Here is a 114,369-nt window from a genome sequence, read left to right on the forward strand (position 1 = left end):
ATAGGGGCGTCAGCGGGCCATGGATGGCCCGCGGCGGCGAATCGGACAGGACGTCTGCTGAGCCGTGACGCCCCTATCGGCCAGACCGGGGCCCGCACCGCAAGGCGACATCACCCGCCGCCCATCGCCGCCTCAGACTCCTTCACCCTGAACCACGTCGCATAAAGCACCGGCAGGAACACCAGCGTCAGCACGGTGCCCACGATCAACCCGCCCATGATCGCCACCGCCATCGACCCATAGAAGGCGCTACGCGACAACGGGATCATCGCCAGCACCGCTGCCAGCGCGGTCAGCACGATCGGCCGGAACCGGCGCACCGTCGCGTCCAGGATCGCGTGCCATCGATCATGCCCCGCATCGATATCCTGCTGGATCTGGTCCACCAGGATCACCGAGTTGCGCATGATCATGCCCGCCAGCGCGATCGTGCCCAGCATCGCCACGAACCCGAACGGCATCTGGAACAGCAGCAGGAACAACGTGGCGCCGATGATGCCCAGCGGCGCGGTCACCAGCACCATCGCCATGCGCGAGAAGCTGCGCAGCTGCAGCATCAGCAGCGTCACCACCACGATCAGGAACAGCGGCATGCCCGCGTTGATCGAATTCTGGCCACGCGCCGAATCCTCCACCGTGCCGCCCACCTCCAGCAGGTAGCCATCCGGCAACTGCGCGCGGATGGCATCCAGCGTCGGCAGGATCTGCTGCGTCACCGCGGGCGGCAGCATGCGGTCGGCGATGTCCGCCCGCACGGTCACGGTCGGCAGGCGGTCGCGGTGCCAGATGATGCCGTCCTCGAACGCCGGCTCCAGGCGGGCCACCTGCGACAGCGGCACGCTGCCGCCATCGCCCGTCGGAATGCCCAGCCCCGCCAAGCCCTCCAGGCTGGCACGCTCGTTCTCCGGGCCGCGCAGCAACATCTCGATCAGCTCGTTGTCCTCGCGATACGTGCTCACGCTCAGCCCCGACAGCGCACCGGACAGGAACTGCGAGACCTGCGCGGTGGTGATGCCGAAGGTGCGGGCGCGATCCTGGTCGATCACCACGCGCACGATCTTGCTGGGCTCGTCCCAGTCCAGGTTGACGTTGGTGACGTGCGGGTTGGCGCGCACCTTCTCGGCCACCTGGCGGGCCAGCGCCTGCACGCGCTCGATATGCTCGCCCGAGACCCGGAACTGCACCGGGTAGCCCACCGGCGGGCCGTTCTCCAGGCGCGTCACGCGGAACTGCAGCTGCGGGAACTGCGGGGCGACCTCATGCAGCAGCCAGTCGCGCAGCGTTTCGCGCGCGTGGATGTCCTTGGCGAGCACCACGAACTGGGAGAAGTTCGTTGCCGGCAGCTGCTGGTCCAACGGCAGGTAGAAGCGGGGCGAGCCGGTACCGACATAGGCGACGTAGTTGTCGATGTCGGTGCGCTGCGCCAGCAGCTTCTCCAGCTGGCGCGCCTGGGCATCGGTCGAACGCAGCGAGGCGCCTTCGGCCAGCTCCAGGTCCACCATCAGCTCCGGGCGGGTCGAATCCGGGAAGAACTGCTGCGGCACGAAGCGGAACAGCATCAAGGAGCCGACGAACAGCAGCACCGTGGCGGCGATCACCCACCATCGATGGCGCATGCACGCTTCCAGGAACCCGCGGAAGCGGCGATAGAACGGACGCTGATAGGGATCGTGCTGGTGCTCGTGCTGCAACGCCGCCGGCGCGAGCCAGCGGCCGAAGGCCGGGAACCGGTCCGCCCACGCTTCGCGACGAGCCCGCCAGCGCGCGGCCAGGCTACCCGGCTTGGGCGGGCGCGGATGGGCCAGGTCCGGCAACATCTTGTCGCCCAGATAAGGAATGAACAGCACCGCCGCCACCCACGAGACCAGCAGCGCGATGGTCACCACCTGGAACAGCGAGCGGGTGTATTCGCCCGTGCTGGACGCGGCGGTGGCGATGGGCAGGAAGCCGGCGGCGGTGATCAGCGTGCCGGTCAGCATCGGGAAGGCCGTGGATGTCCAGGCGAAACTGGCCGCGCGCAGGCGGTCGTAGCCCTGTTCCATCTTGATGGCCATCATCTCCACCGCGATGATCGCATCGTCCACCAGCAGGCCCAGCGCCAGCACCAGCGCACCCAGCGAAATCTTGTGCAGGCCGATGCCGAAGTAGTGCATCACCGCGAAGGTCATCGCCAGCACCAGCGGGATCGACACCGCCACCACCAGGCCGGTGCGCAGGCCCAACGAGAACAGGCTCACCGCCAGCACGATGACCACCGCCTCGGTGAGCACGCGCACGAACTCGCCGACCGAATCCTCCACCGCGTGCGGCTGGTCGGATACCTTGCGCAGCTGCATGCCCGCCGGCAGCGTCTTCTGCAGGCGCTGGAACTCGCTTTCCAGCGTGCTGCCCAGGCGCAGGATGTCGCCGCCGTCCTTCATCGCCACGGCGATGCCGATGGCGTCCTCGCCCATGAAGCGCATCTTCGGCGCCGCCGGGTCGGAGAAGCCGCGGTGCACGGTAGCGATGTCGCCCAGGCGCACGGTGCGGCCATTGGCGTAGATCGGGAACTCGGCGATGTCCTCCACCGAGTTCAACTGCCCGCTCACGCGCAGCTGCACGCGCTCGCCGGCGGTCTCCACGAAGCCGGCCGGCACCATCGCGTTCTGCTGCCGCAATGCTTCCTGCACCGCGCTCATCGGCACGCCGAGCGTGGCCAGCTTGGTGTTGGATATCTCGATCCAGACCTTCTCGTCCTGCAGGCCGACCAGGTCGACCTTGCCCACGTCGTTCACCCGCTGCAGCTCGAGCTGGATGCGGTCGGCGTAGTCCTTCATCACCGCATAGTCGAAGCCGTCGCCGGTGAGCGCATAGATGTTGCCGAAGGTGTCGCCGAATTCGTCGTTGAAGAACGGGCCCACCACCTCCGAAGGCAAGGTCGCCCGGATGTCGCCCACGCGCTTGCGCACCTGGTACCACAGCTCGGGGATGTCCTTGGACTTCATCGAGTCGCGCGCCATGAAGATGATCTGCGACTCGCCAGCGCGCGAGTACGAGCGGATGAACTCGTACTCGCCGGTGTTCATCAGCGCCTTCTCGATGCGCTCGGTGACCTCGCGCGAGACCTGCTCGGCGGTGGCGCCGGGCCACAGCGTGCGCACGACCATCGCCTTGAAGGTGAACGGCGGGTCCTCGGACTGGCCAAGGTGGCGATACGACCAGGCGCCGATCAGCGCCATGGCGATCATCGCGTACAGCACGAGCGCACGATTGGTGAGCGCCCATTCGGAGAGATTGAAACGCATGTGGGTATCCGCGGAAGTCGGAAGCGTCAGCGCTGCGCGGCGGGCGCGGCGGCGGGAGTGCGCAGCGGGCGGTTGCTGCGGTCGACCGGGGTGACCTGCTCGCCTTCGCGCAGCAGGTGGCCGCCGGCGGCGACCACCCAGTCCTGCGCGGTGACGCCCGACAGCACCGGCACCTGCTCGCTGGCATAGCCGCCGATCTTCACCGGCTGCGCGTGCACCTTGCCGTCGGCCAGGTTCACTACCCACACCGACGCGGCCTCCTGCGCGCCACGCTGGATCGCGGTGAGCGGCAGGGTCAGCCCGCCGTTGTCCGCCGCGGCGAGGTAGACGCGCGCGCTCTGCCCCAGTTCCACCGCCGCCAGCGCTTCGGGCGCGAGCGCCACGCGCGTGGCGTAGGTGCGGGTCTGCGAATCGGCGGCCGGCGCGATTTCGCGAATCGTGCCGGGCAGCCGTTCGCCCGGGCGATTCCACAGTTCGATCTCGGCCGGCTGGCCGACGCTGAAGCGCTGCGTGCTGCCTTCGGGCAGGTTGATCGCGATCTCGCGCGCGCCATCGGCGGCCAGGGTAAAGACGGTCTGGCCGGCGGCCACCACTTGCCCGGCTTCGGCCTGGCGGCTGGCGATCACGCCATCCTCCGGCGCCACCAGCCGCGTGTAGGCCGCCTGGTTGCGCGCCACGTCCAGGCTGGCCCGCGCGGCCTCGGCCTGGTTTTGCGCGGCCTTGTAGGCGGCGTTTTGCGCGTCATAGGTCGAGCGGCTCACCAACTGCTGGTCCACCAGCTTGGCGTAGCGCTGAAAGTCGTCGCGCGCGCGGGCCAGGTCGGCCTGCGCCGATTCGTACTGCGCCTGCGCCGAGCGCGCCTGCAGGGCGAGGTCGGCCGGGTCCAGCTCGGCCAGTACCTGGCCGCGCTGCACGCGCTGGCCGGCATCCACCAGGCGCTTGACGATATGCCCGCCCACGCGGAACGCCAGGTCGCTTTCCTGCTTGGCGCGCACTTCGCCCGGGAAGGTCGCCATGCCGCGTCCTTCCGCACGCGCGGGCTGCACCACCAGCGCCGGCGGCGGCGGCGGTGCCGGCGGCTCGCCACCGCCGCAACCGGCGAGAAGAAGAACGAACAGGCTACCGCCGATCCAGGAAGCAGTACTCGGGCGCATGGGTGTTCCGGCCTTGGAAAAGTGAGGGACGAATATTGAACCTATCGGTATAGTATAAATATAGAACCGAATGGTCTAGTATTCATCGCATGTCGACCTCGATCTCACCCCAGCCCCCGAAGGCGGCCGCCAGGAGCGGCGCCGGCAAAGGCAACGGACCCGGGCGACCCAAGGATCTGGGCAAGCGTGCCGCCATTCTGCAGGCGGCCAAGGCACTGTTCGTGGAGCAAGGCTACGCCGGCGTCAGCATGGACGGCATCGCCGCGCTGGCAGGGGTGTCCAAGCTCACCGTGTACAGCCATTTCGGCGACAAGGAGACGCTGTTCTCCGAGGCGATCCGCGCGCAATGCCAGGAGATGATGCCCGACGACCTGTTCGAGCACGCCCCCAAGGGCCCGCTGCGGCAGCAGCTGATCGGCATCGGCGAGGCGTTCTTCGCCATGATCAGCTCCGACGCGGCGATCGCCACCCACCGCATGATGCTGGCCCCCGGCACCGGGGATGCGCACATCCGCCAGATGTTCTGGACCGCCGGCCCGATGCGCATCCAGCAGTCCCTGGCCGACTTCCTGGCCGCGCGCACCGGCGCCGGCGAGCTGGAGGTGCCCGACCTGGGCCTGGCGGCCTCGCAGTTCTTCTGCCTGCTCAAGGGCGAGCTGCACCCGATGATGATGTGCGGCCTGGGCGGCACCCCCAGCGCGGCCGACGTGCACCGCCACGTGGCGGCCAGCGTGGACTTCTTCCTGCGCGCCTATGCCCCGCGCTGAATGCGGACCGGCCGAGCCGGTGGTCGCGGTGACTTCCGGCACTGCGACCCCCGTGCCCCCGCGGTGATGCTACGAGCGCGCCGAGCAGCCGCTTCACCGGTAAAATGCCCGCCCCACCGTGTAGTTGGATAACGCCCCCATGACGATCGATTTCTCCCAGGCCCGCGAAAAGATGGTCGAGCAGCAGATTCGTCCCTGGGACGTTCTGGACCTGCGCGTCCTCGACGTCCTGGCGCGCCTGCCCCGCGAGGCGTTCGTGCCGCAGGCCTACCAGGCGCTGGCCTATGCCGACCTGGAGATTCCGCTGGCGGGCGGCCAGAAGATGATGAAGCCGGTGGTGGAAGGCCGCATGCTGCAGGCACTGGACCTGCAGCCGGGCGAAGACGTGCTGGAGATCGGCACGGGCAGCGGTTTCGCCACCGCCTGCCTGGCCGCGCTCGGCCGCGAGGTGGTCAGCGTGGAAATCGACCCGGCGCTGGCCGCCGGGGCGCGTGCCGCGCTGGACGCCACCGGCCTGGGCAGCAACGTGCGCATCGAAACGGCGGACGTGTTCGCCTGGCAGAGCGAGCGTCGCTTCGACGCCATCTGCGTGACCGGCGCCGTCGATACGCTGCCCGCGCAGTTCCTGCAGTGGTTGCGCCCGGAAGGCCGCCTGTTCGTCGTGCGCGGTCACGATCCGGTGATGGAAGCCGTCCTTGTCCGTGCCGATGTCAACGGTCCGCGCGTGGAGTCGTTGTTCGAGACCGATCTCGCTTACCTGCAAGGCGCGGCCCCCACGCCTCAGTTCAAATTCTGAATCCTCAAGGAAGCCCTATGATTCGCCGATCCCTCGCCCTGGCGCTGGCCGCCGCCCTGTCGCCGATGGCCGCCCAGGCCGCCGACCTGTTGCAGGTCTACGAAATGGCCCGCAATGGCGATCCCCAGCTGGCGTCGGCGGAGTCGACCCGGCTGTACAACAAGGAAGGCCAGGTGCAGGCGATGGCCTCCCTGCTGCCGCAGCTCGATGGCAGCGCCTCGCTGACGCGCACGCGTACCAAGTACGACGAGCCGGTCGGCTCGGCCACCAGCAAGACCCGCCGTTATTCGGTCGATGGCACCCAGACCGTCTTCAACTGGGCGCAGTTCGCCAACCTCAAGGCCGAGAAGGACATCAGCAAGGCGGCTGACTTCACCCTGGAATCGGCCAACGATGACCTGATCGTGCGCACCTCGGCCGCCTACTTCAACGTGCTGGTGGGCATCGAGTCGCTGGCCGCCGCCGAGACCAACGAAGCGGCGGCGAAGAAGCAGTTCGACTACGCCGACAAGCGCCTGGAAGTCGGCCTGGCGCCGATCACCGACGTGCACGAAGCGCGCGCCGAGTACGACCAGGCCCGTGCCAACACCATCCTGGCGCGCAACAACCTCAAGGATTACTACCAGGCGCTGACCGAGCTCACCGGCCAGCCGGTGACCGGCCTGCGCGCGCTGCCGGAAGAATGGCGTCCGGAAGTGCCGGCGCAGTACAGCAACGTCGATGAGCTGGTGACCAGCGCGATCAGCGACAACCCCTCGCTGAAGGCGCAGGGTCTGCAGGTCAACGCGGCCGAGTCGAGCGTGTCGGCGGCCCGTGCCGGCCACTATCCGACCCTGACGCTGGGCGGCAGCTGGGGCAAGGGCGCCACCTGGGGCGACGCGGTCGGTTCGAGCGGCGTCATCCCGGAAAGCAACTCCATCGGCCTGACCCTGTCGGTGCCGATCTTCTCAGGCGGCGCGACCCAGTCGCGCGTGCGCCAGGCCCTGGCCCAGCGCGACATCCAGCAGGATGCGTTCGAGCAGCAGAAGCGCGCCCTGGACCGCAACACCCGCAATGCCTACCAGACCGTGGTGGCCGGCATCAGCGAAGTGGAAGCGCGCCGCCTGGCGGTGGTCTCGGCGCAGGCCGCGTTCGACGCCTCGCAGGTCGGCCTGGAAGTGGGTACCCGCACCGTGCTGGACGTGGTGCAGAACCAGCGCACCCTGTTCGCCGCGCAGGTGGATTACGTGCAGGCCCGCTACAACTTCCTGCAGAACCGCCTGCTGCTGGCGCAGGCCACCGGCAAGCTGGACATCGCCGACCTGCAGGACATCAACCGCATGCTCACCCAGGATGCGGAGTCCAAGCTGCAGAACGCCAACGACGCGATGCAGCAGTAACCGCACGCGCGCAAGCACATGCGAAAAGGGCGGCCCACGGGCCGCCCTTTTCGTTTCCGGCTTTCGCGCACCACGCTCAGCAGGCGGGCGCGCCATCGGCCTCAGCCGCCACCGGCGGCAGGTGCGGCGCCACCTGCACCAGCGTGCGCGCCACCGCGCCGCGGCCGTTGGCCACCAGCGCCAGCCCGGCGTCGCGCATCACCTCGCGCGCCTGCGGGTCGGACAACAAGGCCTGCAGCGATTCGCCCACGCCTTCCACATCGTCACGGATGGCCACCGCGCCGGCCTCGCGCATGCGGCGCGAAATCTCGGCGAAATTGTGCAGGTGCGGGCCCGTCACCGCCGGCGTGCCCACCGCCGCCGGCTCCAGCAGGTTGTGCCCGCCGATCGGCTGCAGGCTGCCCCCGACGAAGGCCACCTGCGCGCAGGCGTAGAAGGCCATCAGTTCGCCGAGCGTGTCGATGACGAACACCTGCGTCTCGGCCCCGGGCCAGCGCTGCTGCTTGCGCGTGGCCACCCGCCAGCCCTGCTCGCGCGCTTGCGCCTCCACCTTCGCGAAGCGTTCCGGATGACGCGGCGCCCACAGCAGCAGCAGGTCGGGGAACACGCGGCACAGGCGGCGGTGCAGCTCGATGACCGCGGCCTCCTCGCCTTCATGGGTGCTGGCCGCGATCCACACCGGCCGCTGCACCGGCACGCGCTGGCGGAACTCGGCCACGAAGGCGGGCAACTGCTCGGGCACGGCGATGTCGAACTTCAGGTTGCCCAGCGCCACCACCTGCTCCGGCCGCGCACCCAGGCGCACGAAGCGCTCGGCATCGTCCTGCGATTGCGCGCATACGCAGGTGACCGTGCGCAGCGCGCGGCCGATCAACGGCGCGAGCAGGCGATAACCGCGCAGCGACCGCGCCGACAACCGCGCGTTGAGGATGTACACGGGGATGTCGCGGTCGCGGCAGCCGAACAGCATGTTCGGCCACAGCTCGGTTTCCAGGATCAGGGCTAGGCTCGGCTGGAAGTGGCCGAGGAAACGGCCGACGCTGCCCGGCACGTCATACGGCAGGTAGACGTGGTCCACCGCATCGCCCCACAGCGCGCGCACGCGCTCCGAGCCGGTCGGGGTGATGGTGGTGATGACCCAGCGGATATCCGGCCGCTGCGCGCGCAGTGCATTGACCAGCGGCGCGGCGGCGTTGACCTCGCCCACCGACACCGCGTGCACCCACACCTGGGGCCGCCCGCAGCCGCTGGGATAGGCGGCGTAGCGCTCGCTCCAGCGGTTGAAGTACTCGCGCACGCGGAACCCGCGCCATACCAGGTGATAGACGGTGATGGGCAGCAATACATACAGCAGGGCCGAGTAAAGGCCGCGCAACAACCATTCGACAGGGTCTTTCCGCATCGGCGAAGGATACGACGCCGGCCGCCCCGGGCGCGACGCGGCCCGGCGCCCGGGGCGATAGAATTGCGCCATGTCCGAACCCGCAGATGTCGCTACCCGCCCTTCCCTGCGCAAGCCGGCGCACTGGCCGATGTACCTGGCCCTGGTGGTGATGGTGGCCGCCGGGCGGCTGCCGTGGCTGCTGCAGCGCGCGCTCGGCCGCGGGATCGGCTGGATCGCCTTCCATGTGGCCGGCACGCGCCGCCACGCCGCCGAGGTCAACCTGCGCCTGTGCTTTCCCGAGCAGGACGATGCCTGGCGCGCGCGCCTGCTGCGCGACAGCTTCGATGCGCTGGGCGTAGGCCTGTTCGAGTTCGCGCGCGCGTGGTGGGGCAGCATCGAGGCGATCCGCCCGCGGGTGCGCATCGAGGGCCTCGAACACCTGCGTGCGCTGCAGGCCGAAGGCCGCGGCGTGCTGCTGGTGTCCGGCCACTTCATGACCCTGGAGATGTGCGGCCGGCTGCTGTGCGACTACGTGCCGCTGGCCGGCATGTACCGCCGCCACCGCAACCCGGTGTTCGAATGGGCGGTCAAGCGCGGCCGCTTGCGCTACGCGCAGGCGATGTTCGCCAACGAAGACCTGCGCGCGACGATCAAGCACCTCAAGAAGGGCGGTTTCCTCTGGTACGCGCCGGACCAGGACATGCGCGGCAAGGACACCGTGTTCGTGCCGTTCTTCGGCCATCCGGCGGCGACCATCACCGCGACCCACCAGCTCTCGCGCCTGACCGGTTGCGCGGTGGTGCCCTACTTCCACCGCCGCGAGGGCGGCGACTACATCCTGCGCGTGGGCGCGCCGCTGCCGGGGATTCCCTCCGACGATGCGGTGGCCGACACCGCGCAGGTCAACGCGGCCATCGAGGACATGGTGCGCGAGGCGCCGGACCAGTACCTGTGGATCCACCGCCGCTTCAAGCGCCAGCCGGGCGGCGGGCCGAAGCTGCGCATGTACCAGTGATCACGCCGCGGCGCGGCGATCCTCGTTGAGCAATGCGCCGGCGTAGAGGCCGGCCAACATCAGCGTCAGGCCGCCCCAGAAGCTGGAATAGAACGCCAGGTGGGTGTTGAACGGGAAGACCGTGACCAGCAGCGCCACCATCGCCGGCCGTGCCTGCTCGCGCGCCGCCGGGCTGGAATAACGCCACGCGCGCCATGCCTGCGCCGCGCCGGCCAACCACAGGAACAGCCCGAAGAAGCCGGTCTCGGCGAGGATTTCCAGCACGATCTGGTGCGCGTGGAAGGCCGGGCCTTCGCCCCAGGCCGGCGCGTGGCCGGGATCGGGATCGCACTGCGGATACGCCTCGCGGAAACCGCGCGCGCCCACGCCATTGAGCGGATGCTCGCGCACCATGCACAGCGCCGCCGACCAGATCTGCGCACGCCCGGACAGCGCGGCGTCCACGCCTTCGCGGCCGGCGCCCACCATCGTGGTCGTGCGCAGCACGCGTTCGTGCACCTGCGGGGAGACGTTGAACAGCACCACCACACCCAGCAGCGCGGCCACGCCGACCGCCGCCATGCCGCGCCCGCCGATCAGCCGCCAGCCGGAGCACAGCAGCACCAGCGCATAGGTGAGCCAGGCCGCGCGCGCGCCCGCCATCACCACCACGGCCCCGCATGCCAGCGCGGCCAGCAGCCACGCCACGCGGCCGCGCGCGGCGGCGGCGAACAGCAGGAACGGCGAGAGGCTGGCCAAGGTCTGGCCGAACTTCAGGTTGCACGGCCCGAGCAGGCCGCTGAGCCGGTCGACCGCGGCGATCTCCTGCGGCGTGCACAGGCCGTGGCCGCTGATCGCCCACTTCAGCTGGTCCATCGACCAGAACAAGGGGCTGGTGCCCCAGGCCGCCTGCAGCAGCGCATCGAGCGTCCACACCGCGCCGATGATCGCCAGGCCGCCGAAGGTGCGCCGGCGCCGCACCGGATCGGCCACGGCGATCGCGCACAACCACATGAAAGGCAGGTAGCGCAGGTCGGTCAACGACTTGCGCAAGGCCAGCGGCATGTCGATGGCATCAAAGGCCGACAGCAGCTCCGGCAGCCAATAGGCCAGGAACAGCACGCTGGTCAGTGCCCAGGCCGCGCCGCTGAGCAACTGCGTACCGCCGCGGAAGCGACGCCGCAGCAAGCGCCATATCGCGAACACCGCCCCGAGCGACAGCACCGTCTCGGCCAGCCCCGGCGCCGGCCACAGCGCAACGAACACGATCACCCACACCGGCGCCCAGCGCCCGGCATGGGGCGGCAACGGTGCGATGGCATCAACGGGGGCGTTGGGCATAGACCTTCAGGGTGCTGTCCTGCATCGCGTGCAGGGTATAGGGAATCCGCGCGAGCGGTGCGGGCGGCGCCTGCAGCAGGTCGCGCGCCTGGCGGGCCAGCGCCTCCTCGTCGAACGGGGCCACCGCGCCGCGCGGCTGGAATTCGGCCAGCAGTTCGCCCACGCCGCCATGCGCCCACCCCAGCACCGGGCGGCCCACGGACAGCGCCTCCAGCACGGTGCGGCCGAAGGCTTCGGGCTTGCGCGAGAGCTGCAACACCAGATCGCACGCCGCATAGGCCTCGGCGATGCGCGAGGTCGGCTCGGTGAAAGCAACGGCATCGGCCACGCCCAGGCGCGCGGCTTCGCCCTCCAGCTCGCGCACGTAGTCCTCGCGGCCGGGCTCGCGCGCGCCGGGCAACCACAGGCGGGCGTCGGTGCCGTCGGCGCGCAGCCGCGCGAGCAGGCGCAGGCCGTCGGCGTGGCCTTTCAACCGAGTCCCGCGGCCGGGCAGCAGCAGCCAGGGGCCGTCGCCGTCGAGTGCCGGCACCTCGCCGCGCGCCCACGCGCGGGCCGCCGGATCGGGCCAGAGACGGCGCGGAAACTGCGCCATGTCGATCCCCCGCGGGATGACGCGCAACTTGCGCGGATCGGTGCGCGGATAGTGTTGCAGCACGTAGTCCTGCACCGTACGCGACACGCAGATCACCTGTTCGCCGTAGGTCATCACGGCGCTGTAGCGCCCGGGCGAATTGAGCCCGTGCACGGTGGTGATGAAGCGCGGGCGCAGGTCGGCGGGCATGCCCCGCAGCGCATACCAGCCCAGCCAGGCCGGCAGGCGCGAACGCGCATGGACGATATCGGCCCCGCATTCGACGAACAGCCGGCGCAGCGCCGGCACGTGGCGCAGGGTGAGCAGCGACTTGCGGCCAATATCCAGCGTGACGTGTTCGGCGCCACTGGCCAGCAACGGGCGCACCAGCCGCCCGCCCGCCGAGACCACGATCGCGCGATGCCCGGCGCGCACCAGCGCCTGGGCGATCTCGAGCGTGGAGCGTTCGACGCCGCCCGAATGCAGGGCCGGCAACAGCTGCACCACGGTCAGGCGGTGCATCGGGCGCGAATCAGTCGACCAGGACGAAGATCGCGCCGCAGTACGGGCACTGGGCCTGCTGGTTCGGCTCGTCCTCGATGGGCAGGTAGACGCGCGGATGCGAGTTCCACAGCGCCATCTCCGGCGTCGGGCAGCTCAGCGGCAGCTCGCTGCGGTGCACGTTGTAGCGCTTCTCGGCGTTGGCGGGCGCGGTGGCGGTATGGCTCATGGCGGGGGTCGCTGGCAGACGGAACGGATGGGCCAATTCTACCAGCGGGCGGGGTGCGGGCGGCGTCAGCCCGGCGAGCCGGGGTCGTTGATCGCCCGCGGGCGGATCTCCTCCACGATGCGCCCGGCGTCCATCACCAGGATGCGGTCGGCGCTGGCGATCGTCTCCGGCCGATGGGCAACGATCACCCGGGTCAGCCGCAATTGCCGCACGGCCTCGCTGACCTGCTGCTCGCGGGCCACGTCGAGGTGGCTGGTGGCCTCGTCCAGCACCAGCACGCGGGGCCGCCGGTACAGCGCCCGCGCCAGGATCAGCCGCTGCTTCTGCCCGCCCGACAGCGCGCTGCCCATGTCGCCGATCAGCCCGTGGTAGCCCATCGGCATGGCGAGGATGTCCTCGTGCACCGCCGCCAACCGCGCCGCCTCCTCCACCCGGCCCAGGTCGAACGCCGGGTCGAAGAAGCTGATGTTGTCGGCGATGCTGCCGGCGAACAGCTGGTCGTCCTGCATCACCACGCCGAACATCGCGCGCGCCCTGGCCGGCCCCAGCCGCCACAGGTCCTCGCCGCCGAGGCGAATGGTGCCGGCCTGCGGCCGCTGCAGCCCCAGCAGCAGCTTGAGCAAGGTGCTCTTGCCGCAGCCGGAGGCCCCGATGATGGCCACCGATTCGCCCTCCGCCACGCGCAGGCTGCAGTCCTCCAGCACCCAGGGTTCGCCATCGGCGTAGCGAAAGCGCAGGCCTTGGATCTCCAGCGACGCCGCCGCAGGCAGGGACGCGCTGGCGAGGCCGGCGCCCTCGTCCGGCGTGGCGAGCACGATGTCGGCCAGCCGCTCGCCATGCAGGCGCAGCATGCGCAGCTCCATCCACTTGTCGATCAGCGCGGACATGCGCCCGGCGAACTGGTCCTTGTAGGCCAGGTAGGCCACCAGCATGCCGACCGAGAACACCCCGCGCAGCGCCAGCACCGCGGCGATCCACACCACCGCCACGCGCTCCAGCCCGAAGACGAGCTGGCTGGCCGTGCCGAAGCCCAGGTCCAGCCGCGCCAGCCGCACCTCGGCGTTGACGGTGTCGACCATGAGGTTCTCGTAGCCGGCGCGCCGGCGCGGCTCCTCGCCGGCGATCTTCAGGCTCTGGATGCCGCGCAGCGATTCGAGCAGGTGGCTCTCCTGGCGCGCGGCGGCCACCAGCTGCCGCTCGGTGCCGTCGCGCAGCGGGCGGAATGCCAGCGCGCGAATGCCCAGGTAGGCCAGCACCGCGCAGAGCGTGACCAGCGCGAGCTTCCAGCTGTAGACCAGCATGAGCACGAGGGTCACCGCCGCCATCAGGCCGTCGATCAGCGCTTCGACGAAATTGGTGGTCAAGGTCCGCTGGATCGACTGCACCGACCCCAGGCGCGAGGTGATGTCGCCCAGGTGGCGCTTTTCGAAATAATCCAGCGGCAGCCGCAGCAGGTGCGCGAACACGTTGCCCATCCATTGCAGCCCCAACGACGCGGACAGCTGCACCACCGTCCAGCCGCGCAACAGGCCGATGGCGATCTGCAACAGCAACGCCAGGCCGAAACCCAGGCCCAGCACGGCCAGCAGGTCGCGGTCGGCCGAGACGAGCACCTGGTCGATCACCCATTGCGAGTAGAACGGCGCCAGCACCACGAAGACCTGCAACGCCAGCGACAACGCCAGCACCTGGGCCAGCGAGGACCACGCGCCGCGCACGCGCCCGGTGAGTTGGCGGATCGAGACCGACGGCGCCGTGCGCCGGCGCTGGAAGCGCGCGTTGGGCACCAGCTCCAGCGCGACGCCGGTGAAGTGCCTGGAAACCTCCGCCAGCGCCAGGCGGCGCTCGCCCAGTGCCGGGTCGAAGATGAGCGCCTTGCCACGCGACACCTTGGCCAACACCACGAAGTGGTTGAGGTCCCAATGCAGGATGCACGGCACGCGCAGCTGGTGGAGGTGTTCGATCTCCAGGCGCAACGGGCGCGCGGACAAGCCGATGTCCTGCGCGATGCCGATCAGCTGGCCCAGCGAGGCGCCCTTGAGCGAGGTCGCATAGCGCTGCCGCAGTTCGGCCAGCGTGACCGCATGCCCGTGCGCACCGGCCACCATCGCCAGTGCGGCGAGCCCGCATTCGGCGGCTTCGGATTGCAGTATCGGTTTCACGGGAGGGGGCCGCGCACGGGCGTCATGACGGGTCCGCCGCGACGTCCACGCGGCCGGTGAGGGTGTAGAGCGGCTCGAAGATCCACTCGATCAGCCGCCGGCGCTCGCCCAGGATATCGGCCTCCAGCAACATGCCCGGATGCAGCGGCTCGGCCTTGCCATAGGCGGTGACATGCTGGCGCGCCAGCGCCACCACCACGCGGTAGTACGGCTCGCTGGCATTGCCGCCGAGCGCGCTCAGTTGCAGTTCGCGATGGCCAAGCGCGTTGCGCCCCACACGGCGGACCACGCCGCGCTGGTGGCCGAATTTCTGGTAGGGATACGCCTGGTAACGCAGCATGACGTTGTCGCCGGGCGCGATGAACCCGATCGACCGGCTCGGCACCCACAACTCGGCTTCCAGCGTCGCGTCCGCCGGCACCAGCATCAGCAGCGGCTGGCCGGCCTGCACGGCCTGCCCCGCCTTGACCAGCTGGTTGGCCACGATGCCTTCCACCGTGGCGGTGATCGCCTGCGCGCCGCGCGCCTCGGTTTCCACCTGTTCCTGTGCCAGCTGCGCGAGCGCGTGGCGAAGATCCGCCCGCGCCGACAGCCGCTGGCCCGGCAATTCGGCCAGCGCCTGCGCCAGTTGCGCCAGCGCGCGCGTGCCGCTCGCCGCGGTACGCCGCATCGCTTGGAGCTGCGCCGCCTGGTCCAGCACCGCAGCCTGCTGCTGTTCGACCTGGGCGGCGCTCACGTAACGCCCGACGTGCAACGCCTGTAGCCGCGCCAACGATTGCTGCGCCAGCGCCAGCGCATCTTCGCGCACGCGGATTTCCTCCTCCACCTGCGCCTGCTCGCGGTGCATGGCCTCGCGCTGCGCACGCAAGCCCCGCGCCTGGGTATCGAGCACTTCCTCGCGCGCTTGCTCGGCCGATTCCAGCCCGGCGCGGCGGTCGGCCAGCCGCGAGGCCAGCGTGGCGATCGCATCGGCCCCGGCGCCCGTGGCCAGCGGCATGTCCAGCCGCAGCAACGCCTGCCCCGCGCGCACGCGCCCGCCTTCTTCGGCATTCAACTGCGCCACCACGCCGGCCACCGGCGCCACCACGGTCACCGCGCCGCGCACCGGTACGAGTTGGCCGATGACGTTGCTGCGGCGCGTATACGTGCCCAGCGAGAGAAACAGCACGATGGCCAGCGCGGCGGCCACCGCGAGCAGCACCAACGCGTGCGAGGACAGCGGCCGCGCCAGCGCGATGCCGCCGAGCCACGTGTCGCGCCGCGCGGCGAGCACCTCTTCGCGGAAAAGATCGTCGGCCATACGCCTTGCGTCCTTGCCCATGCGGAGGGGCGCCGCCTTGACGACGGCGCCCCCGAACCGCTCGCTGGCTTAGCAGAACGCCAGGCCGAAGAGCTTGAGCTTCACCACGGCCGCCACGCCCAGCGCCACCGCGCCGCCGGCCACGGCGGCCGCCTTCAGGGCACCGACGGCCGCATAGCCGGCGCTGCCCGCCGGGGTGTAGCAATAGACGGTCTGTGCCGGCACCGCGCAGCTGCGGCCTGCGCCGTTGACGGCGGCGATTTCTGCAATGGTCAGTTCACGCATGGAATGTCTCCTTGTTGCTTGGGAGGGATGGGATAAGCGCCCGCCTGGCGCGATGTCCTGCTACGCAGCGACGCGCACGCCGGCGAGCGGGCGGCATGTTGCGCATTCCCAGCGACGCGAACAATCGCAAAAAGACATCCATTCCACGTTTTCAGCCAACGCGATTCTTCGCAATTGGATTCGTCTCATCGGCATGCGGCCGTGCGTCGCCCCGGGCCGCGCAGGCGCGCCGCACCACCGCGTACTGCGTCAGCCACGTGGCGGCCAGCAGCGCCGCCGGCATCGCGACGCGGGAGATCGGCACCCAGCCCATCCACTCCATCGCCAGGTAAACGCGGCCGACATAGGCCCAGGGCAGATAGAAGGCGAACGTCGCCAGCACGAAGTCGATATGCCGTTCCATCCCGAGCAGGCGGCCCAGGCTTCCTGGCCGCATGCCGAGCAGGGCCAACGCAAACGGCAGCCGGCCGCGTGCCTGGACCTCGCCGATGTACCAGGCCCATCGCGCCAGCAGGTTGCGCCATAGCGACACCGACAACGACAGGAAGGCGAGCTGCACCATGCCCGCGCCCGCCAGGATCCCCGCCAGCGGCCAGCGCCCGACCAGCGGCCGCACTAGCACGTTGGCCTCCTCGGTCAGCGCGGGCGAGTGCCAGAGCGTGGCCGCGATATCGGCCGCCGCGGCCACGACGAAGAATACGGCGCCCGCCCGCGCGAGGCGGGCACGCAAGGTGCCCGCGGGCACCTCGCGCGGGAAACGCCATGCCGCCACCGCCGAGGCACACAAGCTGGCCGCGGCCAGCACGATCCAGCCTGCCGGCGCGTCCTGCGTGGGCAGCATGGCCAGGGCGGCGCCCGTCAATGCGGCCACCAGCAGGCACCTGCCGCACCATAGATAGGCGGACGAGAGGGAAGCATCCCGCCGCGCGGTGGCGTCCTGGCGCGCCATCAGGCCGCTGCTCGATTCGGCTTTCCGCCGCGGCGTAGCGCTGGCCCATGCGAATACCGCGCTCGTGGCAGGGCCGAATCCACGGGCAACGGAAGGCCAGCCACTCCGCTGAAGTCCTGGCTCGTCGATGGACGCATGTCGATTCTCCTCGTGGCGTGGCATGCCGCATGCGGTTGAAGTCCGCGATGCGAGGAAGCAAGCGTCCAACAACGTGATCGCACCCCACAAGCGCACCCACAGGTCAAACCTACTGACATCGAAGGCACACACGCCCGCGTGACAACGCGTACGCGCCCCAGCGCCATCACGGATAAACAAGATGCGTCAGAATTGCTGACAGCCCGCCCAAGCGACTTTCCACGCGCTATCTTCCCGCTCCAGGAGAAGTGCATGGAACATGATCTCGGAAACCGGATCAGGGGGGCACGGAGAATCGCCGGCATCACGCAAGCCGAGCTTGCGTCCATGCTGCGCGTCAGCCGCAGTGCGGTGGCGAACTGGGAAGGTGCCGGCGGCATCTGGCCCGCAAGCGCACGGCTGTTGTCGATCGCCACGCTCACCGGCGTGTCGTACGAATGGCTGGCGACCGGGCGCGGCATCGCGACGGACGCCACGGAGGGATTGCCCGCCGTGCGCGGCGAGCTGATCGACGATCCGCAGGAACTGCGCATGCTGCGTGCGTTCCGCGGTTGCCGCGTGCCGATCCGGCGTGCCCTGGTGGACATGGCGGAGGCGCAGCGTAACCGGCGCTAGCGCGGCCGCGGCGCAGGCGATCCGCTCACGGCCAACCCGGCGTCCCGAACGCACAAGGCCGCCCGGAGGCGGCCTTGCACATCAGGTCTTCCAGGCGTTGGCCCGGTCAGCCGCGCTCGGCATCCAGCTGCTTGCGGATCTGCGCATCCACCGCGGCGATCGCGGTCATGTTCATCACCCGGCGCGACGTCGCGCTGGTGGTGAGGATGTGCACCGGCTTGGAAATACCCATCAGGATGGGACCGATCGCCACGCCGTCGGTGAACACGCGCACCAGGTTGTAGGCGATGTTCGCCGCTTCCAGGTTCGGCAGCACGAACAGGTTGGCGCGGCCCTTGAGCGTGCTGTTGGGCATGATCTTCTGCCGCAGCGCCTCGTCCCAGGCGGTGTCGCCCTGCATCTCGCCGTCGATGTTGAGCTTGGGATTGCGCTTGAGCAGCAGCTCGCGCACTTCGCGCATCTTCAACGCATCGCGCGAGGTGTGGCTGCCGAAGTTCGAATGCGAGAGCAGCGCGATGGCCGGCTCGATGCCGAACAGCTTCAGGCGGTAGGCCGCCTGCAGCGTGGCTTCGGCGATCTGCTCGGCCGTGGGGTCTTCCTGCACGTGGGTATCGACGAAGAAGAACGCACCCTGCTGGTTGATCACGCCGGTCATCGCCGAGGTCGAGCTCACGCGCGGCTCCAGCGGGATCACGCTGCGCACGTAGCCGAGCTTCTTGTGGAAGCGGCCCACCACGCCGGTCAGCATCGCATCGGCCTCGCCGCGCGCCACCATCACCGCGGCGATCAGCGTGGGCCGCGAGCGCATCAGTTCCTTGGCCGCGCTCACCGTCACGCCGCGGCGTTCGGTCAGGCGGTGGTAGTACTGCCAATAATCGTTGAAGCGCGGATCGTCGAGGACGTTGGTGATCTCGAAATCCTCGCCGGCTTTCATGCGCAGGCCCATGCGCGCGATGCGGGTCTCGATCACGTCCGGGCGGCCGATCAGGATCGGGAAGGCCAGGCCCTCGTCGACCACGTTCTGCACCGCGCGCAGCACCACTTCCTCCTCACCCTCGGCATACACCACGCGCTGCTTGTCCGCGCGCGCGGCGTCGTACACCGGCTTCATCATCAGGCTGGTGCGGTAGACAAACTGGCTCAGCCGCTCGCGGTAGGCCGCCATGTCGGCGATCGGCCGCGTGGCCACGCCCGAATCCATCGCCGCCTGCGCCACCGCCGAGGAGAGCTCCACCAGCAGGCGCGGGTCGAGCGGGCGCGGAATCAGGTAATCGGGGCCGAAGCTCGGGGTTTCGCCGCCATACGCGGCACCCAGGTCCGAGGCCTCGCGGCGCGCCAGCGCGGCGATGGCGCGCACGCAGGCGATCTTCATCTCCTCGTTGATCGAGGTCGAGCCCACGTCCAGCGCCCCGCGGAACAGGTACGGGAAGCACAGCACGTTGTTGATCTGGTTCGGGAAGTCCGAACGGCCCGTGCCGATGATCGCGTCCGGGCGCACCGCGCGCGCGGCCTCGGGCATGATCTCCGGGTTCGGGTTGGCCAGCGCGAAGATCACCGGGTTCGGCGCCATGGTGGCGACCATTTCCGGGGTCAGGATGCCGGCGGCCGAGAGGCCCAGGAAGATGTCCGCGCCATCCACGATCTCGGCCAGCGTGCGCTTGTCGGTATCGCGCGCGTACCGCGCCTTTTCCGGGTCCAGGTCGGTGCGGCCGGTGTGCAGCACGCCGTCGCGGTCGTAGGCCAGGATGTTCTCCGGTTTCAGGCCCAGCGAGACGAGCATGTTCACGCAGGAGATGCCCGCTGCGCCCATGCCGGTGGTGGCCAGCTTGACCTCGCCGATCTTCTTGCCGGTGATCTCCATCGCGTTGATCACCGCCGCGCCGACGATGATCGCCGTGCCGTGCTGGTCGTCATGGAACACCGGGATGTTCATGCGCTCGCGCAGCTTGCGCTCGACGATGAAGCATTCCGGCGCCTTGATGTCTTCCAGGTTGATGCCGCCGAAGGTCGGCTCCAGCGAGGCGATGATGTCGACCAGCTTCTCGGGGTCCTGCTCGTTGACCTCGATGTCGAACACGTCGATGCCGGCGAACTTCTGGAACAGCACGCCCTTGCCTTCCATCACCGGCTTGCCGGCGAGCGGGCCGATGTTGCCCAGGCCCAGCACGGCGGTGCCGTTGGAGATCACCGCCACCAGGTTGCCGCGGGCGGTCAGCTCGCTGGCCTGCTGCGGGTCCTCGACGATGGCCTGGCAGGCGAAGGCGACGCCCGGCGAATAGGCCAGCGACAGGTCGCGCTGGGTCAGCATGGGCTTGGTCGCGATGACCTTGATCTTGCCCGCCGGGGCCATGCGGTGGTAGTCGAGGGCGGCGTTCTTGAACTCGTCGTTGGACATCGAGATTTCTGCGTGATCGAAAAGCGCGGGCGCGGCGCGAGGGGGTCGATTCTAACTCCACGGGGTGACAGGCAGGCTGTCGCGCAGCTGTCGGCGGGGCCGCGGAGCGATGCTGCAATGCGGCGCGGCCGCGCCCTGCAAGGGTCGCGGCCGGCCGGAAAACACGTCAATCCGGGCTCTTCTCGTCGACGGGGACGAAGGCCGCGGCCAGCGCGGGCGGTGCGGCGTAAGGGTCTTCGCCCTGGTCGAGCACGCGTGCGAGCTGCTCGCGGTCCAGCGCGTTCTCCCAGCGCGAGACCACCACCGTGGCCACCGCGTTGCCGATGAAGTTGGTCAGCGAGCGGCATTCGCTCATGAAGCGGTCCACGCCCAGGATCAGCGCCATGCCCGCCACCGGCACCTCCGGCACCACCGACAGCGTCGCGGCCAGGGTGATGAAGCCGGCGCCGGTCACGCCCGCCGCGCCCTTGGAGCTGAGCATCGCCACCAGCAGCAGGGTGATCTGGTGGCCCAGCGTCAGTTCGGTGTTGGTGGCCTGGGCGATGAACAGCGCCGCCAGCGTCATGTAGATGTTGGTGCCGTCCAGGTTGAACGAGTAGCCGGTCGGCACGACCAGGCCCACCACCGACTTGCTGCAGCCGGCCTTTTCCATCTTCTCCATCAGCGAGGGCAACGCCGATTCGGAGGACGAGGTGCCCAGCACCAGCAGCAGCTCGGCCTTGAGGTAGCGGATCAGCTTGATCACCGAGAACCCGCACAGCCGCGCCACCAGGCCCAGGATGAGCAGCACGAACAGCAGCGAGCTGATGTAGAACGAGCCCACCAGCCAGGCCAGGTTGATCAGCGAGGCCACGCCGTACTTGCCGATGGTGAAGGCGATCGCGCCGAACGCGCCGATCGGCGCGGCGCGCATGAGGATGTGCACCAGCCGGAACACCGGCGCGGTCAGCGCTTCCAGGAAGGTCTGGATCGGCTTGCCGCGCTCGCCCACCATCGCCAGGGCGATGCCGAACAGCACGGCCACGAACAGCGTCTGCAGAATGTTGCCGTCCACGAACGCGCTCACCAGCGTGCTCGGGATGATGTCCATCAGGAAGCCGACCAGCGTCAGGTCGTGCGACTTCTCCACGTAGCTGTGCACGGCCGTCTGGTCCAGATCGGCCACGTTGACGTTCATGCCCGCGCCCGGCTGCACGACGTGCGCGACGATCATGCCGATCACCAGCGCCAGCGTGGAGAAGAACAGGAAGTACGTCATCGCCTTGGCGAACACGCGCCCGACGGTCCGCAACTGGGTCATGCCGGCGATGCCGGTGACGATGGTCAGGAAGATGACCGGGGTGATGATCATCTTCACCAGCTTGATGAAGGCGTCACCCAGCGGCTTGAGCGATTCGCCCAGCGCCGGCTCGTAGTGGCCCAGGATGGCGCCCAGCACGATCGCCACGACGACCTGGAAATACAGCTGCCGGTACAGCGGCAGCTTCGGGGGAGGGGTATGCGGACCAGGGGTCGTGGCGATGTGCATGGCGAAACTCCAGCGGACGGCGCGCCGGTTGGCACGCCTGCGGCGCACTTTTTAGCCCAGTGGCGGGGTCGTGGCGGATAACCTATTGGTACTAGATCGCCGTTCCGTCACGCGACACCCTCCTAGAATCAACATTCCGGCACACCGGCCGTTATCTGGATGCATCCGTATCGCATCCGCAGGCCGCCCCCGCCGCCGGTTGTCCTCCATCACGAAAGATTTTGCCGCCATGAAGCCAACCGCCCTGTTTTCCGCCCTTGCCGCCACCGTGTGCCTGGGGACCCTGCCCGCCGTGGCTGCCGCCGCCGATTTCGACAACTGGCCCACCAAGTACACCTTCGCCGATGGCACCGAGCTGGCCGGCACGCTCAACTTCGCCTACGACGACAACGATTTCTCCGGCGACGACCGCCTGGAGGATGACAACGGCATGCGCCGCCGCGAGTTCGGCGCCACGCTGAAGAAGAAGGGCGTGTACGACGCCATGGTGTACTTCGACTTCGAGGCCCACACCTGGCTGGACGTGTTCGTGCGCATGGAGACCAAGGCGCTGTTCGGCAGCGACTTCGGCCGCATCCGCGTGGGCTACATGAAGACTCCCGTGGGCCTGGACGGCAACACCAGCTCGCGCGCCACCAGCTTCATGGAAGTGGCCCTGCCCGTGCAGGCGTTCTACGCCGGCCGCCGCACCGGCGTGGAGTGGACCTTTGAGCAGCCCCAATACTTCCTGCAGGCCGGCGCGTACGGCGGCAAGGACCTGCAGGGCGACAACCCCGGCACCATGCAGGCCGTGCGCGGCGTGTGGACGCCGATCAAGGCCAGTGGCGATGTGCTGCACCTGGGCCTGTCGGCCTCGGTGGAGAACCCGCGCGGCTACCACAATGGCCGCGACGAGCACTTCGACCCGAGCGGCCGCCTGCGCGCGCGCCCGGAAGCCGGCCTGACCGACATCCGCCTGGTGGATTCGGGCAGCCTCACCCCGGTGGACCAGATCCGCCGCGCCGGTTTCGAAGGCATCTGGATCCACGGCCCGTTCTCGCTGCAGGGCGAGGCACTGCAGGCCAAGATCACCCGCGACAACGGCCTTTCGGACTACAGCGCCAACGGCCAATACCTCTACGGCAGCTGGATCCTCACCGGCGAAACCCGTCCCTACGCCGCCGGCGCGGTGGCCAACGTCAAGCCTGCGCACAACTACGGCGCGGTGGAGTTGCTGGCGCGCTACAGCCGGCTGGACCTGCAGGACAACGGCATCGACGGCGGCCGCCAGCACGACTGGACCTTCGGCGCGAACTGGTACCTCACCAGCCACTTCAAGTTCCAGGCCAACTACGTGAAGGCCGACGCGAGCCGCCGCGGCATCCACACCACGCCGGACATCTGGGAGCTGCGCGCGCAGGTGATGTTCTAAGCGCCCTGCACCACTCCCCCCGATGCGCCGGCGCGCCCGGCTACCTCGCGTAGCCCGGGCGCACCGGCGCCTGTCTATATAGTGGCGGCCAGCCTCCGCCCGCCCCGCCCCGCCGCATGCCGCTCGCGCGCCGTCCCCGCCTGTTCCTGATCCTGCTGCTGGTCATCGGCGGCATGCTGCTGGCGATGGCGGCGGCCTCGCACTTCGCCGAGCGCCGCGCGTTGCAGGAAGAGAGTGCCAGCGTGCGTCGCCAGCTGGATCTCTATGCACAGGCGTTGCAGCAGCGCATCGACCGCTATCGCACGTTGCCGCAGGTGCTGGCGCTGGACCCGGAGCTGCGCTCGGCGGTGGATCGGCCCCTGGACGCGGCGGATGTCGCCCATCTCAACGCCAAGCTCGAAGATGCCAACCGCATCACTCAGTCTTCCACGCTGACGCTGATCGACCGCCGCGGCCGCGCCCTGGCCGCGAGCAACTGGCGCGACCCGCGCAGCAATGTCGGCGTCGATTACAGCTTCCGGCCCTATGTGCAGCAGGCGCTGGCCCGGGGCAGCGGCCGCTTCTACGGCATCGGCGTGACCACCGGCGAGCCGGGTTACTTCCTGTCCCAGGCGTTGCACGACGACGCCGGCCAGGTGAGCGGCATCATCGTCATCAAGATCGCGCTGGCCGCCCTGGAGCGCGAATGGCTGCAGACACCGGACATCGTGCTCGCCTCCGATGCGCACGACGTGGTGTTCCTCGCCAGCCGGCCGGAATGGCGCTACCGCGTGCTCGACCCGCTCGATGTGCGCGAACGCGCCGAGCTCGATGCCACCCGCCAGTACGCCGGCCAGGTCCTGCTGCCCCTGCATGCGCGCTTCCGCCCGGCTAACGCCCCGGGCAGCCGCCTGGCGCACGTGGACGAACCGGCCATCGCCTCGCCCGTGTTGTGGCAGACGCTGGAAGTGCCGGAAACCGGCTGGCGCCTGCATCTGCTGCATGAAATCACCGGCGCGGTGGCCGCCAGCCGCAGTGCCGCCCTGGCCGCCGGTGGCAGCTGGCTGGCGCTCTCGCTGCTGGTGCTGTTCGTCGAGCAGCGCCGCCGCTTGGCCGCCCTGCGCCAGCGCAGCCGGCGCGAGCTGGAAGCGGTGCTGCAACAGCACGCGCACGAACTGCGCACCGCGCAGGACGGCATCGTGCAGGCCGCGCAGGGCGCCGACAGCGGCCTGAGCCGCAGCCTGGAACACCTGCCGCAGGGCGTGGTCATCATCGATGCCGACCTCAACCTGGTGGCCTGGAACCAGCGTTACGTCGACCTATTCCGCTTCCCCACCGAGCTGCTGCGCATCGGCACGCCCATCGAGCAGTTGTTTCGCTTCAACGCGCGCCGCGGCCTGCTCGGCCCCGGCCCGGTGGAAGAAGCCATCGCCCGGCGCCTGGAACACCTGCGTAGCGGCCGGCCGCACTTGCGCGAGAGCGAGAAGGACGATGGCACCGTGCTGGAGATCCGCGGCAATCCGTTGCCCGATGGGGGCTTCGTCACCAGCTACGCCGACATCACCAGCTACAAGAACGCCGCGCGCGAGCTGCGCTCAATGGCCGATGCGCTGGAGCACCGCATCGTCGAGCGCACGCGCGACCTGGAAGAAGCGCGGCACGAAGCGGAAAACGCCAACCGCTACAAGACCCGCTTCGTCGCCGCCGCCGTGCACGACCTGCTGCAGCCGTTGAACGCGGCGCGCATGTTTGTCTCGGCCCTGCGCGGCCACCTGCACGAGCCGGCCAGCCGCCAGGTGGCCGACAACATCGAAGGCGCGCTGGCCGCCCAGGACGCCATCCTCGCCAGCCTGCTGGACATCTCGCGCATGGAATCGGGCCAGTTGCAGGCCAACCCGCGCGACTTCGCCGTGCAGGGCCTGCTCGACGCGCTGCTGCGCGAGTTCGGCATCCTGGCGAACGATCGCGGGCTGGCGCTGCGCGGCGTGGCCACCACCGCCATCGTGCGCAGCGACGAAGCACTGCTGCGGCGCATCCTGCAGAACTTCCTGTCCAACGCCGTGCGCTACACGCGCCGCGGCCGCATCCTGGTGGGGTGCCGCCGCGAGGCGGGCGCGCTGCGCATCGAAGTGCACGACCAGGGCCCGGGCATTCCGGAGAGCCGCCAGCAGGAAATCTTCGAGGAATTCCGCCGCCTGGACGATGGCGACCAGCGCGGCGCCGGGCTCGGGCTGGCGATCGTCGAGCGCATCGGCCGGGTGCTTGGCCACCGCATCGGCCTGCGTTCGCGGCTGGGGCACGGCAGCGTGTTCTGGGTGCGCGTGCCGCTGGGCGACCCGGCCGCGGTGGCGCCCGCCGCGCCCACGCCGGCGCTCGAACTGGACGACGACCGCCTGCGCGGCTGCCGCGTGTGGAGCGTGGACGACGATCCGCGCGTATGCGAAGCCACGCGCACGCTGCTGGCACGCTGGGGCTGCGCGGTCGGATTCGCCGGCGGGCCGCAGGCCGCGCTGGAGGCGGCGTCGCCCGGCACCGCGCCGCAATTGCTGCTGCTGGATGTGCGCATGGCGCCGCTGCACGGGCCGGACGTGTATCGCCAGTTGTGCGAGCGGTGGCAGGCCACGCCGGGGGTGATCCTGGTCAGCGCGGAGGCCGACGAAGCGCTGCGCGCCGATGCGATCGCGCAGGGATGGGGCTTCCTCGCCAAGCCGGTGCGCCCCCCGGCGCTGCGCGCCCTCATGACCCAGATGCTGCTGCGCCAGCGCTGAGGCCTATACCAGCAGGCGCAAGCGCCCCGCATCGAAATGGTGCAGGCACAGCTTGAGCGGAAGGCCGCGCGCGTCCAGCGCCAGCACGCAGACCCGCAGCGACAACGACGCGTCGGCAAGGTCGGCGAGCGCGTCGGGCAGCTCGCCGCCGGCCTCCACCCAGGCGTGGCGACGGCTGGCCGCGGCGATGCCCGCCTGCCGCAACGCGGTGCCCAAGGCGTGGCCGCGGACCATCCGCGCCCCGACATCAGTGAACGCGCCGGCCGGCAACCAGGCTTCGGTACGCGCCCACAGCTGTTCGCCGCCCGCCACGTCGTAGACCAGGTGCAGCAGCGGACCGGGCAGGTGGCAAGGCGTGCGCGCCTGCAAGGCCGGGGGCAGCCCGGCCACCGTCGTGCAGGCCCGCAGCGTGCTCCGCGCCTGCACGCCGAGGTCGTGCAGGTGTTCGGGCAGGAACGTGCAGGCCGCCAGCGGCAGTGGCAGGCGCGGTGCGGCCACCCGCCTGCCGTGCGCGCGCAGCAGGCCTTCGGCGCGCAGCCAGTCCAGGCTCTTGCGCACGGTGTGGCGATGCACGCCAAACCGCTCGGCCAGCCGCAAGGCGGCGGGCAACGGCCGGCCATCGCGCCAGTACCCCTGGCGGATCTCCGTTGCCAGGATCGCGGCGATGCGCCGCCACTGCGTGCCTTCCGTCACCGCCCGCTTGCTGGACACGTGCTGCGCTCCCTGCCTCGACCCGGCCAGCCTTGGCGATCGGCGCGCGCTTGTCAGCCGCGAAACTGCATCGGTGCGGCGGCGCTCACGGCGCGCTTTCCGGCTCCAGCGCCTTCACCAGCACCGCCGCCTGGGTGCGGCTGTAGCAATCGAGCTTCTTGAGGATGGCGGTGACGTGCACCTTCACCGTGTTCTCGGCCAGGCCCAGTTGGTGGGCGATCTGCTTGTTGAGCAGGCCGTCGGCCAGGCACAGCAGCACGCGGAACTGCTGCGGGGTGAGCTGGGCGAGGCGGGCGGCGAGGTGCGCGTCGGCCTCGGAGCGCTCCACCTGCATCGGCGGGAAGGCACTGCCGCCCTCCAGCACGGTGGCCACGGCGGTGGCGATGGCCTCCGGCGGCGCCGACTTGGAGATGAAGCCGGCCGCGCCGAACTGCTGCGCGCGGCGGATCACCCGCGGATGATCGTTGGAGGAGATCACCACCACCGGCACGTCCGGGTATTCGCCGCGCACGTGCAGCAATGCGGAAAAGCCGCGCGCGCCCGGCATGGCCAGATCGAGCAGGACCAGGTCGGCATCCGGGTGCTGGCCCAGCGTCTGCCCGAGCGTGGCGGCGCTGGCGGCTTCCAGCATGCGCGCTTCCGGCAGCGCCTCGCGCAGGACATGGATGACCGCCGCGCGGAACAGCGGATGGTCGTCGGCGACAAGCAGGGTGGGTCCGGACATGGCGGACAGTCTGACATGCCCGCCCGCGCGGCATCAGCCGGTGGACGTGGGCCGGGTGTCGAAGCCGCTCAGCCGGTCCATGCGGATGCGGTTGGCGAACAGCGAGAACGCCAGCATGCCCGCCAACCCGCTGGCCCGGCTCACCCAGCGCGGCAGCCAGCGCGGCGGCGCCAGCACGCCGGCCTCGAACAGCGGCGCGAACGGAGCCACATCCTCCAGCGCCATCTTGCCGGCGAACAGCCAGCGGCACAGGCGCAGCTCGTCGCGCTGCAGCGCCTGGCGGAAGAACGTGTGCACGCCCACCAGCCCGCGCAGGTACACGGTGTCCTTGGTGAAGGCATGGCCGCCGGTCGGCGGCACGCCACGGAACACGCGCTGGGCGGAGGCGAAACTTTCCTCGGCGTTCTGCCCGGCCTGGCGGAAATAGTCGAACACCTGGATGAAGTCGGCGCCTTCGCGCGCCATCGCCACCGCCTCGATGCGCAGGCTGATGCGCTTCATCCGCTCGATGTCGATGCTGCCGGTGATCTGCTCGGCGAAGGTCGCCAGCCCTTCCTGGGTGGCGGTCACGCGCGGGGAGGACAGCGCCAGGCTCGGCAGGTGCACCTGCTCGCGGCCGTTGAGCGCGGTGAGCGAATGCACCAGGGCCTCGTGGTGGAACAGCTGAGCGCGGTCGTAGTCGCTGAACAGCGCACCGCTGCGCAGGCGGATGCGGTGCGCGCCGGCCGCGGCCTTGGCGATCAGGTCCGGGTCCAGCTCGACGGTGATCAGGCGCGCGTCGAAGAAGTCGTCCAGGTCGCCCTGCAGTTGCAGCTGCAAGGCGGTGGCCGACACCGGCACCTGCTCTTCGGGCGCGAGCAGCTCGCTGTCCAGCTCTTGCGCGATCTGGATGAAGTGCCGCGCCGCTTCGCGCGTGCTCGGGCCCTGGCCGGGCATCGGGTCGTCGGGCAGGCCGAACAGCTGCGCCGAATATTCGCCCGCCGCCGCGGTGCCGAGCGATTCCAGCAACGCCGCCGCCAGGTCCCAGCTGTGGATGGACGCGCGCAGATACGCGCCGAGCGGATACTGCGGGTCGGCCTGCGCGGCGATGGCCGCCAGCTCGCGCCGCACCGCGCTGAAATCGAGCTTGGGATAGGCCACTTGCGGGAGCCGTGGCCGGCCCAGCGTCACGCTTTCCAGGAACGGCGCCTGCAGTGACGAGGGCCAGCTGGTCAGCCCGAGCAGGCGGATGCCGCGCACCGCCGCGACCATCCGCGCGTCGAGCGCGGCGTGCCGGGCAAGCGTGGCATCGGGCGCACTCACCGGCGCCGCTTCTCGTCCGGGCGCTTGCCCGGTCCCTTGCCCGGTCCGCGCGTTTCGGCCTTCTGCGCCAGCCGCGTGGCGAGCTTGTCGGCGGCGCCGGCCACCTCGTCGCGCAGCTTGAGGTAATTGGCCAGGCGCGCGGGGTCCAGGTCGCCGCGCTCGATCGCCGCGCGCACGGCGCAGCCGGGTTCCGCGCCGTGCGAGCAATCGCGGAAGCGGCATTGCGCGGCCAGCGCCTCGATGTCGGCGAAGCCGCCATCGGCCAGGTCTTCCTCGCCGGTGGGCTTGAGTTCGCGCATGCCGGGCGTGTCGATCACGCACGCGCCGCTCGGCAGCGTCATCAGCGAGCGGAACGTGGTGGTGTGGCGGCCGCGCGAATCGCTGTCGCGCACCGCGCCGGTACGCATGCGCTCTTCGCCCAGCAGCGTGTTGGTGAGCGTGGACTTGCCCGCGCCCGAGGAGCCGACCAGCACCACGGTGCTGCCCGGCCCCAGCCACGGCAGCAACGATGACACGCTGTGCGGATCGCGCGCATTGACGGCGCGCACCGCGACCCGCTGCGCGGCCAGTTCGACCAGCGCGGCGACCGCGCCGGGTACGTCGGTGGCGGTATCGGCCTTGGTCAGCACCACCACCGGTTCGGCGCCGCCGCTGCCCACCAGCAGCCGATAGCGTTCGATGCGGCGCGGGTTGAAGTCCGCATCCAGGCCGCAGACGATGAACACTGCATCGATGTTCGCCGCGATCACCTGTTGCTGGTAATGCTCGCCGGCCGCGCCGCGCTTGATGGCGGTGCGCCGCGGCAATAGCGCGACGATGCGCTTGCCTTCCAGCAGCACCCAGTCGCCGACCGCGGCGCGCTCGTGCGCCGGCGCATGGCCTTTCTTGAAACCCGGGGGGCGCTGCCACTCCGCCGGCGATTCGGCCTTGATGGCCGCCTCCGGCGCGTCGGCCACCACGTAGCCGGAACGGTGCTGCTCGATCACGCGCGCCGGTCGCGCGGCCGGATGGGCGTCCAGCAGGGCCTGCCAGGCCGGCTCGGCGGGCGGGCCCGGCCAGGGCCAGCCGATCACGCGCAGGGCGTCGAAGTCGGGAGAAGCATCGGTCATCCGCCGATTCTAGGCGCTGGCCGCGCCGCAGTCGCCGGGGCCGGGCGCCCCCGATGCCCACACCGAGCCGGCAAGCCCTCGCCACGCATGGACTTTATGCCCTTCCGCACTGCCGCAATTGGGCTACCATGCGGTTTCCACGCCCTGTCGGCCCACCCACCACCGCCATGTCCAATCCACCGCTGAAGCCGCTCGCCATCCGCGAGCGCCTGTCCGAAGTCCGCTACGAGATCCGGGGCGAACTGGCGCGGCGAGCTAGGGACCTGGAGGCGCAGGGCCGCAAGCTGATCAAGCTCAACATCGGCAACCCCGGCGCGTTCGGCTTCCGTGCACCGGAGCACCTGCAGCGCGCCATCGCCGACGACATGGGCCGCACGGACCCCTACACCCACCAGCAGGGCCTGCCGGTGGCGCGCGAGGCGATCGCCGAATACTACGACCGCCGCCAGTATCCGGATGCCCATCCGGACCGCATCTTCGTCGGCAACGGCGTCAGCGAGCTGATCGACCTGGCCCTGCGCGCCCTGCTCAACCCGGGCGACGAAGTGCTGGTGCCCTCGCCGGACTACCCGCTGTGGTCGGCCTCCACCATCCTCAACGACGGCCGCCCGGTGTACTACCGCTGCGCGCCGGAAAACGGCTTCCAGCCCGACCCGGTGGAGATCGAGGCGCTGGTGTCCTCGCGCACCCGCGCCATCGTGCTGATCAACCCGAACAACCCCAGCGGCGCCAGCTATTCGCGCGAGCTGCTGGAGAAGATCGTCGCGGTGGCGCGCAAGCATGACCTGCTGCTGCTGGTGGACGAGATCTACGACCAGATCCTCTACGACGACGCCACGTTCCACCCGGTCGCCCCGCTGGCCGGCGACCACCCGTGCGTGACCTTCAGCGGCCTGTCCAAGGTGCACCGCGCCTGCGGCTGGCGCGTGGGCTGGGCGCTGCTTTCCGGCGCGGCCGAGCGCGTGCACGATTTCCGCAACGCGCTGGACCTGCTCGGCGCATTGCGCCTGTGCGCCAACGTGCCCGGGCAATACGCCATCGTCGCGGCCGTCAACGGCGTGGATACCATCTCCGAACTCACCGCACCGGGCGGCCGCCTGTACGAGACCCGCCGCGCGGTGATCGAGGCGTGCGAGGCCAGCGAACACCTGTCGCTGGTGAAGCCGGCCGGCGCGCTGTACGCCTTCCCGGCCGTGGTGGGGCATGCGGCGCGCGGCTTCGACGACCACGCCTTTGCGCTGGACCTGATGAATGAGGAAGGCGTGCTGGTGGTGCCGGGATCGAGCTTCAACGTGCCGTACCGCAACCATTTCCGCGTCACCCTGTTGCCGGAGGCCGCGGTGATGCGCGACGTGTTCGCGCGTATCGACCGCGCCCTGGCGCGCCGCGCCGAGGACGCGCAGAAAGTGGTGCCGCTGAAGCCGCGCAGCGCGGCATGAGCGCGGCCGCGCGCTTTCTCGCGCTGGGCGACTCCTACACCATCGGCGAAGGCGTGCCCGAAGACGGGCGCTGGCCGGCGCAGCTGGCCGCGCGGCTGAGTGCCGAAGGCTTCGCGCTGGACGCACCGCACTACATCGCCACCACCGGCTGGACCACCGACGAGTTGCAGGCCGGCATCGCCGCCGCCGCCCCGGTGGGCCCGTATGCGCTGGTCAGCCTCGCCATCGGCGTGAACAACCAGTACCGCGGCTGGCCGCTGGATACGTATCGCGCGCAGTTCGGCGAGCTGCTCGACCAGGCGATCGGATTCGCGGGAGGCCGCGCGTCGCGCGTGGTGGTGGTATCGATCCCCGATTGGGGCCGTACCCCCTTCGCCCGCCAGCAGGGCCGCGATGCGGACGTGGTGGCGCGCGAGATCGACGCGTTCAATGCGGCCGCCGCCGACGTCTGCGCGCAGCGAGGGGTGGCGTTCGTCGAGATCACCGCGGCCAGCCGTGCGCAGGCCGAGGATATCGCCATGCTCGCCGACGACGGGCTGCACCCTTCCGCCGCGATGTACGCGCACTGGGCACGGCAGGCGCTGCCACCGGCGCGGCGCGCGCTTTCCGCCTGAGCGCCGGCGCGCATGGAGGCCGCCTCCCCGCCGCAAGGCATGCCGCGCGAACACGCGCGGGCCATCGCGCGGGCCTTCCTGCCGGCGCGGCGCTGGGGCAACCGCTACGACTATCACTACGTGCAGGCCAAGCTGCGCAGCGATCCGTTGTACCCGGGCGTGATCGCGATCCTGCGCGACACCCCGTGGCCAGTGCTGGACCTGGGGTGCGGGCTGGGCCTGCTCGCCCACGCGCTGCGCGCCGCGCGGCATGCGCCGGCCTACCTGGGCGTGGACATCGATACGGCCAAGCTCGCGCGCGCCGAGCGCGCGGCGGGCGTCGCCGCGCTGCGGCAAGTGGCCTTCGCGCCACTCGACCTCACCGGCCAGTTGCCGCCGCACGCGGGCAGCGTGGCGCTGCTCGATGTTCTGCAATACCTGCCCGCCAAGCGACAGCAGGCGCTGCTCGCCAACGCCGCGGCGCGGCTGGCGGCGGGCGCGCCGCTGGTGATCCGCACGCCGCTGGCCGGCGATCATTCCCGCGGCCGGCTGACCCGCATCGCCGACCGCCTGGGCCATCTCAGCGGCTGGATGCGTACCGCGCCGCGCGATTACCCCAGCCGCGAGGGCCTGCTGGCCGCGCTCTCATCGCTGGGCCTGCGGGGCGAATGCACGCCGCTGTACGGCACCACGCCGTTCAACAACTGGCTGGTGGTCGCGCGGCGCGCCTAGGCGCAAGGGGCTTGCCCACGCGATAGGCCGACTGCTGGCGCGGGTGGACGCGGGCCGATGCCGATCCGCCGCGGCACTCAGTCCGCCGACGCCCCCGGCAGTACCGCCTTCAACCCACGCGCGTCCAGTTCGGCCAGCACGCCGCGCAGGATCGCCGGGTTGTGGCCGTGCGCGGCGCCTTCGTGCAGCAGCACGATCGCGCCGGGTTCGAGATCGCGCGCAATGCGCGACACCGTCTGCACCGGTTCGCAGTCCACGCCGTCGAAGCCGCGCGCGGTCCAGGCCACGCGGCGCAGGCCATGCGCATGCAGCGGCCCGGCGACGAATGGATTGGTCATGCCCACCACCGAGCGGTACCAGCGCGGCGGCGTGCCGGCGATGTCGGTGAGCGCACGCTGCGCCTGGCCGATCTCGCGCGCCATCGCCTTGGGGCCCAACGCCCAGAACCAGGCCTGCGGATGGGTGTCGCTGTGGTTGCCCAGGTCGTGGCCGCGCCGCAGGATCTCGCGCACCAGCGCCGGCTGGCGTGCCGCGCGCTCGCCCACCAGGAAGAAGGTGGCCTGGGCGTCGTGGGCGTCGAGCAGGTCGAGCATTGCCACGGTGTCCTGCGACGGGCCATCGTCGATGGTCAGCCACACGGCCGGGCCTTCGCCGGGCCGGCGCCGCACCACCGGCGCATACAGCCCGGAGCGCGGCAGGAACACCTGCCCCATGAAGTAGGCGTGGCTGAGCACCATGGCGGGCAGGCCGGCCTGCCAGCCGAAGCGCCACCACAGCCAGGCCACCAGCAACTGCGAGGCGGCCAGCGCCCACGCCCAACGGTGGCGGGGCCGCGCGGGGCGGTGCGTGTCGGGGCGATACAGTGTTTCCGGCGCAGTCATGCCGGCATGATCGCACGCCGGTAGAATGAGCGGTCCCACCTTTGCCGGCCGTTCCCGATGTCCCTCGACCCCGCCCTGCGCTCGCGCATCGAATCGCTGCTCCAATCCAACCGCGTCGTCCTGTTCATGAAGGGCCAGCCCGGCATGCCGCAGTGCGGCTTCTCGGCCAAGGCGGTGGGCGTGCTGGACGGCCTGGGCGTGGAGTACGCGCACGTCAACGTGCTGGCCGACCAGGACATCCGCGAAGGCATCAAGGCCTACGGCGACTGGCCGACCATTCCGCAGCTGTACATCGACGGCGAACTGGTCGGTGGCAGCGACATCATCGAGCAGCTGGCCAACAGCGGCGAGCTGAGCGGCCTGCTCGGCCTGCAGGCCCCGGACCGCACCCCGCCGAAGATCACCATCACCCCGGCGGCGGTGGAGATGCTCAAGGGCGCGCTGGCCGATGCCCCGGGCGCTTCGCTGGCGCTGTCGATCAACGCGCAGTTCCAGCCGAACTTCCAGCTGGTGCCGACCGATCCCAACGCCATCGCCGCCGAGTCCAACGGCCTGCGCGTGCAGTTCGACCTGTCCAGCGCGCGCCGCGCCGAGGGCGTGACCATCGATTGGGTGGACGACATCCGCGGCCGCGGCCTGGCGATCGACAACCCCAATGCGCCCAAGCCGGTGCAGGAGCTGGCGGTGCGCGAGGCGGCCGACCAGGTGAAGGCCGGCAGCGTGATCCTGGTGGATGTGCGCCCGGCCGACGAGCGCGCCATCGCATCGGTCAACGTGCCGTTCCGCCACTTCGACGGCAACGGCCGCGCCGATCTGGAAGCACTGCCGAAGGACACCGCCCTCGCGTTCCTGTGCCACCACGGTGGCCGCAGCCTGCAGGCCGCCGAGCAGTTCCGTGCGCAGGGCTTCACCCGCGTCTACAACGTCACCGGCGGCATCGATGCCTGGTCGGACGAGGTGGACGGCAGCGTGCCGAAGTACTGAGGCGCGCCCGCCTTGCCGCAAAGAGAAAACGCCGCGCAAGCGGCGTTTTTTCATGGGCGGCCCGGATGCCGGGGACTGCCGGTGCGCGCGGTCAGCCGGCAAAGCCGCCTTCGTCGAGGAACCGCTGCTCCTCGGCGGTCGTCTCCCGCCCCAGCACCGCGTTGCGATGCGGGAAACGGCCGAAGCGGGCAATGATGTCCTGGTGCAGCAGCGCCCACTTGTCCGCGTCCGCTTCCGGCAAGCCCTGGTGCAGTTCCACCGAGCGCGCCTGCTCGGCCGCGTCCTCGCTGTGCTCGAACGGCAAGTAGAAGAACATCCGAAGCGAAGGCGCCACGTCGTAGTCGAAGCCCGCCGCCACCGCGCGCTTGGCGTAATGCAGCGCCAGGCCATCGGTGGCGTAGGCGTGCGCGCTATCGCGGAAGGCGTTGCGCGGGAACTGGTCGAGCAGGATCAGCAGCGCCAGCGCGCCATCGGCGCTGTCCATCCAGTCCTCGTGCTCGCGCCGCGCGGCGGCGTGGTGCGCGTCGAGGAAATGGCTACGGAAATTGGCGTCGAACGATTCGTTGCGACCGAACCAGCGCTCGGGCCCCGCGCTCTGCCAGAATTCCAGCACTTCGGCGATCTGCTTGGCGGTCTGCGAACGGGGCATCGCGGGCTCCGGAAAGGGAAGAATGCGCCCAGCATGCCCGCCGTGGCGTTAGCACGCTGCCTACACCCCGCCCCCCGGGTCTTGGCAACCCGGCGGCTCTGCACTAGCGTGCGGGCACGCTTATCGCTTTTCCGGGGATTCTGATGCGCCACCTCTTGCTGTCCGGCCTGGCCGGCGTGCTGTTGTGCGGCCCGGCTGCCGCCGCGCCGCGTTTCGTCGACGATCCGTATCCGAGCACCTACAAGCCGTTGGCCTCGGTGCCCGTGCTGATCGAGCATGCCACCGTACTCACCGGCACCGGCGAGCGGCTGGACGATGCCGACGTGCTGCTGGCCGATGGCCGCGTGCAGGCGGTGGGCCGCGCCCTGGCCGCGCCCGCCAACGCGCAGCGCGTGGACGGCCATGGCAAGTGGGTGACCCCGGGCATCATCGACATCCACTCGCACCTGGGCGTGTATCCCCGCCCCGGGGTGAAGGCGCACAGCGACGGCAACGAGATGACCGCGCCGGTGACGCCCAACGTATGGGCCGAGCATTCCATCTGGCCGCAAGACCCGGGCTTCCTCACCGCGCTGGCCGGCGGCATCACCTCGCTGCAGGTGCTGCCGGGGTCGGCGAACCTGATCGGCGGCCGCGGCGTCACCTTGAAGAACGTGCCGGCCACCACTTACCAGGCGATGAAGTTCCCCGGCGCGCCGTGGGGCCTGAAGATGGCCTGCGGCGAGAACCCCAAGCGCGTCTACGGCGAGAAGGGCGGCCCGGCCACGCGCATGGGCAATGTGGCCGGCTACCGCGCCGCCTTCATCGATGCGGCCGAATACCTGCGCAAGAACGCTCCCAAGCAGTCCACCCCGGAGAAGAAGCACTGGTGGAGCAAGTCCGGCGAGGCGGACAGCGGCGGCGACAGCGGCGGCAAGCGCGACCTCAAGCTGGACACGCTCGCCGGCGCGATCAACGGCGACATCCGCGTGCACATCCACTGCTACCGCGCCGACGAGATGGCCACGATGCTGGATCTGTCCAAGGAATTCGGCTTCCACATCGCCGCGTTCCACCACGCGGTGGAGGCTTACAAGATCGGCGACCGGCTGGCCGCGGAGAACGTGTGCGCCGGCATGTGGGCCGACTGGTGGGGCTTCAAGATGGAGGCCTTCGATGGCATCCAAGAGAACATCGCGCTGGTCGACCGCGTGCCGAAGAGCTGCGCCATCGTGCATTCGGACTCGGAGGAAGGCATCCAGCGCCTCAACCAGGAGGCCGCCAAGGCGATGGGCACCGCGCGCCGCGCCGGCATCGAGATACCGCCCGAGCACGCCATCGTCTGGCTTACCGCCAACGCCGCCAAGGCGCTGGGCATCGAGAAGCAGACCGGCACGCTGGAGGCCGGCAAGATGGGCGATGTGGTGGTATGGAACGGCAGCCCCTTCAGCAGCTATGCGCTTGCCGAGCAGGTGTACATCGACGGCGCGGAGGTCTATGACCGCCACCAGCCGCGCTTGCAGCCCACTTCGGACTTCATGCTCGGCCAGGAGGTGACGCCGTGAACCGCCTGTCCACCCTGCTGCTCGCCACCGCCGCGTGGCTCGCCGGCCCCGCCGCCGCGCAGGACCTGCTCGTGCGCGACGCCACCGTGCACACCGCCACCGCCCAGGGCACGCTGCAGCACGCGGACGTGCTGATACAGGGCGGCACCATCCGCGCGATCGGCCCCGGCCTTGCCGCGCCCGCCGGAGCGGTGGTGGTCGAGGCACGCGGCCGTGCGCTGACGCCGGCGCTGTTCGGTGGCATCACCGAGATCGGCATCGAGGAAGTCTCCGGCGAGGAGGAGACCGTCGACAGCGGCCTCAAGCTGCACGAGCAGCCGATGCGTCCGGAATTCGACGTCACCCTCGCCTACAACCCGGATTCGGTACTGGTGCCGGTGGCACGCGTGGAAGGCATCGGCTTCACCGCGCTGGGCGCCACCACCGACGGCGCCTTCATCGCCGGCCAGGGCGGCATCGTGCGCCTGGACGGCAGCGCCGACCCCATCGGCCCGCGCGCCTTGTTCATCCGCATCGGCGCCGCGGCCGCCGAGCTCACCGGCAACTCGCGCGCGGCGCAGTGGATGCTGCTCGACCAGCTGGTGGACGAGGCGCGCAACCGCGTGCCGCTGGATTCGCCGCACGCGCTGCTCACGCCCGCCGGGCGCGCGACGCTGGCCCACTACCTCGCCGGCAACGGCCGCATCGTGGTGCAGGTCGAGCGCGCGGCGGACATCCGCCAGCTGGTGCGCTGGGCGCAGCGCGAGAAGGTGCGCCTCGCCATCGCCGGCGGCAGCGAGGCATGGAAGGTCGCCCCGCTGCTGGCACAGGCGCAGGTGCCGGTGCTGGTGGATGCGCTGGCGGACCTGCCGGCGAACTTCGACCAGGTCGGCGCGACGCTGGAGAACGCCGCGCGCCTGCACGCCGCGGGCGTGGCGGTGAGCTTCAGCCAGTCCAACGACGCCTCGCACAACGCGCGCAAGCTGCGCCAGCTGGCCGGCAACGCGGTGGCCCATGGGCTGCCGTGGGAGGCCGGATTGGCAGGCATGACCCGCGTGCCGGCGGAAATCTTCGGCGTATCGGCGCAGATCGGCAGCATCGCCGTGGGCAAGCGCGCCGACCTGGTGCTATGGGACGGCGACCCGCTCGACGTGGCGCACTACGCCGAGCAGGTGTGGCTGGGCGGGCGCGCGATGCCGATGCGTTCGCGCCAGACCGAGCTGCGCGACCGCTACCTGGGCGCGCCGGGTGCACTGCCGCGCGCGTATTCGCACTGATCGACGAACCGGAAGCCCTCCATGCGCCTGTTTGCTCCGCTGATCCTGTCCACCTTGCTCGCGCCGCTCGCCCTGCCGTCGCGGGCGGCCGAGGCTGCCGCCGCGCCCGCGCCCGCGGCATCCATCGCACCCGCTGCTGCAGAAGCCGGGCTGCGCCGTGCCGAAGCGTTGGGCGAACGCCTGCTGCGGCTGGACCGCGCGGCCTGGGTGGCCAGTGACGCGCTGATGGCCGCGCAGCGCGGGCGTGGCGATGCGCGCGTGCGCGGATGGATCACGGTGGAGCGCGCGGATGGCATCGACGTGGTGTTCGTGGATGCGACGCCCGCCGCGCTGTATCGCGTACCGATTGACGCCGATGGCCATCCCGCCGGGCCCGTGGACGATGCGCCCCCGCCGCTTTCGGCAGCCGAGGTCGCGCAGGCGCAGGCGCGCGCGATCGCGCTGGCGGCGGCCCCGCCCTCGTGCTCGGGCCTGTACAACCCGGTCCTGATCCCGGGCGACGCCGACGACGATTGGGTGGTGTACGTGATCCCGGGCACGCAGGACAACGCAGTGCTCCCGTTGGGCGGCGCTTGGCGATACGAGGTCCGCGCCGGACAGATCGTCATGCGCCGGCCGTTCACCAATAGCTGCATCGCGCTGGACAACCGGGGCGATGGCGATAGCAAGGCCTTCATCGTCAGCCACCTGCTTGACGATATCCCTACCGAGATCCATGTGTTCTGGTCGCTGTGGTCGGGCAAGTCGCTGTTCGTCACGACGCAATCGGGCGTCTGGTCCATCGAGCAAGGCAAGATCAGCGCCGTGAAGGACGACGACAAGCCCGCTACCCTACCGGCCAAACCCTGACCGGAACCGCGCATGGCCGCCCCGCACCCGCACTGGTATTTCGACTTCGTCTCGCCGTTCTCCTACCTGCACTGGCAGAAGCTGCGGCGCCTGCCGCAGGCCCGCGACATCGTGCCGGTGCCGATCCTGTTCGGCGCGGTGCTGGAGAAGCTCGGCACGCGTGGCCCGGCGGAGATCGAAGGCAAGCGGCTTTTCACCTACCGCAAGGTGCAGTGGCAGGCCGAACACGAAGGCGTGCCGCTGCGGTTCCCGCCCACCCACCCGTTCAATCCGCTGCCGGCGCTGCGGCTGTGCATCGCCGCCGGCACCACCATCCACGCCATCGACGCCATCTTCGACTGGCTGTGGCGCGATGGCCTGGCCGGCGACACCGCCGACGCCTTGCAGCCGCTGGCCCATGCCCTGGGCCTGGAGGCCGAGGCCGCAGCGGCGGACCCGGCGGTGAAGGCCCAGCTGCGCGCCAACACCGAGCAGGCCCTGGCGGCCGGCGTGTTCGGCGTGCCGACGCTGGAGATCGGCGGGGAACTGTTCTGGGGCAACGATGCCCACGGCCTGATGGAGACCGTGCTGGCCGACCCCGACTGGCTGCGGCGCGGCGAGGCCGGCCGCTTGGCCCACCTGCCCGTGGGCATCCGCCGGGGCGGCGCCTGACAGCCCTGTCAGGTTTCCCCGCTTACGCCGGACCCCATTTTTGGGATAGCTTTCACAAACCAGCATCAACGCACGCAACAGCCGGAGGGGGCAATGCGTATCGGCATCGTGGTGGATTCGGCTTGCGATCTGCCCGTGGACTTCATCGAAAAACACAACATCGTGCTGCTTCCGATCAGCGTGAGGATCGGCGAGGCGGTATTGGCCGACCACCGCGACGAGGAGGCCACGCTGAGCTTCCTGCAGGCGCATGTGGCCGAGCGCGGCCATGAGGCGGAAACCACGCCGTTCTCGGTCAACCAGATCCGCGACCTGTTCCTGGACCGGCTGGTCATCGACTACGACCACGTGTTCTGCCTGACCATCTCCAAGCTGCGCAGCCAGATCCACGAGAACGCGATGCAGGCCAGCTTCGCGATCCTCAACGACTACAAGCCGGTGCGCCAGGCCGCCGGGCACAACTCGCCGTTCGCGCTGCGGGTGATCGACACGCTCAACCTGTTCGCCGGCCAGGGCATCACCGCGGTGGAAGCGGTGCGCATGCGCGACGAGGGCGCCAACGTGGCGCAGATCCGTGCGCGGCTCGAGCAGCTGGCCGAGAACACCTATGGCTACATGATTCCACGCGACCTGTACTACCTGCGCAACCGCGCGCGCGCCAAGGGCGACCGCAGCGTGGGCCTGATCAGCGCCGCCCTGGGCAGCGCGCTGGATATCAAGCCGGTGCTGCGGGCCTACCGCGGCAACACCGAGCCGGTGGCCAAGCTCAAGGGCTTCGAGCCTTCGGTGCAGAAGCTGTTCGAATTCGCCGCGCGCAAGGTGCGCGAGGGCCTGATGACGCCGACCGTGTGCGTGGGCTATGGCGGCGAGCTGGCCGAACTGCGCGCCCTGCCCGGCTACACCGCGCTCAAGGATGCCTGCGCGGAGAAGAACGTGCAGATGCTCGAAAGCGTGATGAGCCTGACCGGCATGGTGAATGTCGGCAAGGGCGCGGTGGCCGTGGGCTTCGCCGCCGAGCCGCACACGTTCAGCGCCTGATGCCGGATCGTCACGCCGCCCACGCGGGCGGCGACGCTAGGCTTGGGCCATCCAACGAGGAACCCCGCAATGTCCGTGAGTTATTCGATCAGCCTTCCCGATCCCGCCCAGGCCCGTGGCAGCGAACCGAGCGTGAGCTTCAGCGCGCATGGCGCCGAGGCCTTCGCCGAGCAGCTGCGCGATGCCCTGGCCGACCCGGCCTGGTTCCAGCGCTGGCTGGCGCTGCAGCCGGATCCGGACGAGGTCGACCCGAGCATGGGCATCACCGATCCCTCGGCCACGGTCACCGGCCAGCAGGCCGACCTACGCATCAACCTGGTGGCGACCACGTCCATCCCCGGCGATATCCTCAAGCACCGCATGCACGTGCTGGCGGGGAAGCATTGGGAACTGCGCAACGTGCGCTAATAAGACCACGGACGCCGACGATTTCTGGTCGCGGCTGAAGCCGCTCCTACAACAGGAGCGGTCCTACCGTTCCGATGGGGTGGCCTCAGCCCTTTAAGGCTTTCGCATGCCACGCCACGTGGTCGCCGATAAAACTGGCGATGAAGTAATAGCTGTGGTCATACCCCGGCTGCATGCGGAGCGTCAGCGGGTGGTTCGCCGCCTCGGCCGCAGACTGCAGCAGCTGCGGGCGTAGCTGCCCTTCGAGGAACTCGTCCGCGCCGCCCTGGTCCACGAGCAGCGGCGTACGCGCATAGCCGTGCGCCAGCAGCGCGGTGGCGTCGTATTCCTGCCACGCCGCGCGGTCCTCGCCGAGATAGGCAGTGAACGCCTTCTCGCCCCACGGCACCTGGCTCGGCGCCACGATCGGAGAGAACGCCGAGATGCTGCGATAGCGCGAGGGATTGCGCAGGCCGATCACCAGCGCGCCATGCCCGCCCATCGAGTGGCCGCAAATGCCGCGCGCCTCGCTGGCCGGGAAGTTCGCCTCCACCAGCGCCGGCAACTCGTCCACGATGTAGTCATACATGCGGTAGTGCGACGCCCAGGGCGCCTGCGTGGCGTTGACGTAGAAACCCGCGCCCTTGCCCAGGTCGTAGCCCTCGGCATCGGCCACCTCATCGCCACGCGGGCTGGTATCCGGCGCGACGAGGATCACCCCATGCTCGGCCGCATACCGCTGCGCACCCGCCTTGGTGATGAAGTTCTGCTCGGTGCAGGTCAGGCCGGAGAGCCAGTACAGCACCGGCAGCTGGCCGCCTTGCGCCACTTGCGGCGGCAGGTAGACAGCGAAGCGCATGTCGCAGCCGAGCACCTCGGAACGGTGCTGCCACACTTCCTGGCGACCGCCGAAGCAGGCGTGTTGTTCGATGCGTTGCATGGCGGCGGCTCAGTAATGGATGACCGAGCGGATCGACTTGCCTCCATGCATCAGGTCAAAGGCGTCGTTGATGTCATCCAGCGGCATGGTGTGGGTGACGAAAGGCGCCAGTTCGATATCGCCCTTCATCGCGTCTTCCACCATGCCCGGCAGCTGCGAGCGCCCCTTCACCCCACCGAAGGCGGTGCCCTTCCAGGTGCGGCCGGTGACGAGCTGGAACGGACGGGTGGAAATCTCCTGGCCCGCGCCGGCCACGCCGATGATCACGCTCTGGCCCCAGCCGCGGTGCGCGCATTCCAGCGCCGCGCGCATCACGTTGACGTTGCCGATGCATTCGAAGGAATGGTCCACGCCCCAGCCGGTCATCTCCACGATCACCTGCTGGATGGGCTTGTCGTGGTCCTTCGGGTTGACGCAATCCGTCGCACCGAACTGCTTGGCGAGTTCGAACTTCGAGGGATTGGTATCGACGGCGATGATGCGTCCGGCCTTGGCCTGGCGCGCGCCCTGGATCACCGCCAGGCCGATACCCCCGAGGCCGAACACGGCCACGCTGTCGCCTTCGGCGACCTTGGCGGTGTTGTGCACCGCGCCGATGCCGGTGGTGACACCGCAGCCGAGCAGGCACACGTGTTCCGGGTTGGCTTGCGGATTGACCTTGGCCAGCGAGACTTCGGCGACCACGGTGTATTCGCTGAAGGTCGAGCAGCCCATGTAGTGGTAGATCGGCTCGCCGTTGTAGGAGAAGCGGCTGGTGCCATCGGGCATTACGCCCTTGCCCTGGGTGGCGCGCACGGCCACGCACAGGTTGGTCTTGCCGGACTTGCAGAACAGGCACTCGCCGCATTCGGCGGTGTAGAGCGGAATCACATGATCGCCCGGCTTGACGCTGGTGACGCCCTCGCCCACTTCGACCACCACGCCCGCCCCCTCGTGGCCGAGCACGACCGGGAACAGGCCTTCCGGGTCATCGCCGGAGAGGGTGAAGGCATCGGTGTGGCAGACGCCGGTGTGGGTGATCTTGATGAGGACTTCGCCGGCCTTGGGCGGGGCGACGTCGATCTCGACGATCTTCAGCGGCTGGCCGGGACCGAACGCGACGGCGGCACGGGATTTCATGAGGCTTCTCCTGCGGATGCGATGAAAGGGCAAGCGGGTGCGAAGGGCGCCCGGCTTATTTGAGATAGGAGCGGACGAGACCGAGCAGTTCCTGCACGCGCGCGCTGCGCTGCGCATCGGACTGGGCGGGCTGGCTGAAGTCTTCGCGGATGTGGGCTTCGAGCACTTCGGACATCAGGCCATTGACCGCACCGCGCAGCGCGGCGATCTGCTGCAGCACGGGGCCGCAGTCCGCGCCGGCTTCGAGCGCGCGCTCGAGGCCGTCGCACTGGCCACGGATGCGCCGCACGCGGGTGAGGACGCGCTTTTTTTCTTCGGGGGAGTGAGGCATGGGCGGGCCTGCCGGATACTGGGGGGCAGTATAGGGATTGGGTGGGGAATGGCAAGTCCGCCGGTCGCCGTGAAGCGCCACTCCCACCCGCCCACCATCCACCCGCTCGCGTCATGCCCGCTGCTTTTCCGGGCCGCTGGATGTCATGATCCGACAGCCCGGCAACCGAGTCGGGATACGTCGCGGAGTGCGACGCAGAAAAACCATTGGAGATTCACATGGACAGGAAAGCACGCGGCCTGGCGGCCCTCTTGATGCTGCTCGCGCCAGCGCTCGCCAGCGCGCAACCCGCGCCGCCCGCGCCGCCACCGCCTTTTTTCCATTACTACTACCCGGCGTGTTCGCAGGCGATACAGGCACTGCGTGCCGATGCGGAGCTGGGCGCGCTGTTGCAGCCGGTGCCCTCCTGGCGAACATGTGGCTGCGTGAGCCGACGCGTGGAGCAGGATCCCCGGCTCAAGCCGCTGGTAGCGCTGACCGACGAGGCCGAGGTCGAGGCGCGCCTGCAAGCAGAGCCACTGCGCACCTACGCGCCGGCGCGGATCATGGCCCTGCGATACGAGTGCTTTGCCGAGACCGTCAACGAAGCGCTGCGCGCGAAGGGATTGGATCCTGAAGGTGTAGGAGCGGACCCCGCGCCCTGAAGCTGTCCCCGCCCGTGCGTCATTTTCCTTCGCTTCCCGATCAGGAAATCCAGCAGCGCCCAGCCATTGTCGGCCTCTGCTTGGGCGTGCTGGTGTAGAGATGGAACCCGGCTGACGCGATCAAGCGGGCAGGCGATCCCGATCAGGCGCAGGCGTGACTGCTTGCGCTACACCGGGCCCGCCCGCACACCCACCTCGTCGCGCATTACGCTGGCCGTGGCGGCGACCCGCCCGCTCAGGACCGCCGCCATCGCCATCGCGGTGCCGATCATCAGGCAGGCGACCGCAAACGCGACCTTGACCTGATCGGGACCCGCCCCATCCGGCGCAAGCGAGAAGAAGACCCCACCGACCAGCGCTACCGACAACGCGCCGCCCAGTTGCATCGCCGCACTGACAACCCCCGCGGCCAGCCCCGCCCAACGCGGGGCCACGCGGTCGACATTCAATCGCACCAGCGCCGGCAAGGCGATGCCCTGCCCGATACCCAGCACGAGCAGCGGAAGCGGAAGCCAGCGTGGATGGCCAAGCGCCACCACGCCCGCGACCACCACCAGGCCCGTCACTTCCAGGCTCATGCCCAGCGCGGCGGTGCGCGTGCCCACCCGGCGCGACAGGCGAAGGCCACAGGACGGCCCCAGCAACTGCCCGATGCCGAGCGGCAGGATCGCCAGGCCCGCCGCGAGCGCGTCGCGCCCCAGCCCCGCTTGCTGATACACCGCGAACGTCAGGAAGAACGACGCCAAGGCGTACAGCAGGATCGCCGCCAGCAAGCCCAGGCGCAGGCCACGCGCCGCCAATATGACCGAGGGCGGCACCAGCGGCGTCGCGCCCGCGCGCTCCCGACGCTTTTCATAGCGCCAGAAGACGGCAAGCAGCGGCGCGCTCGACGCCAGCAGGACCAGGGTCCACGCGGGCCAGCCCTGCTGCCGCCCCTCGATCAGCGGCACCACGAGCGCAAGCACCCCCATCGCCAACAGGATGACGCCGGGAACATCCATGCCACCCGTTTGTTCGGCGCGGGTTTCGCGCACCAGCGTCAACGCGGCCGGCACGGCCAATGCGATGACCGGAAGGTTGATGAGGAAGACACTGCGCCAGCCCAGATGCCAGACATCCGCCGACACCAGCACGCCGCCAAGCAGTTGCCCGCCCACGGCGGCCAACCCGAAGGTCGACCCGTACAGGCTGAGCGCCCTGCCCTTCTCGTTCGCGGAAAACAGCGCGTGGATCGACGCCAGGGACTGCGGCGCCATCACCGCTGCCGAGATGCCCTGCAGCAGCCTGCCGGCGATGAGTACCTCCGCTGACCCGGCGAATCCGCAGATCGCGGAGGCGGCGCCGAAGCCCAGCATGCCCGCCACGAAGGTGCGCCGCCGGCCATACAGGTCACCCAGCCGCCCGCCCAGGATGAGGGTCACGGCGTATGCGATGGCGTAGACCGACACCACCAGTTGCGCGACATCCGCCGAGGCGCGCAGGTTCGAACGGATGTCGGGCAAGGCGACGTTGACGATGAAGAAGTCGAGCGGCGGCAACAGCGTGCCGACCAGCAGCACGGCCAAGGCCGCCCAGCGGCGTGGGTCCACCGCACCGGAATTGGAAAAGGTATTCACCGCATTTCTCCTCGTGGGGTGGCACGACGAAATCGACGCGTACGCATCGCGCGCTCAGCGCATGCCGCCCGAGGCGATGACGCATTCGCCCGTCATCCAGCCCGCATCGGTGGAGGCGAGGAACGCGACGATGGATGCGATGTCGGTCACCTGGCCGATGCGGCCCAGCGGCGTCTGTTGTTCGTTCCAGGCCTGGAAATCCGAGCCCATCACGCCGTTGGCGTGCGTGCCTTCGGTCTCGATCAGCCCGGGATTGACTGCATTCACGCGGATGCCGCGCGGCCCCAGCTCGCGCGAGAGCACGCCGGTGATCGCGTCGAGCGCGCCCTTGGTGCCGCTGTAGATGGCGCTTTCGACCGGCAGGATGCGCGTGACGAAGGAGCTGATGTTGATGATGCTCGCCCCTTCCCCCAAGAACGGCGCAGCCGCGCCGGCGACCAGGAGCGGGCCCAGCACGTTGAGGTCGAACTGCTGGCGGTACAGGGCCTCGGTGGTGTCCTCGATCCTGGCGAACGCATAGATACCGGCGTTGTTGACCACGATATCCAGCCTGCCGAACCGCGCGATGGCAGCGCCGACCAGCGCATCCACGTCCGCCTTATGGCGAACGTCGGCACGCACCGCTATCGCACTTCCGCCCGCGCGTTCGATATCGGCCACCACGGCTTGCGCGCCGCCCGCGCTGGAAGCGTAGTTGACGACGACCTGGGCGCCCTCGCTCGCCAGCCGGCGCGCGATCCCGGCCCCGATACCCTTCGCGGCACCCGTCACGAGTGCGACCTTTCCGTTCAACTTGCGCATGCTGCACCTCCAGTGGGGGCGGGCATGGTGACGCCGGCAGGATTGTTTGGGCACTGCCATTCCTGCATATTCGGCGTGCATTCTTGAACGGGCAGCCTGGGCGTGGAGTGGAGCGATATCCGGATATTTCTCGCCGTCGTGCGCGGAAAGTCGCTCGGCGAGGCGGCACGCACCCTGGGCGTGAGCCATCCCACCGTGGGCCGCCGGATCAAGGTGCTTGAGGACGAGGCCGAACAGCCGCTGTTCCGCAGGACGAAAGACGGCCTGGTGCTGACCGATGCCGGAGACGCGGTGCTGGCGCTGGCGGAGTCCATGGAGGAATCGGCGCTTTCCATGGAACGGCGCCTGGCCGGCAACCACGCACGGCTCGAAGGCGTCCTGCGCATATCCTCGGCGGACTGGTTCGCCGCTTACGTGCTGGCGCCGGTCTTCGTCGAACTTGCTCGCCTCCACCCGGGCGTGGTGCCCGAGGTCATCGCCAGTTATCGGCTGCTCGACCTCTCCCGCCGCGAGGCCGACGTGGCGTTCCGCATCGTCCCTTTCAGCGAGCCGGACATCGTCCAGCGGCGGCTGATGACGATGCCGTACGGCCTCTACGGTTCAGCCGACACGGCACGCGCGGCCAACGACGATCCCGAATCGGCGCGCCTCATCCTGATGAACGCGGCCCAGGCGCACTTTCCGGATGTCGGCTGGCTGCTGGAGCGGTTCCCGCATGCCAGGCGCGCGTTCGCCAGCACCAGCCGCAGCGTGCAGGCGCAGATGTGCCTGCGTGGCCAAGGCATCGCCGTGCTGCCGCGGCCGTTGGGTGAAAGCATCGCAGGGCTGCACCGCATCGACCGCTTCGGCGCGCCGCCTGGCCGGGACGTCTGGGTGGGTTATCACCAGGACCTGCGCCACATGGACCGGCTACGCGCCCTGCTGGAGATCGCCCAGCGGCTGCTGCCGCATCCCGCTACACCTGCCGACGACGCGGCTGGCTAGCCGCGCGGCGGGCGCTCGCGGCAGGCACCGGGCAGCGGATCTCACTTCGCCTCGGCGGCCCACTGCACCGCATCCGCCCCGGCCGGGATGTACAACGGCGCATCGGCATCGTGGGCCGCGCGCCACACCGCCTGCGCCACATCATGCGATGTCGTGCCCGGCCCGACGGATTCGACCATCCGCGCGATGGCCTGTTGCATGAACTCGCCATAGGCCGGGTCGTCCAGGCCGCGCAGCCCGGCGCGTGCGCTTTCGCGGAACCGCGTTTCGCCCGACGAGCCCGGCAGCACGATGTGCGCACGCACGCCGAACTGCGCGACCTCGCCCGCCAGCGACTCGGTGAGCGCGTTCACCGCGGCCTTGGACGCGCGGTAGGCGCCGATCAAGGGCAGCGGCTTGTACGTCGCGCTGGAGGTCACGTTGACGATCACGCCGGCGCCACGCGCGCGCATCTGCGGCAGCACGGCCTGCGTGACCGCGATCGTGCCGAACGTATTGGTCTCGAACAGCGCGCGCAGCGTGTCCATGCGCGTGAGTTCGAGGGGCGCGGGCGCGCCGAAGCCGGCGTTGTTCACGAGCACGTCGATGGCGCCGGCGGCCGCTATCGCGCGGCCGATGCTGTCGGCGTTGGTGACGTCGAGCTGCCGCACCTGCAGGTGCGGCGAGGCCGGCAGCACGTCATGCCGCGGCTTGCGCATGGTGGCGACCACGCGCCAGTCGCGTTCGAGGAAATGGCGCGCGGTCGCCAGGCCGAAGCCGGAGGAGCAGCCGGTGATCAGTACGGTCTTCATGGAGCCTCTGGGGGCAAGGGGGAGCGGCCAAGGTAGGTCGCGCCACCCGTACTGACTACAATCGAACGTCCGAATTTCATTAGCGAGCGTCCAGCCATGGTCGATCCATTGGCGGAAGTCGTCATGTTGCTCCAGCCGGCCGCGCGCTTCTCGAAGCAGGTGGTCGGCGCGGGGGCATGGCGGGCACGGCGCTCGAACGCGGGCGAGCCGTTCTATTGCGCCGTGCTGGAAGGCAGTTGCCGGCTGCGGCCGGAGGGCGGCGAGGACATCGTGCTGCACGCGGGCGACTTCGTACTGGTTCCCGCGTCGCACGGCTTCACGATGTCCAGCCTGGACGCACCCGCCGACGTGGCCGATGCGCCCCCGCTGGCGCTCGGCGACGGGAGCTTTCGCGTCGGCGCGGCGCAGGGACCGACGGACCTGCGCATCATGGCGGGCCATTGTCGCTTCGGCTCGCCGGATGCCGCCCTGCTCGTCTCGCTGTTGCCACGGCTCCTCCACGTCCCCGGCGAACCCCGGCTGGCCACGCTCGTGCGCTTGCTCGGCGACGAATCCCGCGAGGACCGGCTTGCCCGGGAAGTGGTGCTGGCCCGCTTGCTGGAGGTGCTTCTCATCGAAGCGCTGCGCTGCAGCGCGGGCACGGGCGTGGCGCCCGGACTGGTGCGGGCGTTGTCCGATGCGCGCCTGGCCGCGGCTATCCGCGCGATACATGCACGGCCGGCGCACGGTTGGACCGTCGATGCACTGGCGAAACAAGCCGCGCTTTCCCGCTCGGCGTTCTTCGAGCGCTTCAACCGCGTGATGGGCATGCCGCCCATGGAATACCTGCTGGCCTGGCGCATGGCCTTGGCCAAGGACCTGCTCAGGCGCGAGAACCTCGGCCTGGCCGAGGTCGCGCATCGCGTGGGCTATGGTTCGGCGAGCACCTTCAGCGTCGCCTTCGCGCGCCACCTGGGCTGCCCGCCGTCGCAGTACGCGCGCAGATATTCGTCGGCCACCACGGCCGAAGAAGCCAGCGTCATCGACGCCATCGAACCCTCCACCGACGGCGGCAGGGCACAGGCCTGATCCAGGCGCGGGACCGTGCGGGGCGGGATCGCCGTAGGTCCCTGCGGTGCGCTACATTCCACGGCGCGCCGCCCCGCGCCCGCCCAGGACCCCGACGACCATGCGCTCCCTGCAGATCGCGTTGCTGATCGCCCTGTTGTTGTTCGCCATCCCGCGCAGCCATGCCCAGGCCACCGCGCGCCCATGTGGCGGCGACGAAACACCCGGGCCTGCCTGCCTGCTGGCCAGCACGCCGGTGCCAGGCCTGCCTGGCGGCCCGGTGTTCTGGCACATCGACCGCTTCGCCTCGCGCGAGGCGGCCGCGCGTGCCGCCACGCCGCGCAGCAGTATCGTCGAAGCGTTCGGCGCCACGTGGCTGTTTACGCTGGAAGGCAAGGCGTGGCGCGCGAAGGGTGGCACGCAGTCGGCGGTGATCGGGCCGCTGCCGGTGCAGCCGGCCGGCGCGTACACGGCCGAGTACCTGCGTTCGGTGTTCGCGCCCGGCACGAAAGCCCCCCTGCATGTCCACTCGGGACCGGAGGCGTTCTACGCGCTGGAGGGCGATACCTGCCTGGAAATGCCGGACGGCATGCAGCTCGGCCGTGGCCCGGGCAATACGTTGTTCATCCGTGGCGGCCCGCCGATGCTGCTGATGGCGGTGGGCACGCAGCCGCGGCGCGGCTTCGCGTTGATTTTGCACGATGCACACCAGCCGCCCACGACCCTGATCCACGATTGGCAGCCGCAGGGCCTGTGCGAGCAACAGTGGCAGCGGGACCAGCTGAAATAGCGCCGTTCAACCCAGTCTGCACAGCGGCTTCTCGTCGGCGCGCAGCGTCAGCACCTGCACGCCGGTGCGCGTGACCGCCACCGTATGCTCGAACTGCGCCGACAACTTGCCGTCGCGCGTGTACACCGGCCATTCGTCCGCATGCGCGCGGATGGCCGCGCGCCCCTGGTTGATCATCGGCTCGATGGTGAAGGTCATGCCTTCCTGCAGCACCTGTCCGGTGCCGGGCCGGCCGTAGTGCAGCACCTGCGGCTCCTCGTGCATCTGGCGGCCGATGCCGTGCCCGCAGTACTCCTTCACCACGCTGTAGCCCTGGCCGCGCGCGTAGTGCGAGATGGCGTGGCCGATGTCGCCCAGCCGCGCGCCCGGGCGAACCGCGGCGATGCCCTTCCACATGGCCTGGTAGGCGGCCGACACCAGCCGTCGCGCGGCGTAATCCACCTCGCCCACCAGATAGGTGGTGCTGGAATCGGCGATGTAGCCGTGCTTCTCCAGCGTGATGTCCAGGTTGACGATCTGCCCGCTGCGCAGCACATCGTCCCGGGATGGCACGCCGTGGCACACCACATCGTCGATCGAACTGTTGAGCACGTAGGCAAAGCCGTACTGGCCCTTGCTGGCCGGGCGCGCCTGCAGGTCATCGACGATCATGCGCTCGACGAAGTCGTTGAGCTCCAGCGTGCTCTTGCCTTCCAGCGGTAGCCGGCCAAGCGCGTCGAATACCTGCGCCAGCAGCGCGCCGGCCTCGGCCATCCGCGCCAGCGCGTCGGGCGTCTTGATCACGCCCGTCCCGTGCGCAGCGGCTGTGGCCGCACGCCGGCTGCGCGCAATTCGTTGGCGACAATCTCTTGGAAACTCCGCTCCGGGTGCATCTCGCACAGCATGCCGACCTTGATCCAGAAATTGGCCTGCGCATTGATCGACCGGCTGGTCACGGTGCAAGCGCGGCGCAGCTGGTCGTGCAGCTCGTCGTCGATGTTCACGATGCCCATGGCGCCTCCGAGCCGTCAGGAATATACGCATCGTATATGCAACATATATGCAACGCAAGCGTCGTTAACAGGCGCGCGACATCCCGGCGGCAACACTGAGGCTCTTCCACCGACACGTGTCCGCGATGAATTCCGCACTGCTCATCATCGACATGATCAGCCCGTTCGACTTTCCCGAGGCTGCTTCGATGCAGGCCGACCTGGTACGTACCGCGCGCCAGATCAGGCGCTTGCGCGAGGCATGCCATCGCAGCGGTCGCCCGGTCATCTACGCCAACGACAACTTCGCCCACTGGCGCTCGGACTTCCGCGAACTGGTGGCGATGGCCAGCGCCAGCGGCGAGACGGCCAAGGCCGTGGTCGCCTGCCTCAAGCCCACCCCGGAGGACTACTTCATCCTCAAGCCGAAGCATTCGGCCTTCCTTGCCACGCCGCTGCCGGTGCTGCTGTCCAAGCTAGGGGTCGATACCCTGTTCCTCACCGGCATGACCGCCGATGCCTGCATCCTGTCGACGGCGGTGGATGCGAACGCGCGCGAATACCGCGTGCGTGTAGTGCGCGAGGCCGTTGCGGCGTTGCCGGAACGCAAGCGCTGGGCGTTCTCGCTGATGTCCGCATCGCATGCCGCGCAGGTGGTGGGCGTGCGCACCGCGATGAATTGCCTGGGGCACGCGCACGCCGACGCTTCCTGAACTGCGCTCCCTCGCGCTGCCATCACGCGGGCTCGCACCGCACTTAACGCCGCGACCCCTAACTTCCAGGCTCCACTCAACCCGGGAGTCCCTCCGTGGCCATCAAGACCATCGAAGATCTTTTCATCCACGAACTGTCGGATATCTACAGCGCCGAGAAGCAGCTCACGCGCGCCCTTCCCCGGCTTGCACGCGCAGCCAGCAACCCCGACCTGAGCGCGGCGTTCGAAACCCACCTGGAAGAAACACAGGGCCAGATCGAGCGCATCGACAAGGTGGTGGAAGTGCTCGACATCCGCCTCAAGCGCATCAAGTGCGCCGCGATGGAAGGGTTGGTCGAAGAGGGCAAGGAAGTCATCGATTCCGTGGAAGAAGGCCCGCTGCGCGATGCGGCGTTGATTGGCGGCGCGCAGAAGGTGGAGCACTACGAGATCGCCGCTTACGGCACGCTGGCCGCGCTCGCCAAGCAGCTTGGCTACAAGGATGCCCTGCCGCTGTTGCTCGAAACGCTGCAGGAAGAAAAGGCCACCGACGAAAAGCTCACGCTGCTGGCGAAATCCGGCGGCAATGCCAAGGCGGCGCAGGCGGCGTGACGCCACAGGGCCCGCGCACCATTGCGTCGCGGGCCACGCTTGCCTCATCCGGGGCCGCTGCGTGTGCAGCGGCCCCGTTTAATGCGCCCGGTGTTCGAGCACGTCCACCAGCCCAGGCGCGGCCCACCACCCTTCCTCGTTCACCCGCGGCGATGTAATCGCCAGCCGCCAGTTGAGCGAAGCGAGTTCCGGCAAGCGTCCCGCGCGCCAGATCGCGTCGGTCACCGCTTCGATCGGTTCGCGAAACCAACGCAGGCCATCCCTCGACGAGACGATCGTGTCGTCGTGCGTCTCGTAACCCGGCACGATCTCTTCCAGCAGCCGGGCCACCGCATCCACCGACAAGCCTCCCAGCGCCCCTCCCAGCGCCGCGATGGCGAACTGGCGCGAGAGCTGCCGCTTCTGGCGACCCGTCAAGCTGCGCATGGCCGATTCCTCCTGGCGGCAGCTTGCGCGCTCGCGCTTCCACGCCTTGCGAAAGCGATGCGCCGCGCGCTCACGGCCAGCGAACATTGCGCTGCCCTGCACTGCACGCACACATGCGGCTCACCCCAGGTTTACCCGCGAAGGCACAGCGTGCGGATTCACTCGCACGGAGACATCGACATGCAGGCACTCACCTACCAGGGCGCGCGGGACGTGCGCGTCGAAACGGTTCCAGACCCGTCCATCGTGGCCGCGGACGACCTGATCCTGCGCGTCACCGCCACGGCGATCTGCGGCTCGGACCTGCACATCTACCACGGCAAGATTCCCGACATGCACGATGGCGACATCCTCGGCCACGAGTTCATGGGCATCGTGGAAGAGGTGGGCCCGGAAGTCACCGAGGTCAGCGTCGGCGACCGCGTGGTGATCCCGTTCGTCATCGCGTGCGGACAGTGCTTCCACTGCGCGCTCAACGAATTCTCCGCCTGCGAGACCACCAACTCTGGCCCAGGTGCCGCGCTCAACCGCAAGCAGCTGCGGCCGCCCGCCGCGCTGTTCGGCTACAGCCACCTGTATGGCGGCGTGCCCGGCGGCCAGGCCGAGCTGGTGCGGGTGCCCAAGGCCAACGTGGGCCCGTTCGCCGTGCCGGACGTACTCGCCGACGAACAAGTGCTGTTCCTCTCCGACATCCTGCCCACCGGCTACCAGGCCGTGGTCAATGCGGGCATCAAGCTGGGCAGCACCGTGGCGATCTTCGGCGCCGGACCGGTGGGCTGCATGGCCGCGGCGTGCGCGCGCATGCTGGGCGCGGAAACGATCTACATGGTGGACCACCACGACTACCGGCTCGCGTTCGCGCGCGCCGCCTATGGCGTGATCCCGATCAACTTCGACGAGCAGGACGACCCGGCTGCGCAGATCATCGAGGCCACCGCGGGACGCGGCGTGGACGCGTCCATCGATGCGGTCGGCTTCGAGGCGAAGGGCAGCACCACCGAGACGGTGCTGACCACGTTGAAGATCGAGCCCTCCAGCGGCGCCGCACTGCGCCAGTGCATCGCGGCCACGCGCCGCGGTGGCATCGTCAGCGTGCCGGGCGTGTATGCCGGTTTCATCCACGGCTTCCTGTTCGGCGATGCGTTCGACAAGGGCCTGACCTTTAAGATGGGCCAGACCCACGTGCAGGCGTTGCTGCCGGAACTGCTGGAGGCGATCGGCGAAGGCCGCCTGCGCCCGGACGAGATCATCACCCACCGCATGAAGCTGGCCGATGCCGCGCAGGCCTACCAGATCTTCAACGACCGCAAGGAAGATTGTCGCAAAGTCGTGCTGACGCCCTGAACCGCCTCAGCCCGGTCCCGCCGGCGTGCCGGCGGGGCTGACCGAGGCCTCCAGCGCGGCGAGAAAATGGCTGAAGCCCGCGGGCGCGCGGGCATTGCGGCGCGCACTCGTTTGCACACAGGGATCGCCGCGACGGGCGATGCACAGCCCGTGCTCTGTCGCGCGCCTGACGAAGTCGACATCTTCGCCCGTCATCTGCGCGCCCATGCCGCCGACGGCGAGGTACGCGGCCGCGCTGCAGCCCAGGTTGGCGCCATGCACATGCGGATGCCCATCCTCGATGCGTTCCCAGTGTTCGAACGCGCGACGCGTGGCATCGCAATAATCCCGCCACCGCGCCACGCGCACCGGCCCGCAGAACACGTCGGCACGGCAGGCCAACTGCGCCGCCAACCAATGGCGCGGCACCCGGCTGTCGGCATCGGTATGCGCCAGCCAGGTGGCGCCGCGCGCCAGGGCGGCCTCCGCCGCGGCGGCGCGCGCGGCGCCCACGCCACTGCCGGCAGGGAGGACGGCATGCGCGCCCATCTGCGCGACCACCGCCGCGGTGCCGTCGGTGCAGCGGTCCAGCGCGACGAATACCTCGACGGTATCCCTCACCGCCGGGTCGGCCGCCGCGGCCGCGATTGCCCGCAGGCAGGCCCCGATACGGCGTACCTCGTTGTGCGCGGGCACCAATACCGCGATCACGCCAGCCCCTCGCGCGTGGCGACGCTGGCACCGGGCCACCAGGCTTCCAGCAACAGGTCCTGGTCTTCGTAGCGATGGCTGGGCGGGCCGCCGCACGCCTCGGCCAACTGCGCGTGCACGGCTTCGGCGCTGTGCAGGCGGCCCTCGAACGGATGCCGCCAATGGCAGGCGACGAGGCCGCCCTCGCGAGCGGCATCGCGCGACTCCGCCAACCGGGAGGACACCGTCGCCAACGTGGCCGCGTCCAGGTAGTAGCCCACCTCGCTGAAGACGATGAGATCGAACTGGACCGGCGGCCATTGGCGCGGCTGCACCGAACATTCGAATGCCAGGTTGGGCGGCGCACCGGCTGCCTGCGCCTGCGCGATGGCGCGCGGCGAGACATCGGTGCCCAAGACCTGCTCGCAACGCTCGGCGAGCAGGCGCGTGAGTACGCCGGTCGAGCACCCCAGCTCCCAACCGCGGTGGAAGCGCCGCCGCGGCAGCATCGCCAACAGCAGGTCGCGCTTGCGTTGTTCGTACCAGCGCGAGGCGTAGCCGAAGGGATCGGGCTGGCGGTAGAGCTGGTCGAAGTCCAGGTTCATGTGCGCAGGTAGATCTCGAAGGGCCGCTGGAAACGTTGCAGCACGGCGGGCGGGAGGATCGGCGCGGCCGGCGCGGGGGCCACCTCGCCGGTCTGGGTGGCGAAGCGACGCATCGCGGCCGCCTTGCATTCGCGCGTGCGTGCGTCCAGTTCGTAGCGCAGCAGGCTGTCGCCGAACGGCGAGTGGGCGGCGTCGGCCCAGTGCCAGCCCCAGATCGGGTATTCGAACACCGGTATGCCCTGGCGGCGCGCGACCTCGTGGGCGGCGCGCGCGGCGGCTTCGTGGTCCGGATGACCATCGCGCGCCCAGGTCACGCAGAACACATCGCGCGGCCCACATAGCGCGGCCAGCGCCCGCACCGTATCGGCATGCCGCTCGGCCAGCGCGCCGTCGCCGAGGGCGAGGTGGCGCACTTCCACGTCACCCGCGCCAAGCGCGGCCAAGGCGTCGCGCAGTTCCGCGCGCCGCGTCCGCGCCAAACGCGCGGGCGGCCAGGCGGGTTCGTGTGGATAGGCGTGCTCGCCATCGGTCAACGCCACGACGCACACCTGGCGCCCGGCGGCGACGGCGTCGTGGATGAGGCCGCCGCACCCGAGCACTTCGTCATCCGGATGCGGCGCCACCACGAGCAGCCGCGACGCGGCCGGCACCAGTTCGTCCAGCCCGGCGGACGGCGCCTCCTCCAGCCAGGGCGCGGCGCGCCAGGCGGCCTCCTGCGTGCCCGCGCCGTGGATCAGCCGCTCGCTCACAGCCGCCATGCGTCCTCCTCCTGCGCGGCGAGCTTGCCGAGCCCTTCCAGGTCGCGTTCGGCATGGTGTTGACGGAGAAAGGTGAGCAGGTCGGCGCAGCGCTGCGCGTGATCGCCCTCCGCGCATAGCGGGCCGGCACCGAGCGCGCGGCCGCAGCGCGCGATCACGTCCTGGGCCACGTCTTCGGCGAGGCCCCGCAGCTGCATCACTTCGCGCTGGTGCGGCAGCGTCGGCGCCTCGTCGATGAGCGCGGCCGTCTCGCGCAGCACCGCCGCCAATGCCGACAGCCGCACATCGATGGCGCCCAGATGCGCGGCGGCATGCGGGTCGCTACTCGCGCGGCGGTCGGCGCGCAGCCGCTCGGCGATGGCGCGGGTGGCGCCGAACCAGCACGCGGCAATGCCCGCGCCGCCATGCCAGAAGCCCGCCCGGGCGATGTACTCGCCCGGGCGCCCGACCACGCGCGCGGTCGTGCCGTTGAACTCCACCCGCGCGGTTTCGATACGCCGCATGCCCACGGCCTGCCAGCCGCTGGCGTCTACCTGCACGGTGTCATCCAGTGCCACGGCCACCAGCACGCGGGCCTCGTCTTCGCGCACCGTCACCAACGCGTGGGTAAGCGATGTGGCAGCGGAGCACCACGACTTGGTGCCGTGCAACCGGCCCAGCCGCTGCCCGGGGATGCGGTGCAGCGCCAGCGTGTCGCCCGGCGGTTCGGCGGCCCATACGCCCCACGCCTGGCCCGGCCCCGGCGCGTCGCCCTCCAGCTCCATCAGGATCGCTTGCGCGTCGTAATGCGCCTCGAGCCACTTCGCCAGGCACACATCTTCCGCCGCGAGGGTCGCCAGCGCGCGCCAGCGATCGAGCGTATGACCACCGCCAGGCAGCGGCAACGTGGGAAAGTGGTGCAGCCACTCGGCGGCACGCGCGTCCAGTCGCGATGGAGAGGCGGGGGCGCTATCGCCGGGCGTGGATGAAGATAGGGGCAGATCGTGAGCGTGCATCCGCTTACGCTAGAAATTCGCCCGTGAAGCCGGAAACGAGGCCGCGTGAGCCTGCGGTGAGCGCATGCCTCGCAAGCGTCCCCTTCCTGCGCAGAGGCGGCGGGCTTTCGGCCCGCCCCGGAGGAGCATCCGCATCGCGGGGAATGCTGAGGCGTTCAGCCATCCGTGGAGCGGGTCAGCGTTTCCCAACGGGCGATGTCCCTCTCCAGCGCCTGCAGCTTGTCGCGCGCCAAGGCAAGCGCATCGCTGCCGAGCAACAGGTGGGCGGGCGGCGCCTCGCAGTCGATGAGCTGCATCATCGCCCGCGCTGCTTTCTCCGGGTTGCCGAGCTGGTGCCCGCTGACCTCCTGGCGGCGCTGCCGGAGGGGGTCGAACAGCGCGTCGTAATCGCCGATCGCGCGCGGCGCTCGCACCATCGAGCGGCCTGCCCAGTCGGTGCGGAACGAGCCCGGCGCCACCGCGGTGACGTGGATGCCCAGGTCGCGCACCTCCTTGCCCACCGTTTCGCTGATGCCTTCCAGCGCGAACTTGCTGCCGCAGTAGTAGGCGATGCCGGGCATCGTGATGAAGCCGCCCATCGAGGTGATGTTGAGGATGCGGCCACTGCGGCGCACCCGCATGTGCGGCAGCACGGCGCGCATCATCGCCACCGCGCCGAACACGTTGACGTCGAACTGGCGCCGCAGGTCTTCCAGCGGGGATTCCTCCATCACGCCTTCGTGGCCGTAGCCGGCGTTGTTCGCCAGCACGCCGATGGGGCCGAGCGTGGCTTCGACTTCATCCACCAGGGGCGCGATCGCTTCGAAGTCGGTGACGTCGAGCAGGCGCGCGAAGGCGCGACCCGGCGCCAGCATCTGGAAGGCCTCCGCCGCTTCTACATGCCGCACCGTGCCCACCACCCGGTGCCCGTCCGCCAAAGCCGCCTGCGCCAGCGCGCGGCCGAAGCCGCTGCTGACGCCGGTGATGAGAAACAGCCTGGAGATCGTCATGGTGCGCACCTGTGCTATCGGGAAGGCGCACAATAGGAAAGCCATCGCCGCACAAATAGGCCGATAACCCTCCCATCCATGCCTATTCCTATGAATCCCCCACCTTCACTGCCCGCCCTGGCACAGGCCCTGGCCCCGCGCGAGGGCTACACGCTCACGGAATTGCCGGGCGTGCGGCTGCTGCGCTCGGATCGCCCCTTGGCGCAGACGCCGGTGCTCTACGACCCGGGCATCGTGATCGTGGTCCAAGGCACCAAGCGGGGCTACTTCGGCCAGCAGACGTATGTGTACGACGCCGAGCAATACCTCGCGGTGTCGGTGCCGGTGCCTTTCACGATGGAGACCGATGCCTCGCCCGAGCACCCGCTGCTCGCGCTCTACCTGCACCTGGATTTTCCGCTGGCGGCGGAGCTGATGCTGGAGATGGACCGCGCGCAGCGCGCGCCTACGCTGACCGCGCCGCGCAGCATGGTCTCCAGCCCGATGGATGCGGACATGCGGTTATCGGTGCAGCGGCTGCTGCAGGCGCTCGCGCGCCCGGTGGAGGCCGCGGTGCTGGCGCCGCACCTGTTGCGGGAACTCTATTTCCGGGTGCTGGCCGGGCCGCAAGGCCACACCCTGCGTGCCGCGCTGTCGATGCAGGGCCACTTCGGCCGCATCGGTCGCGCCCTGCAGCGCATCCATGCCACCTACGCGCAGCCGCTGGACGTGGCCGAGCTTGCGCGGGAGGCGGGCATGAGCACGCCCTCGTTCCATGCCCACTTCAAGGCCGTGACCTGCACTTCGCCTATCCAGTACCTGAAATCCATCCGCCTGCATCAGGCGAGGCTGCTGATGGTGCGCGAGGGCATGACGGTCGCGGCCGCCAGCCATGCGGTGGGCTACGAGAGTCCTTCGCAGTTCAGCCGCGAGTTCAAGCGACTCTTCGGGCTGGCGCCTTCAGGCGAGGTGCGCCGCATGCGCGGGGCGTTCGCGCTACCGCCCGCGCAGGCCAATGCGCATTACGTGTCCTCGCATTGACGGCCGGGCGCTTCCCGGCGGCGCCCGGCCGCACGGCGTCAGCGCGAAGGGGATGCAAGCTCTCGATATAACGCCGCGATCCGCGGAATGAAGCGCTGAGGATTCGCGCCGGCCAGGTTGGTCAGCACGACCACCGCCAGGCCCTCGTCCGGATAGACGATAAACGCCGCCCGCGCGCCACCAATCCCGGCCACCTCGCGCACCGGGGCGCTGCGTAGCACCGGCCAGCCCAGTCCCCAGTCGCCCGGCGCGCCGCTGTTCAACCGCTCCGGCGTCCACATGCGGCGCAGTGCATCGTCACCGACCATGCGCCCCGCCGACAGCGCCATGAGCCAACGCGACAACTCCTCCGCCGTGGTCTGCAAGCCGCCGCCAGACCACAGGCTGTACGGAATGTCGTAGAACCAGTGGGAGAGGCGATCGGCGTCATCCTTGGCCAGCGTGCCGCGCGGCGACAGGCTGTAGATCGTCGCCGCGTTCGGCACGAGGTCGTAGCTGTCGCCGAACGCGGTCCGCGGCATGCCGACAGCCGCGAACTGGCGCTCGGCCAGGAACTGCTCGTACGGCCGGCCCGTCTGCTTCACGATGATGCGCGCGAGCAGACCATAGTTGGTCTGGTTGTAGGCGAAGCGCTCGCCCGGGTGCGCCTCCAGCGGCAGCGCCGCCACCGCACGCCACGCCGCGGCCTCATCGCCGCCGCCGATCAGGCCGTCGGGGCCGACGATGTCCGGCAATCCCGAGGTGTGCGCCAACAGCTGGCGCACCCGGAGGTCGCGCCAAGCCTCCGGCAGGTCATCGAGATAGCGCGAAATGGGCGCATCGAGCTCCACCTTCCCGGCTTCGACGAGCTGCATCACCGCCACCGCGGTGAATGACTTGGTGGCCGAGTTGATCGGAAACAGCGTGGCCGCGGTGACCGGCACGCGGTTTTCCACATTGGCGTAGCCCAGGTTCTCCGACAACACCACGCGGCCATCGCGGATCACCGCGATTTGCAGCCCGGGAATCCGCTGCTCGGCCATGATCTGCCGCACCAACGCCAGGGCCTGCGCGTTGGGTAGCGGCGGCGCCTCACGGGCAGCTACGGTGCAAGACAATAACGCCACGGCCAGGCCAATGGCGGACAGGAAACCCCTTCGAAACCCCATGCATCCTCCGCATCGCCGATGATCGGGATTTCGCGGGCTGGGGCGCCCGGATCCCTCTCTGTATGGATGCAAGACGCTGCCGGAAGGTTTAAGTGACAGGGCCCTCGCGCGCTGCACCTCACGGCCGCAGCAACACCTTGATCGCCCGCCGCTCATCCATCGCGCGATAACCCTCCGCCACGTCCTCCAGCGGCAGCGCCAAGTCGAACACCTTACCGGGGTTGATCCGCCGCGTCAGGATCAGGTCCATCAGGTGCGGCAGGAAGCGCCGCACCGGTGCCGGGCCGCCGAGCATGCCGGTCTGCGAGAAGAACAGCGACTGTCCGTCCAGCTCCACGCCATGGGGCACGCCGACATAGCCGATCATCCCGCCCGGCCGCGTGGCATGGATCGCCTGCTGCATCGATTCGCGCGTGCCCACGCATTCGAGCACCGAATCGGCCCCCACGCCCTGGGTGAGCGCCTTGATCTGGGCCACGCCCGCGTCGCCGCGCTCCACCACGATGTCGGTGGCGCCGTATTCCAGCGCCAGCGCCTGCCGCGTCTTGTGCCGGCTCATGGCGATGATGCGTTCGGCACCCATCTGCTTGGCCGCCAGTACGCCCATCAGGCCGACCGCACCGTCGCCCACCACCGCCACGGTCGAGCCGGGCTTCACCCGCGCCGCATCGGCGGCGTACCACCCGGTGCCGAGCACGTCGGAGGCGGCGAGCAGGCTGGGAATCAGATCGTCATCCGGCATCGCCGCGGTGGCGACGAGCGTGCCATCGGCCAGCGGCACGCGCGCGTACGGCGCCTGCGCACCGCTCATGAACTCGCGCTGCTCGCACGAGGACTGGAAGCCGAAGCGGCAGTGCGGGCAGGTGTTGTCGGAGATGCAGAACGAGCCGACCACGAACTGGCCGGGGCGGATCGTCTTCACCTCGCTGCCGACCTCCATCACCACGCCGCAGTATTCGTGGCCCATCGCCAGCGGTTCGGTGATGGCGTTGTGGCCCCGGTAGGGCCACAGGTCCGAGCCGCAGATGCAGGTGGCGGTGAGGCGGATGATGGCGTCGGTGGGCGCGAGGATGCGTGGCTCGGGCCGCGCTTCGTAGCGAACATCGCCGGGCGCGTGCATGACGGTGGCAAGCATGGAAATCTCCTGGGAACCGAAGGGGGCAATCAGTCGGCCGGGGGGCCGGCAAGGTAATCGGCGTCGCTGACGTGTTCCTGCCAGTCCACCACCTTGCCATCCAGCGCTTCGGCAATGGCGATGTGCGTCATCGCGTCGTCGGGCGTGGCGCCGTGCCAATGCCGATGGCCCGGCGGGCACCACACGATATCGCCGGGGCGCAGTTCGACGACCGCCTCGCCCTCGCACTGGGTCCAGCCCCGGCCGGCGGTGACGATCAACGTCTGCCCCAGCGGATGCGTGTGCCATGCGGTGCGCGCGCCCGGCTCGAAGGTGACGATGGCCCCACTCACGCGTGCCGGTGCGCTGCCCTGGAAGGGCATGTCGATGCGTACCTGGCCGGTGAAGTACTCCGGCGAGCCCTGGGCGGACGGTACGCTGCCGTGGCGGATGAGCTTCATGGAACCTCCTGGCGAAGCGATGGCAAAGGCAGTGGCGCGCCACTGCGGTACGGGCAGCAGTCTGGCGCCGGTGCCGGCCGGCGATAAGCCAACGTAATGCGAATAGACCTATGATCCTGGCTCACTAATCGCCGGATGCATGCCGTGAACCGGGAAAACTACAACGACCTGCAGGCCTTCCTGCTGGTCGCGCAGGAGCGCAGCTTCACCCGCGCCGCGGCCCGGCTCGGCGTGTCGCAATCGGCGCTCAGCCACACGATGCGCCAGCTCGAATCCCGGCTGGGCGTGCGGCTGCTCACGCGCACCACCCGCAGCGTGTCGCCCACCGAGGCCGGCGAGCGGCTGCTGCAGTCGCTGGCGCCGAACTTCGAGAACATCGATGCGGCGCTGCTGGGGCTGGGCGAGTTCCGCGACACGCCCAGCGGCACGATCCGCATCACCACCAGCGACCACGCCGCGCGCCGCGTGCTGTGGCCGGTGCTGCGCACCTTCCTGGCCACCTACCCGGAAGTGCGGGTGGAGGTGATCAGCGATTCGACCCTCACCGACATCGTGGCCGAACGTTTCGACGCCGGCATCCGCCTCGGCGAGCAAGTGGCACAGGACATGATCGCCACGCCGATCGGCCCACCCACCCGGCTGGTGGTGGTCGGCACGCCCGGCTATCTACGCGGGCGTCCTCGCATCGCCACGCCGCGCGATCTCGTCGCCCACGAGTGCATCAACCTGCGCTTCCTTACTCATGGCGGCCTGTACGCGTGGGAGTTCGAGAAGGATGGCCACGCACTCAACGTGCGCGTGGAAGGGCGGCTGGTGTTCAACAGCATCGACCGGATACTGGATGCGGCGCTGGACGGCTTCGGGCTGGCCTACGTTCCCGAGGATCTCGCCGCCGCGCACATCGCCAGCGATCGCCTGCAGCAGGTGCTCGACGACTGGTGCCCGCTCTTCCCGGGCTACCACCTGTACTACCCCAGCCGCCGCCAGCCCTCGCAGGCCTTCGCGTTGCTGGTGGACGCCCTGCGCTGGCGCGGCGATCAGTAGTTTTACTTAGACGGTTCCCGTACATGCTCGGTTGAGCTGCCGCACGCCGGCGTTCAACGTCGCAAGCTCGCACCTGCGATGGAGTGCTGCGATGAGACCTCGGAACAGTGCGCTTTCCGCCGCCATTGCCCTGGTCCTGGGCCATGCCGTGCTGCTGCCGCCTTCCCCGGCACGCGCGCAGGCCGTTGTCGGCCCGGGTACGGTGACGACGACGGTGAGCTCCACCTCCGGCACCACGTCGGTGGTGGGGAACACCACGATCAACATCACGAACGGCACCGACGGCGTGCGCGCCAACGGTGGCAACGTCATTCTCGACATGCAGGCCGGCACCCAGCCCGGCAGCATCATCGTGCAGACGACCAGCGGCGCCGCCTTGCACGCCACCAACGGCACGATCACGGCGACCAACGGGCTCAACCTGCGCACCACCAGCGGCCGGGCGTTGTTCGCCGACGGCGGCGGCATCGTCCTGGCCGGGGGCAACGTATACATCACCGGCGTGGGGCTGCTGGCCGGCGCCAGCGCCGGCAGCATCGACATCCGCAGCACGCGCTACAACGATCCCTCGCTCGTCACCGGCGCCCAGGGCAGCGGCATCGGCGTGGACGGCACCGGCCTGGTCACGCTGGGCAGCGGCAACAGCTTCACCATCGGAAGAAGCGGCGCCACGGCCAACCCCATCGGCCTGGGCGTGCAGGGCACGGGTGCGCGCATCGTGGTGAACAATGCACTGCCCATCACTTTCCAGGGCGGCGGTTCGCTGGGCCTGTACCTGTATGGCGGCGGCCATATCGACACCTTGGGAGCCGTGTCGCTGACCTTCAATGGCGGCAATTCCGTCGGCGTGACGGTGGACGGCGCGCCCACCGATTCGGTGCTGCGCAACGTCACCGCCACCTTCAACAACACGACCACCAGCGTGTCGGGCACCGGGCTGGTGGCGCAGAACGGGGGGCAGATCAGCCTGGAGAACTTCGTCGTGCAGGGCGCCGGCGTCGGCTTGGGCGTGTGGGTGCAGCCCAATTCCACCGTCAACCTCGGCGGTGCGAGCCGCATCGGCGTGACCGCCACCCGCAACGGGCAGCGCTACAGCTTTTCGTCCGGCAGTTCGATGTCCGCCGGCCCGATCTTCAGCGGCTCGGGCGCGCCGAGCTGGCGCGCCGCAGGCCTGGTGCTCGGCGGTACGCTCAACAGCCAGGGCACCACCTGGACCAACAGCGGTACGGCCGGCCACGGCCTCTACCTGGGCCAGAACGGCACCACCAGCATCGCCAACCTGCAGGGCGACAGCGTCACCACCAGCGCCGCGCAATCGGCCACGGTCTCGACCTACGCCCGCTCGATTCTCAACGCCACCGGATCCACCTTCCGCAACGAGGGCGGGTACGAGGCGTTCTGGATGTGGAACTACGGCAGCGCCAGCCAGGCGACCGGCGACAACGAAGTCCATCTCGTGGACAGCACCGTCACCGCCACCGGCAACGCCGATGGCGTGTACGCGGTGAACCAGGCACCGGGTTACCGCAACGTGTTCACGATGCAGGGCGGCTCGATGCAGTCCGCCGACGCGGCGTTCTACGTGTATGGCCCCTTCAGCGCCACGCTCACCGACACCCACGTGAGCGGCACGCAGGCGCTGCTGTTCGGCGGCGAGATGAACAGCAGCGGCGAGGCCACGCTGGCCGAGCTGGTCGCCACGCGCAGCACGCTCGCCGGCATGGCCGGTGGCGCCACCGACGCGACGACCCGCATCACCCTGCGCGACCAGTCGCACTGGACGGGCCAGGCCTGGAACCTCAGCGACGCGACGATCGACGCGACCAGCACCTGGACCATCCCGGAGATCTCCAACGTCTCGGGCCTGGTCAGCAACCAGGGCCGCATCGAGTTCACCGCGCCGGTGAACGATGTCTACAAGCACCTGTACACCCAGTCCTACGCCGGCACGGCGGGCAGCGTGATCGCGCTCAATACCTGGCTGGCCGAGGACGATTCGCCTACCGACCAGCTCATCCTCGACGGCGGCACGGCCACCGGGCAAAGCGCGCTGGAAATCCTCAACAGCGGCGGCGCGGGCGCGCTGACGGTGGGCGACGGCATCCGCGTGGTGGCCACGCTCAACGGCGCCACCACCGCGCCGGATGCGTTCACGAATGGGCAGGTGCTGCTGGCCGGCCCCTACGAGTACCACCTGTACCGGGGCGGCGCCTCGGCTGGCAGCGAGCAGGACTGGTTCCTGCGTTCTACGCTGGACTGTGGCGCACCCGGCGCGCCGGTGCATGTCTGCCCGCCGTCGCCCCCTCCACCGCCGCCACCCCCACCGCCTCCTCCGCCGCCACCGCCGCCGCCCGATCCCCCCTCGCCGCCGCCGCCGGAGCCGCCCGCGCCGGAACCCGGACCGGACCCCGACCCGCCGCCGGTAGTGCCCGAACCGGAAGTCACGCCGCCCACGCCGCCCGATCCGCCGGAACCGGGCCCGACGCCAACGCCGGACTACCGCGCCGAGGTTTCGCTGTACACCGCACTGCCGGCGATGGCGCTGCGCTACGGCTGGACGACGCTGGGCAACCTGCACGAGCGCGTGGGCGAGCAAGAGCAGCTGCGCGCGCGCAACGACCTGCGCCAGGACCCGTGGTTCAACGGCGCCTGGGTGCGCGTGATCGGCGAGAACGGCGATGTCGAGGGCGCGCGGCGTGGCATCTACGAGACCGGTGGGCCGCGCTACGACTACGACATCCTCGCCGTGCAGGCGGGCGTGGATGCGTACACGGAGGAACACGACGACGGCAAGCGCGACCACGCAGGCGTGTATGTCGGCCAGGGCCGCATCCGCAGCGACGTGGTCAACTACGATGGCGTGATGGCCGGCCGGAACGAAGTGCGCGGCACCTCGCTCGGCCTGTACTGGACGCGCTACGGCGAGCAGGGCCAGTACCTGGACGCGGTCTGGCAAGGCACCTGGGGCAAGGCCAAGTCGCGCTCCAGCAACGGCATCCTGCTCGACCGCGACAGCTTCGGCTGGGCCGCCTCGCTGGAAGCCGGCTGGCCCAGGCTTTTGCACGAAGACAAACGCGAACTGCTCGAACCGCAGATCCAGGTGATCTACCAGCGCATCGATCGCGACCAGAGCCGTGACCCGGCCGCCCTCGTCCGCTTCCGAGACATGGACGCGCTGGCTGCGCGGCTGGGCCTGCGCTGGGCCAACACGTGGACGCTGGCCCCCACCGACCAAGGCATCGCGCGCCTGTTCACCGGCTGGCTGCGCCTCAACGGCTGGCACGAGTTCCGCGGCCAGCCGGTCACCGAGTTCTCCTCGGCCGAGGGCTACGTGCCGTTCGAGGCCAGCCTCAAGGGCACCTGGTGGCAGCTCAACGCCGGCATGACCTGGCAATGGGGCGCTTCCGCCACGCTGTACGCCAACGTGGGCTACCAGAAGAGCTTTGACCGCGACTTCGACGCATGGGACGCCAAGGCCGGCGTGCGCTGGAACTGGTGATGGCGAAAGCAGGCGTTTCGCCCGGCGGGCGCGCCTCTTAAAGTAGGCGCCCCGCCTACCGGAGCCGCTCCATGTCCTACATCGCCGATCCCGCCCGCTATGACGGCCGCATGCCCTACCGCCGCGTCGGCCGCAGCGGCCTGGTGCTGCCGGCGGTCTCGCTGGGCCTGTGGCAGAACTTCGGGGGCGTGGACGTATTCGAGACCGGACGGGCGATGCTGCGCCGCGCGTTCGACCGCGGCGTCACTCACTTCGACCTGGCGAACAACTACGGCCCGCCCTACGGCTCGGCCGAGGAGAATTTCGGCCGCTGGTTCGCCAGCGACTTCGCCACGCATCGCGACGAACTGGTGATCTCCACCAAGGCCGGCTGGGACATGTGGCCCGGCCCTTACGGCGGCCCCAGCGGTTCGCGCAAGCACGTGCTGGCCAGCTGCGAGCAGAGCCTGCGCCGCATGGGGCTGGATTACGTGGATATCTTCTATTCGCACCGGGTTGATGCCGACACGCCGCTGGAGGAAACCATGGGCGCGCTCGCGCAGCTGCACCGCCAGGGCAAGGCGCTGTACGTGGGCATCTCCTCCTATTCGCCGGAACTGACCGGGCAGGCGGAGCAAATCCTGCGCGCCGAAGGCGTGCCGCTGCTGATCCACCAGCCGAACTACTCGATGCTCAACCGCGACATCGAGCAGGGCCTGCTGCAGGTGCTGGAAGAACGCGGCGTGGGCTGCATCGCGTTCTCGCCGCTGGCCCAGGGCATGCTCAGCGACAAGTACCTCAAGGGCGTGCCGGAGGATGCGCGCGCGCGCCGCGACGGCTCGCTCAAGCAACGCATGCTCAGCGCCGACAACCTGGAGAGGATCCGCGCGTTGAACGAACTCGCCGCCGCGCGTGGCCAGTCGCTGGCACAGATGGCCATCGCCTGGGTGCTGCGCGACGCGCGGGTGACCTCGGCCCTGATCGGCGCGCGCACCGTGGCGCAGCTGGACGATTCACTCGATGCGGTGAAGCGCCTGGACTTCAGCGCCGAGGAGTTGGCCGCCATCGACCGCCATGCCGGCGATGGGCACGTCGATATCTGGCGCGTTTCCTCCGGCATCGGACGCGACCGGTCAAGCTAAACACGCCGCGCGCGCGGGCCCCTGATACGGGCCCCGCGCCATGAACTGTTCCGAATTTGCCGAAAACGCATATCGAATATTGGGACGTTTTGTGCAGCAGGCCGCAGTTTCCTGCGACATTGTTCGTATTCATGCACCACGACATCTCAAGGCGATTCAGGGTGGGCCGATAGCTGGAAACCCTTGCAGCCAAGCGAGTCCCGCCATGCGCTCCTCGACATCCTCCATCGGTATCCAGACCAAGTTGCTCGGTGCGCTGGGCGTGGGCCTGGCGATTGTCCTCACGTGCGGCCTCGCCGGCCTGGGCTCGGCGTGGTCCAACCTCGGCAGCGACCTGCCGCCGGAAGTGAACCAGCTCGCGCAGTCCGAACAGCTCGGTCGCGAGTTCCGCCTGCAGGTGCAGGAGTGGAAGAACGTGTTGCTGCGCGGCCACGACGCCGAGCTGCGCGCCAAGCACCTGGCGGCGTTCGAGGAGAAAGGCACCCGGGCCGAGGCGATCGCCACCGCGCTGGGGGCGTCGTCCGATCCGCAGGTGCGTGCGCTGGCCCAGCAGTTCGCCGAACAGCACCGCGCGCTGGACGCGAAGTACCGCGATGCGCTCGCCCAATGGGACGCCAGCGGCGGCGGCGCCGAAGCCGGCGACGCGCTGGTGCGCGGCCTGGACCGCCCGCTCGGCGCCACGCTGGATCAACTCGCCGCGCGCGCCAAGCAGCAATCCGAGGCCGCGCTGGACGCCAAGGCGCAGCACGCACGCAGCATGCTGGTGGTGGCCGGCGGCTTGATGCTCGGTGCGGCGCTGCTGTTGCTGGGCGTGCTCACGGTGTGGCTGCGCCGCTCGATCATCCGCCCGATCCAGCAGGCCGCCGCCGCGGTGCAGGCCGTGGCCGAGGGCGACCTCTCGCGCAGCATCCGCGTGACCACGCGCGATGAGATCGGCGATCTCGCCACGGCGCTGCAGCGCGTGACCGGCACGCTGCAACACCTGATCGCGCAACAGCGCGAGATGACTCACCGCCACGATGCGGGCGAGATCAGCTTCCGCATGGACGAGCAGTCCTTCACCGGCGAATACGCCCGGATGGTGCACGAGGCCAACGCCTGCGTGGCGCAGCACATCGGGGTGAAGATGCGCGTGGTCGATGTGATCCAGCACTACGCCATCGGCGATCTGTCGGTGGACATGGACCGCCTGCCCGGCGAAAAGGCCGCGATCACCCAGGCGATGGATGCGGTCAAGCGCAGCCTGTCGGACATCAACGGCGAGATTCGCGCGTTGACTCAGGCCGCCGGTCGCGGCGATTTTTCCCGCCGCGGCGACGAGGCCCGCTACCAGCACGAATTCCGCGAGATGGTCGGCAGCCTCAATGGCCTGATGGGCACCACCGAATCGAGCCTGCAGGCGCTGTCCGCGCTGCTGCGCGCCATCGCCGAGGGCGACCTCACCCAGCGCATGGAAGGCGACTTCCACGGCGTGTTCGCGCAGATGCGCGACGACGCCAACGCCTCGGTCGGCCAGCTGACGGAGATCGTCGGCCGCATCCAGGCCGCCAGCGGCAGCATCAACCTGGCCGCCGGCGAGATCGCCCAGGGCAACAGCGATCTTTCGCGCCGTACCGAGCAGCAGGCCGCCAACCTGGAAGAGACCGCCGCCTCGATGGAGGAACTCACCTCCACCGTGAAGCAGAACGCCGACCACGCGCGCCAGGCCAACCAGCTCGCGCAAGGTGCGGCGAACGTGGCCTCGCAGGGTGGCGAGGTCGTGGGCCAGGTGGTGACGACGATGGCCAACATCGAGGCGTCCTCCAAGCGGATCGCCGAGATCATCTCGGTGATCGACGGCATCTCCTTCCAGACCAACATCCTGGCGTTGAACGCCGCGGTGGAAGCGGCGCGCGCCGGCGAGCAGGGCCGCGGATTCGCGGTCGTGGCTTCCGAGGTGCGCACGCTGGCCCAGCGTTCGGCCAACGCGGCCAAGGAGATCAAGCAGCTGATCGACGACTCAGTGGCCAAGGTGACCGATGGTTCGGCACTGGTGCACAAGGCCGGCGCGACCATGGGCGAGATCGTCGCCTCGGTGCAGCGCGTGACCGACATCATGGCCGAGATTTCCGCGGCCTCGCAGGAGCAGTCCGCCGGCATCGAACAGGTTAACCAGACCATCACGCAGATGGACGAAACCACGCAGCAGAACGCCGCATTGGTGGAAGAAGCCACCGCCGCGGCACGCGCGATGGAAGACCAGGCTGGCGAGCTGACGCAGGCGGTGAGCATGTTCCGCCTCGCCAGCGAGCCGGAGATCCGCCGCGCGATCCGCGCGGCGGTCGCCGCCGCGGCCTGACGGCGATTGCCTGGCGCCCGGGAGGGGGCGCCGGGCACACGGGCGGCATCGGCCACGGCAGGACGCCGTGCGCCGGTCGCCGCCGGCACAAGGAAGTGCGGCACAGGGAAGTGCGGCAGGGCCGGGGGGCACCCAGACCCATCGGGGATCGCGGCCGGCAGGACGCCGGCCGCGAATACGAAGTGCTAGGCGGGCATGCGCTCGAGCAGCTTGTCGAGCGTGATCGGGTAATCGCGCACGCGCACGCCGGTGGCGTGGTGGATCGCATTGGCGACCGCCGCACCGACACCGCAGATGCCCAGCTCGCCGACGCCCTTGGCTTTCATCGGCGAGGACACCGGATCGGTTTCGTCCAGGAACACTACCTCCTGGTGCGGGATGTCCGCATGCACCGGCACCTCGTAGCCGGCCAGATCGTGGTTGACGAAGAAACCCAGGCGGCGATCGACCACCAGTTCCTCCATCAGCGCGGCCCCCACGCCCATCGTCATCGCGCCGATCACCTGGCTGCGCGCCGATTTCGGGTTGAGGATGCGCCCGGCCGCGCAGACCGCGAGCATGCGCCGCACGCGAATCTCGGCGGTCGCCGCGTCCACCGCCACCTCGACGAAATGCGCGCCGAAGGTGGACTGCTGGAACTTCTCGGCCAGATCGCCGTATTCCATGCGGTCCTCGGCCACCACCCTGCCCTGCCGGGCGAGCTGCTCCAACGGCACGTCGCGGCCGCCGCCGCGCACGCGGCCCTCGCTGAAATCAGCCGCGTCGGCGAGGATGCCCGCGCGCTCGGCCAGCGACTGGCGCAGCTTCACGCATGCGGCGTACACGCCGGCGGTGGAGCTGTTGCCGCCCCACTGGCCGCCCGAACCGGCCGAGACCGGGAAGCGCGAATCGCCCAGGCGCACGTGTACCTTCGACAGCGGCACGCCCAGCATCTCGGCGGCGGTCTGCGCGATGATCGTGTAGGAGCCGGTGCCGATATCGGTCATGTCGGTTTCCACGGTGACCGTGGCGTCGGGCTCAAGCGCCACGCGCGCGCCGGAGGCCATCACCAGGTTGTTCCGGAACGCCGCCGCCACGCCCTGGCCGATCCACCAGCGCCCTTCGCGAGTGCTCGCCGGCTTGGCGGCACGCCGCTCCCATCCGAAGCGGCGCGCGCCTTCCTGCAGGCATTGCACGAGCTGCCGCTGCGAGAACGGGCGCTGCGGGTGTTCGGGGTCCACCTGGGTGTCGTTGCGAATGCGCAGTTCGATCGGGTCCATGCCGAGCTGTTCGGCCAGCTCGTCCACGGCGATCTCCAGCGCCATCAAGCCCGGGGCTTCGCCCGGCGCGCGCATCGCATTGCCCTCGGGCAGGTCGAGCACGGCCAGGCGCGTGGCGGTCATGCGATCGGCACCGGCATACAGCAGGCGCGTCTGGTTCACCGCGGTCTCGGGCCCGCCGCCCGGCAAATCGCCCGACCAGCTCTCATGGCCGATGGCCTGGATGTGTCCATCGGCGGTGGTGCCGAAGCGGATGCGCTGAATCGTCGCGGGACGGTGGGTGGTGTTGTTGAAGATCAGCGGCCGTTGCAGCATTACCTTCACCGCGCGCCCGACCTGGCGCGCGCCCAGCGCGGCGAGCACGGCGTCGGCGCGCACGAACAGCTTGCCGCCGAAACCGCCGCCGATGTACGGCGACACCAGCCGTACCTTTTCCTTCGGGATGCCCAGCGTCTTGGCCACATCGCCGGTGCCCCAGTCGATCATCTGGTTCGACGTCCACACGGTGAGCTGGTCGCCGTCCCAGCGCGCGATGGAGGCATGCGGCTCCATCATCGCGTGGGCCTGGTCGGGCGTGGTGTAGGTCTGGTCGAACTTCACCGGCGCGGCGGCATACGCGCCGGCGAAATCGCCCACGGCCGTGTCCGGCGGGCCCTGGTCGGCCTTGGGCTTGGTCGCGCTGCCGCGCGCGGCGTGGAGGTCGAATGCGCCGGTTTCGCGCGCGTAATCCACCTTGATGCGCTGCGCGGCGGCACGCGCCTGTTCGAAGGTCTCGGCCACCACCAGCGCCACCGCCTGATGGTAGTGCTCCACGCGGGGGCCGCCGAGCAGGTGGGCGGTGTTGAACTTGCCCTTGCCGAGCTTGCCAGCGCTCTGCGCGGTGACGATGCCGAGCACGCCGGGCGACTTGCGCGCGGCGGACAGGTCCATCGCGCGGATCGTGCCCTTGGCGATGCCGGCACCCACGACATAGCCATAGGCCGCGTCCGGCGCGACGTCGTGGTGCTCGTAGGCGTACGGCGCGGTGCCGGTGGTCTTCAGCGGGCCGTCGATGCGGTCCACGGGCTGGCCGACCACGCGCAGGCGGTCAATAGGATTAGGTCCGGCGGGGGTATCGAATTTCATCTCAGGCCCTCGCTTCTTCGAGTACGGCGGCCAGCGTGCGCTGCACCAGCGGCAGCTTGAACGCGTTCTGTTCCGTCGTCTGTGCGCCTTCCAGCAGGCGTGCGGCGATACGGCGCGCATCGCGCGACTGCTCGGCGGCCTCCACGCGCCAGGGCTGCGGGGCCACGCCGCCGACGGCCACGCGCACCGCGCCTTCCTTCGGAACCACGACGCCCACCGAGACGATGGCGAACGCGTACGAGGCCCGGTCGCGCACCTTGTGGTAGATGTGCTGCCCGCCCAGGGGCGGCGGCAGCACGACGCCGGTGATCAGCTCGCCGCGCTCCAGCGTGTACTCGAGGTGCGGAGTATCGCCCGGCGCGCGATAAAGCTGGGCCAGCGGGATCTTGCGGGTGCTGCCATCGCCGCGCACGGTTTCCACCTGGGCGTCGAGCGCGCGCATCGCCACCGCCATGTCGCTGGGATGGGTGGCGATGCAGTGCGCGCTGGCGCCGATCACCGCCAGGTTGCGGTTGAAGCCGCCCATCGCCGCGCAGCCGCTGCCGGGCAGGCGCTTGTTGCAGGCCTGCTGCGGGTCGTAGAAGTACGGGCAGCGCGTGCGCTGGAGCAGGTTGCCTGCCGTGGTGGCGCGGTTGCGCAGCTGCGCCGAGGCGCCGGCGAGCAGCGCGCGCGAGAGCAACGCGTAATCGCGGCGCACGCGCGGATGCGCGGCCAGGTCGGCATTGCGCACCAGCGCACCGATGCGCAGGCCGCCGTCGGGCAAGTCTTCCACGCGGTCCAGCGCCAGCCCGTTGACGTCGATCAGGTGCACGGGCGCCTCGATCTGCAGCTTCATCAGGTCCAGCAGGTTGGTGCCGCCGGCAATGAAGCGTGCGCCTGGGTTGCGGGCCGCCTGCGCGGCCGCGGCGGCCGGGTCGGCGGCGCGTTCGTAGGTGAAGGCTTTCATGCGCGCCCTCCCGCCACGTCCTCGATGGCCTCGGCGATATTGGAGTAGGCACCGCAGCGGCAGAGGTTGCCGCTCATGCGCTCGCGCAGCTCGGTCGCGTCCAGCGCGGTCTTGCCCGTGAGCGAGGCGGAGACATGGCTGGGCATGCCCTCGCGCCACTCTTGCAGCATCGCCACGGCCGAGCAGATCTGCCCGGGCGTGCAGTAGCCGCACTGGTAGCCATCGTGGCGGACGAAGGCGGCCTGCATCGGATGCAGGGCATCCGGCTGGCCGAGGCCTTCGATGGTGGTGATCTTGGCGCCCTCGTTCATCACCGCGAGCGACAGGCAGGCATTGATCCGCCGGCCATCGACGATCACCGTGCAGGCGCCGCACTGGCCGTGGTCGCAGCCTTTCTTCGAACCGGTGAGCTTGAGGTGCTCGCGCAGTGCATCCAGCAGCGTGGTGCGGTTGTCGAGCGTGAGCGTTTCCTGCCGGCCATTGACCTCCAGGTGCACCGTGCTGCGGGGCGGGGGTTCGGGCGCGGCGGGCATCACCGCTTCGGTGGCATGCGCGCCGAGGCGGGTGCTGGCGGCCACGCCGGCCGCCGAGACCGCGCCCCCGATCAGGACGCTGCGGCGGCTCATCTTCAGGTCGGTCATGGTGACTCCCGGTCGATTGGCTGTTCCCTAGCATGGGCCACAACGTCTCGTCCGGTGGTGATCGCGACGTGAAAGACAGGTGGAGGTGCTGGCGCCGCCGCGGGCGGGTAGTCTGGGCCCGGGGACTGCCCAGCGCCTCCCCTGCACGCACGCCACGGACGAGAGGGAATACGCCGATGCGCACCTACGGCACGCTCACGCGATGGAATGATGAGCGCGGATTCGGCTTCATCGCGCCAGCGCAGGGAGGCGATGAGGTCTTCGTCCATATTTCCGCGCTGCCTCGCGACGGACAGCGGCCTCGCATCAGCGAGGTGCTCACCTTCGAGACCGAACCGGGGCCCGACGGCCGGCCGCGCGCCGTACGCGTGCTGCGGCCCGGACAGGCCGCCCACGCCGCGCGGCGGCACGGGCCGCCGGCACGGCGCAGCGCGCCTCGTTCGCGCGTGGCCCTGCCGCTCGTCTGCGTAGTCTTGGGGGCGATCGGCTTCTACGTGTATTCGCGCTGGGAAGATGCGACGGAAACACGGGCGGCGGCCGCGGCACCGTTGGCCGCCGCCCAGCGCAGGCCCTCATCGTTCCATTGCGATGGCCGTACCCACTGTTCGCAGATGACCTCCTGCGCGGAGGCGAAGTATTTCATCCGCCATTGCCCCAACACGCAGATGGACGGCGATGGCGACGGCGTGCCGTGCGAGCAGCAGTGGTGCAGATGACCGCGCCATCCACGGCGGGGCGCGTGGGGCGCCCGTCCTGCCCTGCCGTGGCCGCCACTAGGGCTGCGGCGGCCGCTCGCTTGGCGGTGGGGGCGGCGGCACCCCCCTCTCCTTCAGGCACGCATGTAGGCGCTCGCGTGCATCCGGCGGCGGCGGGCCGTCCTCGGGCACGCCCAACGTGGCGCGGCAGGCTGCGAATGCGGCGGCCAGCGCCGGGTCGCGCGGCGGCGGCGGCGGGGGCGGCGGCACGCCCTTCTCCTTCAGGCAGGCATCGAGCGCTTCGCGATCCGGGCGTGCGGCCGCCGGCGTGCCCGGGCCATCGTCCCGGGGCGTCTCCACGCCCAGCTCCCGCAGGCAGGCGTGCAGGGCCTGGGCGAATGCCGGGTCCTGCGGCGGGCGGTGCGGCACCGGCGCGTCCGGCGGCGGTGGTGGCGGCGCGTGGCCGCGCGAGCACAGGCCGCTGCAGCCGGCCAGCAGCGATACGCCCAGCAGCATGACCGTGCGCCGCACGGCGGTGGATGCGATCTTCATTCGAATTCTCCTTGGTGGTGCGTCCCGCGAAGCGTGGCTACCGGTGATGTCACGGATGTGCCGCCGTTCGTTCAGGGCCGGTCCTTCGGTGCCAGCCCTCCCCGGCCAGTAGCATCCCCCGGCGCCTTGCCCGCGGTTTGGCCCGGCATGGCCGCCCCGGCCACCGGCTGACACGCATTGACAAGAAGGGCCGGCGGGCACTTCGTATGATGGGTTTCCCCCGTATGGCCGCGTGCGCGGCACCCTTGGCGAGCCCCTATGTCCGCTTCGATTCTGGTGGTCGACGACGACCCCGACCTGCGCCGGCTGATCGGCGATTTCCTCGGCGAGCACGGCTACCACGTGCGCACCGCCGAAAACGTCAACGGCATGCGCCAGGCGATCAACGAACGCCGCGCGGACCTGGTCATCCTCGACGTGATGATGCCGGGCGAGGACGGCCTGAGCGCGGCGCGCCAGCTGGCCAACGAACGCAGTGCGCCGGCGGTGATCATGCTCAGCGCGCTCGGCGACGACACCGACCGCATCATCGGCCTGGAGGTCGGCGCTGACGACTACCTCGCCAAGCCCTGCAACCCGCGCGAATTGCTCGCCCGGGTGCGCGCGCTGTTGCGCCGCAGCCAGTTGCAGGCCGAGCTGTCGGACCACCGCGGCAACGTGTACGAATTCGCCGGCTGGCGGCTGGACGTGATGCGCCGCGACCTGCGCGATCCCACCGGCGTGTTCATCCATCTCTCCGACGGCGAATTCGGCCTGCTGCGCACCTTCGTCGAACACCCGCAGCGCGTGCTCAGCCGCGACCAGCTGCTGGACCTCGCACGCGGCCGCGATACCGACGTGTACGACCGCGCCATCGACAGCCAGATCAGCCGGCTGCGCCGCAAGATCAACGAGCGCGTGCACACCGAGATGATCCGCACCGTGCGCAACGAGGGCTACATGTTGCTGCCGAACGTGGCGCGCCTGTGACCACCCCGCGGCCGCGCCGGCGGCTGTCGATCTTCGCGCGCACGTTCCTGCTGCTGGCCGGCGCGCTGCTCTTCGCGCAGGGCCTGGGCGTGGCGTTGCTGGTGCTACGCACGCCGATCTTCGAGGCGCCGCCGCATCCGCCGGAAGTGATCGCGCTGCTCAGCACGCGCATGCCGGCCGCGGACGCCAAGCTGCAGGTCAGCGAGCAGGCGCACATGCCGCTGCCCGCGCCGAACCAGCACCGCGAGCCGCGCGTGGAAGCGGTGATGGCGCGCTGGATCGGCCTGCCCGCCGACGACGTGCGCTTCTACACCAGCCTGGATGCCTTGCCCGACATTCCCGGCTTCATTCCCCCCCGCTGGCTGTGGGCCGGCGGCCCGCCCTCGGCATCGGCCCAGGGCGGCGCCGGGTCGGACGCCGCGGCGCGACAAGCCGCCGAAGCCGCGGCGTTCGCCGACCGCGCCGGCCCGCCCGATCCCTCTCGACAGGACGCAGGCGGCATGCCGCCCATGCCACCGCCGCCGTTCGATGCGCGCGCCGGCGGCAACCTGGGCTTCGGCGGCGGCCCGTCGCGCCACGGCCCCGGGTTCGATTTCATGGCCGGCAAGAACCAGCTCGATGGCTTCACCGCCGCCGCGCGCCAGGCCGATGGCCACTGGCGCGTGGTCACCTCGCCCGGCCGCGGGCTGACCGGCGCGTTCAAGCTGCAGGTGGTGCTGCTGTTCGGCGCTGGCCTGCTGCTGATGCTGCCGCTGGCCTGGTGGTTCTCGCGCGCGCTGTCCGCGCCGATCCGGCGCTTCTCCGAGGCCGCCGAACGTCTCGGCCGCCATCCCGAAGCCGCGCCGCTGCCGCCGCAGGGCCCCACCGAACTGGCGCAGGCGGTGGATTCGTTCAACACGATGCAGGCGCGCTTGAACCGCATGGTGCACGAACGCACGCAGATGGTCGCGGCGATCGCGCACGACCTGCGCACGCCGCTGGCGCGGCTGGCCTTCCGCATGGAAGCGGCGCCGGAGCCGCTGCGCGAGCGCGTGCTGGGCGACATCGAGGAGATGAAGACGATGATCTCCGCAGCGCTGGACTTCATCCGCAACGCGCAGCGCGCCGGGCCGCGTTCGCCGCTGGATCTGCGCCTGCTGGTCGAGGGCGTGGTGGACGATCTGGCCGACACCGGGGCCGATGCGCGCATCACGCCGGGCGAATCGGTGCTGGTGGAGGGCGACCCGATGGCGCTGCGGCGGATGATCGCCAACCTGTGCGAGAACGCGCTCAAGTACGGCGGCAACGCGCGTGCGAGCCTGCACCGCGAAGACGGCCACTGCGTGCTGTGGATCGACGACGATGGCCCGGGCATCGACCCGGCGCAGCGCGAGCAACTGCTGCTGCCGTTCGTGCGTGGCGAGCGCTCGCGCAACCGCGATACCGGCGGGATTGGCCTGGGCCTGGCGGTGGCCAACGGCATCGCCACCGCGCACGGCGGCGAGCTGGCGCTGGACAACCGGCCCGGCGGCGGGCTGCGCGCGTGCGTGCGCCTGCCCTGCCTGCCGGTAGCGTTGGCTCAGTAAGCGAACTCGGCGAAGACCGGGTCCACGCTGCCCTGCCAGCGGCCGTTGAACAGCGCCAGCTTGCGCTCGGCCGGGGTCAGGCCGCTGTCGACAATTTCGCGCAGCACATCCAGAAAGCCGCTCTCGTCCTGGCCATCGGCATTGCGGCGCGCACGCCGCTGCAGGCCGGCGATGGCGATCTCCACGGCGCGCGCGGCGAGCGCGCGCACGCTGCCGCCGCGGAACGGCAGCGAGAGCGCATGCCGCGGCACGCCGTCACGCAGCGCATGGCGTTCGGCCAGGCTGAAATCCTTGACCAGGTCCCATGCCGCATCGAGCGCGGCATCGTCGTACAACAGGCCGACCCAGAATGCCGGCAGCGCGCACAGCCGCGCCCACGGGCCGGCGTCGGCGCCGCGCATTTCCAGGTACTTCTTCAGGCGCACTTCCGGGAAGGCGGTGGTCATGTGATCGGACCAGTCGCGCAGCGTCGGCAGCGCGCCCGGCAGCACCGGCAGGCGGCCCTGCATGAAATCGCGGAAGCTCTGGCCGCTGGCATCGTGGTAGATGCCGTCGCGGTAGGAGAAGTACATCGGCACGTCGAGCAGGTAATCGACGTAGCGCTCGTAGCCGAAGCCGTCCTCGAAGACGAAGTCGAGCATGCCGGTGCGGTCGGCGTCGGTATCGGTCCAGATGTGCGAGCGATAGCTGAGGTAGCCGTTCGGCCGGCCCTCGGTGAACGGCGAATCGGCGAACAGCGCCGTGGCGATCGGCTGCAACGCCAGCGACACGCGGAACTTCTTCACCATGTCCGCTTCGGTGGCGTAATCCAGGTTGACCTGCACGGTGCAGGTGCGCGTCATCATGTCCAGGCCGAGCTGGCCGACCTTGGGCATGTAGGAACGCATGATCTTGTAGCGGCCCTTGGGCATCCACGGCATGTCCTCGCGCGCCCACTTGGGCTGGAAGCCCATGCCGAGGAAACCCAGCCGCAGCTCGCCGGCCACTTCGGCCACCTCGCCCAGGTGGGTGCCGGTTTCCACGCAGGTCTGGTGGATGGTCTCCAGCGCCGCGCCCGACAATTCCAGCTGGCCGGCCGGCTCCAGCGTCACCGAGGCGCCTTCGCGCAGCAGGGCGATGGTGCGGCCTTCCTCCTGCACCGGTTCCCAGCCGAAGCGGGTCAACCCGGTGAGCAGCGCCTCGATGCCCCGCGGGCCATCGAACGTCGGTGGACGCAGGTCGTCCAGGCGAAAGCCGAACTTCTCGTGCTCGGTGCCGATGCGCCACTGCGCTGGCGGCTTCTCGCCGGAAGCGAGCACCTCGACGAGTTGGCGGCGGTCGGTGATCGGCGTGTCGGCGACGTGGCTGGGGCTCGACAAGGGCGGGCTCGCTGCAGGTAGGGCGGAAGGATGTGCGGCCAGGGACTGGCGGTCACAAGGGCTCGCACTATAGCCTGAGGCCCGTTCCGGGGACGTTGCGGAACTGGCGTTACACATTTCCGTCCACGCCGGCACCCTCGCCCTTGTTGCCCCTTGCCCGCCGCGGGAGAGCCGCCATGTCGCCACGCCCTTCGCCCCTGCCCAGCCGCCATGCGGAAGTCCATCGCGCCGGCCGCGTGGGTTGGCTGCGCGCCGCGGTACTCGGCGCCAACGACGGCATCGTCTCCGTCGCCGGCGTGGTGGTCGGCGTGGCGGCCAGCGGCATGCAGCCACAGGCCGTGCTCGCGGCGGGCGTGGCCGCCACGGTGGCCGGTGCGATGTCGATGGCCGCCGGCGAGTACGTCTCGGTGCGTTCGCAAGCGGACACCGAAGCGGCGGACCTGGCGGTGGAGCGGCGCGAACTGCACGAGGAACCGGAGAGCGAACTGGAAGAGCTCGCGGCGATCTACCGCCAGCGCGGGCTGGACGCAACGCTCGCCCGGCAGGTGGCGGTGCAGCTGACCGCGCACGATGCGTTGGCCGCGCACGCGCGCGACGAACTGGGCATCACCGAGATCCTGCGCGCGCGGCCGCTGCAAGCCGCGCTGGCCTCGGCCCTGGCGTTCTGCTGCGGCGCGGCGCTGCCGTTGATCGTGGCCACGCTGGCGCCGCCGGCGCAGGCGGCCACGCTCACCACCGTGGCCACCCTGCTCGGCCTGCTCGGCACCGGGGCGTGGGCGGCCTACATGGGCGGTGCATCGCCTTGGCGCGGCGCGTTGCGGGTCACCTTCTGGGGTGCGGCGGCGATGGCGGCCGCGCGCCTGATCGGCGGGCTGTTCGACGTCGTGGTATGAAGCGTCGCGCATGAACGCCGCGTCCGATCCCGTCGTGCCCCTGCTCGCCCGCCTTGCCCGTCTGGCCGAGTGCGCGCGCAGCGAAGGCTTTGCCTGCATCAACGCGCGCCACGAGCACGGCGTGCGGTCGGTAGATGTGCCGCGCCCGCAGTTGGCGATCCTGCTGCAGGGAAGCAAGCGGGTGCAGTGCGACGGACAGGCGCTGCAGATGCAGCCGGGCGATGTCCTGCTGGTCACCCGCGCCTGCCGCATGGACGTGGTCAACGTGCCCGACCCGCACAGCGGGCTGTACCGCACGGTGATCGTGCCGCTGTGCGCGGAGGTGCTCGCCGCCGCGCGCGGGCTGTGGCAGGAAACGCTGCCGCCGGCGGGCGGCGCGGTGGCGTCGGTGGCACTGGCGCCGCTGGGCGAGGAACTCGTGCGCTGGCAGGACGCGCTGGCCGAAGGGCGTTACGCCGAGGCGCGCCTGTCGCTGGCGGCGTTGGTGCTCGACCTGTGCCGCCGCGGCCACGGCGCGTTGCTGTTGCCGCCCTTGCCCAGCCTGGCCAGCGAGCTGCGCGCGCGGGTGGCGGCGCAGCCCGCGCGCGACTGGCAATCGCGCGATTTCGAACAGGCGTTCGGCCTGAGCGGGGCGACGTTGCGTCGCCGTCTTGCCGAGGAAAACACCGGCCTGCGCGAACTGGTGGCCGATGCGCGGCTCGCGCAGGCGATGGAGCTGCTCTACACCACGCGCCTGCCGCTCAAGAGCGTGGCCGCGCGCGTGGGCTATCGTTCGGTCGGCAGCTTCAGCCGGCGCTTCCGGGCGCGCTACCAGCTCGACCCGGCGCTGATCGGCAACGCGGCGCGCGCGGCCGCCTGAGCGGTTCGCGATGCACAGTGAGCGGTTCGCGCGCGCGCTTGGCGGCACGCTATGGCGGTCGCGGCGATGCCGCATCTTCCCGGAGTCCCCATGCGTTGGCGCCCCTTCTTCCCCTTGATCTGGCTGGCCCTGTCGCTGGCCCCCGGCGCGCGCGCCGAAGCGCCACCGCCGGCCGATGCCCAGGTGCCCGGCGTGTATCGCCAGCAGATCGGCACGCTGCGCGTGACCGCGCTGTTCGACGGCACCGTCGCGCTCGCGCGGCAGGAACTGGTCGGCATCGACCCGGGCCGCGTGGCGCGGCTGCTCGACCACCGCTACGTGCCGGAAGATGCGAAGGGCCTGCAGACGGCGGTGAACGCCTATCTCGTGCAGCACGGCCGCCACCTGACCTTGGTCGATACCGGCACCCAGCAATGCTTCGGCCCGGGCCTGGGGCAGGTGCTGGCGAACCTGCGCGTGGCCGGCTACCGGCCCGAGCAGGTGGACGACATCGTGCTGACCCACGCCCACCCGGACCACCTGTGCGGCCTGCTCGACGCGCAGGGCCAGCCGGCCTATCCCAAGGCGCAGGTGTGGCTGTCGCGCGCCGATGCCGATTACTGGCTCGACCCGGCGAGCGCGGCCACCGCGCCGGCCTTCCTGCGCTTTGCCTTCCCGCTGGCGCGCAAGGCGGTGGCGCCGTATGCCGGCCGCCTGCATCGCTTCGCGCCCGGCGACGCCTTGCCCGACGGGGTGGTCGCGCTGGATACGCACGGGCATACGCCCGGCCATGTGTCGTGGCTGTTCGACGGCGGCGCCGGCGGCAAGCTTCTGGTGTGGGGCGACCTGGTGCACTTCCATGCGGTGCAGTTCGCCCAGCCGGAGGCCAGCTACGAGGCCGACAGCGACCGCGCCGCGGCGATCCAGTCGCGTCGAAGCATGCTGGCCGAGGCGGCCGACCAGGGCTGGTGGGTCGCCGGGGCGCACCTGCCCTTCCCGGGCCTGGGCCACGTGCGCCGCGAAGGCGAAAGCTACGCCTGGGTGCCGGGCGAGTTCGCGCCGCTGCCGGCGGCGCGCTGAAGGATCAGCCGGCCTGCGGCGCCTCGGCGCCCAGGCCAAGCCAGCCGCCGACGATGCCGCGCAGCTCGTCCACGCCCTGGCGCGATTCGCTCGAGTAGACCTGCACCGTCACGCTGTCGGCCCACAGCCCCGAGAGCTCCTTGCGCACCTTCTGCAACGACTGCATCTGCTGGCCGCGACCGAGCTTGTCGCCCTTGGTGAGCAGCGCGTGCGCCGGCAGGCCGCGTTCGACCGCGTAGCCGAGCATCTGCTTGTCGTAGTCCTTGAGCGGATGGCGGATGTCCATCACCACCACCAGGCCCTTGAGTGCCTCGCGGGTACGGAAGTACTTGTCGATGAAGGCTTGCCAGTGCGCCTGCAGGTCCTGCGGCACCTTGGCGTAGCCGTAGCCGGGCAGGTCGACCAGGTAGCGTTCGGGCTGGACCTGGAAGTACACCAGCTGCTGGGTGCGGCCGGGCGTCTTGGACACGCGCGCCAGCGAATTCTGCCGGGTCAGCGCGTTGAGGGCGCTGGACTTGCCGGCGTTGGAGCGGCCGGCAAAGGCGACCTCGTAACCGCCGTCCTCGGGGAGCTGGCGGGCGTTGTGGGCCGAGAGCAGGTACTGGGCACGTTCGATGAGCTGCGACATGCGCGTAGGATCGCATGTCCGGGCCGGACACGCCCCTTCGTTGACCGGCGCGCGAGCGCAACGTGATAATCGGGGAAACCTGCGGCCCCCACGCCCCCCAACGCAGACGTCCAGGTCCATACGGAGCTTTAGCTGATGCGCCACGCTCGCGTGCTTGCCTTTGCCGCTCTTGCCTTACCCGTCATCGCCGCAGTTGCCTACGCCCAGACCGCCATCGTGCCGGTGCCCGACAACGCGCCGGTCAAGGTCGCGCCGCTGGTCATCGACCTGTCCAAGACCCACTGGGGCGATGCCAAGGCCGGCCAGGCCAAGGCCGCCGCCTGCGCGGCCTGCCATGGGCCGGACGGCAACCCATCGGTGGACATGTACCCGCGCATCGCCGGCCAGAGCGAGCGCTATGTCGCCGAGCAGATCGCGCTGATCCGCAACGGCGAGCGCACCAGCGGCGCGGTCGCGGTGATGCTGCCGTTCGTGCAGGACCTCACCGCGCAGGACATGCGCGACCTGGGGGCCTACTTCGCCACGCAGAAATCCGGCGCCGGCCTGGCCGACGACAGCGTGGTGGCCGACGGGCCCTACAAGGACATGAAGTTCTACGAGATCGGGCAGAAGCTGTACCGCGGCGGCGACGCCTCGCGCGGCATCCCGGCCTGCATGGCGTGCCACGGGCCGACCGGCGCCGGCAACCCCGGGCCGGCCTTCCCGCACGTCGGCGGCCAGCATGCCGACTACGTGGCCCGGCGCCTGCAGGAGTACCAGGCCGGCACCGCGCAGCGCACCGAGACCAAGCTGTCCAATATCATGACCACCATCGCCAAGCCGCTGACCGCGCAGGAAATCCAGGCGCTGGCGAGCTACATGCAGGGCCTGCATGACGCCGCCGACGACGAGGCCGCCGCGGCCATGGCGCAGGCAGGTCCGCCCAAGTCCTGAACCTGTGGCCGCGCGCGCGGTCCAAGTCGGGCGTCGTTCCCCACCACGCCGGTCCTCAGACCGGCGTTTGTTTTGCCAATGGAGCTGATATGAGCCTGATGTCCCGCGTTCTGCTTGCCGCCCTGGCCCTGGTGCCGCTGGCCGCCACCGCCGCCGACCTCACCCCCGGCGTGGACTACACCGAGATCGAGGGCGGGCAGCCGTGGGCGCCGCTGGCCGGCAAGATCGAGGTGGTGGAGGTGTTCGGCTACACCTGCCCGCACTGCGCGCATTTCGAGCCGACGCTGGAGAAGTGGGCCGCCAAGCTGCCCAAGAACGTGCGCTTGACCGTGGTGCCGGCGACCTTCGGCGGCAACTGGGACGCCTTCGCCCGCGCCTACTTCGCCGCCGAGCAGCTGGGCGTGGCGCAGCGCAGCCACGCGGCGATGTTCCAGGCCCTGCACGAGAAGCAGACCCTGCCGATGCAGAACATCAGCCCGCAGGAGCTGGCGATGTTCTACGCCGGCTACGGCGTGGAGCCGGCGCGTTTCATCGAGACGCTCAAGAGCGATGCGGTCAATGCCAAGATGCAGGCCGCGCGCAGCTTCCTCCAGCGCGAGCAGGTGCCCGGCACGCCGGCGCTGATCATCAACGGCGTGTACCTGGTGCGCGGCCGCGACTTCGAACAGCTGCTGCGCAACGCCGACGCGCTGATCGCCCGCGCGCAGGCCGGCGCCGGGCGCTGAGCCGGCGCTTCAGCCCTCCTTGACCGGGTGCCGTGCGATCATGCGGCGCGGCGCCCGCCCCTCCCGTTTTCCCGTTGGAGATCCACCCCGATGAAGACCCGCTTCGCCCTGACCCTGATGGCTCTGCTGCCGCTGGCCCTGGTGGCCTGCAAGGCGCAGGACGGCAGTGCCGACACCACCGCCCCGGCCGCCAGCACGCCGGCCGCCACCGAGGCCGCGCCGGCCAGCACCGCCGCCACGCCGGCCGACACCGCCACCCCGGCCCCGGCCGGCAACGAGCAGGCCACCGCCGCGCCGGCCGAGGAAGGCCACCAGCCGCCGGTCAACGCGCAGCCGCCGAGCGGCCCGGCCCCGGTGGAAGGCACCGATTACCTGGTGATCGAAGGCGGCCAGCCGTACCAGCAGGCGGCCGGCAAGATCGAGGTGGCCGAGGTGTTCGGCTACGTCTGCCCGGCGTGCTTCCGCTTCCAGCCGCTGATCGGGCCGTGGAAGGCGGGCCTGCCCTCGGACGTGCAGTTCGTCTACGTGCCGGCGATGTTCGGCGGCACCTGGGATGACTACGCGCGCGCCTTCTACGCCGCCGAGACCCTGGGCGTGCGGGAGAAGACCCACGAGGCGCTGTACAACGCCATCCATGTCGAGCAGAGCCTGAAGGGCGAGCGCGGCAAGGATTCGGTGGAGGACATCGCCAAGTTCTACGCCAAGTACGGCGTGGACCCGAAGCAGTTCGCCGACACCATGGCCAGCTTCGGCGTGGCCGCCAAGACCAACCGCGCCAAGCAGTTCGCCACGCGCAGCAAGATCACCGGCACCCCGTCGCTGGTGGTCAACGGCAAGTACCTGGTCAAGGGCACGAGCTACCAGGACATGCTGCGCATCGCCGACCACCTGATCGCGCGCGAGCGGGCAGCCAAGCAGTAAGCAACAGGCGTCCACGGTGTCCGATTCCCCCACGAACACGCGTCGGCTGCGGCTGCTGACGGCCAACATCCAGGCCGGCAGCAGCACGCGGCGCTACAGCGATTACGTCACCCGCAGCTGGTCCCACGCGTTGCCGATGGGGCGCAAGCGCACCAGCCTGGACACCATCGCGCAGCTGGCGGGGGATCGCGACATCGTCGGGCTCAACGAGTCCGATCCGGGCAGCCTGCGTTCGGGCTTCACCAACCAGACCCACTACCTGGCCGAGCGCGCGGGCTTCCATTACTGGAGCCACCAGCCGAACCGGCGCATGGGCGGGGTGGCGTCCAGCGCCAACGGGCTGCTGAGCAAGCTCGAACCGGTGGAAGTGCAGGACCATGCCTTGCCCGGCCGCATCGGCGGGCGCGGCATCCTGCTGGCGAAGTTCGGCGAAGGTGCGCAGGGGTTGGCGGTGGCGGTGGCGCATCTGTCGCTGGGCGCCAATTCGCGGCTGGCGCAGTTGTCCTTCATCGCGGACCTGTTGTCGGACCATCCCAATGCGGTGCTGATGGGCGACTTCAACTGCGTGGCCGACCGGCCGGAAATGCAGGTGCTGTATCGCAAGACGCGGCTGCAGCCGCCGGCCTCTACCGTGCTGACGTTCCCGAGCTGGCGGCCCGAGCGGGCGATCGACCACATCCTCGTCAGCGAAGGGCTGGGTATCGGGGCTACCGAAGCTATTCCCGCCGCGTTCTCCGACCATCTCGCGATCGGGATGGAGTTGGATGTGCCTGCGGAGCTGCTCAAAAGCTGAGCTCCTGGGCGCGTTCGCGCGGTTTGGGTTTGTCGCGCGCGTTGAGGGCGGCTGTTCGGTTCTGGTCGCGCGGCGCCCGGCGGCTGTTCGGTTCTGGTCGCGCGGCGCCCGGCGGCTGTTCGGTTCTGGTCGCGCGGCGTCCGGGGGCTGGGGCCTTATCGGGGGACGGCCGAAAGCGGCCATCCATGGCCTCGGGCCTCGGTCGGCGGCATCCATGCCGCCTCACGCCCCCGATAAGGCCCCAGCCCCCGAACGCCCCCACAAACTCCCTCGATCGGCCAAAAATGCAAACGCCCTCACCAACGGCGAAGGCGCCCGCTTTTGCTTTTGCTTTTGCTTTTGCTTTTGCCCTCCCCTACCCCAAGACGGGCTTCGTCATCGAAGTGGGGAAATGAGGCGCCTTGCCTCGTCCTGCCGGGTATGGGCGTCAGTGGGCCATGGATGGCCCACGACGGTTCGTAGAGACAGGATGTCGTCCCGAACCGGGACGCCCATACCCGGCAGGGCGAGGCCCGTACCGCAAGTCAGCGGACTCAACCGCGAACAGCCTGCCAACCTCAGAACCGCAGATCCGCCCGCAAATACCAATACCGCCCACCCGGAATATCGTAAGTAGACGGGTCATACCCGTTGAGCGAGCACGACAGGCACACCGGCGGATCCTTGTCGAACAGGTTGTTGACCCCGCCGCTCACCTGCAATCCCGACAGCCACTCGAAGCGATACCCCAACTGCACGTCGCTGTAAGTCACCGAGCCCATGTCGTGGCGGTCGTTGGCCGGGTCCGGGCACACCGGGAAATCCACCGCGCTGCTGCACGATTCGCGCAGCCCGGAGATGTGGCGCAGGCGCCAGGTCGCATTCCATGCGCCCAGGTTCCAGTCCAGCGCCAGGTTGCTGCTCCACTCCGGGATGGCGCTGTCGTTGACCTCCACGCCCGGCGCCTGCGGCTGCCGCTGGCCCGCCGCGCCCACCGCCTCGTAGCGGCCCACGAAGGTGTTCTGCCAGGAAATCTTGAAGCGGCCGATGGTGCTGATCGGCAGCGTCCAGAACACGTCCACGTCCCAGCCGTCGGTCTTGATCGACCCCAGGTTGGTGAGGCGGTTGTTGAAGCTGTTGATGCCGCCGGTGGAAGCGCGGCCGATGCCGTCGCAGTACTCGGCCGCCAGCGTCTGCACGCACAGGTCCAGCTGGGTCTGCGCGTCGATCGCCTGGATCGCGTCGTCCACGTGGTGGCGGTAGAACGTGGCCTCGATATCGAAGCGGTCCGCCCACGGCGCGTTGTTGCCGAACCACGGGCTCCACACGAAGCCGGCGCTGAAGCTGCGCGCGCGCTCCGGTTCCAGCGCGCGGTTGCCGCCGGTGGTCACCGATATCTGCGGGTTGGCCTGCTGGAAGCCGGCCGGCACGCCGAGGGCGGCGCAGTGGGCGGCATTGCCACCGCCCGAGCACGGGTCCACGAGCACCAGGTCCGCGCGCGCGGCCGAGCCGTACAGCTCGCCGATGGTCGGCGCGCGGAAACCTTCCGCCCAGCTGGTGCGCAGCACCAGTTCGTCGGTGACCTGCCAGCGCAGGCCGTACTTGGGCGTGAACTCACTGCCGAAGGTGGAGTAATCCGAATAGCGGCCGGCCAGGCTCAGGTCGAGCCGGTCGCCGAAGCGCGTGGCGGCGAACAGCGGCACGCTGAGCTCGACGTAGGCTTCGTTGACGTCGTAGCTACCCGAGGTCGGCTGCGAAGGCACGCCGTTGTAGTGGCCGGCCACGGTCAACGGATCGGGCTGGTACCAGCCTTCGTAGCGCCGATGCTCCACGCCGGTGGCGAAGGACACCGCGCCGGCCGGCAGCTGGAACAGTTCGCTGCTGAGGTTGGCGCTGAACAGGCTCAGCTCGTTCTGGCTGCGGTCGTGCACCACCGGCTGGATCCAGCGCAGCATCTCGGGCGTGATGCTGCCGGCGCCGCCGAAGATATCCAGCGGTACGCAGCCGGCCACCGCCGCGCACGCGGCCGGGTCGCCCAGCGCGAGCGCGATGTTGTAGATGTCGTAGCTGCCGGTGTTGGTCTGCTCGGCCTTGCTGCGGCTGTACATCGCGTTGACGTCCCAGTACCACGTGCGCCAGGACGTTTCGAAGGTGCCGATGAAGCCGGTGGCGAAGTAGTCCGTATCCACGCGCTGTTCGAACACGCGCGGGCCGCCCTCCACCGGGCGGCGGCCGATCAGGATCAGGTTGTCCGACGAATCCAGGTCGAAGCCGAACGGGTTGTACGGGTTGGCCGCGGAAATGACGATGTTGTCGGCCAGCGGATTGCCGGTGCCGGCCTCCGGGCCGAGGAAGATCGGCTCGGGCGCGGACTGGTTGCGCGATTCGCGCCGGTTGCCCAGCGCCTTGAGGTACCACTGCACGTCGTCGTTGAAGAACAGGCGGAACTGGCCGAACACGCTCTTGCGCTCGGACGGGGTCAGCAGCAGGTTCTCGGTGGCGAAGTTGTAGCGGTCGGCACTGCTGAAGCAGTGGTAGCCGTCGCTGCGCGCGCAGCCGGCGCTGCCGTCGTACACCGGCGTGCCGTTGCCACCCGCATTGGGCGTGAGCGATTGCTGCGCGCCGGTGTTGGGGTCGATGAAATCGAAGCGGCCATCGGGCGTCGCCGAGCTGCCCAGCGCCACGCCGGTGCCCGGCACCGGAAAGCGCGACTGCGCGCGGTCGCGCGCCCACACCGGGTCCTGCTTCACGTAGCTGGCGCCCAGGAACAGGCTGTAGCGGTCGGCCTGGGTGCCCCAGGCCAGGTCCACGCCACGGCTGGTGCCGTCGCCCTCGCCGTACTGGCCGTAGTTGAGCGTGACCTGCGCGCCCTCGAATTCGCGCCGGGTGATGATGTTCACCACGCCGGCGATCGCATCGGAGCCGTACAGCGAGGAGGCGCCGTCCTCCAGCACCTCGATGCGGTCCACCAGCGCCAGCGGCAAGGTGTTGAGGTCCACCGACGCGCCGACGCCCGAGGCCGAGGATTCGTTGACCCAGCGCACGCCATCCACCAGCACCAGCACGCGCTTGGCGCCGAGATGGCGCAAGTCCACCTGCGCCGAGCCCGCGCCCACGCCGCCGCCATCGGCCGGGAAGCCGAAATTGCCGGAGGAATTGAACTTGGTGTTGAGCGCGGAGCCCGAGGCGGTGAGCTGCTGCAGCACGTCGCCCACCGATTGCATGCCGGTGCGCTCGATGTCGGCGCGCGTCAGCGTCTGCACCGGCACCTGGCCCTGCATCTCGGCGGTCTTGATGCGCGTGCCGGTGACCTGCACCTTGTCCAGCGTGCGGGTGGCGGTGTCGGTCGGGGCATCGGCCTCCTGCGCCCAAGCCGACCACGGCAGCAGCAGCGCGGTGGTCAAGGCCAGGGCCAGGCGGCAGGGATCGCGGCGCAGGATGCTCATCCGGTCTCTCTCTCCAAAGGGGATGGGACGGCCGCAACGTCTCCCTGCGCCGCCGCGGCTTGCCTGCTTTGTAAACAAATCGTGAAGCGGTGACAAGCAGGTGGCGTGGGATAGTGCGGTCCGGCACGGGCTGACACCGAAGGCCATGCGGGTTTCGCCTCGGCGGCCGGGGATTGTCCCGTGCGTGAGGGTGTTCCGACGCGTGGCTCGATGGCTTTCCTCGGCAGCGGAGCTTGCCGCCCCTTCGAACCGAGCGGGCAACGTCCGCCACCGAAGCATGCGTGGCCGCTTTCCGAGGCCCACGAGATGCCGCCGCCGACTTCCTCGCTCGGCTTCGCCGGATATCGCTTGCGATGCATCGATGCAACCGCTTTCGAGCCTTGCCCGCGCGTGAATGCAAGCGGCCGACAGCGCACGCGGATGCGCGCGTGATCGCGCCGATCGCCACCGTTGCCCGCACAATCACCGGCCATCGTCACGACCATTCACCGCGGGCCGGTATCCTTCTTCGTCATGAATACACCGCTGCAACCGATCTTCCTCGCGCTCTCCCTGGCCGGGCTCGCCTTCACCGCGGCCGCGCAATCGCCCGAAGCGCAGCGCCCGGCGATGCGCGCCGCGCTCGAAGCCGCCGAGGCCGGCCGCCCGGACGCCGCCGCCCGGACGGCGCTGCGCAACAACCCGGTCTACGGGTGGCTGGAATACGCCACGTTGAAGCGCGACATCGACCGCGTGGACAACGCCACCGCGCAGGACTTCCTGCGGCGCTACGCAGGCCAGCCGGTCGCCGAGGCCTTCCGTTCGCTGTGGCTGCCGGCGCTGGCGCGGCGCGAGGACTGGTCCACCTTCCTCGCCAACTGGAAACCCACCGACAACCTGGCCCTGCGCTGCGCCGAACTGACCGCGCGCCAGGCGCTGGGCCGCGCCGACGCGCAGTGGAACAGCGACGCGCAGGCGATCTGGCGGGCGAACGGCAAATCGCTGCCCAATGGCTGCGATGCCGTGTTCGGTGCGCTGGCCGCGCGTGGCGGGCTGGACGCCCCGCTGCGCTGGCAGCGCATCGAGGCCGCCGCCGACGAGCAGCAGGCCGCGGTGATGCGCGCCGCCGCGCAGGGCCTGCCCGCCGCCGAGCAGGCGCAGGCCAACGACTACGCCGCCTTCGTCGCCGCCGCCGATACGCGTGCGCTGGCGTGGCCGCGCACCGACCGCAGCCGCCGCGTCGCGGTGGCGGGGTTGTCGGCACTGGCCAAGGCCAACCCGGACGCGGCCGAGCGCCTGCTGCCGCAGGTGGCCGACGCGCTGGCACTGGATGCGGACCAGCGCGGCAAGGTGCTGTACCAGATCGCGTTGTGGACGGTGGCCTCCTATCTGCCGGATTCGGCGCGCCGGCTGCAGGCCGTGCCGGAAGCCGCGTATGACGAGCGACTGCGCGAATGGCGCGTGCGCGAGGCGATGTCGCGTGGCGACTGGCCCGGCGCGCTGGCCGGCATCGAGAAGATGCCGCCGGCGCAGCGCGACGATTCACGCTGGCAGTATTTCCGCGCGCGCCTGGCCGAGAAGCTGGGCCGCAACGGCGAGGCGCAAGGCTGGTACCGCGGCGCGGCGCAAAGCCCGACCTTCCATGGCTTCCTGGCGGCCGACAAGCTGGGCCAGCCCTACGTGCTGTGCCCTTGGGAACCGAACGACACCGCGCAGGCGCGCAGCGCCATCGCGCGCGACCCGGCGCTGGTGCGCGCCCTGGAGCTGTTCAAGCTGGATCGCGCCAGCTGGGCCACGCTGGAATGGAACGATGCGCTGACCCGCTTCGACGACACCCAGCGCCGGCTGGCGGTCGAGTTGGCCGGCGAGGCCGGCTGGTTCGACCGCGCGGTGTTCTCGCTGGGCAAGAAGCCGGAGGAGCAACGCCTGTACACGCTGCGCTTCCCGCTGCACCACGGCGACACGATCCGCCGCGAGGCGGCGCGCAACGCGCTGGACCCGGCGTGGGTGGCGGCGGAAATCCGCGCCGAGAGCGTGTTCAATTCCAACGCGCGCTCGCCGGCCAACGCGATGGGCCTGATGCAGGTGCTGCCGGGCACCGGCAACGGCGTGGCCCAGCGCATCGGGCTGGCGAGCTACACCGGCGCGTCCAGCCTGTACGACCCGGATATCAACATCGCCATCGGCACCGCCTACCTGCGCCAGTTGCTGGACAAGTACGGCCAGCCCTACGTCACCGTGGCCGCCTACAACGCGGGGCCGACGCCGGCGGCGCGCTGGCTGGGCCAGCGGCCTTCGCACGACCCGGATTTCTGGATCGAGACCATCAGCTACAAGGAAACCCGCGACTACGTGGCGCGGGTGATGGCCTTCAGCGTGATCTACGACTGGCGCCTCAACGGCGATGCGCTGCCGCTGAGCGACCGGTTGGTGGGCACGCTGCAGGACAAGCGCAAGGCGTTCGTGTGCAACACCCCGGCGGCCACGGCGGCCGGCAGCCGCTGAGGCGCGCCGGCTTCGGGCATGATGCGGCGATGGAGATCTATCTCGTTGGCGGCGCGGTCCGCGATGCCCTGCTGAACCTGCCCGCGGGCGATCGCGACTGGGTCGTGGTCGGCGCGGACCAGGCCACGATGGAGGCGCGGGGCTTCAAGGCCGTGGGCCGCGATTTCCCGGTGTTCCTGCACCCGAAGACCGGCGAGGAATATGCGCTGGCGCGCACGGAGCGCAAGTCCGGGCGTGGCTACCGCGGTTTCGTGGTCGACGCCGATCCCTCAGTGACGCTGGAACAGGACCTGCAGCGACGCGACTTCACGCTCAATGCGATTGCACGCGCCGACGACGGCACGCTGGTCGATCCGTATGGTGGCGTGCGGGATATCGAAGCCCGCGTGCTGCGGCATGTCGGGCCGGCCTTCGTCGAAGACCCGCTGCGCGTGTTGCGCGCGGCAAGGTTCATGGCACGCCTCGCGCCGCTGGGCTTCACGTTGGCGCCGGAGACGCTGGCACTGATGCGCGAGATCGCGGCCAGCGGCGAGCTGGATGCGCTGGTGCCCGAGCGGGTGTGGCAGGAACTGCGCAAGGCGCTGGCCTCGCCGCGGCCCTCCGCATTCCTGCGCACGCTGCACGACGCGCACGCGCTGGACGCGGTGCTGCCCGAGGTGGAGGCGCTTTATGGCGTGCCGCAGCGTGTCCAGTTCCATCCGGAAGTGGATACCGGCGTGCACCAGGAGATGGTCAGCGACATGGCCGCGCGGCTGCGCCCGGGCGATGCGATGATCGGCTACGCGGCGTTGTGCCATGACCTGGGCAAGGCGCTGACGCCGGCCGACGAACTGCCGCGCCATGTGATGCACGAACAGCGCGGCGTGGCGCCGACGCGGGCGATGAGCGAGCGGCTGAAGGTGCCGCAGGATTACCGGCAGCTGGCCGAGTGCGTATGCCGCGAACACTTGAACGTGCATCGCCTCGCCGAGCTGCGCGATGCGACGGTGCATGAACTGCTCGGTCGCTGCGATGGTTTTCGGCGGCCGGAGCGGATCGCGCAGATCGCGGTGGTGTGCGAGGCGGACAAGCGCGGGCGGCTGGGCAGCGCGGAGGAGGATTATCCGCAAGGCCCGGAGCTATGCCGGCTGCACGAAGCGGCATGGGCGATCAACGCGCGCGACCTGGCGAACGAAGGCCTGCAGGGCCCGCAGATCGGCGAGGCGCTGGCGAAGGCGAGGATCGCGGCGATCGGCCGGGCGAGGACACTGCGGAAATAGCGCGGGCATACACCTCGCCCTACCGTGACGCCTACCGGCGCCCGCGTCGGAGCCCACGCACTTCCGCAGCCGCGCTTCCGGCCAAGGCCGGTCACGCTCAGATCTTCACGTACCAGCGCCGCGCGTCCATCCAGCGCACGATGGCCCACCACACGGCGACGAACACCACCGCGAACGCGGCCGACGACACCTCGCGCCCGGCCAGCGGCGCGATCCAGCTGGCGAAGCCGCGCTCGTAGATCGGCGCCCACCACCCCAGCCCGGCCAGCGCGTACACCATCAACGCCGAACCGCCGTACGCGGCGATGGCGTTGACGCCGAAACTGCGCCCCAGCGCCGGCCAGCCGCGCAGGTCCACCAGCACGTGCGCCAGCGCGAGCAGCAGCATCGACACGCCCGCGCTCCACAGCACGTAGGAGGAGGTCCACAGGTTCTTGTTCAACGGCAGCCACCCCGACCACGCCAGCCCCGCCAGCCCGATCGCCACGCCGCCGATCACCAGCCAACGGCGCCGCCCCTGGCGCAGCCCATCACCCGCACGCAGTCCCAGCAGCGTGGTCGCCAGTGCGCCCAACGTGGAGAGCAGGCCTTCCGGGTCGTGCCCCAGCCCCGTCGTGGGGTCGTACTGGTAGACCAGCGGCCCGAGCATCGCGGTGTCCACGCGGCTGGCGATGTTCTGGAACGGCGCCAGCGAGCCGCCGGCGAACAGCAGCGCGGCCCAGCCCGCGAGCAGGACGCCGATCAATCCCCATTGCAGCTTCGGCTTCACCCACAAGGCCACGCTGCCGGCGATGCCGAAGCACAGGCCGATGCGCTGCAGCACGCCCCACGGGCGGAAATGCGGCTTGTCCAGCCACCACCACGCGAGCAGGTGCAGCAGCAGCCCCAGGCCAATGATGCGCAGCGCGCGCGCCCATACCGTGCGGGTCAGCGCGGCGCGGTCGCCGCCGGCCAGCGCGCGCGGCACCACGCCCAGCGCGATCGACACGCCGACGATGAACAGGAACATCGGGAAGATCAGGTCGGTGGGCGTGCAGCCGTTCCATTCGGCATGCTCGAGCGGCCACCACACGTGCGCCCATTCGCCGGGGTCGTTGACGAGCAGCATCGCGGCCACGGTGAGGCCGCGCAGCGCGTCGACCGAGGCGTAGCGCGGGGTGTTCGCGGGCGTGCCCATCAGTCGGCGCTGCCGGCGATCCAGGTGGCGACGACCTGCAAGTCGTCGTCGACCAGCACCAGGTCGGCGTGGTACCCGGGCGCGATGCGGCCGTAGCGCTCCCCCAGCCCCAGGAACTGCGCCGGATAGGTGGAGGCCATGCGCGCGGCCTCCTCCAGCGGCAGGCCGAGCAGGCGCACGCTGTTGCGCACCGCGGTGGCCATGTCGAGCGCCGAGCCGGCGAGCGCGCCGGCCGCGTTGCGGACCACCCCGTCTACGGCGGTGATGATTTCGCCGTACAGCGAATAGCTCGGATCGTCCGCGCCGACCGGCGGCATCGCGTCGGTGACCAGGAACAGCTTCCCACGCGGCTTGGCCGCCAGCGCCACGCGCAGGCTGGCCGGATGCACGTGCACGCCATCGACGATGATGCCGCACCAGCAATCGGCATCTTCCAGGGCCGCGCCGACCGCGCCGGGCTCGCGCCCCTGCAGCGGCGACATCGCGTTGTAGAGGTGGGTGAAGCCGGTGATGCCCGCCGCCAGCCCTTCGCGGACCTGCTCGTAGCTGCCCGCGGTGTGCCCGGCGGCCACGATCACGCCGCCGGCGACGAGCGCGCGCACGGTATCGGCCGGCACCTGCTCGGGCGCGAGCGTCAGCAGGGTCACGCCGTTGCGCAGCGAGGCGGCCATCGCCACCTCGCCGGTATCGGGCACGCGGAACTTGCTGGCATCGTGCGTGCCCTTGCGCGCCGGGGCGATGTACGGGCCTTCCAGGTGGATGCCCAGGATGCCGGGCACGCCGGCATCGATCGCCTCGGCGACGGCGGCGATGGCCTTCTCCATCACCGCCGCGTCGTCGCTGATCAGCGTGGGCAGCAGGCCGGTGGTGCCGAAGCGGCGGTGCGCGCGCGCGATTCCCGCCAGCGCCTGCACGTCCGGCGTGTTGTTGAACAGGTAGCCGCCCCCGCCGTTGACCTGGGCGTCGATGTAGCCCGGCAGCAACGTGTGGCCCTGCAGGTCCACCGCCACGGCCGCGGCCACGCGCGCATCGTCCAGCGGCGCCAGCGCGATGATGCGGCCTTCTTCCACCAGCACCGCCAGATCGTTGCGGAAGCCGTCGTCGGTGAGGATGTTCCCGTTGCGCAGCGCGATGGTCATGGCGTCAGACCGTCTCGGTCACCTTGTTCAGATGCGGCGGCAGGTCGGGATTGTGGCCCCGGCGCAGCGCCAGCGCGTTGATCGCGCGGTAGAAGCTCTGGATGGTGAGCAGCGGCGTGCACACCGGATGCGGTGCGGCGGCCAGCGGCAGGTCGCCCTCCTGCGCGGCCAGCCACACCTGCGCGCCACGCGCGCGGAATTCTTCGGCGACAGCGCGCGTGCCGGCGCCGGTTTCATCCGGCTGCGCGAACGCCAGCACCGGGAAACCGGCATCGACCAGCGCCATCGGGCCGTGCTTCACCTCGGCCGAGCTATAGGCCTCGGCATGCAGGCCGCAGGTTTCCTTGAACTTGAGCGCCGCTTCCTGCGCGGCGGCCAGGCCAAGGCCGCGGCCGAGCACGAACAGGTTGCGCGCGCCGACCAGGCCTTCGGTCAGCGCACGCCAATCCGCGGCCCACGCCTGGCGCAGCGCCGAGGGCAGCGCGTCGAGCGCGTGCAGCAGCGCGGGGTCCTGCTTCCACAGCGCGCCCAGCTGCAGGATGGCCGCCAGCGAGGCGAGATAGCTCTTGGTCGCCGCGACGCTGCGCTCCGGGCCGGCGCCCAGCGGGATCACCGTCTCGGCCAGCTGCGCCAGCGGGGAGTCCTCCACGTTCACCAGCGCCACCACGCGTGCGCCGGCGGCCTGGGCCGCCTCGGCATTGCGCAGCAGGTCCGGGCTCTTGCCCGATTGCGAGATCACCAGGTACAGCGCGCCCTTCACCGCCAGCGGCGCCTCGTACACCGACCCCACCGAGGGCGACGCCGAGGCGGTCACGATGCCCAGCTGCGTCTCGAACAGGTACTTGGCGTAGGTGGCCGCGTGGTCCGAGCTGCCCCGCGCGCAGGTCACCACGAACGGCGGCGGGTTGGCGCGCAGCGAGGCGGCCAGCGCCTCGACGGTGCTGCGGTTGCGCGCGAACTGGGCGGCGACGACATCGGCGGTTTCCGCGGCTTCGCGGAACATCAGGGTCTGGTTTTCTTCGGGCAGGGACATGGGTGGGCGGTGGGGTCAGGTCGGTTCGGGCGGGGCGGAGCGCGCCGCGGCGGCCGGTGCGGGCGCGGTGGAACCGCGCACCACCAGCTGCGGCACGAATCCGCGGTTATGCAGCTGCGGTGCCTGCTCGTCGTAGGCGTCGCTGCGCAGCTGGCTGATCAGCAGGCGCGCGGCATGGCGGGCGATGTCCTCGGTGGCTTGCTTGGCGGTGGTCAGCGGCGGCCAGGACTGGCGCGAGAACGGGCTGTCCTCGAAGCCGGCGATGGACAGCTGGTACGGCACGTTCATGCCGGAGGACTTGGCTGCCGCCAGCACGCCCGCGGCGATTTCGTCGTTGCTGCCGAAGATGGCGGTGGGCGGCTCGCGCAGCGCCAGCAGGCGGCGTGCGCCACGGAACCCGTCGTCGAAGGTGTAGTCGCCCGGCACGATGAGGTGCTTGTCCACGGTGATGCCGTAGTCGCGCAGCGCGGCCTCGTAGCCGGCATAGCGCTCGCCGCTGGAGCGGTGTTGCGGGCCGCCCCACAGGAAGCCGATGCGTTGGTGGCCGAGCTGGATCAGGTGTTCGGTGATCTCGTAGGCGGCGTCGCGGTCGTCGATGTAGACGCAGGCGCCATCGCCCGGGTCCTCGGTGGCGGCGATGATGCGCACCGTCTTGATCCCGCGCGCGGCCAGGCCGGCCAGCAGCTCCGGGCGTTCGGACATCGGCGCGGTCAGCACCAGCCCGGCCAGGCGCGAGCGCTGCACCCACTCGGCCAGTTCCTCGGCCAGCAGCGGCGAGGTCGAATCGACCGGGTTGATCTGCAGGCCGAAGCCGGTTTCGCGGCAGGCGGCCAGCACGCCGTTCTGCACGCCGATGATGTGGTACGGGTTCGGGTTGTCGTAGACCAGGCCGACCACGAACGGCGTGCCGCTGCGCAGGTTGCGCGCGGAAGGATCAGGTTCGTAGTCCAGGTCGGCGATGGCCCGCAGCACCCGCGCGCGGGTGGCCTGCATGACCGACGGCTCGTTGTTGATGACGCGCGAAACGGTCTTCAGCGAGACCTTCGCGCGCTCGGCGACGTCCTTGATCGTCGGCCTGCGCATGGGCTGCTCCGGGGCGGTGGCGAAGGCGTCCATGATGCGCGGTTCCGGTCCTTCCTGCTCAGCCCGCCTGCCCCGCCGGCAGCCCGGCCCGGTGGCCGCGCAGCGAGTAGAACAGGATGTAGAGGTAGCACGGGACCATCAGCGCGGCGAAGACCAGCTGGAAGTCGTAGTGCTGCTTGAGGATGGCGAAGGCCTGCGGAATGATCGCGCCCCCCGCGATGCCCATGATCAGCAGCGCCGAGCCGGTCTCGGTGAAGCGGCCCAGGCCCTGGATGGCGAGCGGGAAGATCGCCGGCCACATCATCGCGTTGGCAAAGCCCAGCGCGGCGACGAAGGCCACCGAGACGTAGCCGTGGGTGAGGAAGGCACCGATCGAGAACAGCACGCCGAGCACGGCCGAGATGCTCAGGTAGCGCGCCTGCGAGACCACGCGCGGGATCAGCACCAGGCCGGCGATGTAGCCGGCGAGCATGGCGCCGAGCGTGTAGGAGGTGAAGATCTTGGTGCTGTCCAGCGGCAGGTCGAAGCCGTGGCCGTAGGTGCCGATGGCATCCCCGGCCATCACTTCCACGCCCACGTAGACGAACAGGCACAGCACGCCCAGCCACAAGTGCGGGAACTGGAAGATGCTGGTCTTGCCACCGCTGCCGCCGGCCGCCGGGGTGGCATTGGCTTCGGAGGGCTTGAGCTCGGGCAACGGCGAGAACAGCACGCCGATCGCCAGCACCACCAGCACGGCGGCCATCGTCAGGTAGGGCGCATGGATGTTGGCGGCGAACTCGTCGAGCAGCGCGGCCTTCTCCTGCGCACCGGCCTTGGCGACCTTCTCGGACAGATCGCCGATGCCGTGCAGCACCACCGTGCCGATGACGATGGGCGCGAGGATGCCGGCGATCTTGTTGCAGATACCCATCAGCGCGATGCGCCGCGCGGCCGTCTCGATCGGGCCGAGGATGGAGATGTAGGGATTGATCGCCGTCTGCAACAGCGCCAAGCCGCTGCCGATCACGAACAGGCCGCCCAGCGCGCCCGGATACCAGCGCTGCGTGGCGAACTGGCCGAAGGCCGCCGCGCCGGCGGCCATCACGAACAGGCTCAACGCCAGGCCCTTCTTCATGCCCGTGCGCTTGAGGATCCACGACGACGGCAGCGCGAGGAAGAAGTACGACAGGTAGAACACCATCAGCACCAGGAAGGCGTTGACCTCGTTGAGGTCGAAGGCCAGGCGCACGAAGGTGATGAGCGGGCCGTTGATCCAGGTGAAAAACCCGATGACGAAGAACAGCACGCCGACGATGGCGATGGAAGTCATCACGCTGGAGCGTTCGGGGGTGGCGGTGAGTGCGGACATCGGGTGAAAGCTCCTGCGTCGTCGAGCGCCGTGGCGGCGCTCTGGCTGGGAACAACGTTGTCACATTTATTCGATGGGCATGGGCTGCTTGTCAACTTCCCGTGACGGCGAGACAGGCCTTGCGCGTGACGCGCCGCAGCAATGCTGCGCCGCCGCATCCCCAGGCGCCGGGGCCAAGCCACGCCAGGCTTCGCAGGCAGGGCGCGGGCTGTAACCGGTTTCCCCGGGAGGGCCGCGTTACCGAGTTGCGAAAATTTCGTTGCACCCCGTTGACATCGTTGTCAGACCGATTTCACACTCGGCCCTGTCGAGACCCCTCCACGGGGCACGGCATGGCCCCAGGCAACCAGGAGTCCGTGTGGCTGCAACGTCCCCAGCTTCGAGCCCCACCCTGCCGCACGCCGGTGCGTTCCTGGCCGCCGACGTGGGCGGCACGCATGTGCGTATCGGCCGCGTGCGGGCGGGCGCCGACGCGCGCCACCCGGTCGACGTGCTGGACTACCGCAAGTACCGCTGCGCCGATTACCCGAGCCTGGCCGCCATCGTGGGCGACTTCCTGCGCGACAACCCGGGCGTGCAGGACTGCGTGATCGCCAGCGCCGGTTATCCGCTGGCCGATGGCACCGTCATCACCAACAACCTGCCCTGGGTGCTGTCGCCGCGCGCCATCCGCGAGGAACTGGGCTTGGCGCAGGTGTACCTGGTCAACGATTTCGAAGCGGTGGCGCATGCCGCCGCCTACGTGGACGCCAGCGAAGTGGTCCAGCTCACCGGCCCGGCGCAGGCGCCGCGCGGCCCCACGCTGGTGCTCGGCCCGGGCACCGGGCTGGGCGCGGCGGTGTGGATCCCCAACGACGGCTTCCCGGTCGTGCTCGCCACCGAGGCCGGCCAGGCCGCGCTGGCCAGCAATACCGAGCTGGAGATGCAGCTGGTACGCGAAATGCTGCGCCATCGCAGCCACGTACCGGTCGAGCATGCGATCTCCGGCCCGGGCCTGCTCAACCTCTACAACGCGCTGTGCGCGGTGCGCGGCGTGCCGGCCTTGCACGCCACGCCGGACGCGATCACCGCCGCGGCCCAGGCCGGTGGCGATCCGCTCGCGCACCAGGCGCTGGACGTGTTCTGCGGCCTGCTCGGCAGCGTCGTGGGCGATATGGCCCTGCTGTACGGCGTGCAGGGCGGCATCTATCTCGCTGGCGGGATCCTTCCCAAGATCCGCCAGTTCCTGATCGACAGCAGCTTCGTGCAGCGGTTCCTCGACAAGGGATCGATGCGCGAGGCGCTGGAGCGAATTCCCGTGAAGTTGGTCGATCACGGGCAGCTGGGCGTCGTGGGCGCCGCCAGTTGGTATCTGGGCCAGAAGGCGAAAGCAGCGTAACCGCAACACCGTGTGGTCGCAGTCCGCGTCGAGGTCGGGGAGGACCGCCACGCACAGCAGCATCGGCGCGCCAAGCAATGCCCGCTAATCCAATTGATTGATGAGGAGAGACATCATGAAATACCGCAAGTCCGTACTTACCTCGGCCATCGTCACCTGTCTTGCGTTCAGCGCGCACGCACAGGAGGCAGGCCAGACCCAGACGGCCACCGACCTGGATACCGTGCAGGTCGTCGGCATCCGCGGTTCGGTGGAGAAGTCGCTGGACACCAAGCGCGATGCCCAGGCCCGCGTGGAAGTGGTCACCGCCGAGGACATCGGCAAGCTGCCGGCCAAGAACGTGGCCGATACGCTGCGCGAGTTGCCCGGCGTGAACATCAGCTCGTCCAGCGCCAGCGAAGGCGCGTTCGACGAAGCCGATCGCGTCAGCCTGCGCGGCACCAACCCCAGCCTGACCCAGACCCTGGTCAACGGCCACACCATCGGCACCGGCGACTGGTTCGTGCTCAGCCAGGTGGCCAACGTCGGCCGCAGCGTGAGCTACTCGCTGCTGCCCTCGGAGATCGTCGACCAGGTCGTGGTCAACAAGAGCTCCCAAGCCAAGCTGGTGGAAGGCGGCAGCGCCGGTTCGGTGAACATCATCACCCGCAAGCCGCTCCAGTTCGCCGACAACCTGACCACCGAAGCGTCGGTGGGCGCCGCCTATTCCGACCTGCCCGACAAGACCGAGCCGCAGGTCAGCGCGCTGCTGAACTGGAAGAACGATGCCAACACCGTCGGCGTGATGGTGCAGGGCTTCTACGAGAAGCGCTCGCTGCGCCGCGACGGCCAGGAGGTCGTGGGCGGCTATGGCGTGATTCCGGACGACGCCGCGGTCGTGGCGACGAATCCGGACCTGGCCGGCGTGCTGTACCCGAACCTGCTCGGCGCGGTCTATTTCGACCAGACCCGCGAGCGCAAGGGCGGCGTGCTGGACGTGCAGGTCAAGGCCACCGACAGCCTGACCCTGAACCTCAACGGGTTCTACTCCAAGCTGGAAGCGGACAACTACAACCGCAACTACATGATGTGGGCCAGCCAGTTCGTCAACACGCAGGCGCCGAACCCGGGCTACGTGATCAAGAACGGCGTGCTGACCCAGGCCACCTACGCGCCGACCAATAGCGCCACGGTCACGCCGTACGGCGTGTACGACATGATCTCGCGCCCGAACGCGTCCTCCGAGTCCAAGTACCTGACGCTGGATGCCGATTGGCAGGCCTCGGACAACCTGAACATCAAGTTCCAGGCCGGTACCACCGACGGCAGCGGCAAGAGCCCGACCCAGGACGTGCTGGAAACCGGCACCGCCGGCAACGCCGGCGCCAGCTGGAGCATGGGCGGCCTGGGCGACCCGATCGACTGGTCGCTGGGCGGCGTCAACACGCCGGCCAACCACCTGCCGCAGAACGGCTGGATCTTCGGCGGCCAGGCCATCGACGTGAAGGACAGCGAGGACTGGTTCGCCGCCGACGGCGAGCTGTTCGCCAATGCCGACAGCGTGCTGAGCTCGTTCGACTTTGGCGTGCGCTACTCCGAGCACGAGCGCAAGAACGACTTCGAGATCGCGCAGGGCCCGAACTTCGCCAGCAACTGGACCGACATCTCGGCCTATCCCACCACCGGTGGCAGCTATCCGGGCGACTTCGGCGGCGACCTGGACGGCAACTTCCCGCGCGGCATCTGGTACTACACCCCGTCGCAGCTGGCGCAGATCAACGCCGACTTCGCCAACCGCGATCCGGTCAGCCGCTTCTACTTCTCCGACGTCTACGGCGTGAAGGAGAAGATCTCGGCGGCTTACGTGCAGGCCAACTTCGCCGGCACCGCGTGGAGCGGCAACATCGGCCTGCGTTACGTCAAGACCGACACGGACGTGCGGTACAACCAGTCGCTGCCGGTCAACTCCGGCATCCCGGGCGCGATCAGTGGCTCGGCGTTCGGCGACTACCTGCCGACTACGGTGCAGAACGACTACAGCCGCGTGCTGCCGAGCGCGAACCTCAAGTTCGACCTGAGCGATGACCTGGTGGCCCGCTTCGCCGTGTCGCAGACCATGACCCGCCCGGATTACTCCGCGCTGGCCGGCTCGCTGTCGCTGGATGACCTGACCCACACCGGCAGCGGCGGCAACCCGCAACTCAAGCCGATCGTCTCGACCAACTACGACGCGAACCTGGAGTGGTACTTCGCCCCGCGCGCCCTGCTGTCGGTGGGCGTGTTCGCGATGCAGCTGAACGACTACATCAACTTCGGCACCACCACGATCAGCTACAAGGACCAGGCCGCCAGCTACGCCAGCGGAACCGACGTGTATGCCGATTACCAGGTCTCGGTGCCGGTCAACACCAACGGCAACATCAAGGGCTTCGAAGTCGCCTACCAGCAGCCGATCGGCGAGTTCTTCGGCGTGTCGGCGAACTACACCTACGCCGACGGCGAGGCCAGCGGCGGTGGCCCGCTCAACGGCACCTCGAAGAACACCTACAACCTGGCCGGCTACTTCGAGAACGACCGCTTCAGCGCCCGCGTGAGCTGGAACTGGCGCGATGACTTCTACGCCGGCGTGAGCCGTACGGACGAGTTCTACCAGAAGTCGGTGGGCGCGCTCTCGGCCTCGCTGTCGTACCACGTCACCGACTGGATGACGGTGTCGCTGGACGGCCTGAACCTCAACAACCCGGTCTACAAGTACTACACCAACAGCGACGCGGGCTTCCTGCCGTATGCCTTCTACGCCAACGGCCGCCAGTACTACTTGAACCTGCGTTTCAAGTTCTGATGTTGTCTCTCCCAAGCGTGTAATGCTCCACTGCGGGCCCGGACTCGTCCGGGCCCGCTTTTTTTTCCGGCTTCCCCAATGCCGCCACCGGAGGAACGATCCGATGACTGCCCGCACCCGTGTTCTGCCGCGCCTGGCCCTGCTGCTGGCCATGCTCGCCCCGGCCGCTTTCGCGGCCAATCCGCTTCCCGTCATCCCCGCGCCTGCGCAGGTGCAGGCCGCCCAGGGCGGCTTCGCGCTCACCCCGCAAGTGCTTGTGCGCCCCGCCGACGCGGCCGCCGAACCCACCGCGCGCCAGTTCGTCGAAGGCCTGGAGCGCGGCAGCGGCGTGCGCCTGGCCCTGGCGCCGGCCGGGCGCGCGAAGCCCGGCGAGATCGCCTTCGCCATCGACCCCAAGGCCAGCACCTCGCCGGAAGGCTACGTGCTGGATATCGACGCCCATGGCGTGCACGCCCGCGCGGCCGATCCGCGCGGCCTGTTCTACGCGGCGGTGACGCTATGGCAGCTGGCGCCGGCACGCGGTGAAACCGCCGCCGCCGTGCTGCCGGCCGGCCGCATCACCGACGCGCCGCGCTTTGGCTGGCGCGGGCTGATGCTCGATTCGGCACGGCATTTCCAGAGCGTGGCGCAGGTCAAATCGCTGCTGGACGTGATGGCGCTGCACAAGTTCAACACCTTCCATTGGCACCTGACCGACGACCAGGGCTGGCGCATCGAGATCAAGCGCTACCCGCGCCTGACCGAGGTGGGCGGCTGCCGCATTCCGGCCGGCGATGGCGGCGTCGGTGCCGATGGCAAGCCGGTGCCTTACTGCGGCTTCTACACGCAGGACCAGGTGCGCGAAGTCGTCGCCTACGCGGCGCAACGCCACATCACCGTGGTGCCGGAGTTCGACATCCCCGGCCATGCGACCGCGGCCATCTCGGCATACCCGGAGCTGGGCGTCAGCGGCAAGCAGATCGAGGTCTCCAACGAGTGGGGCGTGAACACCAACCTGTTCAACGCCGACGAGCAGACCTTGCAGTTCCTGGAGAACGTGCTCGCCGAGATGGTGCCGCTGTTCCCGGGCCGCTATTTCCACCTCGGCGGCGACGAGGCGGTGAAGGACCAATGGAAGGCCTCGCCGCGCATGCAGGCGCGCATCAAGGAACTGGGCCTGAAGGACGAGGAAGCGCTGCAGGCGTGGATGCTCAAGCGCCTGGAACGTTTCCTGGTGGCGCACGACCGGCGGATGATCGGCTGGGATGAAATCATCGAGGGTGGCCTGCCGCCGGAAGCGGCGGTGATGTCCTGGCGCGGCATCGAAGGCGGCCTGACCGCGGCGCGGCTTGGGCACGACGTGGTGATGGTGCCCTCCTCCGAGCTGTACCTGGATTACCTGCAAACCGATTCGCCCGACGAACCGCCGGGCCGCCCGGCCTACATCGACCTGCAGCGCGTGTACGCGTTCGAACCGGTGCCCCAGGCGCTGGAGGCCTCGCAGCGCCACCATATCCTCGGCGTGCAGGCCAACATCTGGACCGAGCATTCGCGCAGCTTCGCGCGGGTGGAGCATGCCTTGTTCCCGCGCGCGGCGGCCGTGGCCGAAACCGGCTGGTCCCCGCTCGACCGGCGCGACTTCGCCGATTTCCGCAACCGCTTGCCGCACCTGCTGGCGCTGTACCGCGCATGGGGCGCGGACTACGCGCAGACGCCCTTCCAGCCGAAGGTGGAGATCACGCCGGCTGACGACGGCACGGTGCGCGTCACGCTCACCGACCGCCTGGGCTATGACGAGCTGCGCTACAGCACCGATGGCCAGGCGCCGACCGCGGACTCGCCACGCTACGAGGCACCGCTGGCGCTCGCGCTGCCCGTCACCCTGCAGGCGGCATCGTTCTGGAAGGGCCAGCCGCTGGCACCGCCGGTGACGCGCACGCTGAGCGCGAAAAGCCTGCGCAGCCGCAGCGACGAGGAACTGGCGATGTGCACCGGCCAGCTGATGCTGCGCCTGGAAGATGACGGCCCGCGCGAAGGTGAGCGCGCGGTGTTCAACGTGGACATCTTCAACCCGTGCTGGGAATGGAAGCAGGCCGACCTGCGCGGCATCGACGGCGTGCAGGTGCGCGCGGGCCAGCTGCCCTACTACTTCCAGCTGGCGCACGACGAATCGCATCGCACGTTCCAGCCGGCGCACTCGGCGCATGGCGAGCTGGTGCTGCGCGATGGCTGCGAAGGCCCGACGCTGGCCAGCGTGAAGCTGCCGGCCACGCCGGGTGCCGACGGCTTCTCGACGTTGAACGTGAAGCTGCCGAAAGCCGCGCGCAAGGCGCAAGCGGACCTGTGCGTCTACTTCACCGGCGACACGCGCCCGACGATGTGGGTGCTGGACCGGATGACGCTGGTACCGCCGGCGAAGTAAGCAGGCAGCCGGGCCCGCGGTGCGGGCCCGGCTCCCCGCGAGGATCACCTCGAAAGACGCGGGCGTCCCCTGGGCGCCTACGAATCGGCGGTACGGCCGCCGAACACACGCCGGTCGAACCGCGACAGCCATTCCCGCGCCGGCGTGCGTGCGAACGACAAGCCCGCCACTACGCCCAGCGTGTTGGCCAACGCATCGAACGGATCGGCGCTGCGGTCCACCGTGAAAGCGCCCTGCGCGAATTCGATGCCCACGCCCAGTAGCACCAGCCCGAACCCGGCCCACAGCAAGGCCCGCCGCGTGGCGAACAATTGCACGGCCCAGAAGGCCAGGCCAAAGTAGGTCAGGAAGTGCTCGGCCTTGTCGCTATTGCGCGGCAGTTCCGGGATCTCCGGCGGCGGGCCCAGGCACACCACCACGACCGCCACCATCAGCACGCCCCACACGCCGACCCACAGGCGGGGGTGCCGGAACGCGCGCAATGCCCCGCTCACAGCCGCCAGGTCAGGTCGCCGACCAGGAAGGCGGCTTCGAATTCCACCTCGCTCTGGAAGCCCATCACCTGGAAGCGTTCGCCCATCTCGCTGGGCAGCGTCAGGCGCTTGACCTGCTCGCGCAGGCGCACGCGGCCGACCTCGTCCGTGCGCGTATCGGCCTGTTCGAGCAACTGGTCCAGCCCGTTGCCGAGCAGGAAACTGGCCTGGCTGCAGTAGCCGGCCAGTTCGAAGCCCGCGCCGGTGCCGGCTTCGGCCAACGCGGTGAAGTCCACCGAGGCCGTCAGGTCCTGCAGGCCTGGCCAGCGGTACAGGTCCTCGTGCATGCGATGGCGGTAGAAAGCGCGCAGCGTGCCGTCGCTGCGTTGCGCCTGGTAATACTCGCGGCGCGGATAGCCGTAATCCACGAACAGCATCGCGCCACGCTTGAGCCCGCCGGCCACCGCCTGGATCCAGTACGGCAGTTGCGGCAGCACCTCGGAGCGGTAGCCCTCGGCGAACGGGGCCTCCAGATAGTCCTCCAGGTGCCGCACCGCGGCCGAGAGCAAGGCATCGGCCGGCTGTTCGGCGCGCACGAAACGCCCTTGGTCGTCCACCCGCACGGTTTCCTCGTACACCTCGCCCTCGCGCACGGTGAAGCGTGGCGTGGGCAGGGCGTCGATGACTTCGTTGGCGAACAGCACGCCGTTCCAGTCGTCGGGGAACGGGCCATCCACCCACTCCACCAGATCGAACACCGGCGGGATCAGCGTGCGGCCCAACCGCTCGCGCTGGCGCTCGCGCAGGTCCGCGCTGGGTTCGAGGATGGCGTAGCGCTCGGGCAGCGCGTCCAGCTCCAGCAGCCGCTTGAGCGTGACCTCGGCGAACGCGCCGCTGCCGCCGCCAACCTCCAGGATCCGCGCCTCCGGGCCCAGCTGCTGCAACACCGGCGCGATGGCGCCGGCCACCACGGCGGCGAACAACGGGCCGATCTCCGGCGCGGTGACGAAATCGCCGCTCTCGCCGAACTTGCTGGCACCGGCGCTGTAGTAGCCCCAGCCCGGCGCATAGAGCGACAGCTCCATGAAGCGCGAGAACGGCATGGCGCCCCCACTGGCCTGGATCTCGGCGCGCAACAGCGCGGCGAGTTCATCGCTGTGGGCAAGCGCTTCCTGGTCGGGCGTGGGCAAGTCCGGGTGCTGCATGGCGAGGTCGATTGCGTGGACAATGCACAGCATAGCCGAGCGAGGGAAATCGGAAGATGAGCGAAACCGACAAGGTGGCCCTGGTCACTGGCGCGGCGCGGCGCATCGGCGCGGCCATCGTGCGCCGTCTGCACGCGGCGGGGTATCGCGTGGCGGTCCATGCCCACGCCTCCGGGCCGGAGCTGGCCGCGCTGTGCGCGGCGCTGGACACGGCACGCCCCGGCAGCGTACTGGCCCTGCAGGCCGATCTGCGCGAGGCGACCACGCCGGCCGCGCTGGTGCATGACACGCTGGCCACGTTCGGCCGGCTCGATGCACTGGTCAGCAACGCCTCCAACTTCTTTCCCACGCCGCTGGAGACCGCCACCGTGGATCAGTGGGAGGCGCTGATGGCGGTGAACGCGCGCGCGCCGTTCCTGATGGCGCAGGCCGCGGCGCCGGCACTGCGCGCGCGGCGGGGCGCGATCGTGCACCTTGTCGATGCGGCCCTTGCGCACCCGTTGCCGGCACATGCGGCGTATACCGCCGCCAAGGGTGCGCTGGCGGCGCTCACCGCCGCGCTGGCGGTGGACCTGGCGCCGGAGGTACGGGTGAACGCCGTGGCCCCGGGCGCGATCCTGTGGCCGGAAAGCGGCAAGGACGCGGCCGCGCAGGCGGCGGTGCTGGCGCGCACGCCGCTGGGCAGGACCGGCACGCCGGAGGAAGTGGCCGAAGCGGTGCGCTGGCTGGTCGAGGATGCGCACTACATCACCGGGCACACCCTGCCGCTGGATGGCGGACGCTTGCTGGGGTGAGCAAGGACTGCCGGGCCGGATGACGCCCGGTCGCGACCGATGCGCTTGCGCTCAGGGCGCCAGCGGCACCGTGTCGAAGTGCTCGCCATGCTGCGGGTGCGCACGCCACAACGCGTCGAGCGTGCGGCCACTCACCGGATCGACGAAATCCGGCGCGATATCCGCCAGCGGCTTCAGCACGAACGCATGCTTCAGCTCGGGGCGCGGCACGCGCAGGTGGCCCGGACCCTCGACGATGCGCTGGCCGTAGAAGATCACGTCGATATCCAGCGTTCGGTCCGCAAAGCGCGGGCCGCTGCGGTCGCGGCCATGCGCGTCCTCCACCGCGTGCAGCCAGGCATCGAGCGGCACCAGTTCCATGTCGGTATGCAGCATCACCGCGTTGTTGAGGAAATCCGGGCCTTCGAAGCCGACGGCCGGGGTGCGGTAGGCGGGCGATACGCGCAGTTCGCCGAAGCGCTCGCGCAGCACCTGCACGGCCAGGTGCAGGTGCCGGGCCGGCTGCAGGTTGCTGCCGAGGCTGAGAAGGACGGTGGTCATGCAATATTCGCGCATGCGCGCGCGGCCAGCGTCAACCATGGCATGCGACGCCCTTCACGGCACGGCAAGCCCGGCGACCTAGAATGCGGGTTCCGTCAACGATGACAGCGCCATGACCTATTGCGTCGGCATCGAAGTGGACGAAGGCCTGGTCTTCGCCGCGGATACCCGCACCAACGCCTCGCTGGACGATGTCCGCGTGTACCGCAAGTTGCACGTGTTCGAGTATCCCGGCCAGGCGGTGTTCGCGCTGATGTCGGCCGGCAACCTGGCCACCACCCAGCTGGCGCTGGCGCGCATCCAGCGCGATGTCGACGACGCGGCCGAGCGCAACCTGCGCAACTTCCGCCACCTGTTCGAGGTGGCCGAGTACGTGGGGCAGATCCTGGTCTCCAGCCAGGTCGATACCTCCGGCCGGCCCGAGTTCGAGGGCGTCAGCACGCAGGCCACGCTGATCCTCGGCGGGCAGATCGCCGGCGAGCGGCCGGGCATGTACATGATCTACCCGCTGGGCAACGCCATCGCCTCCTCGCCGGAGACGCCCTACCTGCAGGTGGGCGAATCCAAGTACGGCAAGCCGATCCTGGACCGCATCATCCGCGCCGACATGCGGCTGGAGGACGCGGCGCGCACCGCGCTGGTGTCGCTGGATTCGACGATCCGCTCCAACCTCTCCGTCGGCATGCCGATCGACCTGGCGCTGATCCGCCGCGACGACCTGCGCGTGACCGAGCGCATGCGCCTGGACGCGGACACGCCGCTGTATGCGGATATCCACGCCAACTGGTCGCGCAAGCTCGCCGAAGCGGTGCACACCCTGCCGCGCTTTCCGTGGGAGCTGCCGGACGATCCGTCCGGCTAGCCGGTTTCCAGCGCGTGCGCCACGGCGCGGAACACGCGGCGCATCTCCAGCGGCTTGCGCAGCACGTGGACCGGGATATCGGGCGGGAAATGTTCGCGCTGCAACGGCTGGCCCACGTCCTCCAGCACGATCGCCGGGCCCTGGTAGCCGAGCTCCTGCATGGTGAGCAGCAGGCTCACGGCCGAGAGCAGGATGATGTCGCTGTCCACGATCACCAGGTCCGGCAGCGCATGCTGTTGCGCGTGTTGCAGGGCCGCCGCGCCATCGGCCGCCAGCTGTGGCTGGTAGCCCTGGCTCGACAGCGCGTTGCCCAGTAGCGACAGCCGCGTGGCCTCGCCGTCCACCAGCAGGATGCGCTGGCCGCGGCCCAGCGGCAGGTCGGTGTCGTGTTCGCCGCCGACCGGCGCGGCCGCGCGCAGCGGCAGCACGATGTCGAAGCGCGTGCCCTCGCCGCGCCGGCTGTCCACCGTGATGGTGCCGCCGTAGCTTTCGACGATGCGCTTGCAGGAAATCAGGCCCAGTCCGGTGCCATCGCTCTTGGTGGTGAAGAACGGGCTGAACAGCCGCGCCAGCGTGTCCTCGCTCATGCCGGTGCCGGTATCGGTGACGCTCAGGCGCAGCTGCGTCTCGCCTTCCGGCGCGGCGGCGAAGGTGAGTTGCCCGCCGTCGGGCATCGCCTGCACGGCGTTGAGGCCCAGGTTCAACAGGCACTGCTGCAGTTCGGTGTAGTTGGCTTCCACGCTGAGGTCGCCATCGCCACCTTCCACCTGCAGCGTCACGCCCTTGGGCAGGCTGCTGCGCAGCAGCAGCTGCACGGCCTGGAACAGCCGCGCCACCGAAACCTGCTCGCGCGGCTTGTTGGAGCCGCGCACGAAGGACAGCATCGATTCGGCCATCTCGTGGCCACGGCGGCCGCATTCGGCGATCACGTCGGCCAGCTGGCGCAGCTGCGGGTCATCGCCGCGCCCGGCCAGCAGGTCCGGCACGATCAACAGCGGCTGCAGGATGTTGCGCAAGTCATGGCTGAGGCCGGCGGCCAGCAGGGCCAGGCTCTCCAGTCGCTGGGCGCGCATCAGCTCGCTTTCCACGCGCTCGCGGTCGCGCTCCACACGCGCCTCGCGCACCGCGCGCGCCACCGCCGCTGGCAGGCGGGTGGGGTTGTGCTTGATGATGTAGTCGTTGGCGCCTTCCTGCAGCGCCTTCACCGCCGCTTCCTCGCCCATCGTGCCGGAGACGAAGATGAAGGGCATGCGCGGGTCGAACTTGCGCACGATGCGCAGTGCCTCGTGGCCGGAGAAGCCCGGCATGCTCAGGTCCGACAGGACGATGTCGGGCCGGAATGTTTCCAGGCAGTGGCGCAGCGACTGCTCGCCGTCCACGCGCTCGAACACCGCCTCCAGGCCCGATTCGAGGAGCTGGTCGGACAGCAGTTCGGCGTCTTCGGGCGAATCCTCGATCAGCAGGATGCGCAGTTCGCCGAGCCGGGCCCCTTCGTGCGGCATGTCAGTGGGTTCCCGGCGCCTGGTTGATGACGGCCCAGAAAGTGCCCAGGGTCTGCACGGCGTTGAAGAACTGGTCCACGTCCACCGGCTTGACCACGTAAGCGTTCACGCCCAGGTCCCAGCTGCGCGCCAGGTCATTCTCCTCGCGCGAGGAAGACAGGATCACCACCGGCAGGCGCTTGAGCTCCTCGTCCTGGCGGATCTGCTTGAGCACCTCCAGCCCGTCCAGGCGCGGCATCTTGATGTCCAGCAGCAGCACGGCCGGCAGGCCTTCCTCGCGGTCGGCGAAGGCGCCGCGACGGTACAGGTAATCCAGGACCTCCACACCGTCCTCGACATGGACGATGGGATTGGCCAGGCGCGCCTCGCGCAGGGCGTCGATGGCCATTTCCGCGTCGGCGGGGCTGTCTTCGGCAAGCAGGATGGTACGGATGGGGCTCATGACGATGACTCTCGGGAGGGCGCATCGAGCGCCGCGGGCAGGATGAAATGGAAGGTGGCGCCGTGGTCGAGCCGGCTCTCGGCCCAGATGCGTCCGCCGTGGCGGCCGAGCACACGGCGCACGCTGGCCAGGCCGATGCCGGTGCCCGGGTATTCGCTGGCCTTGTGCAGCCGCTGGAACACGCCGAACAGCTTGGAGGCGTATTCCATGTCGAAGCCGGCGCCGTTGTCGGAGACGCTGAAGTGGTGGCTGCCGTCCGGCAGCGACTCGTAATCGATGTCGATGCGCGCCACCGGACGCTTGCCGCTGTACTTGATCGCGTTGCCGATCAGGTTGGTCCACAGCTGCCGCATCATGTTCTCGTCGGCGACCAGGATCGGCATCGGCGCGATGTGCCACTCGATGCGATGCTCCGGGTGTTCCACCTGGTCGTTCGCCTCGAGGATGGCGCGCGTTTCGGCCACCAGCGACTGCATGTCCACCGCCTGCATGCGCAGCGCGCTGCGCCCCAGGCGCGAATACACCAGCAGGTCGTCGATCAGCGTGGCCATGCGCCGCGCCGAGCTGCTGATCACCTGCATGTAGTGCTGGGACTTCTCGTCGGCCTGCTCGCCCAGGTGGCGCTGCAGCTTGTCGGCGAAGCCGGCGACATGGCGCAGCGGCGCGCGCAGGTCGTGGGATACCGAATAGCTGAAGGCTTCCAGCTCGCGGTTGACCTCCGAGACCTGCTCGACCTTGCCTTCCAGCTGCCGGTTGAGCTCCTGGATGCGTTCGCTGGAGGCTTTCTGCAGGCTGACGTCGCTGACCGTCATCAGCACCACCTGGTCGTCCTCGTCCGGCAGCGGCATGCGCCGCGCATTGAGCAGCATGGTGCGCGACACGCCGTCGGCGCCACTCTGCTCGTGCTCGTAGTCCCACAGCTCGCGGCCACGCAGCAGGATGTCGGCCAGGCGCTGCCGGATCGCCGGGTCGGACCAGGCGCCTTCGCCGATGCTGGCAAGCTCGGCCCCGCGCAGGTCTTCCTCACCCAGGCCATAGAGTTCGGCGAATGCGTTGTTGTACAGCACCAGGCGCTGCTGGCCGTCGAGCAGCACGATGGGCTCGCGCACGGTCTGCAGCACCGAGGCGGCGCGCGCGGCCGCCCGCGTGGAGGCCTGCTCGGCGACCAGGCGGTGGCGCGTCTGGCGCTGCAGCAGCCACACCACGCTGCCGAGCAGCAGCAGCTGGACGATCAGCGCGCCCCAGCTCAGCGCGGTGTACTGCACGCGGCGCAGGTTGGATTCGCGGTCGCGCTGGGCCAGCAGCGCGTTCTCGGAGGATTGCAGCTGGTCGATCAGCTCGCGCATCGGGTTGGCGACGATCATTTCCTGGATCAGCGCCTGGGTCTGTACCGGATCGCGCGAGCGGGCGATGGACTCGGCCAGCTGCATGCGGCGGTCGATGGTGCCTTGCAGGTGGCCCAGCCGGACCAGCTGTTCGGGGTTGTCGCGCGTCTGCAGGATCAGTTCGGACAAGGCGCGCTCGATCGCCGCGCGGCCGCTGCGCATGCGCTCGTTGAGCACGGGCAGCTCGATGCCGTGCGAGCGCATCAGCGCCGACGACTCCACGTCGCGCACCGAGGACTCCAGCTGCTGCGACAACTGCCGCACCTGCTGGCTGTGCTGGACCCAGTTGGCCGCCTTGTCGGTGCTGCGCGCCATCTGCTGCAACAGCAATGCCGGGACCACCACGATCAGGAAAATCGCCGTGGTCAGCGCGGGGAGGCGCCAGCGTTCCCAGGCATCTTCATTGGCGGGTATCTGCATCTGCTCTTTCGCTCGATTCCAGGAACCGCCAGGGGCGAAGGATTGTCCCGCATTCGACAGTCACCCGAATGAATCGTTCAGCGGATAACCGAAGCCGCGCCCCGGGCGGCTAGATGAATACGTACATCATAAAGCCGGCCGCGTGAAAACGCGTCCACACCTCCCAACGAAAAAAGGCGCGCTCCGGAGAGCGCGCCTCGCGATGGCCGGGCCGCCTCGCCACGGCCCGGCCATCGTCCACGGAACAGCGGCTTACTTGTCGGCCATCGCCGAGACCTTGAGGTTCGCGGCCTCGACCTTCTTGACGCCCTCGATGCCCTTGGCGGTCGCGACGGCCTTGTCCTTCTCGGCCTGGGTCTTGACCAGGCCGCTCAGCCACACCACGCCGTTCTTGGTCTCGACCTTGATGTCGGTGCCCGGCACGTTCTCGGTGGCGAGCAGGTCGCTCTTGACCTTGGTGGTGATCCAGGTGTCGCTGGCCGGCTGCTGCGATTCGGCCGGCGGATTCTTGTTGTCGGCGGCAAACGCGCTGCCAGCGCCCAGCATCGAAATGGCCACCAGCGAAGCGGCCAGCGTATTGCGAACATGCTTCTTCATCGCGATTGCTCCCTTTGCGGTTGAGTGGGGCCAGCATGCGCAGCGCCGCGTACAGCGCATGTGACTTCGATATCTAGATCCCGTGAACCATTCAGCCGCTAACATAATGCTTTCGCCGCCCGCTTCGATGCCATGAAAGATCTCAACCTCGCCCTGATCGGCTACGGCTACGTCGGCCGGGTTTTCCACGCGCCGCTGATCGACGCCACCGAGGGCCTGCGCCTGCATTCGATCGTCTCGCGCCATCAGGACGCCGCCGCGGCCTACCCCGGCACCCGCGTGGACGCCGACCGCGCGCGCGTGCTGGCCGATCCCGATATCGACGCGGTGGTGATCGCCACGCCCAATGACACCCATGCCCCTATCGCGCTGGAAGCGCTGGCGGCCGGCAAGCACGTGCTGGTCGACAAGCCGTTCACCGTGGACCTGGCGCAGGCGCGCGAGGTGATGTCGGCCGCGGTGGATGCCGGGCGCGTGTGCAGCGTGTTCCAGAACCGGCGCTGGGACGCGGACTTCCTCACCGTGCAGCAGTTGTTGCAGGCCGGCGTCCTCGGGCCGATCGCCGAATTCCACTCGCATTTCGACCGCCATCGGCCGCACGTGCGCGATCGCTGGCGCGAAAGCGATGCGCCCGGTGCGGGCCTGTGGTTCGACCTGGGCCCGCACCTGCTCGACCAGGCGCTGCAGCTGTTCGGACGACCGCAGGCGATCGGCGCCGACCTGCTGCGCCAGCGCGAGGGCGCGCGCAGCGACGATTACTTCCACGTGGTGCTGCACTACCCGCGCCTGCGCGCGCACCTGCACGCGGGCAGCCTGGTGGCCGACGCGCGGCGCCGGTTCGCCGTGCACGGCCTGGAAGGCAGCTACACCAAGGACGGCCTGGACACCCAGGAAGCGATGTTGCGCGATGGCCTGCGGCCGGGCGTGGCGGGCTGGGGCGAAGATCCCGTGGACGGTTGGCTCACGCGCGCCGGCGAGGACGGCACGCTGCGGCGCGAGCGGGTCACCACCGTTCCGGGCGACTATC

101 protein-coding genes (1 of these 101 only partly in view) are annotated in these 114,369 nt (G+C 69.8%); 47 read left to right on the forward strand and 54 right to left on the reverse strand.

The window, feature by feature from the left end:
- Positions 1–110: 110 nt before the first annotated feature.
- Positions 111–3,284: an efflux RND transporter permease subunit gene (locus P6166_RS10995; RefSeq protein WP_277764504.1), complete on the reverse strand. Its 3,174-nt coding sequence runs from the start codon at positions 3,282–3,284 to the stop codon at positions 111–113.
- Between the two features lie 26 nt (positions 3,285–3,310).
- On the reverse strand, positions 3,311–4,438 hold the full coding sequence (locus P6166_RS11000) for an efflux RND transporter periplasmic adaptor subunit (protein ID WP_277764505.1): 1,128 nt from the start codon (positions 4,436–4,438) through the stop codon (positions 3,311–3,313).
- Positions 4,439–4,527: 89 nt separating this feature from the next.
- On the opposite strand from P6166_RS11000, the gene P6166_RS11005 reads away from it, so the two are divergent.
- From P6166_RS11005 to P6166_RS11015, 3 genes are all read left to right on the forward strand, one after another.
- On the forward strand, positions 4,528–5,205 hold the full coding sequence (locus tag P6166_RS11005; protein ID WP_277764506.1) for a TetR/AcrR family transcriptional regulator: 678 nt from the start codon (positions 4,528–4,530) through the stop codon (positions 5,203–5,205).
- A gap of 139 nt (positions 5,206–5,344) precedes the next feature.
- Positions 5,345–6,001, forward strand: coding sequence for a protein-L-isoaspartate O-methyltransferase (locus tag P6166_RS11010; RefSeq protein WP_277764507.1), 657 nt, complete (start codon positions 5,345–5,347; stop codon positions 5,999–6,001).
- A gap of 17 nt (positions 6,002–6,018) precedes the next feature.
- Complete coding sequence (locus P6166_RS11015) at positions 6,019–7,380, forward strand: TolC family outer membrane protein (protein WP_277764508.1); 1,362 nt, start codon at positions 6,019–6,021, stop codon at positions 7,378–7,380.
- A gap of 76 nt (positions 7,381–7,456) precedes the next feature.
- Here P6166_RS11015 and waaA read toward each other — a convergent pair whose 3' ends face one another.
- Positions 7,457–8,782: a lipid IV(A) 3-deoxy-D-manno-octulosonic acid transferase gene (waaA, locus tag P6166_RS11020; RefSeq protein WP_277764509.1), complete on the reverse strand. Its 1,326-nt coding sequence runs from the start codon at positions 8,780–8,782 to the stop codon at positions 7,457–7,459.
- Positions 8,783–8,852: 70 nt separating this feature from the next.
- On the opposite strand from waaA, the gene P6166_RS11025 reads away from it, so the two are divergent.
- Complete coding sequence (locus tag P6166_RS11025; protein ID WP_277764510.1) at positions 8,853–9,779, forward strand: LpxL/LpxP family Kdo(2)-lipid IV(A) lauroyl/palmitoleoyl acyltransferase; 927 nt, start codon at positions 8,853–8,855, stop codon at positions 9,777–9,779.
- On the opposite strand, the gene P6166_RS11030 is transcribed toward P6166_RS11025, so the two are convergent.
- From P6166_RS11030 to P6166_RS11060, 7 genes are all read right to left on the reverse strand, one after another.
- The gene (locus tag P6166_RS11030; protein ID WP_277764511.1) at positions 9,780–11,099 is read right to left on the reverse strand and encodes an O-antigen ligase; all 1,320 of its coding nucleotides are present in this window, start codon (positions 11,097–11,099) and stop codon (positions 9,780–9,782) included. It abuts the gene before it with no gap.
- Positions 11,080–12,192, reverse strand: a complete 1,113-nt coding sequence (locus tag P6166_RS11035) for a glycosyltransferase family 4 protein (RefSeq protein ID WP_277764512.1) — start codon at positions 12,190–12,192, stop codon at positions 11,080–11,082. The genes P6166_RS11030 and P6166_RS11035 overlap by 20 nt, the downstream gene beginning before the upstream one ends.
- A 10-nt stretch (positions 12,193–12,202) precedes the next feature.
- Positions 12,203–12,400, reverse strand: coding sequence for a zinc-finger domain-containing protein (locus P6166_RS11040; protein WP_277764513.1), 198 nt, complete (start codon positions 12,398–12,400; stop codon positions 12,203–12,205).
- A gap of 65 nt (positions 12,401–12,465) precedes the next feature.
- Positions 12,466–14,562 carry a peptidase domain-containing ABC transporter gene (locus P6166_RS11045; RefSeq protein ID WP_277764514.1) on the reverse strand — a complete coding sequence of 699 codons (2,097 nt, stop codon included), beginning with the start codon at positions 14,560–14,562 and terminating at the stop codon, positions 12,466–12,468.
- A 22-nt stretch (positions 14,563–14,584) separates the two neighbouring features.
- Positions 14,585–15,862, reverse strand: coding sequence for an HlyD family efflux transporter periplasmic adaptor subunit (locus P6166_RS11050; protein ID WP_277764515.1), 1,278 nt, complete (start codon positions 15,860–15,862; stop codon positions 14,585–14,587).
- A gap of 69 nt (positions 15,863–15,931) precedes the next feature.
- On the reverse strand, positions 15,932–16,147 hold the full coding sequence (locus tag P6166_RS11055) for a hypothetical protein (RefSeq protein WP_277764516.1): 216 nt from the start codon (positions 16,145–16,147) through the stop codon (positions 15,932–15,934).
- Positions 16,148–16,298: 151 nt separating this feature from the next.
- Positions 16,299–17,018, reverse strand: coding sequence for a hypothetical protein (locus P6166_RS11060; protein ID WP_277764517.1), 720 nt, complete (start codon positions 17,016–17,018; stop codon positions 16,299–16,301).
- 468 nt (positions 17,019–17,486) lie between these two features.
- Between P6166_RS11060 and P6166_RS11065 the strand changes: the two genes are divergently transcribed.
- Positions 17,487–17,849 (forward strand): helix-turn-helix transcriptional regulator, encoded by a 363-nt coding sequence (locus P6166_RS11065; protein ID WP_277764518.1) that lies wholly within the window; start codon positions 17,487–17,489, stop codon positions 17,847–17,849.
- A gap of 106 nt (positions 17,850–17,955) precedes the next feature.
- Here P6166_RS11065 and P6166_RS11070 read toward each other — a convergent pair whose 3' ends face one another.
- Both P6166_RS11070 and P6166_RS11075 read right to left on the reverse strand, forming a co-directional pair.
- Entirely contained in the window at positions 17,956–20,244 is a 2,289-nt protein-coding gene (locus P6166_RS11070) for an NADP-dependent malic enzyme (RefSeq protein ID WP_277764519.1), read from the reverse strand.
- A 166-nt stretch (positions 20,245–20,410) separates the two neighbouring features.
- Entirely contained in the window at positions 20,411–21,772 is a 1,362-nt protein-coding gene (locus P6166_RS11075; RefSeq protein ID WP_277764520.1) for a dicarboxylate/amino acid:cation symporter, read from the reverse strand.
- Between the two features lie 229 nt (positions 21,773–22,001).
- On the opposite strand from P6166_RS11075, the gene P6166_RS11080 reads away from it, so the two are divergent.
- Positions 22,002–23,183: a porin gene (locus P6166_RS11080; protein WP_277764521.1), complete on the forward strand. Its 1,182-nt coding sequence runs from the start codon at positions 22,002–22,004 to the stop codon at positions 23,181–23,183.
- 116 nt (positions 23,184–23,299) lie between these two features.
- The gene (locus P6166_RS11085) at positions 23,300–25,930 is read left to right on the forward strand and encodes a PAS-domain containing protein (protein WP_277764522.1); all 2,631 of its coding nucleotides are present in this window, start codon (positions 23,300–23,302) and stop codon (positions 25,928–25,930) included.
- A gap of 3 nt (positions 25,931–25,933) precedes the next feature.
- On the opposite strand, the gene P6166_RS11090 is transcribed toward P6166_RS11085, so the two are convergent.
- The 4 genes from P6166_RS11090 to rsgA form a co-directional block, all read right to left on the reverse strand.
- A complete protein-coding gene (locus tag P6166_RS11090) occupies positions 25,934–26,641 on the reverse strand; it encodes a GntR family transcriptional regulator (RefSeq protein ID WP_277764523.1) in 708 nt (235 codons plus the stop codon).
- Between the two features lie 85 nt (positions 26,642–26,726).
- On the reverse strand, positions 26,727–27,365 hold the full coding sequence (locus P6166_RS11095) for a response regulator transcription factor (RefSeq protein ID WP_277764524.1): 639 nt from the start codon (positions 27,363–27,365) through the stop codon (positions 26,727–26,729).
- A gap of 33 nt (positions 27,366–27,398) precedes the next feature.
- Positions 27,399–28,616 (reverse strand): flavohemoglobin expression-modulating QEGLA motif protein, encoded by a 1,218-nt coding sequence (locus P6166_RS11100; protein WP_277764640.1) that lies wholly within the window; start codon positions 28,614–28,616, stop codon positions 27,399–27,401.
- A 47-nt stretch (positions 28,617–28,663) separates the two neighbouring features.
- Entirely contained in the window at positions 28,664–29,776 is a 1,113-nt protein-coding gene (rsgA, locus tag P6166_RS11105; protein ID WP_277764525.1) for a ribosome small subunit-dependent GTPase A, read from the reverse strand.
- Between the two features lie 167 nt (positions 29,777–29,943).
- Here rsgA and P6166_RS11110 point away from each other — a divergent pair, with 167 nt between their 5' ends.
- From P6166_RS11110 to P6166_RS11120, 3 genes are read left to right on the forward strand one after another with little or no spacing between them, the layout of a single operon-like run.
- Complete coding sequence (locus tag P6166_RS11110; RefSeq protein ID WP_277764526.1) at positions 29,944–31,215, forward strand: pyridoxal phosphate-dependent aminotransferase; 1,272 nt, start codon at positions 29,944–29,946, stop codon at positions 31,213–31,215.
- Positions 31,212–31,829, forward strand: coding sequence for an SGNH/GDSL hydrolase family protein (locus P6166_RS11115; protein WP_277764527.1), 618 nt, complete (start codon positions 31,212–31,214; stop codon positions 31,827–31,829). The genes P6166_RS11110 and P6166_RS11115 overlap by 4 nt, the downstream gene beginning before the upstream one ends.
- Positions 31,830–31,868: 39 nt before the next feature.
- Positions 31,869–32,540, forward strand: a complete 672-nt coding sequence (locus tag P6166_RS11120) for a methyltransferase (RefSeq protein WP_277764641.1) — start codon at positions 31,869–31,871, stop codon at positions 32,538–32,540.
- A gap of 77 nt (positions 32,541–32,617) precedes the next feature.
- Here the strand turns inward: P6166_RS11120 and P6166_RS11125 are convergent, their stop codons facing one another.
- Positions 32,618–33,421: a polysaccharide deacetylase family protein gene (locus P6166_RS11125; RefSeq protein ID WP_277764528.1), complete on the reverse strand. Its 804-nt coding sequence runs from the start codon at positions 33,419–33,421 to the stop codon at positions 32,618–32,620.
- A 57-nt stretch (positions 33,422–33,478) separates the two neighbouring features.
- Here P6166_RS11125 and grxD point away from each other — a divergent pair, with 57 nt between their 5' ends.
- On the forward strand, positions 33,479–34,405 hold the full coding sequence (grxD, locus tag P6166_RS11130) for a Grx4 family monothiol glutaredoxin (protein ID WP_277764529.1): 927 nt from the start codon (positions 33,479–33,481) through the stop codon (positions 34,403–34,405).
- A 91-nt stretch (positions 34,406–34,496) separates the two neighbouring features.
- On the opposite strand, the gene P6166_RS11135 is transcribed toward grxD, so the two are convergent.
- Positions 34,497–35,054: a DUF924 family protein gene (locus tag P6166_RS11135; RefSeq protein WP_277764530.1), complete on the reverse strand. Its 558-nt coding sequence runs from the start codon at positions 35,052–35,054 to the stop codon at positions 34,497–34,499.
- Positions 35,055–35,197: 143 nt separating this feature from the next.
- Here P6166_RS11135 and P6166_RS11140 point away from each other — a divergent pair, with 143 nt between their 5' ends.
- The 6 genes from P6166_RS11140 to P6166_RS11165 all read left to right on the forward strand — a co-directional run bounded on the left by P6166_RS11140 (position 35,198) and on the right by P6166_RS11165 (position 40,800).
- Positions 35,198–36,598 carry an amidohydrolase gene (locus P6166_RS11140; protein ID WP_277764531.1) on the forward strand — a complete coding sequence of 467 codons (1,401 nt, stop codon included), beginning with the start codon at positions 35,198–35,200 and terminating at the stop codon, positions 36,596–36,598.
- Positions 36,595–37,854: an amidohydrolase family protein gene (locus P6166_RS11145; RefSeq protein ID WP_277764532.1), complete on the forward strand. Its 1,260-nt coding sequence runs from the start codon at positions 36,595–36,597 to the stop codon at positions 37,852–37,854. Before P6166_RS11140 ends, P6166_RS11145 begins: the two co-directional genes overlap by 4 nt.
- A 21-nt stretch (positions 37,855–37,875) precedes the next feature.
- On the forward strand, positions 37,876–38,703 hold the full coding sequence (locus P6166_RS11150) for a hypothetical protein (protein ID WP_277764533.1): 828 nt from the start codon (positions 37,876–37,878) through the stop codon (positions 38,701–38,703).
- Between the two features lie 12 nt (positions 38,704–38,715).
- Positions 38,716–39,354 (forward strand): DsbA family protein, encoded by a 639-nt coding sequence (locus P6166_RS11155; protein WP_277764534.1) that lies wholly within the window; start codon positions 38,716–38,718, stop codon positions 39,352–39,354.
- A gap of 93 nt (positions 39,355–39,447) precedes the next feature.
- Complete coding sequence (locus P6166_RS11160; RefSeq protein WP_277764535.1) at positions 39,448–40,392, forward strand: DegV family protein; 945 nt, start codon at positions 39,448–39,450, stop codon at positions 40,390–40,392.
- A 69-nt stretch (positions 40,393–40,461) separates the two neighbouring features.
- The gene (locus P6166_RS11165; protein ID WP_277764536.1) at positions 40,462–40,800 is read left to right on the forward strand and encodes a hypothetical protein; all 339 of its coding nucleotides are present in this window, start codon (positions 40,462–40,464) and stop codon (positions 40,798–40,800) included.
- An 85-nt stretch (positions 40,801–40,885) separates the two neighbouring features.
- On the opposite strand, the gene fghA is transcribed toward P6166_RS11165, so the two are convergent.
- Genes fghA through frmR form a run of 3 tightly spaced genes read right to left on the reverse strand, consistent with a single transcriptional unit; the run spans position 40,886 to position 43,169 of the window.
- Positions 40,886–41,719, reverse strand: coding sequence for an S-formylglutathione hydrolase (gene fghA / locus P6166_RS11170; protein ID WP_277764537.1), 834 nt, complete (start codon positions 41,717–41,719; stop codon positions 40,886–40,888).
- Between the two features lie 9 nt (positions 41,720–41,728).
- A complete protein-coding gene (locus P6166_RS11175; RefSeq protein ID WP_277764538.1) occupies positions 41,729–42,838 on the reverse strand; it encodes an S-(hydroxymethyl)glutathione dehydrogenase/class III alcohol dehydrogenase in 1,110 nt (369 codons plus the stop codon).
- Between the two features lie 55 nt (positions 42,839–42,893).
- A complete protein-coding gene (gene frmR, locus P6166_RS11180) occupies positions 42,894–43,169 on the reverse strand; it encodes a formaldehyde-responsive transcriptional repressor FrmR (RefSeq protein ID WP_277764539.1) in 276 nt (91 codons plus the stop codon).
- 218 nt (positions 43,170–43,387) lie between these two features.
- Between frmR and P6166_RS11185 the strand changes: the two genes are divergently transcribed.
- On the forward strand, positions 43,388–43,813 hold the full coding sequence (locus P6166_RS11185) for a hypothetical protein (protein ID WP_277764540.1): 426 nt from the start codon (positions 43,388–43,390) through the stop codon (positions 43,811–43,813).
- Positions 43,814–43,980: 167 nt separating this feature from the next.
- On the opposite strand, the gene P6166_RS11190 is transcribed toward P6166_RS11185, so the two are convergent.
- Positions 43,981–45,429: an MFS transporter gene (locus tag P6166_RS11190; RefSeq protein WP_277764541.1), complete on the reverse strand. Its 1,449-nt coding sequence runs from the start codon at positions 45,427–45,429 to the stop codon at positions 43,981–43,983.
- Positions 45,430–45,483: 54 nt separating this feature from the next.
- Complete coding sequence (locus P6166_RS11195; protein WP_277764542.1) at positions 45,484–46,230, reverse strand: SDR family oxidoreductase; 747 nt, start codon at positions 46,228–46,230, stop codon at positions 45,484–45,486.
- Positions 46,231–46,332: 102 nt separating this feature from the next.
- Here P6166_RS11195 and P6166_RS11200 point away from each other — a divergent pair, with 102 nt between their 5' ends.
- The gene (locus P6166_RS11200) at positions 46,333–47,214 is read left to right on the forward strand and encodes a LysR family transcriptional regulator (RefSeq protein WP_277764543.1); all 882 of its coding nucleotides are present in this window, start codon (positions 46,333–46,335) and stop codon (positions 47,212–47,214) included.
- Between the two features lie 41 nt (positions 47,215–47,255).
- On the opposite strand, the gene P6166_RS11205 is transcribed toward P6166_RS11200, so the two are convergent.
- The gene (locus tag P6166_RS11205; protein WP_277764544.1) at positions 47,256–48,005 is read right to left on the reverse strand and encodes an SDR family oxidoreductase; all 750 of its coding nucleotides are present in this window, start codon (positions 48,003–48,005) and stop codon (positions 47,256–47,258) included.
- A gap of 96 nt (positions 48,006–48,101) precedes the next feature.
- Between P6166_RS11205 and P6166_RS11210 the strand changes: the two genes are divergently transcribed.
- Positions 48,102–49,073, forward strand: coding sequence for an AraC family transcriptional regulator (locus P6166_RS11210; RefSeq protein ID WP_277764545.1), 972 nt, complete (start codon positions 48,102–48,104; stop codon positions 49,071–49,073).
- 100 nt (positions 49,074–49,173) lie between these two features.
- Positions 49,174–49,842 (forward strand): hypothetical protein, encoded by a 669-nt coding sequence (locus tag P6166_RS11215; RefSeq protein ID WP_277764546.1) that lies wholly within the window; start codon positions 49,174–49,176, stop codon positions 49,840–49,842.
- A gap of 6 nt (positions 49,843–49,848) precedes the next feature.
- Here P6166_RS11215 and map read toward each other — a convergent pair whose 3' ends face one another.
- Positions 49,849–50,625 (reverse strand): type I methionyl aminopeptidase, encoded by a 777-nt coding sequence (gene map / locus P6166_RS11220; RefSeq protein WP_277764547.1) that lies wholly within the window; start codon positions 50,623–50,625, stop codon positions 49,849–49,851.
- Positions 50,622–50,834 carry a ParD-like family protein gene (locus P6166_RS11225; protein ID WP_277764548.1) on the reverse strand — a complete coding sequence of 71 codons (213 nt, stop codon included), beginning with the start codon at positions 50,832–50,834 and terminating at the stop codon, positions 50,622–50,624. Before P6166_RS11225 ends, map begins: the two co-directional genes overlap by 4 nt.
- A 125-nt stretch (positions 50,835–50,959) precedes the next feature.
- Between P6166_RS11225 and P6166_RS11230 the strand changes: the two genes are divergently transcribed.
- Positions 50,960–51,526 carry an isochorismatase family cysteine hydrolase gene (locus tag P6166_RS11230; RefSeq protein WP_277764549.1) on the forward strand — a complete coding sequence of 189 codons (567 nt, stop codon included), beginning with the start codon at positions 50,960–50,962 and terminating at the stop codon, positions 51,524–51,526.
- A gap of 95 nt (positions 51,527–51,621) precedes the next feature.
- A complete protein-coding gene (locus P6166_RS11235; RefSeq protein WP_277764550.1) occupies positions 51,622–52,119 on the forward strand; it encodes a ferritin-like domain-containing protein in 498 nt (165 codons plus the stop codon).
- 78 nt (positions 52,120–52,197) lie between these two features.
- On the opposite strand, the gene P6166_RS11240 is transcribed toward P6166_RS11235, so the two are convergent.
- On the reverse strand, positions 52,198–52,545 hold the full coding sequence (locus tag P6166_RS11240) for a hypothetical protein (RefSeq protein WP_277764551.1): 348 nt from the start codon (positions 52,543–52,545) through the stop codon (positions 52,198–52,200).
- Between the two features lie 180 nt (positions 52,546–52,725).
- On the opposite strand from P6166_RS11240, the gene P6166_RS11245 reads away from it, so the two are divergent.
- Positions 52,726–53,889, forward strand: coding sequence for a zinc-dependent alcohol dehydrogenase (locus P6166_RS11245; RefSeq protein ID WP_277764552.1), 1,164 nt, complete (start codon positions 52,726–52,728; stop codon positions 53,887–53,889).
- A gap of 6 nt (positions 53,890–53,895) precedes the next feature.
- Here P6166_RS11245 and P6166_RS11250 read toward each other — a convergent pair whose 3' ends face one another.
- The 5 genes from P6166_RS11250 to P6166_RS11270 form a co-directional block, all read right to left on the reverse strand.
- Entirely contained in the window at positions 53,896–54,579 is a 684-nt protein-coding gene (locus P6166_RS11250) for a glycosyltransferase (RefSeq protein WP_277764553.1), read from the reverse strand.
- Positions 54,576–55,163 (reverse strand): class I SAM-dependent methyltransferase, encoded by a 588-nt coding sequence (locus tag P6166_RS11255; RefSeq protein ID WP_277764554.1) that lies wholly within the window; start codon positions 55,161–55,163, stop codon positions 54,576–54,578. Before P6166_RS11255 ends, P6166_RS11250 begins: the two co-directional genes overlap by 4 nt.
- On the reverse strand, positions 55,160–55,921 hold the full coding sequence (locus P6166_RS11260) for a PIG-L family deacetylase (RefSeq protein WP_277764555.1): 762 nt from the start codon (positions 55,919–55,921) through the stop codon (positions 55,160–55,162). Before P6166_RS11260 ends, P6166_RS11255 begins: the two co-directional genes overlap by 4 nt.
- Positions 55,909–56,805, reverse strand: coding sequence for an acyl-CoA dehydrogenase family protein (locus P6166_RS11265; RefSeq protein WP_345781872.1), 897 nt, complete (start codon positions 56,803–56,805; stop codon positions 55,909–55,911). Before P6166_RS11265 ends, P6166_RS11260 begins: the two co-directional genes overlap by 13 nt.
- A 266-nt stretch (positions 56,806–57,071) precedes the next feature.
- Positions 57,072–57,905: an oxidoreductase gene (locus P6166_RS11270; RefSeq protein WP_277764557.1), complete on the reverse strand. Its 834-nt coding sequence runs from the start codon at positions 57,903–57,905 to the stop codon at positions 57,072–57,074.
- Between the two features lie 90 nt (positions 57,906–57,995).
- Here P6166_RS11270 and P6166_RS11275 point away from each other — a divergent pair, with 90 nt between their 5' ends.
- Positions 57,996–58,925 (forward strand): AraC family transcriptional regulator, encoded by a 930-nt coding sequence (locus P6166_RS11275; protein WP_277764558.1) that lies wholly within the window; start codon positions 57,996–57,998, stop codon positions 58,923–58,925.
- Between the two features lie 38 nt (positions 58,926–58,963).
- On the opposite strand, the gene P6166_RS11280 is transcribed toward P6166_RS11275, so the two are convergent.
- From P6166_RS11280 to P6166_RS11290, 3 genes are all read right to left on the reverse strand, one after another.
- Positions 58,964–60,073, reverse strand: coding sequence for a serine hydrolase domain-containing protein (locus P6166_RS11280; protein WP_277764559.1), 1,110 nt, complete (start codon positions 60,071–60,073; stop codon positions 58,964–58,966).
- 118 nt (positions 60,074–60,191) lie between these two features.
- Entirely contained in the window at positions 60,192–61,208 is a 1,017-nt protein-coding gene (locus P6166_RS11285) for a zinc-dependent alcohol dehydrogenase family protein (RefSeq protein WP_277764560.1), read from the reverse strand.
- Positions 61,209–61,237: 29 nt separating this feature from the next.
- Positions 61,238–61,648: a cupin domain-containing protein gene (locus P6166_RS11290; RefSeq protein WP_277764561.1), complete on the reverse strand. Its 411-nt coding sequence runs from the start codon at positions 61,646–61,648 to the stop codon at positions 61,238–61,240.
- A gap of 144 nt (positions 61,649–61,792) precedes the next feature.
- On the opposite strand from P6166_RS11290, the gene P6166_RS11295 reads away from it, so the two are divergent.
- The 4 genes from P6166_RS11295 to P6166_RS11310 all read left to right on the forward strand — a co-directional run bounded on the left by P6166_RS11295 (position 61,793) and on the right by P6166_RS11310 (position 69,650).
- Complete coding sequence (locus P6166_RS11295) at positions 61,793–62,692, forward strand: LysR family transcriptional regulator (RefSeq protein ID WP_277764562.1); 900 nt, start codon at positions 61,793–61,795, stop codon at positions 62,690–62,692.
- A gap of 91 nt (positions 62,693–62,783) precedes the next feature.
- On the forward strand, positions 62,784–66,191 hold the full coding sequence (locus tag P6166_RS11300; protein ID WP_277764563.1) for an autotransporter outer membrane beta-barrel domain-containing protein: 3,408 nt from the start codon (positions 62,784–62,786) through the stop codon (positions 66,189–66,191).
- A 71-nt stretch (positions 66,192–66,262) separates the two neighbouring features.
- On the forward strand, positions 66,263–67,312 hold the full coding sequence (mgrA, locus tag P6166_RS11305) for an L-glyceraldehyde 3-phosphate reductase (protein WP_277764564.1): 1,050 nt from the start codon (positions 66,263–66,265) through the stop codon (positions 67,310–67,312).
- Between the two features lie 205 nt (positions 67,313–67,517).
- Complete coding sequence (locus P6166_RS11310) at positions 67,518–69,650, forward strand: methyl-accepting chemotaxis protein (RefSeq protein WP_277764565.1); 2,133 nt, start codon at positions 67,518–67,520, stop codon at positions 69,648–69,650.
- Positions 69,651–69,835: 185 nt separating this feature from the next.
- On the opposite strand, the gene paoC is transcribed toward P6166_RS11310, so the two are convergent.
- From paoC to paoA, 3 genes are read right to left on the reverse strand one after another with little or no spacing between them, the layout of a single operon-like run.
- On the reverse strand, positions 69,836–72,034 hold the full coding sequence (gene paoC, locus P6166_RS11315) for an aldehyde oxidoreductase molybdenum-binding subunit PaoC (RefSeq protein WP_277764566.1): 2,199 nt from the start codon (positions 72,032–72,034) through the stop codon (positions 69,836–69,838).
- 1 nt (position 72,035) lies between these two features.
- Entirely contained in the window at positions 72,036–72,980 is a 945-nt protein-coding gene (locus tag P6166_RS11320; RefSeq protein ID WP_277764567.1) for a xanthine dehydrogenase family protein subunit M, read from the reverse strand.
- Positions 72,977–73,621 carry an aldehyde dehydrogenase iron-sulfur subunit PaoA gene (gene paoA, locus P6166_RS11325; protein WP_277764568.1) on the reverse strand — a complete coding sequence of 215 codons (645 nt, stop codon included), beginning with the start codon at positions 73,619–73,621 and terminating at the stop codon, positions 72,977–72,979. The genes P6166_RS11320 and paoA overlap by 4 nt, the downstream gene beginning before the upstream one ends.
- A 176-nt stretch (positions 73,622–73,797) precedes the next feature.
- Here paoA and P6166_RS11330 point away from each other — a divergent pair, with 176 nt between their 5' ends.
- Entirely contained in the window at positions 73,798–74,337 is a 540-nt protein-coding gene (locus P6166_RS11330) for an excalibur calcium-binding domain-containing protein (RefSeq protein WP_277764569.1), read from the forward strand.
- A 57-nt stretch (positions 74,338–74,394) separates the two neighbouring features.
- On the opposite strand, the gene P6166_RS11335 is transcribed toward P6166_RS11330, so the two are convergent.
- Positions 74,395–74,868, reverse strand: coding sequence for a hypothetical protein (locus P6166_RS11335; protein ID WP_277764570.1), 474 nt, complete (start codon positions 74,866–74,868; stop codon positions 74,395–74,397).
- Between the two features lie 258 nt (positions 74,869–75,126).
- Between P6166_RS11335 and P6166_RS11340 the strand changes: the two genes are divergently transcribed.
- Both P6166_RS11340 and P6166_RS11345 read left to right on the forward strand, forming a co-directional pair.
- Positions 75,127–75,837 (forward strand): response regulator, encoded by a 711-nt coding sequence (locus P6166_RS11340; protein WP_277764571.1) that lies wholly within the window; start codon positions 75,127–75,129, stop codon positions 75,835–75,837.
- The gene (locus P6166_RS11345) at positions 75,834–77,402 is read left to right on the forward strand and encodes an ATP-binding protein (RefSeq protein ID WP_277764572.1); all 1,569 of its coding nucleotides are present in this window, start codon (positions 75,834–75,836) and stop codon (positions 77,400–77,402) included. Before P6166_RS11340 ends, P6166_RS11345 begins: the two co-directional genes overlap by 4 nt.
- Here the strand turns inward: P6166_RS11345 and P6166_RS11350 are convergent.
- The gene (locus P6166_RS11350) at positions 77,396–78,760 is read right to left on the reverse strand and encodes a glutamate--cysteine ligase (protein ID WP_277764573.1); all 1,365 of its coding nucleotides are present in this window, start codon (positions 78,758–78,760) and stop codon (positions 77,396–77,398) included. The two genes, P6166_RS11345 and P6166_RS11350, sit on opposite strands and share 7 nt — an antisense overlap.
- A 197-nt stretch (positions 78,761–78,957) precedes the next feature.
- Between P6166_RS11350 and P6166_RS11355 the strand changes: the two genes are divergently transcribed.
- From P6166_RS11355 to P6166_RS11365, 3 genes are all read left to right on the forward strand, one after another.
- Positions 78,958–79,653, forward strand: a complete 696-nt coding sequence (locus P6166_RS11355) for a VIT1/CCC1 transporter family protein (RefSeq protein WP_277764642.1) — start codon at positions 78,958–78,960, stop codon at positions 79,651–79,653.
- Between the two features lie 10 nt (positions 79,654–79,663).
- The gene (locus tag P6166_RS11360) at positions 79,664–80,512 is read left to right on the forward strand and encodes an AraC family transcriptional regulator (protein WP_277764574.1); all 849 of its coding nucleotides are present in this window, start codon (positions 79,664–79,666) and stop codon (positions 80,510–80,512) included.
- A 90-nt stretch (positions 80,513–80,602) separates the two neighbouring features.
- On the forward strand, positions 80,603–81,571 hold the full coding sequence (locus tag P6166_RS11365; protein ID WP_277764575.1) for an MBL fold metallo-hydrolase: 969 nt from the start codon (positions 80,603–80,605) through the stop codon (positions 81,569–81,571).
- Positions 81,572–81,575: 4 nt separating this feature from the next.
- On the opposite strand, the gene yihA is transcribed toward P6166_RS11365, so the two are convergent.
- Entirely contained in the window at positions 81,576–82,199 is a 624-nt protein-coding gene (gene yihA, locus P6166_RS11370) for a ribosome biogenesis GTP-binding protein YihA/YsxC (protein ID WP_277764576.1), read from the reverse strand.
- Between the two features lie 135 nt (positions 82,200–82,334).
- On the opposite strand from yihA, the gene P6166_RS11375 reads away from it, so the two are divergent.
- The 4 genes from P6166_RS11375 (at position 82,335) to P6166_RS11390 (ending at position 85,571) form a co-directional block, all read left to right on the forward strand.
- Positions 82,335–83,132 carry a c-type cytochrome gene (locus P6166_RS11375; RefSeq protein ID WP_277764577.1) on the forward strand — a complete coding sequence of 266 codons (798 nt, stop codon included), beginning with the start codon at positions 82,335–82,337 and terminating at the stop codon, positions 83,130–83,132.
- A gap of 89 nt (positions 83,133–83,221) precedes the next feature.
- Entirely contained in the window at positions 83,222–83,857 is a 636-nt protein-coding gene (locus tag P6166_RS11380) for a thiol:disulfide interchange protein DsbA/DsbL (RefSeq protein ID WP_277764578.1), read from the forward strand.
- 90 nt (positions 83,858–83,947) lie between these two features.
- A complete protein-coding gene (locus P6166_RS11385) occupies positions 83,948–84,778 on the forward strand; it encodes a thiol:disulfide interchange protein DsbA/DsbL (RefSeq protein WP_277764579.1) in 831 nt (276 codons plus the stop codon).
- A 52-nt stretch (positions 84,779–84,830) separates the two neighbouring features.
- Entirely contained in the window at positions 84,831–85,571 is a 741-nt protein-coding gene (locus P6166_RS11390) for an endonuclease/exonuclease/phosphatase family protein (RefSeq protein WP_277764643.1), read from the forward strand.
- A 557-nt stretch (positions 85,572–86,128) separates the two neighbouring features.
- Here P6166_RS11390 and P6166_RS11395 read toward each other — a convergent pair.
- A complete protein-coding gene (locus tag P6166_RS11395; protein WP_277764580.1) occupies positions 86,129–88,996 on the reverse strand; it encodes a TonB-dependent receptor in 2,868 nt (955 codons plus the stop codon).
- 513 nt (positions 88,997–89,509) lie between these two features.
- Between P6166_RS11395 and P6166_RS11400 the strand changes: the two genes are divergently transcribed.
- The gene (locus P6166_RS11400; RefSeq protein ID WP_277764581.1) at positions 89,510–91,480 is read left to right on the forward strand and encodes a transglycosylase SLT domain-containing protein; all 1,971 of its coding nucleotides are present in this window, start codon (positions 89,510–89,512) and stop codon (positions 91,478–91,480) included.
- Positions 91,481–91,509: 29 nt separating this feature from the next.
- Complete coding sequence (locus tag P6166_RS11405) at positions 91,510–92,739, forward strand: multifunctional CCA addition/repair protein (RefSeq protein ID WP_277764582.1); 1,230 nt, start codon at positions 91,510–91,512, stop codon at positions 92,737–92,739.
- 97 nt (positions 92,740–92,836) lie between these two features.
- On the opposite strand, the gene P6166_RS11410 is transcribed toward P6166_RS11405, so the two are convergent.
- Genes P6166_RS11410 through P6166_RS11430 form a run of 5 tightly spaced genes read right to left on the reverse strand, consistent with a single transcriptional unit; the run spans position 92,837 to position 98,522 of the window.
- The gene (locus P6166_RS11410; protein ID WP_277764583.1) at positions 92,837–93,916 is read right to left on the reverse strand and encodes a heparan-alpha-glucosaminide N-acetyltransferase domain-containing protein; all 1,080 of its coding nucleotides are present in this window, start codon (positions 93,914–93,916) and stop codon (positions 92,837–92,839) included.
- Positions 93,916–95,055, reverse strand: a complete 1,140-nt coding sequence (gene nagA, locus P6166_RS11415) for an N-acetylglucosamine-6-phosphate deacetylase (RefSeq protein ID WP_277764584.1) — start codon at positions 95,053–95,055, stop codon at positions 93,916–93,918. Before nagA ends, P6166_RS11410 begins: the two co-directional genes overlap by 1 nt.
- A 4-nt stretch (positions 95,056–95,059) precedes the next feature.
- Positions 95,060–96,088 (reverse strand): SIS domain-containing protein, encoded by a 1,029-nt coding sequence (locus P6166_RS11420; protein WP_277764585.1) that lies wholly within the window; start codon positions 96,086–96,088, stop codon positions 95,060–95,062.
- 15 nt (positions 96,089–96,103) lie between these two features.
- A complete protein-coding gene (locus tag P6166_RS11425; protein ID WP_277764644.1) occupies positions 96,104–97,171 on the reverse strand; it encodes a LacI family DNA-binding transcriptional regulator in 1,068 nt (355 codons plus the stop codon).
- 58 nt (positions 97,172–97,229) lie between these two features.
- The gene (locus tag P6166_RS11430) at positions 97,230–98,522 is read right to left on the reverse strand and encodes a sugar MFS transporter (protein WP_277764586.1); all 1,293 of its coding nucleotides are present in this window, start codon (positions 98,520–98,522) and stop codon (positions 97,230–97,232) included.
- Between the two features lie 358 nt (positions 98,523–98,880).
- Between P6166_RS11430 and P6166_RS11435 the strand changes: the two genes are divergently transcribed.
- The 3 genes from P6166_RS11435 (at position 98,881) to P6166_RS11445 (ending at position 105,122) form a co-directional block, all read left to right on the forward strand.
- Positions 98,881–99,900, forward strand: coding sequence for a glucokinase family protein (locus tag P6166_RS11435; RefSeq protein WP_277764587.1), 1,020 nt, complete (start codon positions 98,881–98,883; stop codon positions 99,898–99,900).
- Positions 99,901–100,015: 115 nt separating this feature from the next.
- A complete protein-coding gene (locus P6166_RS11440) occupies positions 100,016–102,721 on the forward strand; it encodes a TonB-dependent receptor (RefSeq protein ID WP_277764588.1) in 2,706 nt (901 codons plus the stop codon).
- A gap of 103 nt (positions 102,722–102,824) precedes the next feature.
- On the forward strand, positions 102,825–105,122 hold the full coding sequence (locus P6166_RS11445) for a family 20 glycosylhydrolase (protein WP_277764589.1): 2,298 nt from the start codon (positions 102,825–102,827) through the stop codon (positions 105,120–105,122).
- A 77-nt stretch (positions 105,123–105,199) separates the two neighbouring features.
- On the opposite strand, the gene P6166_RS11450 is transcribed toward P6166_RS11445, so the two are convergent.
- Both P6166_RS11450 and P6166_RS11455 read right to left on the reverse strand, forming a co-directional pair.
- The gene (locus P6166_RS11450; RefSeq protein ID WP_277764645.1) at positions 105,200–105,625 is read right to left on the reverse strand and encodes a VanZ family protein; all 426 of its coding nucleotides are present in this window, start codon (positions 105,623–105,625) and stop codon (positions 105,200–105,202) included.
- Entirely contained in the window at positions 105,613–106,833 is a 1,221-nt protein-coding gene (locus tag P6166_RS11455) for a class I SAM-dependent methyltransferase (protein ID WP_277764590.1), read from the reverse strand. Before P6166_RS11455 ends, P6166_RS11450 begins: the two co-directional genes overlap by 13 nt.
- A 23-nt stretch (positions 106,834–106,856) precedes the next feature.
- On the opposite strand from P6166_RS11455, the gene P6166_RS11460 reads away from it, so the two are divergent.
- Positions 106,857–107,594 carry a pteridine reductase gene (locus tag P6166_RS11460; protein ID WP_277764591.1) on the forward strand — a complete coding sequence of 246 codons (738 nt, stop codon included), beginning with the start codon at positions 106,857–106,859 and terminating at the stop codon, positions 107,592–107,594.
- Positions 107,595–107,645: 51 nt separating this feature from the next.
- On the opposite strand, the gene folK is transcribed toward P6166_RS11460, so the two are convergent.
- On the reverse strand, positions 107,646–108,134 hold the full coding sequence (gene folK / locus P6166_RS11465; protein ID WP_277764592.1) for a 2-amino-4-hydroxy-6-hydroxymethyldihydropteridine diphosphokinase: 489 nt from the start codon (positions 108,132–108,134) through the stop codon (positions 107,646–107,648).
- A gap of 112 nt (positions 108,135–108,246) precedes the next feature.
- Here folK and P6166_RS11470 point away from each other — a divergent pair, with 112 nt between their 5' ends.
- Complete coding sequence (locus P6166_RS11470) at positions 108,247–108,996, forward strand: 20S proteasome subunit A/B (RefSeq protein WP_277764593.1); 750 nt, start codon at positions 108,247–108,249, stop codon at positions 108,994–108,996.
- Here the strand turns inward: P6166_RS11470 and P6166_RS11475 are convergent.
- The 4 genes from P6166_RS11475 to P6166_RS11490 all read right to left on the reverse strand — a co-directional run bounded on the left by P6166_RS11475 (position 108,993) and on the right by P6166_RS11490 (position 113,291).
- Positions 108,993–110,498, reverse strand: a complete 1,506-nt coding sequence (locus P6166_RS11475; protein ID WP_277764594.1) for a hybrid sensor histidine kinase/response regulator — start codon at positions 110,496–110,498, stop codon at positions 108,993–108,995. The two genes, P6166_RS11470 and P6166_RS11475, sit on opposite strands and share 4 nt — an antisense overlap.
- A gap of 1 nt (position 110,499) precedes the next feature.
- Positions 110,500–110,940, reverse strand: a complete 441-nt coding sequence (locus P6166_RS11480; protein ID WP_277764595.1) for a response regulator — start codon at positions 110,938–110,940, stop codon at positions 110,500–110,502.
- The gene (locus P6166_RS11485; RefSeq protein WP_277764596.1) at positions 110,937–112,745 is read right to left on the reverse strand and encodes an ATP-binding protein; all 1,809 of its coding nucleotides are present in this window, start codon (positions 112,743–112,745) and stop codon (positions 110,937–110,939) included. The genes P6166_RS11480 and P6166_RS11485 overlap by 4 nt, the downstream gene beginning before the upstream one ends.
- Before the next feature lie 252 nt (positions 112,746–112,997).
- Positions 112,998–113,291: a BON domain-containing protein gene (locus P6166_RS11490; protein ID WP_277764646.1), complete on the reverse strand. Its 294-nt coding sequence runs from the start codon at positions 113,289–113,291 to the stop codon at positions 112,998–113,000.
- Positions 113,292–113,474: 183 nt separating this feature from the next.
- Between P6166_RS11490 and P6166_RS11495 the strand changes: the two genes are divergently transcribed.
- On the forward strand, positions 113,475–114,369 hold the 5' portion of the coding sequence (locus P6166_RS11495) for an oxidoreductase (protein ID WP_277764597.1). The gene runs 143 nt beyond the window's last position; the window shows 895 of its 1,038 coding nt (coding positions 1–895); the start codon lies at positions 113,475–113,477; its stop codon lies beyond the right edge, outside the window.

Source organism: Stenotrophomonas sp. HITSZ_GD, from assembly GCF_029543105.1.
GTDB lineage: Bacteria > Pseudomonadota > Gammaproteobacteria > Xanthomonadales > Xanthomonadaceae > Stenotrophomonas_A.

Bases quoted from the DNA above. Each gene is read 5' to 3' on its own strand.
- P6166_RS10995 (WP_277764504.1), bottom strand. From the start codon at position 3,284: ATGCGTTTCAATCTCTCCGAATGGGCGCTCACCAATCGTGCGCTCGTG.
- P6166_RS11000 (WP_277764505.1), bottom strand. From the start codon at position 4,438: ATGCGCCCGAGTACTGCTTCCTGGATCGGCGGTAGCCTGTTCGTTCTT.
- P6166_RS11005 (WP_277764506.1), top strand. From the start codon at position 4,528: ATGTCGACCTCGATCTCACCCCAGCCCCCGAAGGCGGCCGCCAGGAGC.
- P6166_RS11010 (WP_277764507.1), top strand. From the start codon at position 5,345: ATGACGATCGATTTCTCCCAGGCCCGCGAAAAGATGGTCGAGCAGCAG.
- P6166_RS11015 (WP_277764508.1), top strand. From the start codon at position 6,019: ATGATTCGCCGATCCCTCGCCCTGGCGCTGGCCGCCGCCCTGTCGCCG.
- waaA (WP_277764509.1), bottom strand. From the start codon at position 8,782: ATGCGGAAAGACCCTGTCGAATGGTTGTTGCGCGGCCTTTACTCGGCC.
- P6166_RS11025 (WP_277764510.1), top strand. From the start codon at position 8,853: ATGTCCGAACCCGCAGATGTCGCTACCCGCCCTTCCCTGCGCAAGCCG.
- P6166_RS11030 (WP_277764511.1), bottom strand. From the start codon at position 11,099: ATGCCCAACGCCCCCGTTGATGCCATCGCACCGTTGCCGCCCCATGCC.
- P6166_RS11035 (WP_277764512.1), bottom strand. From the start codon at position 12,192: ATGCACCGCCTGACCGTGGTGCAGCTGTTGCCGGCCCTGCATTCGGGC.
- P6166_RS11040 (WP_277764513.1), bottom strand. From the start codon at position 12,400: ATGAGCCATACCGCCACCGCGCCCGCCAACGCCGAGAAGCGCTACAAC.
- P6166_RS11050 (WP_277764515.1), bottom strand. From the start codon at position 15,862: ATGGCCGACGATCTTTTCCGCGAAGAGGTGCTCGCCGCGCGGCGCGAC.
- P6166_RS11055 (WP_277764516.1), bottom strand. From the start codon at position 16,147: ATGCGTGAACTGACCATTGCAGAAATCGCCGCCGTCAACGGCGCAGGC.
- P6166_RS11065 (WP_277764518.1), top strand. From the start codon at position 17,487: ATGGAACATGATCTCGGAAACCGGATCAGGGGGGCACGGAGAATCGCC.
- P6166_RS11070 (WP_277764519.1), bottom strand. From the start codon at position 20,244: ATGTCCAACGACGAGTTCAAGAACGCCGCCCTCGACTACCACCGCATG.
- P6166_RS11075 (WP_277764520.1), bottom strand. From the start codon at position 21,772: ATGCACATCGCCACGACCCCTGGTCCGCATACCCCTCCCCCGAAGCTG.
- P6166_RS11080 (WP_277764521.1), top strand. From the start codon at position 22,002: ATGAAGCCAACCGCCCTGTTTTCCGCCCTTGCCGCCACCGTGTGCCTG.
- P6166_RS11085 (WP_277764522.1), top strand. From the start codon at position 23,300: ATGCCGCTCGCGCGCCGTCCCCGCCTGTTCCTGATCCTGCTGCTGGTC.
- P6166_RS11095 (WP_277764524.1), bottom strand. From the start codon at position 27,365: ATGTCCGGACCCACCCTGCTTGTCGCCGACGACCATCCGCTGTTCCGC.
- P6166_RS11100 (WP_277764640.1), bottom strand. From the start codon at position 28,616: ATGGTCGCGGCGGTGCGCGGCATCCGCCTGCTCGGGCTGACCAGCTGG.
- rsgA (WP_277764525.1), bottom strand. From the start codon at position 29,776: ATGACCGATGCTTCTCCCGACTTCGACGCCCTGCGCGTGATCGGCTGG.
- P6166_RS11110 (WP_277764526.1), top strand. From the start codon at position 29,944: ATGTCCAATCCACCGCTGAAGCCGCTCGCCATCCGCGAGCGCCTGTCC.
- P6166_RS11115 (WP_277764527.1), top strand. From the start codon at position 31,212: ATGAGCGCGGCCGCGCGCTTTCTCGCGCTGGGCGACTCCTACACCATC.
- P6166_RS11120 (WP_277764641.1), top strand. From the start codon at position 31,869: ATGCCGCGCGAACACGCGCGGGCCATCGCGCGGGCCTTCCTGCCGGCG.
- P6166_RS11125 (WP_277764528.1), bottom strand. From the start codon at position 33,421: ATGACTGCGCCGGAAACACTGTATCGCCCCGACACGCACCGCCCCGCG.
- grxD (WP_277764529.1), top strand. From the start codon at position 33,479: ATGTCCCTCGACCCCGCCCTGCGCTCGCGCATCGAATCGCTGCTCCAA.
- P6166_RS11135 (WP_277764530.1), bottom strand. From the start codon at position 35,054: ATGCCCCGTTCGCAGACCGCCAAGCAGATCGCCGAAGTGCTGGAATTC.
- P6166_RS11140 (WP_277764531.1), top strand. From the start codon at position 35,198: ATGCGCCACCTCTTGCTGTCCGGCCTGGCCGGCGTGCTGTTGTGCGGC.
- P6166_RS11150 (WP_277764533.1), top strand. From the start codon at position 37,876: ATGCGCCTGTTTGCTCCGCTGATCCTGTCCACCTTGCTCGCGCCGCTC.
- P6166_RS11155 (WP_277764534.1), top strand. From the start codon at position 38,716: ATGGCCGCCCCGCACCCGCACTGGTATTTCGACTTCGTCTCGCCGTTC.
- P6166_RS11160 (WP_277764535.1), top strand. From the start codon at position 39,448: ATGCGTATCGGCATCGTGGTGGATTCGGCTTGCGATCTGCCCGTGGAC.
- P6166_RS11165 (WP_277764536.1), top strand. From the start codon at position 40,462: ATGTCCGTGAGTTATTCGATCAGCCTTCCCGATCCCGCCCAGGCCCGT.
- fghA (WP_277764537.1), bottom strand. From the start codon at position 41,719: ATGCAACGCATCGAACAACACGCCTGCTTCGGCGGTCGCCAGGAAGTG.
- P6166_RS11175 (WP_277764538.1), bottom strand. From the start codon at position 42,838: ATGAAATCCCGTGCCGCCGTCGCGTTCGGTCCCGGCCAGCCGCTGAAG.
- frmR (WP_277764539.1), bottom strand. From the start codon at position 43,169: ATGCCTCACTCCCCCGAAGAAAAAAAGCGCGTCCTCACCCGCGTGCGG.
- P6166_RS11185 (WP_277764540.1), top strand. From the start codon at position 43,388: ATGGACAGGAAAGCACGCGGCCTGGCGGCCCTCTTGATGCTGCTCGCG.
- P6166_RS11195 (WP_277764542.1), bottom strand. From the start codon at position 46,230: ATGCGCAAGTTGAACGGAAAGGTCGCACTCGTGACGGGTGCCGCGAAG.
- P6166_RS11205 (WP_277764544.1), bottom strand. From the start codon at position 48,005: ATGAAGACCGTACTGATCACCGGCTGCTCCTCCGGCTTCGGCCTGGCG.
- P6166_RS11210 (WP_277764545.1), top strand. From the start codon at position 48,102: ATGGTCGATCCATTGGCGGAAGTCGTCATGTTGCTCCAGCCGGCCGCG.
- P6166_RS11215 (WP_277764546.1), top strand. From the start codon at position 49,174: ATGCGCTCCCTGCAGATCGCGTTGCTGATCGCCCTGTTGTTGTTCGCC.
- P6166_RS11225 (WP_277764548.1), bottom strand. From the start codon at position 50,834: ATGGGCATCGTGAACATCGACGACGAGCTGCACGACCAGCTGCGCCGC.
- P6166_RS11230 (WP_277764549.1), top strand. From the start codon at position 50,960: ATGAATTCCGCACTGCTCATCATCGACATGATCAGCCCGTTCGACTTT.
- P6166_RS11240 (WP_277764551.1), bottom strand. From the start codon at position 52,545: ATGCGCAGCTTGACGGGTCGCCAGAAGCGGCAGCTCTCGCGCCAGTTC.
- P6166_RS11245 (WP_277764552.1), top strand. From the start codon at position 52,726: ATGCAGGCACTCACCTACCAGGGCGCGCGGGACGTGCGCGTCGAAACG.
- P6166_RS11255 (WP_277764554.1), bottom strand. From the start codon at position 55,163: ATGAACCTGGACTTCGACCAGCTCTACCGCCAGCCCGATCCCTTCGGC.
- P6166_RS11260 (WP_277764555.1), bottom strand. From the start codon at position 55,921: ATGGCGGCTGTGAGCGAGCGGCTGATCCACGGCGCGGGCACGCAGGAG.
- P6166_RS11270 (WP_277764557.1), bottom strand. From the start codon at position 57,905: ATGACGATCTCCAGGCTGTTTCTCATCACCGGCGTCAGCAGCGGCTTC.
- P6166_RS11275 (WP_277764558.1), top strand. From the start codon at position 57,996: ATGAATCCCCCACCTTCACTGCCCGCCCTGGCACAGGCCCTGGCCCCG.
- P6166_RS11280 (WP_277764559.1), bottom strand. From the start codon at position 60,073: ATGGGGTTTCGAAGGGGTTTCCTGTCCGCCATTGGCCTGGCCGTGGCG.
- P6166_RS11285 (WP_277764560.1), bottom strand. From the start codon at position 61,208: ATGCTTGCCACCGTCATGCACGCGCCCGGCGATGTTCGCTACGAAGCG.
- P6166_RS11290 (WP_277764561.1), bottom strand. From the start codon at position 61,648: ATGAAGCTCATCCGCCACGGCAGCGTACCGTCCGCCCAGGGCTCGCCG.
- P6166_RS11300 (WP_277764563.1), top strand. From the start codon at position 62,784: ATGAGACCTCGGAACAGTGCGCTTTCCGCCGCCATTGCCCTGGTCCTG.
- mgrA (WP_277764564.1), top strand. From the start codon at position 66,263: ATGTCCTACATCGCCGATCCCGCCCGCTATGACGGCCGCATGCCCTAC.
- P6166_RS11310 (WP_277764565.1), top strand. From the start codon at position 67,518: ATGCGCTCCTCGACATCCTCCATCGGTATCCAGACCAAGTTGCTCGGT.
- paoC (WP_277764566.1), bottom strand. From the start codon at position 72,034: ATGAAATTCGATACCCCCGCCGGACCTAATCCTATTGACCGCCTGCGC.
- P6166_RS11320 (WP_277764567.1), bottom strand. From the start codon at position 72,980: ATGAAAGCCTTCACCTACGAACGCGCCGCCGACCCGGCCGCCGCGGCC.
- paoA (WP_277764568.1), bottom strand. From the start codon at position 73,621: ATGACCGACCTGAAGATGAGCCGCCGCAGCGTCCTGATCGGGGGCGCG.
- P6166_RS11330 (WP_277764569.1), top strand. From the start codon at position 73,798: ATGCGCACCTACGGCACGCTCACGCGATGGAATGATGAGCGCGGATTC.
- P6166_RS11335 (WP_277764570.1), bottom strand. From the start codon at position 74,868: ATGAAGATCGCATCCACCGCCGTGCGGCGCACGGTCATGCTGCTGGGC.
- P6166_RS11340 (WP_277764571.1), top strand. From the start codon at position 75,127: ATGTCCGCTTCGATTCTGGTGGTCGACGACGACCCCGACCTGCGCCGG.
- P6166_RS11360 (WP_277764574.1), top strand. From the start codon at position 79,664: ATGAACGCCGCGTCCGATCCCGTCGTGCCCCTGCTCGCCCGCCTTGCC.
- P6166_RS11365 (WP_277764575.1), top strand. From the start codon at position 80,603: ATGCGTTGGCGCCCCTTCTTCCCCTTGATCTGGCTGGCCCTGTCGCTG.
- yihA (WP_277764576.1), bottom strand. From the start codon at position 82,199: ATGTCGCAGCTCATCGAACGTGCCCAGTACCTGCTCTCGGCCCACAAC.
- P6166_RS11375 (WP_277764577.1), top strand. From the start codon at position 82,335: ATGCGCCACGCTCGCGTGCTTGCCTTTGCCGCTCTTGCCTTACCCGTC.
- P6166_RS11380 (WP_277764578.1), top strand. From the start codon at position 83,222: ATGAGCCTGATGTCCCGCGTTCTGCTTGCCGCCCTGGCCCTGGTGCCG.
- P6166_RS11385 (WP_277764579.1), top strand. From the start codon at position 83,948: ATGAAGACCCGCTTCGCCCTGACCCTGATGGCTCTGCTGCCGCTGGCC.
- P6166_RS11395 (WP_277764580.1), bottom strand. From the start codon at position 88,996: ATGAGCATCCTGCGCCGCGATCCCTGCCGCCTGGCCCTGGCCTTGACC.
- P6166_RS11400 (WP_277764581.1), top strand. From the start codon at position 89,510: ATGAATACACCGCTGCAACCGATCTTCCTCGCGCTCTCCCTGGCCGGG.
- P6166_RS11405 (WP_277764582.1), top strand. From the start codon at position 91,510: ATGGAGATCTATCTCGTTGGCGGCGCGGTCCGCGATGCCCTGCTGAAC.
- P6166_RS11410 (WP_277764583.1), bottom strand. From the start codon at position 93,916: ATGGGCACGCCCGCGAACACCCCGCGCTACGCCTCGGTCGACGCGCTG.
- nagA (WP_277764584.1), bottom strand. From the start codon at position 95,055: ATGACCATCGCGCTGCGCAACGGGAACATCCTCACCGACGACGGCTTC.
- P6166_RS11420 (WP_277764585.1), bottom strand. From the start codon at position 96,088: ATGTCCCTGCCCGAAGAAAACCAGACCCTGATGTTCCGCGAAGCCGCG.
- P6166_RS11425 (WP_277764644.1), bottom strand. From the start codon at position 97,171: ATGCGCAGGCCGACGATCAAGGACGTCGCCGAGCGCGCGAAGGTCTCG.
- P6166_RS11430 (WP_277764586.1), bottom strand. From the start codon at position 98,522: ATGTCCGCACTCACCGCCACCCCCGAACGCTCCAGCGTGATGACTTCC.
- P6166_RS11440 (WP_277764588.1), top strand. From the start codon at position 100,016: ATGAAATACCGCAAGTCCGTACTTACCTCGGCCATCGTCACCTGTCTT.
- P6166_RS11445 (WP_277764589.1), top strand. From the start codon at position 102,825: ATGACTGCCCGCACCCGTGTTCTGCCGCGCCTGGCCCTGCTGCTGGCC.
- P6166_RS11455 (WP_277764590.1), bottom strand. From the start codon at position 106,833: ATGCTGTGCATTGTCCACGCAATCGACCTCGCCATGCAGCACCCGGAC.
- P6166_RS11460 (WP_277764591.1), top strand. From the start codon at position 106,857: ATGAGCGAAACCGACAAGGTGGCCCTGGTCACTGGCGCGGCGCGGCGC.
- folK (WP_277764592.1), bottom strand. From the start codon at position 108,134: ATGACCACCGTCCTTCTCAGCCTCGGCAGCAACCTGCAGCCGGCCCGG.
- P6166_RS11470 (WP_277764593.1), top strand. From the start codon at position 108,247: ATGACCTATTGCGTCGGCATCGAAGTGGACGAAGGCCTGGTCTTCGCC.
- P6166_RS11475 (WP_277764594.1), bottom strand. From the start codon at position 110,498: ATGCCGCACGAAGGGGCCCGGCTCGGCGAACTGCGCATCCTGCTGATC.
- P6166_RS11480 (WP_277764595.1), bottom strand. From the start codon at position 110,940: ATGAGCCCCATCCGTACCATCCTGCTTGCCGAAGACAGCCCCGCCGAC.
- P6166_RS11485 (WP_277764596.1), bottom strand. From the start codon at position 112,745: ATGCAGATACCCGCCAATGAAGATGCCTGGGAACGCTGGCGCCTCCCC.
- P6166_RS11490 (WP_277764646.1), bottom strand. From the start codon at position 113,291: ATGCTGGGCGCTGGCAGCGCGTTTGCCGCCGACAACAAGAATCCGCCG.